This window comes from Planobispora rosea (assembly GCF_014648175.1).
Taxonomy (GTDB): Bacteria; Actinomycetota; Actinomycetes; order Streptosporangiales; family Streptosporangiaceae; genus Planobispora; species Planobispora rosea.
In genome coordinates this window covers 1-81,761 of sequence record NZ_BMQP01000036.1, presented here as the reverse complement: position 1 = coordinate 81,761, position 81,761 = coordinate 1, and the positions used below count along the sequence as shown (strand labels likewise).

General features: G+C 70.0%; 71 protein-coding genes and 3 pseudogenes. 41 read left to right on the top strand and 33 right to left on the bottom strand.

Features of this window, described 5'->3' with window-relative positions; all coding sequences use genetic code 11:
* Positions 1-306 precede the first annotated feature (306 nt).
* The 5 genes from sigJ to IEZ08_RS28995 form a co-directional block, all read right to left on the bottom strand.
* Complete coding sequence (gene sigJ, locus IEZ08_RS39850; protein ID WP_229803608.1) at positions 307-2,157, bottom strand: RNA polymerase sigma factor SigJ; 1,851 nt, start codon at positions 2,155-2,157, stop codon at positions 307-309.
* A 228-nt stretch (positions 2,158-2,385) separates the two neighbouring features.
* Positions 2,386-2,769 carry a DoxX family protein gene (locus IEZ08_RS29010; protein ID WP_068926763.1) on the bottom strand — a complete coding sequence of 128 codons (384 nt, stop codon included), beginning with the start codon at positions 2,767-2,769 and terminating at the stop codon, positions 2,386-2,388.
* Between the two features lie 112 nt (positions 2,770-2,881).
* The gene (locus tag IEZ08_RS29005) at positions 2,882-3,355 is read right to left on the bottom strand and encodes a carboxymuconolactone decarboxylase family protein (protein ID WP_068926765.1); all 474 of its coding nucleotides are present in this window, start codon (positions 3,353-3,355) and stop codon (positions 2,882-2,884) included.
* A gap of 394 nt (positions 3,356-3,749) precedes the next feature.
* A complete protein-coding gene (locus IEZ08_RS29000; RefSeq protein ID WP_068926767.1) occupies positions 3,750-4,022 on the bottom strand; it encodes a transposase in 273 nt (90 codons plus the stop codon).
* Positions 4,023-4,177: 155 nt separating this feature from the next.
* On the bottom strand, positions 4,178-5,074 hold the full coding sequence (locus IEZ08_RS28995; protein WP_068926769.1) for an SDR family oxidoreductase: 897 nt from the start codon (positions 5,072-5,074) through the stop codon (positions 4,178-4,180).
* A 297-nt stretch (positions 5,075-5,371) separates the two neighbouring features.
* Between IEZ08_RS28995 and IEZ08_RS28990 the strand changes: the two genes are divergently transcribed.
* Positions 5,372-6,430, top strand: coding sequence for an NAD(P)H-dependent amine dehydrogenase family protein (locus IEZ08_RS28990; protein WP_068926771.1), 1,059 nt, complete (start codon positions 5,372-5,374; stop codon positions 6,428-6,430).
* A gap of 83 nt (positions 6,431-6,513) precedes the next feature.
* Here the strand turns inward: IEZ08_RS28990 and IEZ08_RS28985 are convergent, their stop codons facing one another.
* Together IEZ08_RS28985 and IEZ08_RS28980 are read right to left on the bottom strand one after the other, a co-directional pair.
* Positions 6,514-7,743, bottom strand: coding sequence for a GAF domain-containing sensor histidine kinase (locus tag IEZ08_RS28985; protein ID WP_068926773.1), 1,230 nt, complete (start codon positions 7,741-7,743; stop codon positions 6,514-6,516).
* 248 nt (positions 7,744-7,991) lie between these two features.
* A complete protein-coding gene (locus IEZ08_RS28980) occupies positions 7,992-9,044 on the bottom strand; it encodes an MBL fold metallo-hydrolase (RefSeq protein WP_189243378.1) in 1,053 nt (350 codons plus the stop codon).
* A gap of 112 nt (positions 9,045-9,156) precedes the next feature.
* Between IEZ08_RS28980 and IEZ08_RS28975 the strand changes: the two genes are divergently transcribed.
* The 8 genes from IEZ08_RS28975 to IEZ08_RS28940 all read left to right on the top strand — a co-directional run bounded on the left by IEZ08_RS28975 (position 9,157) and on the right by IEZ08_RS28940 (position 21,429).
* Positions 9,157-10,050: a glutathione S-transferase family protein gene (locus IEZ08_RS28975; protein ID WP_068926777.1), complete on the top strand. Its 894-nt coding sequence runs from the start codon at positions 9,157-9,159 to the stop codon at positions 10,048-10,050.
* A 231-nt stretch (positions 10,051-10,281) separates the two neighbouring features.
* Positions 10,282-12,765 (top strand): glycoside hydrolase family 9 protein, encoded by a 2,484-nt coding sequence (locus IEZ08_RS28970; protein WP_141704455.1) that lies wholly within the window; start codon positions 10,282-10,284, stop codon positions 12,763-12,765.
* Between the two features lie 180 nt (positions 12,766-12,945).
* Positions 12,946-14,727, top strand: a complete 1,782-nt coding sequence (locus tag IEZ08_RS28965) for a GH39 family glycosyl hydrolase (RefSeq protein WP_189243377.1) — start codon at positions 12,946-12,948, stop codon at positions 14,725-14,727.
* A gap of 139 nt (positions 14,728-14,866) precedes the next feature.
* Complete coding sequence (locus IEZ08_RS28960) at positions 14,867-15,544, top strand: B3/B4 domain-containing protein (RefSeq protein WP_068926783.1); 678 nt, start codon at positions 14,867-14,869, stop codon at positions 15,542-15,544.
* 193 nt (positions 15,545-15,737) lie between these two features.
* A complete protein-coding gene (locus IEZ08_RS28955) occupies positions 15,738-19,400 on the top strand; it encodes a multifunctional oxoglutarate decarboxylase/oxoglutarate dehydrogenase thiamine pyrophosphate-binding subunit/dihydrolipoyllysine-residue succinyltransferase subunit (protein ID WP_068929152.1) in 3,663 nt (1,220 codons plus the stop codon).
* A gap of 103 nt (positions 19,401-19,503) precedes the next feature.
* Entirely contained in the window at positions 19,504-19,680 is a 177-nt protein-coding gene (locus tag IEZ08_RS28950) for a DUF6104 family protein (RefSeq protein ID WP_176728604.1), read from the top strand.
* 200 nt (positions 19,681-19,880) lie between these two features.
* Positions 19,881-20,630, top strand: a complete 750-nt coding sequence (locus IEZ08_RS28945) for a DUF4097 family beta strand repeat-containing protein (RefSeq protein WP_229803606.1) — start codon at positions 19,881-19,883, stop codon at positions 20,628-20,630.
* 67 nt (positions 20,631-20,697) lie between these two features.
* Positions 20,698-21,429 (top strand): helix-turn-helix transcriptional regulator, encoded by a 732-nt coding sequence (locus IEZ08_RS28940; RefSeq protein ID WP_068926786.1) that lies wholly within the window; start codon positions 20,698-20,700, stop codon positions 21,427-21,429.
* Between the two features lie 149 nt (positions 21,430-21,578).
* On the opposite strand, the gene IEZ08_RS28935 is transcribed toward IEZ08_RS28940, so the two are convergent.
* From IEZ08_RS28935 to IEZ08_RS28920, 3 genes are all read right to left on the bottom strand, one after another.
* Positions 21,579-22,535 (bottom strand): zinc-binding dehydrogenase, encoded by a 957-nt coding sequence (locus IEZ08_RS28935; protein WP_189243376.1) that lies wholly within the window; start codon positions 22,533-22,535, stop codon positions 21,579-21,581.
* 139 nt (positions 22,536-22,674) lie between these two features.
* Positions 22,675-23,571 (bottom strand): hypothetical protein, encoded by an 897-nt coding sequence (locus tag IEZ08_RS28925; RefSeq protein WP_189243374.1) that lies wholly within the window; start codon positions 23,569-23,571, stop codon positions 22,675-22,677.
* A gap of 101 nt (positions 23,572-23,672) precedes the next feature.
* Complete coding sequence (locus IEZ08_RS28920; RefSeq protein ID WP_189243373.1) at positions 23,673-25,181, bottom strand: TLP1 C-terminal extension domain-containing protein; 1,509 nt, start codon at positions 25,179-25,181, stop codon at positions 23,673-23,675.
* A gap of 318 nt (positions 25,182-25,499) precedes the next feature.
* Between IEZ08_RS28920 and IEZ08_RS28915 the strand changes: the two genes are divergently transcribed.
* A complete protein-coding gene (locus IEZ08_RS28915) occupies positions 25,500-26,615 on the top strand; it encodes a trypsin-like serine peptidase (RefSeq protein WP_189243372.1) in 1,116 nt (371 codons plus the stop codon).
* A gap of 124 nt (positions 26,616-26,739) precedes the next feature.
* Here the strand turns inward: IEZ08_RS28915 and IEZ08_RS28910 are convergent, their stop codons facing one another.
* A complete protein-coding gene (locus IEZ08_RS28910; RefSeq protein WP_189243371.1) occupies positions 26,740-27,147 on the bottom strand; it encodes an SSI family serine proteinase inhibitor in 408 nt (135 codons plus the stop codon).
* Between the two features lie 317 nt (positions 27,148-27,464).
* Here IEZ08_RS28910 and IEZ08_RS28905 point away from each other — a divergent pair, with 317 nt between their 5' ends.
* From IEZ08_RS28905 to IEZ08_RS28885, 5 genes are all read left to right on the top strand, one after another.
* The gene (locus IEZ08_RS28905) at positions 27,465-29,054 is read left to right on the top strand and encodes a trypsin-like serine peptidase (protein WP_229803604.1); all 1,590 of its coding nucleotides are present in this window, start codon (positions 27,465-27,467) and stop codon (positions 29,052-29,054) included.
* 266 nt (positions 29,055-29,320) lie between these two features.
* Positions 29,321-30,496, top strand: a complete 1,176-nt coding sequence (locus IEZ08_RS28900) for a trypsin-like serine peptidase (protein WP_189243370.1) — start codon at positions 29,321-29,323, stop codon at positions 30,494-30,496.
* 133 nt (positions 30,497-30,629) lie between these two features.
* Positions 30,630-31,790, top strand: coding sequence for a trypsin-like serine peptidase (locus IEZ08_RS28895; protein ID WP_189243369.1), 1,161 nt, complete (start codon positions 30,630-30,632; stop codon positions 31,788-31,790).
* 516 nt (positions 31,791-32,306) lie between these two features.
* A complete protein-coding gene (locus tag IEZ08_RS28890) occupies positions 32,307-33,923 on the top strand; it encodes a trypsin-like serine peptidase (protein WP_189243368.1) in 1,617 nt (538 codons plus the stop codon).
* 281 nt (positions 33,924-34,204) lie between these two features.
* Complete coding sequence (locus IEZ08_RS28885; protein ID WP_189243367.1) at positions 34,205-35,845, top strand: trypsin-like serine peptidase; 1,641 nt, start codon at positions 34,205-34,207, stop codon at positions 35,843-35,845.
* Between the two features lie 90 nt (positions 35,846-35,935).
* Here the strand turns inward: IEZ08_RS28885 and IEZ08_RS28880 are convergent, their stop codons facing one another.
* Positions 35,936-37,087 (bottom strand): RNA-guided endonuclease InsQ/TnpB family protein, encoded by a 1,152-nt coding sequence (locus IEZ08_RS28880; protein ID WP_189243366.1) that lies wholly within the window; start codon positions 37,085-37,087, stop codon positions 35,936-35,938.
* A 22-nt stretch (positions 37,088-37,109) separates the two neighbouring features.
* On the opposite strand from IEZ08_RS28880, the pseudogene tnpA reads away from it, so the two are divergent.
* Positions 37,110-37,498, top strand: a pseudogene (gene tnpA / locus IEZ08_RS28875) (IS200/IS605 family transposase); the annotation flags it as partial.
* 207 nt (positions 37,499-37,705) lie between these two features.
* Here the strand turns inward: tnpA and IEZ08_RS28870 are convergent.
* Together IEZ08_RS28870 and IEZ08_RS28865 are read right to left on the bottom strand one after the other, a co-directional pair.
* Positions 37,706-39,064 (bottom strand): NsdA family TPR-like regulatory protein, encoded by a 1,359-nt coding sequence (locus tag IEZ08_RS28870; RefSeq protein WP_068926807.1) that lies wholly within the window; start codon positions 39,062-39,064, stop codon positions 37,706-37,708.
* Between the two features lie 215 nt (positions 39,065-39,279).
* A complete protein-coding gene (locus IEZ08_RS28865) occupies positions 39,280-40,470 on the bottom strand; it encodes an NAD(P)-dependent malic enzyme (RefSeq protein ID WP_068926809.1) in 1,191 nt (396 codons plus the stop codon).
* A gap of 281 nt (positions 40,471-40,751) precedes the next feature.
* Here IEZ08_RS28865 and IEZ08_RS28860 point away from each other — a divergent pair, with 281 nt between their 5' ends.
* On the top strand, positions 40,752-41,297 hold the full coding sequence (locus IEZ08_RS28860) for a CGNR zinc finger domain-containing protein (protein ID WP_068926811.1): 546 nt from the start codon (positions 40,752-40,754) through the stop codon (positions 41,295-41,297).
* Here the strand turns inward: IEZ08_RS28860 and IEZ08_RS28855 are convergent.
* Positions 41,252-41,590, bottom strand: a pseudogene (locus IEZ08_RS28855) (S24 family peptidase); the annotation flags it as partial. The gene IEZ08_RS28860 and the pseudogene IEZ08_RS28855 sit on opposite strands and share 46 nt — an antisense overlap.
* A gap of 63 nt (positions 41,591-41,653) precedes the next feature.
* Here IEZ08_RS28855 and sodN point away from each other — a divergent pair.
* The 3 genes from sodN to IEZ08_RS28840 all read left to right on the top strand — a co-directional run bounded on the left by sodN (position 41,654) and on the right by IEZ08_RS28840 (position 43,519).
* Positions 41,654-42,055 carry a superoxide dismutase, Ni gene (gene sodN, locus IEZ08_RS28850; RefSeq protein WP_068926815.1) on the top strand — a complete coding sequence of 134 codons (402 nt, stop codon included), beginning with the start codon at positions 41,654-41,656 and terminating at the stop codon, positions 42,053-42,055.
* Between the two features lie 241 nt (positions 42,056-42,296).
* A complete protein-coding gene (locus tag IEZ08_RS28845) occupies positions 42,297-42,722 on the top strand; it encodes an ATP-binding protein (protein WP_068926817.1) in 426 nt (141 codons plus the stop codon).
* The gene (locus IEZ08_RS28840; RefSeq protein WP_068926819.1) at positions 42,719-43,519 is read left to right on the top strand and encodes an RNA polymerase sigma factor SigF; all 801 of its coding nucleotides are present in this window, start codon (positions 42,719-42,721) and stop codon (positions 43,517-43,519) included. The genes IEZ08_RS28845 and IEZ08_RS28840 overlap by 4 nt, the downstream gene beginning before the upstream one ends.
* 15 nt (positions 43,520-43,534) lie before the next feature.
* On the opposite strand, the gene IEZ08_RS28835 is transcribed toward IEZ08_RS28840, so the two are convergent.
* Entirely contained in the window at positions 43,535-43,930 is a 396-nt protein-coding gene (locus IEZ08_RS28835; RefSeq protein WP_068926822.1) for a hypothetical protein, read from the bottom strand.
* Positions 43,931-44,159: 229 nt separating this feature from the next.
* Between IEZ08_RS28835 and IEZ08_RS28830 the strand changes: the two genes are divergently transcribed.
* Both IEZ08_RS28830 and IEZ08_RS28825 read left to right on the top strand, forming a co-directional pair.
* The gene (locus IEZ08_RS28830) at positions 44,160-45,113 is read left to right on the top strand and encodes a diacylglycerol/lipid kinase family protein (protein ID WP_068926824.1); all 954 of its coding nucleotides are present in this window, start codon (positions 44,160-44,162) and stop codon (positions 45,111-45,113) included.
* A 281-nt stretch (positions 45,114-45,394) separates the two neighbouring features.
* Positions 45,395-45,649, top strand: a complete 255-nt coding sequence (locus IEZ08_RS28825) for a WhiB family transcriptional regulator (RefSeq protein WP_068926826.1) — start codon at positions 45,395-45,397, stop codon at positions 45,647-45,649.
* A 131-nt stretch (positions 45,650-45,780) separates the two neighbouring features.
* Here IEZ08_RS28825 and IEZ08_RS28820 read toward each other — a convergent pair whose 3' ends face one another.
* Positions 45,781-47,280, bottom strand: coding sequence for a sensor histidine kinase (locus IEZ08_RS28820; protein WP_068926828.1), 1,500 nt, complete (start codon positions 47,278-47,280; stop codon positions 45,781-45,783).
* 68 nt (positions 47,281-47,348) lie between these two features.
* On the opposite strand from IEZ08_RS28820, the gene IEZ08_RS28815 reads away from it, so the two are divergent.
* The 4 genes from IEZ08_RS28815 (at position 47,349) to bioB (ending at position 51,148) form a co-directional block, all read left to right on the top strand.
* Positions 47,349-48,503 carry an 8-amino-7-oxononanoate synthase gene (locus IEZ08_RS28815; RefSeq protein ID WP_068926831.1) on the top strand — a complete coding sequence of 385 codons (1,155 nt, stop codon included), beginning with the start codon at positions 47,349-47,351 and terminating at the stop codon, positions 48,501-48,503.
* Between the two features lie 81 nt (positions 48,504-48,584).
* Positions 48,585-49,304 (top strand): GntR family transcriptional regulator, encoded by a 720-nt coding sequence (locus IEZ08_RS28810; RefSeq protein ID WP_068926834.1) that lies wholly within the window; start codon positions 48,585-48,587, stop codon positions 49,302-49,304.
* Between the two features lie 40 nt (positions 49,305-49,344).
* The gene (bioD, locus tag IEZ08_RS28805; RefSeq protein ID WP_189243365.1) at positions 49,345-50,073 is read left to right on the top strand and encodes a dethiobiotin synthase; all 729 of its coding nucleotides are present in this window, start codon (positions 49,345-49,347) and stop codon (positions 50,071-50,073) included.
* A gap of 79 nt (positions 50,074-50,152) precedes the next feature.
* Complete coding sequence (bioB, locus tag IEZ08_RS28800) at positions 50,153-51,148, top strand: biotin synthase BioB (RefSeq protein WP_141704240.1); 996 nt, start codon at positions 50,153-50,155, stop codon at positions 51,146-51,148.
* A 63-nt stretch (positions 51,149-51,211) separates the two neighbouring features.
* On the opposite strand, the gene IEZ08_RS28795 is transcribed toward bioB, so the two are convergent.
* The gene (locus tag IEZ08_RS28795) at positions 51,212-51,823 is read right to left on the bottom strand and encodes a hypothetical protein (RefSeq protein WP_068926837.1); all 612 of its coding nucleotides are present in this window, start codon (positions 51,821-51,823) and stop codon (positions 51,212-51,214) included.
* A 131-nt stretch (positions 51,824-51,954) separates the two neighbouring features.
* On the opposite strand from IEZ08_RS28795, the gene IEZ08_RS28790 reads away from it, so the two are divergent.
* The gene (locus IEZ08_RS28790; RefSeq protein ID WP_068926839.1) at positions 51,955-52,923 is read left to right on the top strand and encodes a thermonuclease family protein; all 969 of its coding nucleotides are present in this window, start codon (positions 51,955-51,957) and stop codon (positions 52,921-52,923) included.
* A gap of 110 nt (positions 52,924-53,033) precedes the next feature.
* Positions 53,034-54,356 (top strand): annotated as a pseudogene (locus IEZ08_RS39840) (AfsR/SARP family transcriptional regulator); the annotation flags it as partial.
* 207 nt (positions 54,357-54,563) lie between these two features.
* On the opposite strand, the gene IEZ08_RS28775 reads toward IEZ08_RS39840, so the two are convergent.
* Positions 54,564-55,439: an NAD(P)-dependent oxidoreductase gene (locus IEZ08_RS28775; RefSeq protein WP_068929155.1), complete on the bottom strand. Its 876-nt coding sequence runs from the start codon at positions 55,437-55,439 to the stop codon at positions 54,564-54,566.
* A 453-nt stretch (positions 55,440-55,892) separates the two neighbouring features.
* On the opposite strand from IEZ08_RS28775, the gene IEZ08_RS28770 reads away from it, so the two are divergent.
* Positions 55,893-57,539 carry an acetolactate synthase gene (locus tag IEZ08_RS28770; protein WP_189243364.1) on the top strand — a complete coding sequence of 549 codons (1,647 nt, stop codon included), beginning with the start codon at positions 55,893-55,895 and terminating at the stop codon, positions 57,537-57,539.
* Positions 57,540-57,567: 28 nt separating this feature from the next.
* On the opposite strand, the gene IEZ08_RS28765 is transcribed toward IEZ08_RS28770, so the two are convergent.
* Positions 57,568-59,367, bottom strand: a complete 1,800-nt coding sequence (locus IEZ08_RS28765) for a serine/threonine-protein kinase (RefSeq protein WP_068926843.1) — start codon at positions 59,365-59,367, stop codon at positions 57,568-57,570.
* Positions 59,368-59,611: 244 nt separating this feature from the next.
* Positions 59,612-59,794: a biotin synthase auxiliary protein BsaP gene (gene bsaP, locus IEZ08_RS28760; RefSeq protein ID WP_084780687.1), complete on the bottom strand. Its 183-nt coding sequence runs from the start codon at positions 59,792-59,794 to the stop codon at positions 59,612-59,614.
* A 23-nt stretch (positions 59,795-59,817) separates the two neighbouring features.
* Between bsaP and IEZ08_RS28755 the strand changes: the two genes are divergently transcribed.
* Positions 59,818-60,198: a thioesterase family protein gene (locus IEZ08_RS28755; RefSeq protein ID WP_229803602.1), complete on the top strand. Its 381-nt coding sequence runs from the start codon at positions 59,818-59,820 to the stop codon at positions 60,196-60,198.
* Between the two features lie 35 nt (positions 60,199-60,233).
* Here IEZ08_RS28755 and IEZ08_RS28750 read toward each other — a convergent pair whose 3' ends face one another.
* From IEZ08_RS28750 to IEZ08_RS28720, 7 genes are all read right to left on the bottom strand, one after another.
* Positions 60,234-60,446, bottom strand: coding sequence for a biotin/lipoyl-binding carrier protein (locus IEZ08_RS28750; RefSeq protein ID WP_084780688.1), 213 nt, complete (start codon positions 60,444-60,446; stop codon positions 60,234-60,236).
* 102 nt (positions 60,447-60,548) lie between these two features.
* A complete protein-coding gene (locus IEZ08_RS28745) occupies positions 60,549-61,913 on the bottom strand; it encodes an acetyl-CoA carboxylase biotin carboxylase subunit (RefSeq protein WP_189243363.1) in 1,365 nt (454 codons plus the stop codon).
* 172 nt (positions 61,914-62,085) lie between these two features.
* On the bottom strand, positions 62,086-63,342 hold the full coding sequence (locus IEZ08_RS28740) for an HD-GYP domain-containing protein (protein ID WP_229803600.1): 1,257 nt from the start codon (positions 63,340-63,342) through the stop codon (positions 62,086-62,088).
* 130 nt (positions 63,343-63,472) lie between these two features.
* On the bottom strand, positions 63,473-64,816 hold the full coding sequence (locus IEZ08_RS28735) for an HD-GYP domain-containing protein (RefSeq protein ID WP_068926850.1): 1,344 nt from the start codon (positions 64,814-64,816) through the stop codon (positions 63,473-63,475).
* Between the two features lie 234 nt (positions 64,817-65,050).
* Positions 65,051-66,052 carry an NAD-dependent epimerase/dehydratase family protein gene (locus IEZ08_RS28730; RefSeq protein WP_307815525.1) on the bottom strand — a complete coding sequence of 334 codons (1,002 nt, stop codon included), beginning with the start codon at positions 66,050-66,052 and terminating at the stop codon, positions 65,051-65,053.
* A gap of 112 nt (positions 66,053-66,164) precedes the next feature.
* Complete coding sequence (gene rsrA, locus IEZ08_RS28725) at positions 66,165-66,431, bottom strand: mycothiol system anti-sigma-R factor (protein ID WP_068926852.1); 267 nt, start codon at positions 66,429-66,431, stop codon at positions 66,165-66,167.
* Positions 66,432-66,498: 67 nt separating this feature from the next.
* Positions 66,499-67,035: a sigma-70 family RNA polymerase sigma factor gene (locus IEZ08_RS28720; protein WP_068926854.1), complete on the bottom strand. Its 537-nt coding sequence runs from the start codon at positions 67,033-67,035 to the stop codon at positions 66,499-66,501.
* Positions 67,036-67,388: 353 nt separating this feature from the next.
* On the opposite strand from IEZ08_RS28720, the gene IEZ08_RS28715 reads away from it, so the two are divergent.
* On the top strand, positions 67,389-68,129 hold the full coding sequence (locus IEZ08_RS28715; protein ID WP_068926856.1) for a class I SAM-dependent methyltransferase: 741 nt from the start codon (positions 67,389-67,391) through the stop codon (positions 68,127-68,129).
* A 57-nt stretch (positions 68,130-68,186) separates the two neighbouring features.
* Here IEZ08_RS28715 and IEZ08_RS28710 read toward each other — a convergent pair whose 3' ends face one another.
* Both IEZ08_RS28710 and IEZ08_RS28705 read right to left on the bottom strand, forming a co-directional pair.
* Positions 68,187-68,519 carry a TraR/DksA family transcriptional regulator gene (locus IEZ08_RS28710; protein ID WP_068926858.1) on the bottom strand — a complete coding sequence of 111 codons (333 nt, stop codon included), beginning with the start codon at positions 68,517-68,519 and terminating at the stop codon, positions 68,187-68,189.
* 163 nt (positions 68,520-68,682) lie between these two features.
* Positions 68,683-69,465: an SOS response-associated peptidase gene (locus tag IEZ08_RS28705; protein WP_068926860.1), complete on the bottom strand. Its 783-nt coding sequence runs from the start codon at positions 69,463-69,465 to the stop codon at positions 68,683-68,685.
* A gap of 102 nt (positions 69,466-69,567) precedes the next feature.
* On the opposite strand from IEZ08_RS28705, the gene aroA reads away from it, so the two are divergent.
* Positions 69,568-70,854, top strand: a complete 1,287-nt coding sequence (aroA, locus tag IEZ08_RS28700; RefSeq protein WP_189243362.1) for a 3-phosphoshikimate 1-carboxyvinyltransferase — start codon at positions 69,568-69,570, stop codon at positions 70,852-70,854.
* Positions 70,824-71,903, top strand: coding sequence for a ribosome small subunit-dependent GTPase A (rsgA, locus tag IEZ08_RS28695; RefSeq protein WP_373294386.1), 1,080 nt, complete (start codon positions 70,824-70,826; stop codon positions 71,901-71,903). The genes aroA and rsgA overlap by 31 nt, the downstream gene beginning before the upstream one ends.
* A 51-nt stretch (positions 71,904-71,954) precedes the next feature.
* Here the strand turns inward: rsgA and IEZ08_RS28690 are convergent, their stop codons facing one another.
* The gene (locus tag IEZ08_RS28690; protein ID WP_068926864.1) at positions 71,955-72,398 is read right to left on the bottom strand and encodes a DUF4442 domain-containing protein; all 444 of its coding nucleotides are present in this window, start codon (positions 72,396-72,398) and stop codon (positions 71,955-71,957) included.
* A 159-nt stretch (positions 72,399-72,557) separates the two neighbouring features.
* Here IEZ08_RS28690 and hisN point away from each other — a divergent pair, with 159 nt between their 5' ends.
* The gene (gene hisN / locus IEZ08_RS28685) at positions 72,558-73,361 is read left to right on the top strand and encodes a histidinol-phosphatase (RefSeq protein WP_189243361.1); all 804 of its coding nucleotides are present in this window, start codon (positions 72,558-72,560) and stop codon (positions 73,359-73,361) included.
* Positions 73,362-73,429: 68 nt separating this feature from the next.
* Here hisN and IEZ08_RS28680 read toward each other — a convergent pair whose 3' ends face one another.
* The gene (locus IEZ08_RS28680; RefSeq protein ID WP_068926866.1) at positions 73,430-74,248 is read right to left on the bottom strand and encodes a fructosamine kinase family protein; all 819 of its coding nucleotides are present in this window, start codon (positions 74,246-74,248) and stop codon (positions 73,430-73,432) included.
* A gap of 256 nt (positions 74,249-74,504) precedes the next feature.
* On the opposite strand from IEZ08_RS28680, the gene IEZ08_RS28675 reads away from it, so the two are divergent.
* The 6 genes from IEZ08_RS28675 to IEZ08_RS28650 all read left to right on the top strand — a co-directional run bounded on the left by IEZ08_RS28675 (position 74,505) and on the right by IEZ08_RS28650 (position 79,805).
* Positions 74,505-75,515 (top strand): PstS family phosphate ABC transporter substrate-binding protein, encoded by a 1,011-nt coding sequence (locus IEZ08_RS28675; RefSeq protein ID WP_068926868.1) that lies wholly within the window; start codon positions 74,505-74,507, stop codon positions 75,513-75,515.
* Positions 75,515-76,456, top strand: coding sequence for a phosphate ABC transporter permease subunit PstC (gene pstC, locus IEZ08_RS28670; protein ID WP_068926870.1), 942 nt, complete (start codon positions 75,515-75,517; stop codon positions 76,454-76,456). The genes IEZ08_RS28675 and pstC overlap by 1 nt, the downstream gene beginning before the upstream one ends.
* Complete coding sequence (gene pstA / locus IEZ08_RS28665; RefSeq protein ID WP_068926873.1) at positions 76,456-77,346, top strand: phosphate ABC transporter permease PstA; 891 nt, start codon at positions 76,456-76,458, stop codon at positions 77,344-77,346. The genes pstC and pstA overlap by 1 nt, the downstream gene beginning before the upstream one ends.
* 8 nt (positions 77,347-77,354) lie before the next feature.
* Positions 77,355-78,239, top strand: a complete 885-nt coding sequence (gene pstB / locus IEZ08_RS28660; protein ID WP_068926876.1) for a phosphate ABC transporter ATP-binding protein PstB — start codon at positions 77,355-77,357, stop codon at positions 78,237-78,239.
* A 68-nt stretch (positions 78,240-78,307) separates the two neighbouring features.
* A complete protein-coding gene (locus IEZ08_RS28655; protein WP_068926878.1) occupies positions 78,308-79,024 on the top strand; it encodes a response regulator transcription factor in 717 nt (238 codons plus the stop codon).
* 583 nt (positions 79,025-79,607) lie between these two features.
* A complete protein-coding gene (locus tag IEZ08_RS28650) occupies positions 79,608-79,805 on the top strand; it encodes a hypothetical protein (protein WP_068926880.1) in 198 nt (65 codons plus the stop codon).
* A 251-nt stretch (positions 79,806-80,056) separates the two neighbouring features.
* Here the strand turns inward: IEZ08_RS28650 and IEZ08_RS28645 are convergent, their stop codons facing one another.
* Positions 80,057-80,944 carry a phenylalanine 4-monooxygenase gene (locus IEZ08_RS28645; protein ID WP_189243360.1) on the bottom strand — a complete coding sequence of 296 codons (888 nt, stop codon included), beginning with the start codon at positions 80,942-80,944 and terminating at the stop codon, positions 80,057-80,059.
* A gap of 139 nt (positions 80,945-81,083) precedes the next feature.
* Here IEZ08_RS28645 and IEZ08_RS28640 point away from each other — a divergent pair, with 139 nt between their 5' ends.
* A complete protein-coding gene (locus IEZ08_RS28640) occupies positions 81,084-81,551 on the top strand; it encodes an Lrp/AsnC family transcriptional regulator (protein ID WP_068926884.1) in 468 nt (155 codons plus the stop codon).
* Positions 81,552-81,761 lie beyond the last annotated feature (210 nt).

The following is an 81,761-nucleotide window of genomic DNA, read 5'->3' as shown; positions in this document are numbered from 1 at the left end:
ATCACCGGCCACGAGGGTGTGTGGCTGACCACCAGCGACGAGATCGCCGAGCACTACGCCGGCTCCCTCACGACTACCTGAAGTCGCCGTTCCAGCGTGAGCCGGACCCTGTTCCAAGCCCCGACTCGCGCTGGAACGGCCAGTCGAAGAGCCGGAGAAGGCCGAACCGCTGGCCTGGGCAGTGTCCGCCCACCAGCACGCCGAGACGACGTGACACCCAGCCCGTGGGCACCATGCCGGTACGCGTGTGCGGCCTTGGCGTGGATGACCACAGCGCCAGGAGCACCACGGCCCCGGTATGCGCCGTCAAGAACACCGCGTACCGGACTCCCCTATGTCTGGATTCATTCTGATATGGGCGAGCTTGTCGGGGTTGGCCACCGAGTGGATCGTGTGGACCATGCCGTCGGCGATGTCGAGCTGGATCACGCCGATCACGCGGCCTTCGGCGTCGAGCTTGACGGCGCCCGGCCAGCCGTTGACCCAGGCCGGCCGGAGGGAAACCCCCAGGATCCCGGCCCGGCGGAAAACACCGAGGATAAGTCGCATGACGGGCAGTCGCCCGACCAGCCGCTTTCCGAAGGCCTGCGCCTTGCCGCCACCGTCTCCGCGCAGCACTACGTCGGGCGCGAGCATGCCGAGCAGCGCGTCCATGTCACCGCCCGCGGCGGCCTCGAAGAACCTGCGGGCGAGTTCCTGGCCTTCCGCCCGTCGCTCGGGAGGAGGCATGCCGCCGGCCACCTGCCCTCCGGCAGCGATGCGCCGCCGGGCGCGGGCGAAGATCTGTCGGCAGTTCACCTCGGTTTTGCCGGTGATCCGCGCCACGTCCGAGTAGCCGTATCCAAACACCTCACGCAGCATGAACACCGCCCGCTCCGTCGGCGAGAGAGCCTCCAGCAGCACCAGGAACGCCATCGACAGAGAATCGGCCAGCTCGGCGTGCTCGGCCGGTCCTGAGCTGTCGGCGGGCATGACGATCGGCTCGGGTAGCCAGTCGCCCACGTAGGTCTCCCGCCGCACCCGCGCCGAACGCAGGTAGTTGATGCCGAGCCGCGTCACCACCGTGGTCAGATACGCCTTCGGGTCGACAATCACAGTCTCTTCCTGATGTGCCCGGGTCAGGACGAGGAACGCGTCCTGCACGATGTCCTCGGCGTCGCCCACGGATCCAGTCATCCCGTAGGCGATGGAAAACAACAACGGCCGGTATCCGGCAGCCTCAGTCTCATCCATTGATGCCGGCATGAAACCCCTTCCCAACTCGCGATCGGAGGCCCTGGCGGAGCGCATCTGCATCCCGTTGCCCTGCAGATACTCGATGGGGGCGCGGTCGAACAGCACATCCTCGGCCGACTCCAGCGCGTCCAGCACCGCGCCCAAAGCGGTGCCGGTCGGCTCCGGACCGGACACCTCGCCTACCCGATCGGCCTTGGGCCGGGTGAATTCTGCCTGCGCATCGTCAGTGCGGTACTTGAGCAACACGGTCGGTGGACCGTCCTTGAACGGAAAGGTCCGCATCGACCGCTGAGGTTCAGCCCGAGTGACCGAATCGCTCTGGTCGTGACCCGGGAGCGCGCCGGGCAGGTGGAAGGCGACCGCCATGTAGTTCAGCCGGCGCAGATACTTCTCGTGCGGCCCGAACGCCAGCCGCCGCACCGTGGAGCGCAGCCCGTCGGCGCCGACGACCAGATCGAAGCGCTCGGTCACCGAGGCCCCGCCGACGGTGTCGGTCAGCGTGACGGTCACCCCGTCGGCCTCCTGCTCGATACGGGTCGGCACGGTGGCATACCGGATCTCGACATCGGACGGCAGCGCGGCGAACCCGGCTGCTTTGACGTCTCCCCGCGCCATCATCCATGGCCGGCCGGGAAAGTCTTTGAAACCCAGTCCGGGCCGGTCCCCGCCCATCCGGTCGATGTCATGGCTGACGCCGTCCGCACCGCGATCGGTGATCCTGTCCAGGATGCCCAGGCACTGGGCGACGGCACGGCCCGCGTCGAACAGCGCGATGAAGTATCCGACGGACCGCCGCCCGGTGGCTCGCTCGATGCTGACCGGCGTCCAACCGATCTGCCGCAGCCGCAGAGCTGCCGCGACCCCACTGATGCCCAGTCCGACCACTGGAGCCCGGCGGCCGCCGTCGTTCGTCACGTCCATGAGGGGTTCTCCTGGGCAGCACGTGCCCGAAAAGCCGTCGCCCGGCCTGCACTGATGAAGGATGCTCAGGTTGTTGATCACTTCCGCCACGGTCCGTACGGCCTTGACCAGTGGTGTTGAACGGAGGTCGTATCGACCCGGATGGCCAGCTGAAGCGGCTGCGCCGGGCCCCGGCCATCGGTCGGGATCGATCCGATCCGATACCGCCTGTGCCGCCCGCTGCAGCGGTCAGCCGGTGAAGGACTCGGGGCCGAAACGCCCCCACGCCACGAAGGCGGCCAGGGCGAGATAGACCAGGTTCCCCGCAGCCGACATGACCTCGCCACGGCGCAAGTGCGTGATCATCGCGCCGATCATCAGCACCACCACACCGACCGCCGCCACCGGCACCAGAACCGGCGCGATGCCGGTCACGGCGGGCAGGATGAGTCCTATCGCCCCCAGGACCTCGACGGCCCCGAGGAACTTGAGGAACCCGACGCTGAAGTCCGCGGTCCATCCCGCGCCGCGCATGGCGGCCATCTTCTCCCGGGGCACGATCAGCTTGCCGACGCCGCCAGTGAGGAGGACAACGGCCAGCAGCCCGGCGCCGATCCACAGAGCGAGGTTCATGAGATCCCTTCCATTAGGGTCGTGGGGTGAGGCCGGTCCGGAAACAGGAGCGGCGGTCGGTGCCCGGGCCGTACCACTGACGCAAGGCAGCAGCACGGCCGTGTCTTACTCGTCATCTGTGCTGGCCGGGCTGGTAGCCACCGGCGGGCTGCTGGGTGATGACGTTGAAGCGGTTGACGGCGTTGATGAGGGCAATGAGCGCGACCAGGGCGGCAAGTTGGTCCTCGTCGTAGTGCTTGGCGGCATTGGTCCATGCTTCGTCGGTGACGCCACCGGCGGCATCGGCGATGCGGGTGCCCTGCTCGGCCAGCTCCAGGGCGGCGCGTTCCGCCTCGGTGAACACCGTGGCCTCGCGCCAGGCGGCGACCAGGTTGAGACGGGTGGAACTCTCCCCGGCGTGCGTGGCCTCCTTGGTGTGCATGTCGATGCAGACGGCACAGCCGTTGATCTGACTGGCGCGGAGCATCACCAGCTCGCGTGTCGCGGCCGGTAGCGTCGAGTCCGCGAGCACCTTGCCCGCCGCAACGAGGTGCTTCAGAGACTTGCCTGCGACCGGGTTGCCGAAAAGGTTCAAACGAGCATCCATTGTGGGCTCCTCGTCGTTGTTCGCTGTCGCCCCTTTCAGACACCGCAGCCCCAGGGCCTGTGACCGCAGCCAAGTGTGAGGTGCGTCTCAGCCTCTCCGCGCGATGACTACCTGCCGGCCGCCGAAAGCCGGCGGAGATCAGTCCCGGTCACGGTCGAGACATCGGTGAGATCCGTTGCTGCGTGCCGAGGCGGCCGATGCTTCGATCGCCGCCTGCTGCCCAAGCTGACCACGCCGCTCAGCACCGAGCGGGCCGCCCCGCCCCTGAACGGCCGCGGTCAAGGCGCTCGATGATCCGGTCCGGCTGCGGTTGCTGTCAGTGATCGCATCCCGGCCCCACGATGTGCGTGTCCCAGCTCACTCCTGCCTTCGAGCCGTCCCAGCCGGGAATCTCCTACCTGAAGCTGCTGCGCCAGGGCGGCCTTTCCGGGAAGGCGCGCAGGTCGCCGGCTTGGCCGTAGACCTCGTCGGCGGTCACCCAGTGGGCGTGGGCCCCGGCGGCCTGGGCCGCGTCGATCATCTGCGTGGCCAGGGCGGACGTGGTGGCGAAAGGCGTCCGGTCGGGGATGGCGGCGGTGCGGCAGCGGGCGGGATCGGCTGGCGGGCCGCGTACGTAGGCGGTGGCGGTACGGCGTGGCTCGACGCGGCCGAAGTGGATGCGGCTCATCAGGTCGTTGAAGGTGACCAGCCAGCCGTGGGGAGTCTACGCTGTCGCCTGCGGCCATCACGCGATCTTCAGATGTCCTCACAAACCCCGATGATCACGTGGTGGCCGTCTGCGTGTGACCTCAATCGGTGAGATCTCGAAGTGTCACCGGAGTACTAGAGCATGGCCTTCATCGAGGCGCCTGCCTGCTGCCCGATGGTGGTCGGGGTCAGGTAGGGCTGCTCGGCCATGATGGCCTCCCAGTTGTCCCTGATGTCCTCGACCGTGTGGTCGTCCTGCTTCCAGCCGGGCCCCTCCGCCACGAACACCCGCGCGATCCGGCCGCCGCCGACGCTGAAGACCTCGCCGCTGGTCTCACAGGACTCGTGCGCCAGGTACGTCACCAGGGTGCTGACCCGCTCGGGGGTGAACTTGGCCTCGAACTCGGCCGGGAGCAGCGCCTCGGTCATCCGGGTCCAGGCGATCGGGGCGATGGCGTTGGCCCTGATGCCCGCCCGGGCGCCCTCGATGGCGAGGGTCTTGGTCAGGCCGACCAGGCCCATCTTGGCCGTGGAGTAGTTGGCCTGGCCGAAGTTGCCGAACAGGCCGGCCGGCGAGGAGGTGTTGACGATCCGGCCGTAGCCCTGCTCCTTGAGGTAGGGGAACGCCGCGTGGCTGACCAGGAACGAGCCCCGGACGTGGACGGCGAGGACCGCGTCGAACTCCTCGACCGTCATCTTGCCGAACGACTTGTCACGCAGGATGCCCGCGTTGTTGATGACGATGTCCACCTGCCCGAAGCTGTCGAGCGCGGCCTGCACGATCGCCTTGGCGCCCTCGGGGGTCGCGACGTTGTCGGTGCTGGCGACCGCCTCGCCGCCGTTCTTGGTGATCAGTTCCACCACCTCGGCGGCGGGGCCGGTGGACGCCCCGGTGCCGTCCAGGGCGCCGCCGAGGTCGTTGACGACCACCTTGGCGCCGCGTTCGGCCAGCGACAGCGCGTGCGCCCGGCCGAGACCGTGCCCGGCACCGGTGATGACCGCGACCCGGCCGTCAAACCGCAGCTCTGACATCAGCGACCCTCCCAGGAGAAGCTACGAGAATAAAGTTCTAGTCCTGCTGAAGGATAACGTGCCCGCCCTCGCGAAGCCATGACCGGGCGCCCGCAGCGGGAGAACGGGGCGCAGAGACCGGAGAACGGGACAGGAGGAGCGCGACGGGAGAGAATATGCGCGGGGAGAATGGGAGGTCGCGGATAGTGTTCTTCTTATAGCTTTCTGCTAAAATTTCTCCCCCGCACCTGGCGTGGGTCGACGACGACGCACTTCCCGGCACGGCCCCCGCCCACAACCTCCGGGTGGAGGCTCCACATGCCCTCTTCACCGCCGCTCCGCGTGATCCAGTGGGCCACGGGCGCCGTTGGCAGATATTCGCTCCGCAGTCTGATCACCCGCCCCGAGTTCGAGCTCGCCGGCGTGTTCGTCTACGACCCGGCCAAGGCGGGCAAGGACGCCGGACAGATCGTCGCGCTGCCCGAGACCGGGGTCGTCTGCACCGACGACGTCGATCGCGTCCTCGCCCTGGACGCCGACTGCGTGCTGCACACACCGCTGCCCGCCTCCTACTTCGGCAACGACCACGCCAGCGACGTCGAGACGATCTGCGCCCTGCTCGCCTCGGGCAAGAACGTGATCACCACCACCGGTTTCGTCCATCCCCGGTGTTACGGCCCCGGCGTGGTGGAGCGCCTGGAGGCCGCCTGCCGCGCGGGCGGCACCTCCCTGCACGGCACCGGCATCAACCCCGGGTTCATCAGCGACCTGCTCCCCCTCGCGCTCACCGGCCTGTCCAGCCGGATCGACCACATCTACGTCCGCGAGACCTCCGACTTCCGCGGTCACCCGTCCCGGCAGATCGTCGTCGACCTGTACGGCTTCACCCGCTCGGCCAAGGACTACACGACCGCGGTGCGCCCGTTCCGCGCCTTCCAGCGCGCGCTCTTCACCGAGAGCGTGCAGTTCGTGGCCGACGCCCTCGGCGTCACGCTCGACGAGGTGGAGGAGAGCGACGAGTTCGAGACCTCCCAGGAGGAGTTCGAGATCGCCGCCGGCACGGTCCGCCCCGGGACCGTGTGCGCGTCCCGCTGGACGTTCTCCGGCCTGGTCCGCGGCCGTCCCTTCATGACCGTGGAGTGCGTCTACAAGGCCGACGCCACCCGGGTCCGGCGCTGGACCGCCCCCGGCTCCGCCATCCACATCGAGGGCGTTCCCGAGATCATGGTCAGCCTTGAGGAGATCTCCCACGGACTGTCCGGCGCCGCCGCCCACGCGGTCAACGCCATCGCCGCCGTCTGCGCCGCCCCGCCGGGCATTCGCACCCTCCTCGACCTGCCCCTGGCGACCGGCCGCGGCACCGTCCGCCTCGCCTGAGCCGCGCCGCCCGCTCCCCTCTCCCGGTCCCCGGATCTCCGGTCTCCTGATCTCCCGGTCTCCCGGTCTCTCGGTGGCCGGGTTCAGGAGGCCGGGCCGGGATCCCGGTCCGGGTCGCGGAAGGAGATCCGCACGCAGGTTCCCTCGCCCGGCTCGCTCTCCAGCCGTACGGTGCCCCCGTGCAGTCTGACGATCTTGTCGGCGATGGCCAGTCCCAGCCCGGTGCCCGCGACCGCCTGCTCCTCCATCTCCGGGGCGCGGTAGAAGTCCTCCAGGACGTGGGGCAGGTCCCGGGCCCCGATCCCCATCCCCGTGTCGCGGACCTCCACCGCCGGCTCCGGATCGGCCGTGACCTTGACGCTGACCGCGCCACCGGGAGGGGTGAACTTGACCGCGTTGTCCAGCACGTGGCGCAGCGCGATCCTGAGATACCCGGCGTCGCCCAGGATCTCCGCCTCCGACGACGCGTTCACGTGCACGGCGTGTTCCTTCAGCTCCGCCCGTTCGGCGACGTCGCCCACCGCCCGGCGGACGATCTCGGCGAGGCCGGTCCGCTCCGGGGTGAAGGGGACGGTTCCGGCGTTGAGGCTGGCCAGCAGGAGCAGCTCGTCCAGCAGCGTCGTCAGACGCTCGTTGTTGCGCTCCATCACCGCCAGGAACCGGCGCTCGGTCTCCTCGTCGAGCCCGCCCTCCTGCAGGAGCTGCAGGGCGCTGCGGATCGAGGTCATCGGGGTGCGCAGCTCGTGGTTGATGCTGCTCAGGAACTGCTCCTTGAGCCGTTCCAGCTCGCGCAGGCGCGGGACGGCCCGGCCGGTACGGCGGGCGTGGTGGTGCAGCTCCAGCAGCGTGGCGGCGTTGCGGGCCAGAGCGGTCAGGGTCGTGCGCTGCTCGGGGGTCAACCTGCGCGGGCGGTGGTCCAGCACGCACACGGTGCCCAGGGCGTGGCCGCGGCTGCTGAGCAGCGGGACGCCCGCGTAGTAGCGGACGTACGGCTCACCCGCGGCGACGGCCTCCTCGCGGTAGCGCTCGTCGGCGAGGATGTCCCGGATCTCCAGCAGATCGTTCCCGCAGACGGTGTACTTGCAGTATCCCTGCTCCCGGTCGGCGCAGGTCCAGGTGACGCCCACCCGGCCGCGGAAGTGCTGGCGCGTGTCGTCGATCAGGTTGACCAGCGCGATCGGGACGTCGCAGAGGTGCGAGGCCAGCATCGCGATGGCGTCGAAGTCCGGCTCCACCGGAAGCTCCAGCGCCTCCAGCTCCTCCAGATCGTGCAGCCGCTCCGCCTCGTCGGAGGGGATCGGCACCCTCGCCATCGCGTTCCCCCTCGTTTCCCGGCACCCGCCGGAACCGGGCGCCCCGGCCCGTGCCACCGGACGCGCCCCGCGGCGCGCCGACCCGGAGACCCAGCTCAGGCACAGGTTACGCCAGGGAGGTCCCGTTCTCCGGCGCCTCCCCCCCGGTGTGTCCGCCGACGTGTTCCCGCCCGCCGTCTCTCCGCCCGCGACCTCTCCCCGCCGTGTTCCCGCCCGGCGCCTTCCACCCGCCGCCGTGCGAGCGGCGATCAGGCCGGGTACCAGAGGTCGGGCTCTCCGGGGACGCGGCGCAGGCGGTCGCGGGCCTCCAGCCAGACCAGGTGCGCCAGGGTCTCGTTGTTGGCCGCCCGGCGCATGAACGAGGGGATGGTCTCCCAGGGGCGCGACCACGTCAGCGCGGTCGCGGTGTCCCAGCAGGTGATCCCGCCGGCCGCGGCGACCGCCGCCTCGATCTCGGCCAGCCGCTCCTCGTGGTGGGCCATCACGTGGTCGACCCGCTCGGCCAGTTCCAGGAACCGGTACTCGTGCGCGGGCAGGACCTCGTCCACGTCGAACTTGCGCACCGCCGCCAGCGCGTCGAGGTAGTCGGCCAGCGGGTTGGGCGCGGACTGCGGGTGCACCGCCACGATCGGAGTGATCTTCGCGAGCACGTGGTCGCCGGAGAACAGCAGCCGCCGCTCCCGCTCGACGAAGCAGAGGTGGCCCGGGGAGTGGCCGGGCGTCCAGATCGCCTGGAGGTCCCAGCCGGGCAGGCCGAGACGGTCGCCGTCCTCGATCAGCCGGTCGGGCTTGGCCATGGTCACGTAGTGCCGGATCATCATCGAGGCCCCGGCCAGCTCGTCCAGCGTCGCCCGGGGCACCCCCGAGCGCACCAGCAGCGCGCGCTCCTGCGCCACCAGGTCGTCCACCGCGTCGTCGTCGTAGCGGTCGTGCAGCAGGCGGGAGTCGGCCGGGTGCAGCCCGATCCAGGCCCCGGACACCTCGCGGATCCGCCCGGCGAGGCCGTAGTGGTCGGGGTGGATGTGGGTGACCAGGACCGCCTTGACGTCCGTCATCTCGTACCCGGCGGTCCCCAGGCCGGCGGCCAGCGCGCCGTACGCCTCGTCGGTGTTCCAGCCCGCGTCGACGATCGCCACCCCGTCGGGCAGTTCGAGGGCGTAGACCAGCACGTAGCGCAGCGGGATGGCGGGCAGCGGCACCGGGATCGACCACAGTCCCGGCCGGACCCGCTCCGCCTCCGGAAACCCTCCGCTCCGCCACGCCTCCCGCTGCGCCTCGCTGGCCGGCGTCACCACAGTCATCCCCGATCTCCCTTCGACGCCCCCGATTCTGCCCCCTGCACCGAATTATGTTCTACTCGGGGTGTCACACGGCGGCCCGGGGTCCGCCCGGCGGGCCCCGTACGGTGAAACCATGAAGCTGGGAAACGAGATCGAGGGCGACGGGCGCTTCGTCCGCCAGCCCAACCGGTTCACCGCCCGGATCGAGGAGGGCGGGGAGCACCCGCCCGAGCCGGGCCGCTATCAGCTCTACGCCTCCTACGCCTGCCCGTGGGCGCAGCGCTCGCTCATCGTCCGTGAGCTGCTCGGGCTCCAGGAGGTGATCGGCGTGACGATCGTGGATCCGATCCGGGACGAGAAGGGCTGGCGGATGCCCGGCGGCGACCCGGTCACCGGCGCGGAGTACCTCTCGGAGCTCTACCACGCGACCGACCCGGACTTCCGGGGCCGCTACACCGTGCCCGCCGTCTGGGACCGTACGGCCGGGCGCCTGGCCACCAACGACTACCCGCAGATCACACTCACCCTGGAGACCGCCTTCGCCCCCTGGCACGCCGAGGGCGCTCCCGACCTCTACCCCGCCGCGCTCCGCGGGGAGATCGACGCGCTGAACGACGTGATCTACCACGGACTCAACAACGGCGTCTACAAGGCCGGGTTCGCCACCTCGCAGGAGGCCTACGACGAGGCGGTCGTCAAGGTCTTCGAGACGCTCGACATGCTGGAGGAGCGGCTCTCCACCCGCGCCTGCCTGCACGGCGACGCGCTCACCGAGAGCGACGTCCGGCTCTACACCACCCTCGCCCGGTTCGACGCGGTCTACCACTCCCACTTCAAGTGCTCGATCCGCCGCCTGGTCGACTATCCGGCGCTGTGGTCCTACGCCCGCCGCCTCCACGCGATCCCCGCCTTCCGCGACACCACCGACTTCGACCAGATCAAGCGGCACTACTTCGTCACCCAGACGAACATCAACCCGACCGGGATCGTGCCCGCGGGCCCGGAGCTGGACTGGACGGCCCCCTGACGGCCGCCGGGCTCCCGGCGTGAAAGTTTCATCGGGCAAATCAGACATCGGGCCGGTCGGCCTCCGGCCGCGGAGGCCGGTTCGTTGACGGCGGGGGAACCCTCTGGAAACAATCAACGGGCCCCCTGAATGGGAGCGCTCCCACGCGGTCGTTCACCCCCCGAAGGAACCCCCGTGATCAGACCCCCCAGCTGGCTCACCCTCGCCGTGGCCGCCGCCGTCTCCGCCGGCATGGTCATGCTGACCCCCTCCTCCGCCGCCGCCGACGGTCCCGAGCAGATCGTCAACGGCACCTTCGACTCCGGCACGGCTCCCTGGTGGAGCACGGCCAACACCACCCTGGAGGTCGCCGACGGGCGGCTCTGCGCCGACATCCCGGGCGGCACCGCCAACCCCTGGGACGTCATCGTCGGCCAGAACGACATCGCCCTGGTCAAGGACGAGACCTACGAGTTCTCGTTCTTCGGCGCCGCCGACCCCGGCCGGGTCGCCAGGGCCCTGATCCAGCTCCCGGTGGACCCCTGGACCCAGTTCCTCGCCGTCAACCCCGAGCTGAGCGTGTCCGGCAACGACTACTCGTACACGTTCACCTCTCCCGTGGACCTGCCGAACGCCCAGGTGGCCTTCCAGATCGGCGGGAGCGCGACTCCCTGGAGGTTCTGCGTGGACAACGTCTCTCTCAAGGGAGGCGCCGAGCCCGACGTCTACGTCCCCGACACCGGCCCCCGCGTCCGGGTGAACATGGTCGGCTACCTGCCGACCGGCCCGAAGAACGCCACCGTGGTCACCGAGAAGACCGAGCCCGTGGCCTGGAAGCTGGAGCGCGACGGGCAGAGCGTCGCCGAGGGCGAGACCGTCCCGCGCGGCGTGGACGCCAGCTCCGGCCAGAACGTGCACACGATCGACTTCAGCTCGGTCAGGACCCCCGGGACCGGGTACACGCTCACCGCCGACGGCGAGACCAGCCGCCCGTTCGACATCGGCGCCGACCTCTACGACGAGCTCAAGACCGACGCGCTGAAGTTCTACTACACCCAGCGCAGCGGCATCGAGATCCTCGACAGCCTGCGCCCCGGGTACGGCAGGCCCGCCGGGCACGCCGGGGTCGCGCCCAACCAGGGTGACGTCGAGGTGCCCTGCCAGCCCGGCGTCTGCGACTACACGCTCAACGTCAGGGGCGGCTGGTACGACGCGGGCGACCACGGCAAGTACGTGGTCAACGGCGGCATCTCCGTCCACCAGATCATGTCCACGTTCGAACGGACCAAGGCCGACGGCACGCACAAGGACGGGGACCTGGACATCCCCGAGAGCGGCAACGGCGTGCCCGACATCCTCGACGAGGCCCGCTGGGAGCAGGAGTTCCTGCTGAGCATGCAGGTCCCCGACGGCGAGCCGCACGCCGGGATGGCCCACCACAAGATCCACGACGCCGCGTGGACCGGCCTGCCGCTCATGCCCCACCTCGACCCGCAGAAGCGCGAGCTGCACCCGCCGTCCACCGCCGCCACCCTCAACCTGGCCGCCACGGCCGCCCAGGCGGCACGGCTGTTCGCGCCCTACGACCCCGAGTTCGCCAAGCGGAACCTCGCGGCGGCCAGGAAGGCGTGGGCGGCGGCCAAGGCCGACCCCGCGCGCTACGCCGACCCGGCCGACGGCGTCGGCGGCGGCGCCTACCCCGACAACGACGTGACCGACGAGTTCTACTGGGCCGCCGCCGAGCTCTACATCACCACCGGTGAGAAGGAGTTCAGGGACTACGTCACGGCCTCCCCGCACCACACCGCCGACATCTGGCGCGAGCGGGGCTTCGACTGGGGCAACACCGCCCAGCTCGGCCGGATCCAGCTCGCCACGGTGCCCAACGCCCTGCCCGACCGGGCCCGGGTGCGCGCGTCGGTGCTGGAGGGCGCCGACAAGTACCTGGAGATCCAGAAGGCCCACCCGTACGGCCTGCCGTACAACCCGCCGGACTTCGACTGGGGCTCCAACAACCTGATCCTGAACAACATGGTCGTGATGGCCGTGGCCCACGACATCAGCGGTCAGGCCAAGTACCGTGACGGCGTGCTGGAGGGCATGGACTACATCCTCGGCCGCAACGCGCTCAACCAGTCCTACGTGACCGGCTACGGCGAGGTCGCCTCCAAGAACCAGCACAGCCGCTGGTACGCCCGCCAGCTCGACCCGTCCCTGCCCAACCCGCCGCGGGGCACCCTGTCCGGCGGCCCCAACTCCGCCATCCAGGACCCGGTGGCCCAGGCCAAGCTCCGCGGCTGCAAGCCCCAGTTCTGCTACATCGACGACATCGAGTCGTGGTCCACCAACGAGCTGACCATCAACTGGAACTCCCCGCTGTCCTGGATCGCCTCCTTCCTCGCCGATCCCGTCCCGGCGGGCGACTGCAAGGTCGCCTACACCAACCACGGCCAGTGGCCGGACGGGTTCAACACCCAGATCACCATCACCAACACCGGCGAGGAGGCGATCGAGGGCTGGACGCTGAAGTGGGCCTTCCTGGGCGGGCAGAAGGTGCGCCGGCACTGGAACACCGAGCTGTCCCAGGACGGCGCGGCCGTCACCGCGAAGAACCTCCGCTGGAACCGCGTCATCAAGCCCGGCGGCTCGGTCACCTTCGGCTTCCTCGGCGCCGACGGTCCCGGGGCCAACCCCAAGCCGGAGCGCTTCCTGCTCAACGGCGCCCTGTGCCGCTGAGCCCCTGACGGCGCACCCCGCCGTCACCCCCTGACCAGGGCGGCCGCACTCCTCCGGCGGCCGCCCTGCCGTCTGTGTGGGCGGAGAACTCAGTAAATTTCGTGTTTGACAGCGGTCTCGGTGAAACGTGTAGAAGGATGATCCCTCGACCGGAAACCGATGATGCTGGAGGTTCTCCTGGTGGGGAAGAGAACGACCCGTCCTGCGGTCGCCGTACTGGCCGCCCTGGCGTTCACCTGGCCCCAGACGGGCACCCCCGCGGCTGCCGCACCGGGCGGCCCGGCTCAGAAGTCCCACGCCTCTTCGACGTCCCCTCCTCCGCAGCGGGCCGCGCAGGCCCCGGGGGAACTGCTGAAGAATCCCGGGTTCGAGGGTGACCACACCGGTACGGCCCCCGGCTGGCGGGTCAACGCCTGGGGGACCCCGGCTCCCGGGGCGCGCCTGACCCCCGAGGACGGACAGGCCCACGGAGGACGGCGGGCCCAGCGTTTCCAGGTGGACACCGCGCCCGAACGCGTCCACCTGACGCAGGGGCACCGCTTCACCGGCGGGCGGACCTACCGGGCGAGCATCTGGGTCAGGGCCGCCTCCCCGGTCACGGTGACCCTCCAAGTGCGCAGCGACGACTCCGCCAAGGACTTCTACCAGGCGTTCGCCGTCCACACGACGGAGGTCGGCACGCGGTGGCAGCGCATCGAGGCCACCGGTACGGCCCCGCACGACATGTCCGGCTCGTTCCGCGTCTTCCTCGGCGGTCCCGGCACCGTCACCGTGGACGACGCGAGCCTGACCGAGGTCTCCCCCGCCGGGGACTCCGGCCTGAAACCCTCCGGCGGCCCCGTCCCGGCCGACTACTTCGGCATGCACCTGCTGTGCCGGGGGTGCTACGGCGACAGCTGGCCGTCGATCGGGTTCGGCCTGTGGCGGATGTGGGACAACGGGGTGCGCTGGCGCGACCTCGAACCCCGCCGGGGCGAGTGGAACTTCACGATGATGGACTACTTCATGAAGTCCGCCGCCGACAACCGCGTCTCGGTCCTGTACACGCTCGGCGTCCCCCCGCTGTGGGCCGCCTCCAACCGCGAGAAGGGCGCCTACGGGCCGGGCTCGGCGGCCATGCCCGCGAGCCTCGCCGACTGGCGGCGTTACGTGCGCACCGTGGCCACCCGGTACAAGGGCCGCATCCAGCTGTACGAGATGTGGAACGAGCCCGACTACCACAAGTTCTGGAACGGCACCCCCGCCCAGCTCGCCGAGCTCACCCGCGCCGCCGCCGAGGAGATCCGCAGGGCCGACCCCGCCGCGAAGATCGTCTCTCCCGGCATCACGATCAACGGCCTGAACTGGCTGGACCGGTATCTGGCCGCGGGCGCCGGCGAGCACCTCGACGTCGTGGGCGCGCACGTCTACTTCGGCCTGCGCCCGGAGAGCGTCGCCTCCCGGGTCCGGAACGTCAAGGGGATCATGAAGGCGCACGGCCTCGGGAATCTCCCCCTGCGCGTCACCGAGGGGGCTCCGCTCGGCACCGCCTCCACCCCCGGGCCGGCCGTGGGCACGACCTCGCGCGCGCTGGCACTGTTCTGGGCGTACGGCGCGTCCGGGTTCGACTGGTACACCTGGGACCGCCACGGCGACAGGGTCATCGAACTCTCCGGCGAGGACAGGCGCACCCCCACCGCCGCGGGCAGGGCGTACGCGCGGACCGTCACCTGGCTGCGCGGCGCCCGCATGACCGGCCACACCGTGGACGGCGCGGGCACCCACGTCATCACGCTCACCCGCCCGGGCGGATACACCGCCCGGATGATCTGGAACGAGCGCGGTGTGGCGACCGTCGCGGTGCCCGGCGACTGGCGCGTCGATCGCTGGTCCGACCTGACGGGACAGCCCCGTGACGCCTCCCCCCGGAAGATCAACGTGGACGGCAGGCCGATCCTGCTGGAGAGCGGCCCCCGGCAGTGATCCTCGCTGCGGGCGGACCGGCCCCCGCGGCCCCGGCCCCGGGCCCGGTCCGCCCGGTCCGCCCGCAGTGCCCCTCGGCGACTCTCGGCGACTCCCGGCGACCCGCGATCCCGCGCAGGACACCCCCTAAACTGGCGCCGTGATCGAGGACATCTGGATCGACCCCGCCGTCGCCGAGCTCAGACCGGACTTCGCCGTACTGGCCATGGGCGTGTACGGCCTGCGCAACGGCCCCGCGGACGACAGGTCCCGGGTCTGGCTGGCCGAGGCGGCGGAGAAGGCCGTGACGGCCGGGGACCCGAAGGTCGAGGCGTGGCGGGAGGCCTACCGGGCGTTCGGCGCCAAGCCGCAGCGGACCCGGCCGTCGGTGGACGCGCTGGTGCGGCGGATGCCGCTGCCGGAGATCAACCTGGTGGTCGACGCCTACAACGCGATCAGCGTGCGGCACGGGCTGCCGATCGGCGGCGAGGACCTGGCGCACTACGAGGGGACGGCCAGGCTGGTCCGGGCGGCCGGGGACGAGCCCTTCGACGTGGTCGAGAAGGGCGAGCCGGCGATCGACCACCCCGAGATCGGCGAGGTCGTCTGGCGGGACGACCGGGGCGTCACCTGCCGCAGGTGGAACTGGCGGCAGTGCGTGCGGACCCGCATCACCGAGGAGACCGTGGACGCGCTGTTCCTGCTGGAGCGGCTCGCGCCGATGTCCGTGGAGGAGCTGCGGGCGGCCGGGGACGAGCTGGCCGCGCTGCTGGAGGAGATCACGCCCGGCGTCCGGGTGGAGTCCAGGCTCGTCGCCGCCGCCGGGAGCCCGACGTAAGATTGCTCACTTCACGCCCGGAAGGCCAGGTCACCGCCGTGAGACAGGCGATTAAGGGCGACCCTTTTCCGCCCTCCTGAGAGGATCCGGCCCCGACCGGGGACCAGACGGGCGCAGGTCCCGGTCCAGGAGAGTAGCCTTGGACAGGTTCTCTATCATCAACGCCGATCTGCGGAAGAGGGCGATTTCCGCCGTGTCGTCTGAGTCGTCGCGGACAAACCCGCTGGCAGCCTTTGGTCAAAACGAATGGCTTGTCGACGAGCTGTACCAGAAGTACCTCCAGGATCCCGAGTCCGTGGACCGCGCCTGGTGGAACTTCTTCGCTGACTACACCCCTGATTCCGGGTCCGGCAAGGCCGCGGCCCAGGGAGCGGCCACCGCCGCGCCCCCGACACCCGCCACGGCCCCGGCAACTCCGGCCGCCGCGACGACCACCCCCCCAGCGCCGAAGGCCGAGGCTGCCCCGGCGGACAAGCCCAAGCAGGAGACGCAGTTGCCCGCCGGCGCCGAGGAAGTCCGACTCCGTGGGGCGGCCGCCAGAACGGCCGCCAACATGGAGGCCAGCCTCGTGGTGCCGACGGCGACCAGCGTACGCGCCGTCCCGGCGAAGCTGCTCATCGACAACCGGATCGTGATCAACAACCACCTGTCGCGCGGGCGCGGCGGCAAGGTGTCGTTCACGCACCTCATCGGTTTCGCGATCGTCAAGGCCGTCAGGGCCATGCCGGAGATGAACCACTCCTACGCCGAGGTCGACGGCAAGCCGGTGCTGGTCAAGCCCGAGCACGTCAACCTCGGCCTGGCCATCGACATCCAGAAGGGCGACACCCGCCAGCTCCTGGTGCCGTCGATCAAGGGTGCCGAGGAGATGGACTTCCGCCACTTCTGGATGGCGTACGAGGACATCGTGCGCAAGGCCAGGAGCGGCAAGCTCGGCGTCGACGACTTCGCGGGCACCACGATCTCGCTGACCAACCCCGGCACCATCGGCACCGTGCACTCGGTGCCGCGCCTGATGCCGGGCCAGGGCGCGATCATCGGCGTCGGCGCGATGGAGTACCCGGCGGAGTACCAGGGCGCCTCCCCCGAGACGCTCTCCCGCCTGGCGGTGAGCAAGGTCATGACGCTCACCAGCACCTACGACCACCGGATCATCCAGGGCGCCCAGTCGGGCGACTTCCTGCGCCGGATCCACCAGCTGCTGCTGGGCGAGGACGGCTTCTACGACGAGGTCTTCGAGGCGCTCCGGATCCCCTACGAGCCGATCCGCTGGGTCCAGGACATCTCGACCACCCACGACGACGACGTGGCCAAGTCCGCCCGCGTCCTGGAGCTGATCCACGCCTACCGGGTCCGCGGCCACCTGATGGCCGACACCGACCCGCTGGAGTACAAGCAGCGCAAGCACCCCGACCTCGACATCAAGTCGCACGGGCTGACCCTGTGGGACCTGGAGCGCGAGTTCGCCACCGGCGGCTTCGGCGGGCGCCCGCTGATGAAGCTGCGCGAGATCCTCGGCGTGCTGCGCGACTCCTACTGCCGCACCATCGGCGTGGAGTACATGCACATCCAGAACCCCGAGGAGCGGGCCTGGATCCAGGAGCGGGTGGAGCGCCCGCACGTCAAGCCCGACCGCCAGGAGCAGCTGCGGATCCTGGAGCGGCTCAACACCGCCGAGGCGTTCGAGACGTTCCTGCAGACCAAGTTCGTCGGCCAGAAGCGCTTCTCGCTGGAGGGCGGTGAGTCGCTGATCCCGCTGGTCGACTCGGTGCTCTGCGCCGCCGCCGAGGACAGCCTCGACGAGGCCGTCATCGGCATGGCCCACCGCGGCCGCCTCAACGTGCTGGCCAACATCGTGGGCAAGTCCTACGGCCAGATCTTCGGCGAGTTCGAGGGCAACATCGACCCGCGCACGGCGCACGGCTCCGGCGACGTGAAGTACCACCTGGGCGCCACCGGCGACTTCGTCTCGCCCGGCGGATCCAAGATCAAGGCCTCGGTCGTGGCCAACCCTTCCCACCTGGAGACGGTCGACCCGGTCCTGGAGGGCGTCGTCCGCGCCAAGCAGGACCTGCTGGAGCGCGGCGAGGAGGGCTTCTCGGTCCTGCCCGTGCTCATCCACGGCGACGCGGCCTTCGCCGGTCAGGGCGTGGTGGCCGAGACGCTGAACCTGTCGCAGCTGCGCGGCTACCGCACCGGCGGCACCGTGCACATCGTGGTCAACAACCAGGTCGGCTTCACCACCTCGCCGGCCTCGTCGCGGAGCTCCGTCTACGCCACCGACGTGGCCCGGATGATCCAGGCCCCGATCTTCCACGTCAACGGGGACGACCCCGAGGCCGTGGTCCGGGTCGGCCGCCTGGCCTTCGAGTACCGCCAGGCGTTCCGCAAGGACGTCGTGATCGACCTGATCTGCTACCGGCGCCGCGGGCACAACGAGGCCGACAACCCGAGCTTCACCCAGCCTCTGATGTACGACCTGATCGACGCCAAGCGGTCCACCCGCAAGCTCTACACCGAGGCGCTGATCGGCCGGGGCGACATCACGGTGGAGGAGGCCGAGAGCGCGCTGCGCGACTACCAGGCCAAGCTGGAGAACGCCTTCGCCGAGACCCGCGAGGCGCTCAGGGAGCCGACCGGCGAGTTCGCCCGCCCGGTCGACGTGGAGGCCATCCCGTGGTCGCACGAGGACACGCCGACGGCCGTCTCCGAGGAGACCGTCAAGCGGATCGTGGAGACCCAGCTCAACCTGCCGGAGGGCTTCACCGTCCACCCGCGCCTGCTCCCGGTCATCCAGCGCCGCGGCCAGATGGTCACCGAGGACCGCATCGACTGGGGCATGGGCGAGACCCTGGCCTTCGGCTCGCTGCTGATCGACGGCCACCCGGTCCGCCTGGTCGGCCAGGACTCCCGGCGCGGCACCTTCGTCCAGCGGCACGCGGTGCTGGTCGACCGGGTCACCGGCGCCGAGCACACCCCGCTGAAGGCGTTCAACCAGGGCACCACGAAGTTCTACGTCTACGACTCGCTGCTCAGCGAGTACGCCGCGCTCGGCTTCGAGTACGGCTACAGCGTGGAGCGCCCCGACGCCCTGGTCTGCTGGGAGGCGCAGTTCGGCGACTTCGTCAACGGCGCCCAGTCCGTCATCGACGAGTACATCACCGCGGGTGAGCAGAAGTGGGGCCAGCGCTCCGGCGTGACCCTGCTGCTGCCGCACGGCTACGAGGGTCAGGGCCCCGACCACTCCTCGGCCCGCATCGAGCGCTTCCTGCAGATGTGCGCCCAGGACAACATGACCGTGGCCCAGCCGACCCTGCCGGCGAACTACTTCCACCTGCTGCGCTGGCAGACGAAGTCCAACCGGCACCGCCCGCTGGTCGTCTTCACGCCCAAGTCGCTGCTGCGCCACAAGGCGGCCGTCTCCCCGGTCTCGGCCTTCACCTCGGGTTCGTTCAAGCCGGTGATCGGTGACACCACGGTGGACCCGGGCGGGGTCCGCAAGGTCGTGCTCTGCTCGGGCAAGATCTACTACGACCTGGCCGCGGCCCGCGACGCGCAGGGCCGTACCGACGTGGCGATCGTCCGGCTGGAGCGGCTCTACCCGTTCCCGACGAACCCGCTCGCGACCGAGCTGGCCCGCTACGGGGACATCGAGCTGATCTGGGCCCAGGACGAACCGGCCAACATGGGCCCGTGGCCGTTCCTGACCCTCAAGATGGCCGAGACGCCCGACGTGTTCGGCGGCCGGCCGATCAAGCGGGTCTCCCGCAAGGCCAACTCGTCCCCGGCCACCGGCTCGCACGCCTCCCACGAGGCCGAGCTGCGCCAGATCCTGAACGAGGTCTACGGCGGCTGACCCGCACCGGGCGCCCGGCTCCGGGCGTCAGGGGCGTCGAGCACCACCCCGGAAGTCCCCCATGGCAACGTCCGTGGGGGACTTCCTCGTCGTAAGGAGAACGATGTACTTCACCGATCGGGGCATCGAGGAACTGGTCACCCGCCGCGGCGAGGAGGAGGTCACCATGACCTGGCTCGCCGAGCGGCTGCGCGAGTTCGTCGACCTGAACCCCGAGTTCGAGACCCCCGTGGAGCGGCTGGCCACCTGGCTGGCCCGGCTGGACGACGAGGACGAGTGATCCCGCGGGCCGGAGCGGGAGGGAGAGGGTGGGAGCGGGCCGCCGGCTCCGGACCGCTCCGACCCGCTCCGGCTCGAAGTTCCTAACACGATATATCTTGACCTCCCGAATGACGCGACATATCGTGTTTTCCAGAGGGAGGTTTCACACAGATGCGTCAATGGACCATAGAGAAACCCGGGCAGCTCACGTTCGACACGGTGAGCAGGCTGAACGTGCGCATCGTGGCGGGCAGGCTCGCGGTGCTCGCCAGCGAGGGCCCGCCCGCCCTCGAGGTCGCCGACGTAGGGGACTTCCCCCTCATCGTGACCCACGAGGAGGACGGCACGCTCACGGTGGCCTACGAGGACCTGACCTGGAACAACATCCTGGACTGGCTCCGTCCCACCCGTCGCCGCGCCACGCTCACGCTGACCGTTCCCAAGGACTGCCCGGTCAGCGCCGGGGTCGTCTCCGCCTCCGCCGTCGTCGCCGGATTCGAGGCCCGCACCTCCGTCAAGAGCGTCTCCGGTGAGATCGTCCTCGACGGGGTGAGCGGCGAGACCCAGGCCGACACCGTCTCCGGCGTCGTGGAGAGCCGCGGCCTGGTCGGCGACCTGTCCTTCAAGAGCGTCTCGGGGGAGCTGACCGTGGCCCGGGGCACGCCCCGCCGGCTGAAGGCCACCACCGTCTCCGGCCGGATCACCGCCGACCTGGAGCTCCCGCCGACCGGTCACGTGACGCTGAACAGCGTCTCGGGTGAGATCGTGGTACGGCTCCCGCACACGGCGCAGGCCGATATCACGCTCCGCTCCACCTCCGGGCAGATCAGCACGGGTTTCTCCGAGCTCGCCCGGGCGAGCCAGCCCGGAATGCGGACCTTGAGCGGGCGGATCGGCGGGGGCATGGCCGCCGTCTCGGCCACCAGCGTCTCCGGCGCCGTCACGATCCTGAAGGGAGAGCCGGCGTGAACCAGCGCACCGGCCACAACGAACTTCCCCGCGCGTTCCGGGCCGGGCAGCCGGGCGGGGAGGCGTCATGAGTCCCGTCTTCGGCCACGGCCGGCTCCGGCTCTACCTCCTGAAGCTGCTGGAGGAGAGCCCGCGCCACGGTTACGAGGTCATCCGGCTGCTCCAGGACCGTTTCCTGGGCGTCTACTCCCCCTCACCCGGCACGATCTATCCCCGCCTGGCCCGCCTGGAGGAGGAGGGCCTGGTCACCCACGAGGTCAAGGACGGCAAGAAGGTCTTCACCCTCACCGACCAGGGCCGCGCGGAGCTGAACGCCCGGATGGACGAGCTGGCCGAGCTGGAGCAGGAGATCTCCGACTCCGTCCGCGACATCGCCCGCGAGGTCAAGGAGGACGTGCGCGACACGGTCCGGTCGCTGCGCGAGGAGCTCACCCAGATGGCCCGGGAGGTGCGCCAGGGCGTCCGGCAGGAGGAGCACACCGCCCGCGAGGACTTCCGGCGGGCCAAGGACGAGCAGCGCGAGGCCTGGCGGGAGTACAAGGCCGACTGGAAGCGGCACCAGGAGGAGTGGAAGCACGGGACCGGCCGCTGGAAGCAGGAGTGGAAGCGGATCTGGGCCTCGGGCTTCACCGGCACCTGGTCCCCCGAGGGCGACGCGCGGCTCGGGCAGATGCTGGCCGAGTTCGTCGAGGAGGTCCGCGGTGACGCGGCGGGGGCGCGGGTGACCGAGGAGACCCTGGCCACCGCGCAGGACGCGCTCTACGACGCCGCCCGCCGCATCCGGGACGCGTTGCGATGATCCTGCTGTACGGTCCCCGCCCGCCCCTGCTCCGGCCCGGGCCCCGGCCGCCCGCCCGGTGCGCCGCCCGGCGGGAGACGGGATCCCCCGTGCCCGCGCAGGCGGTCGCCGGGCGGGGGACCCCGCTGCCCCTCTCCTGCGGTGAGGCCTCACACGGTGAAGACGATCTTCCCGAAGACGTCGCCCTCGTGCATGGCCGCGAATCCCTCCCGTGCCTCGGCTAGCGGGAGCGTCCGGTCGATGACCGGCCGGACACCGGTCTGCTCCAGGAAACGTGCCAGCCTGGCCAGCTGGTCCCGGGTGCCCATGGTCGAGCCGATCACCGAGAGCTGGAGGAAGAAGACCCGGTTCAGGTCGGCCGGGGGCACCGCACCGCTGGTCGCGCCGGAGACCACGATCCGGCCGCCGGGCCGCAGCGACTTGAGCGAGTGGTCCCAGGTGGCCTGGCCCACGGTCTCCAGTACCGCGTCCACCCGCTCGGGCAGCCGGGCCCCGCTGGGGAAGACCTGGTCGGCTCCGAGCTCCAGCGCCCGCGCCCGCTTCTCCTCCGACCGGCTGGTGGCCCAGACGCGGTAGCCGCCGGCCCGGCCCAGCGCGATCAGCGCGGTGGCCACCCCGCCGCCCGCGCCCTGGACCAGTACGGTCGCGCCGGGTTCCACCCCCGCCTTCTCGAACAACATCCGGTAGGCGGTCAGCCACGCCGTGGGCAGGCAGGCCGCCTCCTCGAAGCTGAGCGCGGCGGGCTTGGGCACGAGGTTGCGCCGGGGCACCGCCACCCGCTCGGCGAAGGTGCCGTCATGCGTCTCCGAGAGCAGGGACCGCTTCGGGTCGAGCGTCTCGTCGGCCCCCGTGCCGATCACCGAGTGCACGATGACCTCGTTGCCGTCCTCGTCGAGCCCGGCGGCGTCGCACCCGAGCACGATGGGGAGCCGGTCCTGGCGGATTCCCACGCCCTTGAGGGTCCACAGGTCGTGGTGGTTGAGCGCGGCGGCCCTGACCGTGACGGTGGTCCAGCCGTCGGGCGTCTTCGGTTCGGGATGCTCACCGAGCGTCAGCCCGGCGAGGGGGTTGTCGGGATCGGTCTGCGTTGCGGTTACGGCGAACATGGCCGCACCCTACGCCCCCGCCTCCGCCCTCCTCCCGGCCGGACCCGCCGACACCCGTGGCGGCGCACCGGTCCTCCGGCCCTATCCAGTCCTCCGGCCCTATCCAGTCCTCCGGCCCTATCCAGTCCTCCGGCCCGATTCAGTCCTCCGGTTCGATCCGGATGCCGTCGACGATCCGTTGCACGTGCCCGTCGGTTCCCGAGGCCGCGATGTAGAACCCGTTCCGGCAGACGCCGACGGAGGCGCGGCGGCGGTCCTCGACCATGGAGAGCCGGACCCGCTGCGCGTCGCAGCCCGGGATCGGCGCGAACACCACCAGCGTCTCCCGGCCGCCGCCGAACCAGAGCTGCGGCCCGGCCTGTTCCCCCCGGACCACCTGGCCCGGCCGCCCCAGCACGAGTGGAGGTTTGGCGCTGAGAACGAGATAGCCGTCCTCGGTCACCCTGCCGCGCAGGTTCTCCGCCCAGATCATGCGCTGTTCGAAGGTCATCGGTCGCGGGGCGTCGAACAGCGCCAGGGACCAGGGGTCGAAGTCGAACAGCATGAGCTGGCCGCTGTCCCAGCTGGAGGACTTCCAGAGCGTGACCCGCTTGCCCAGGTTCCGGAGCATCGGACGCTCCCGGGCGACCTCGGCGGCCCCGCCGGGCGGCGCGGTCAGCCGGCGGACGAGGTCGTAGTTGTCGTCCTGGTCCAGCCAGCCGATCTGGGCCGGGCGCGCCCCCAGGGCGGCGAGCCCGGCGCCCGCCGGATAGCTGATCTCGGCCCTGCTGCCGTCGGGGAAGGCGACGTTGATGATCTCTCTGCCGTCGCGGCGCCGTACCTGCGGGTGCAGGATGTTGGGCCTGCGCTCCCCGACCGTGGCGGTCGGCACGGGTGCCGGGGGCGGGAGCCGCGGGAGTCCGGCGGGCTCCCGGCTGGCCACCAGGCTGATGACCGGGACGGCCAGGAGCACGGCCAGCACCGCCATCCCGATCCATCGCCGCGGGCCCCGCGGCTCCTCCGCCTCGATGATGTCGTACCGACCGCCGCCGACCACGTCTCCGGCCGCCTCACACGGGAGTTGGGCTTTGGCCCATCTTCAGCTCTCCGGGCGCGCAGAGACCATGCCCCGGCCGGTCACGAATTCGACTCGGTCCATCACCAGATCGCGACGTTCACCTGCCCGTCGGGAGTCAGGCGGACCTCCCGGCCGACGAGCTCGGCCGCCTCGGCCTCGGCGATCAGGTCGGGGTGCCGGACGTGGGCGTGGGCGCGGCCCCCGTCCGGCAGGTCCACGACGAGGATCCCGTGCTCGGCCGTGCCGTCCTTGCCGTGGGCGACGGTGTACCCGGCGACGGTCGCCGTCCCCTCGTAGACATCGGCGATCGGGACCGGCTCGGGGCTGTGCACGACCGCGGCGGCGTCCCGCAGCCCGGCGAGTCCCGCGCCGCGCCCGTCTCCCGGCCCGCCTGCCGGTTCGGTGGACCAGATCGCGTAGGTGTGCTTGGTCAGGTGCATCCCGACCCCGGTGACCAGGCCGTGGCTCGGTCCTGGGCCCGGTTCGGCGCGCAGGCGCTCGGCCATCGCCGCGGTGGAGTGCAGGACGTAGACGCTGACCGGGGCCCCGGCGTACGGCAGGCCGCCGGTGACCGTCAGCCCCCGCGGGTCCAGCGGGTCGATGCCGGTCGCGGCGCAGGCGGCGCGGAGCGCGACCGCGAAGCAGCTGTAGAGGTCCAGCGCCCCGATGTCGTCCGGCCCCGTCCCCGCCCGAGCGAAGGCCTGCCGCGCCGCGGCCTCCATCGCCGGGGACGCGCCCAGGACCGGCCGGGCGGCGACCTCCCAGGTGTCCTCGGCGTAGGCCCAGCCGCGCAGGTAGATCCGCCGCTCCGGGGCGATGCCCAGCCGGTCGGCGAGCCCGGCGCTGACCATGATCACGGCAGCGGCCTGGTCCACCTCGGCGAGCGCGACGGTCCTGCGGGTGTACGGCCACCCCACGAACCGGTTGTCCGCCGAGGGGGTGACCAGTTCCTCGGGGGTGTACACGGTCCTGCGCCAGGCGTGGGGGTTGGCGGCGGCGACGCGGGTCATCGGAGCCATCATCCGGCCCCGGGCGCGGAACTCCTCCTCGATGCCCTCCCCGGCCGCGGCGCGGCGCGCGGACTCCATGATCGGGTAGGTGTGCACGGGCAGGAAGAGCCCGTGGGCCAGCTCGGCCGGGTGCGGCGGGCGTTCCCAGCCGTAGGGGCGCCGGGGGTCGGCCCGGTGACTCCAGGCCGGCCGCTCCCCCGCCCGGCGCAGCGCCCTGCGCGTGGCGAGCGCCTCGGCCCCGGTGACCAGCGCCGCGTCCATCTCCCCCGCCGCGATCGCGGCGGCGGCCGTTCCCAGGAGCGTCTGCGGGGCCGTGCCGCTCACCGTGGAGTAGGCGCGGTGACGGGGCTCGGCCTTGACGCGCTCGGCGAGCCGGGCCACCGGGTCGTCGTACTGCCAGGACTCCGTGTAGACGATCTGGATCGAGTCGAGCCGTTCCAGCAGGCCGGGGGCTCCGGCGTCGGCGGCGGCGCGGCGGGCGGCCAGCTCCCACAGGTCCAGGGGCTCCGGCCCGGGCTGGTCGCGGACGGTGTGCTGGGCGACACCGACGAGGCAGGGAGTTCGGGGGTCCACGCTCATGGGGACATGCAACCAGAACGTCATTCGGTTTACTAGACCGGAGTTTCCCGAGTTATTCGGGAAAACTTTTATGCCGCCTGTTGCGAATGGTGCCGGAGATGCTCGACCACACACCAGAAGACCTGCGTGAGCTGCGGTGATGCCTTTTCGTTAAATTATAGCCGGGCGGCATATCAATAACGGGTTCGCATCGAAGGGAACCGTTCCAGACTTTTTCCCGTCAATTCCTGGCCGAGCGCTTGATCCATTCAGTAGCGTTCCGATCGTTTTCCTGGCGACGGGAAGTCCCGCCCGCCGCCGAGGACGAAAGGAGCTCCATTGATTTCCCGAGCACGGCGCCTCGCGATCCCCCTCACCGGCCTCCTCATGGTCGCCGGAGCGATGGGCGCCACCAGCACCGGTGCGGGCGCCACGGCCGCTCCCGCCGACGTGGTCACCTCGACCGCCTCGGAGTCGGCCTCCCAGGCCACCTCCTTCTGGTCACCCGACCGCATGCGCAAGGCCACCGACGCCACCGGCGACATCGACCTGAGCGGCAAGGGCAAGGCCTCCACGGCCGCCGGCCCCGACGGCAAGCCCGGGTCGGTCCCGCCGATCGGCCAGGAGGGCGCCAAGTCGCCCAAGAGCAAGCAGGTCAACCTGCCCAACACCGTCGGCCGGGTCTTCTTCACCCTGCCCAAGGCCAACCCGCTGGACCCGAAGAGCTGGAAGTACTGCTCCGGCAGCTCGGTCCAGGGCAAGTACCGCAACGTGGTCGCCACCTCGGCGCATTGCGTCTACGACGTGAAGACCAACCAGTTCTACGACAACTGGGTCTTCATCCCGTCCTACTGGGACGGCGACCAGGCGTGGAACGGCAAGAACCCCTACGGCATCTACGCCGCCCACACCTTCCACGCCCACGACGACTTCGTCGTGAAGGAGGACTACGACTTCGACTACGCCTTCGTCAACGTCCACTCCGGCTTCAAGGTGAAGTGGGAGAAGGGCAAGGACGGCAAGTGGAAGCCGGTCTTCACCAACGTCGGCCGGCTCGGCGACAACGTCGGCGGCCAGGGCTTCGCCTGGAACCAGAAGGTGAAGAGCAAGGTCTTCTCCTTCGGCTACCCGGCCGGCCCGCACCCCGACGGCGACAAGCCCTACACCGGCCGCACCATGAAGTGGTGCTACGGCACCACCGGCGCCATGCCGGCCGCTCCGCGGTACAACATCCAGGAGCACATCGGCTTCCGGTGCGCCTTCACCGCGGGCGCCAGCGGCGGCCCGTGGCTGCTGAAGTACAAGAACTCCAGCCGGACCGGTTACCTGGTCGGCGTCAACAGCGTCGCCTGGGACACCGACAAGAACGACCGGTACGACCACATCTCCTCGCCGTACTTCAACGGCGACACCTACAAGGTCTACAAGGTCGCGGCCAACCGCTGGACCAAGTAGCGCCACCGGATAGCACGTGACCGGGCCGACCGTCAGGCCATTCGGCCGGCCCGGGACCGGGATCCGACGGCGAAGGGCCCGATCCATCCGGATCGGGCCCTTTCCGCTGCGGGGTGCGCCGGGCTCAGAAGTCGAAGACCGGGCCGGTGGCGGCGAGCATCGCGCAGAAGTTGCCGTAGGTGTGCTCGAAGATGATGTCCTCGCCGTTCCAGGTGCCGACCGCGAACGCCTTGACCGGCTTGTACTCGGTGGTGCACGTCCGCCTGCGGTCCCGGGCGACGTCGGCCGGGTTCCCGCCGGCCGCCTCCAGCGCCTCGCACGCCTTGGTCGCCTTGCGGTGCGTGCCGCCCGGAGGGTCGCACCGGAGTACCGCGTACCGCCCCGCGAGCAGGTCCTGGTTGTCGTCCGCGACGGCGAGCATGAACGACTTCTCCGTGGCGGCCGCGCTGTGCGGAGAGGACGGTGTGGCGGCGGAGGCCGTACCGGAGAGCAGAAGAGGCGCGGTCGCGGCCAGAACGAGAAGACGTCGCATGGAACCCCCCGATTTCGTGTGACGTCGATCGTTCCAATCCTGGCCGGGCGGGCCCGGCCGGGCAACCATCCGGCCCGGCGTTTCCGCAGATCAGCGAGGTAGTACGGCGCACGGAACATATCGATCAAGGAAAGGTAGATCAGACGTTGGCCACACACCTCCCGGTTCCATGATTTTCATAACGAAGAAGTAACGGTCTTCTTTGAATGTCTGATTTATGCCTCTTTAAGGCATCTTTACGGGCTACGGTCTCGTCTTGTCTCTTTACGCATGCGTGAGCCGAGTCCCGAGAGGCTCATGACAAAGAAGGAGCTACTGTGAACTCCCGAGCCAAGCGCCTGGCCCTGCCCCTCGGCGGAGCCCTGGCGGCCACCTCCATGATCGGCGCCACCCTCGCCGCCGGTACCGCCCAGGCCGCCGCGCCTGACCGCAAGACCGTGGCTCTCGCCGCTTCCGGTAACGCGAAGGCCATCGCGGGCTACTGGACCCCCTCGAAGCTGAAGTCCGCCACGACCTACGTCGCCGAGAGCACCGCCTCCGGCAAGCTGCGGGCGGGCGCCTCCCGGGCCTCCGCCGACGGCAAGGCCGGCACCGTCGCGCCGATCGGCGAGGAGGGCAAGTCCGCGGGCCGTTCCCGCAACGTCAACCTGCCCACCACCGTGGGCAAGGTCTTCTTCCTCGACGACAAGGGCCGTGAGCGCTGGTGCTCCGGTTCCTCGGTGCAGTCGAAGTACCGCAACCTGGTCGCCACCGCGGGCCACTGCGTCTACGACACCGACACGAACAAGCCGTTCAGCAACTTCGTGTTCATCCCCGGCTACCACCAGGGCAAGGCCCCCTGGGGCATCTACGTCGGTGCCAAGGTCAACATGCACTACGACTTCGACGTCTACGAGGACTACGACCGCGACTACGCCTTCGTCAACGTCTACAACGGCATCAAGCAGACGGGCGTCAAGGAGGTCACCGGCGCGGAGTACGAGAAGGCCAAGGGCTTCAAGTACACCGAGGACAAGCCGATCACCCAGGACGAGTTCGAGAAGGGCTTCGCCAAGTACGGCCAGCTGGGCCCGTACTGGAAGAAGCTGGCCGACCCGACCGTGGAGACGGTCGGCAAGCCGGATGACGCCGACAAGTACCTCGAGGACTACATCAAGGACGGCCGGGGCGGCGTCAAGCTGACCGCGGTCGAGGTCACCTCCTACGACTACGCCAAGGCCCCTGCCGGCCTGGACAACGGCGCCAAGTTCGAGCGCTTCAGCGACGACAAGGGCAAGGTCGGCATCAGCAAGGAGCAGTACGACACGCTGCTCAAGGAGAAGGCCGCCGGCAGGTTCCTCGGCAAACTGGAAGCCGTCAAGGACGTCAACGGCACCGAGATCGCCTGGTACAAGACCCAGTACTTCGTGAAGAGGTGGGTCAAGACCACGGTGAAGGAGCTGTACTTCCACACCCGGTACTACGTGATCCTCCTCGCCGACGCCGGCCGTCTGGGCGACAACGTCGGCGGGCAGGGCTTCGCCTGGAACCAGAAGACCGGCAAGAAGGTCTTCGCCTTCGGCTACCCGGCCGCCGCGCACCTGGACGGCGACAAGGTCTACACCGGCCACACCATGAAGTGGTGCTACGGCACGACCGGCAACGCCCCCGACGTCCCGGCCTACAAGGCGCAGGAGCACCAGGCCATCAAGTGCGCCTTCACCCCGGGCGCCAGCGGCGGCCCGTTCCTGCTGCAGTACCGCAGCAGCAAGCGGATCGGTTACCTCAACGGCGTCGTGAGCCTCACGATCGACAGCGACAACAACCGCCGCTACGACCGGGTCACCACCCCGTACTTCGACGGTGAGACCTACGGCATCTACAAGTACGCCGCCAACCTGTGGACCGGGAAGTTCCCCGTCTCCTGACCCTCGCCCGGCGCTCCCCGTCCTGACCGCTCCCCGGTCCCGGCCGGGGAGCACCGGAGAGCCGGACAGCGTGGAGCATGAGGGACCCGGGACGTACCCGGGTCCCTTCCGCCACTTCACGGGGCGCTTACACAGCCGGCCGTTAGGTTGGCCGGATGGTGGGAGCAGTGCGGCTCGGTCCGTCTAGCTGCCCAAAACTAAATAGATCTGGAAAAATCAGTCTTTACTACCTCTGGTGGCTCCTTGAGTCGGAAGGAACGCTCCTCATGTCTCCCCGCGCACGGCGACTGGCGACCGCTCTGGGCGCGCTGCTCGCCGCCTGTGCGACGGCGGCATCCGCGTTCCCCGGGAGTGCCGCGGCCGACCCACACGGCTCGGCGCCCAGCAGCATCACCTCCGTCACGCTGACCAAGAGCAGCGCGGACATGAAGCGGATCGCGGAGTACTGGAACCCGGCCCGGCTCAAGAAGGCCCAGGACCACAACCCCGCGACGCCCGAGGTCAAGCCCACCGAGAGCACGCCCTCCTCGGCCCCCGCCTCGCCCACGCCCACCGGCGGTACGGCCACCGGCGCGGCGTCCGGCGGTGAGGACACCGCCACCACGGCCACCGCCACCACCCCGGTCAAGACCGGCACGCCACAGACGATCAGGCCGACGCTCCCGAAGCAGCGCCACTCCACCGCCGGAACCTCCCCGATCACCGTGGGGAAGGTGTTCTTCCGGATCGGGGACAAGGACTACTGGTGCTCCGCCTCCTCGGTGGCCTCCGCCAACCGCAACCTCGTCGCGACGGCGGCCCACTGCGTCTACGACGCCAAGCTGGGCAGGCCCGCCGAGTACTGGATCTTCATTCCGGGCTACGACAAGGGCGCCACGCCGTACGGCATCTACGTCGGGCACTCCCTCAACCTGCACGACCGCTTCGCCGCCTGGGGCGACTACGACTACGACTACGCCTTCGTCTCCGTCCACGACGGGTTCCGGTGGAAGCCGGGCAAGGCCGCGGGCACATACGAGATGGAGTCCGTCGGCAGCCTGGAGGACAACGTCGGCGGCCAGGGCCTGACGACCCGGCGCGGCACCGGCCTGCTCACCTACGCCTTCGGCTACCCCGCGGCCGCGCACAACGACGGGAGCAGGCCGTACGACGGGCAGAACCTGAAGTACTGCGCCGGACGCACCCGCACGCAGGTCGCCCCCACCCGTCTCGTGGAGCACGGGCTCGCGCTGAAGTGCCCGTTCACCGCCGGGGCGAGCGGCGGCCCCTGGCTGGTCGACTACGACCCCAAGAGCGCCCTCGGCTACCTCAACGGCGTCAACAGCTTCGCCTGGGACACCGACGTCGACCGGCGCTACGACCTGATCTCCTCGCCGTACTTCATCGCCTCGACCTACGTGGTCTACCGCTGGGCGGAGAGCCAGCGAGCCCCCCAGGCTTAAAAGAACCTTAAATCACCCTTAAGTCGGCCTTAGATAATCTTTGACCCATAGGTTGTCTGCGTAGGTTCGATCCTTGTCGTCCCGCAGCTTCCCCAGATCGCCGGGAAGCGCTGCAGCGCAAGGAGCATCTGTTTTGAAGCACTCCCTTCTTCCCTTCGGTGGCGCCGCACTGGCCACCGGCCTGCTGGCCGCCGGCCTCGTCGGCAGCGCCCAGGCCGCCCCGGAGTGGGCGGTCGACCCCATGGCCACCAACAACGCCGAGGCCGTCTCGGTCGTCGACTTCTGGGCCGAGTCCAACTTCGCGGCCCTGAAGCAGGCCACCGCCTTCTATCCCGACACCGACGGGCCCAAGCTGAAGTCCGGTGGCGGCTACTCCCCCGACGGCAAGGCGGGCACCGTCTCGCCCATCGGCGCGGAGAAGCCCACCCCCTCCACCGCCAGGAACGTCAACCTGCCGAAGACCATCGGCAAGGTGTTCTTCACCGTCAACGGCCAGAAGCGGTGGTGCTCGGCCAGCTCGATCCAGTCGAAGTACCGCAACCTGGTCGTCACGGCCGGTCACTGCGTCTACGACCCGGACAGCAACGGCCACGTCATGGACAAGTGGGTCTTCGTGCCCGGTTACTACCAGGGCAAGGCCCCGTGGGGCATCTACGTCGGCAAGCAGGCGTGGACGCACTACGACTTCGACGTCTACGAGGACTTCGACAAGGACTACGCCTTCGTCACGGTCTACAACGGCGTGCTGTTCAACGGCGTCAAGCAGGTGACCGCGGCGGAGTACAAGCAGTTCACCGGTCCCAAGTGGACGAGCAAGGGCCACTACTACATCGCCCTGTCCAAGGACGCCGGCCGCCTCGGCGACAACGTCGGCGGCCAGGGCTTCGCCTGGAACCAGCCCACCGGCAAGCCGGTCTACGTCTTCGGCTACCCGCAGGCGCCGCACCCCGACGGCGACAAGCCGTACACCGGGGTGACGCCCAAGTACCTGTACGGCAAGCCGTCCGGCAAGATCTACGTCTCCGGACCCCTCAAGATCGAGGAGCACATCGGGCTCAAGGGCGCCTTCACCCCGGGCGCCGACGGCGGCCCGTGGGTGACGCAGTACAGCAGCTCCCGGCGCCTGGGCTACGTCACCGGCGTGACCAGCGTCTTCGCGGACCAGGACGGCAACAACCGCTACGACCTGGTCAGCTCGCCGTACTTCGACGGCGAGACCGCGGACGTCTACAAGAAGGCGGCCAACGTCTGGTCCGGCCGCATCGTCGGCCCGAACGGCGAGCTCTACAAGTAGGGACGGCGGCCCCGCACAGGGGTCCGTCTCTCTGATTCACCTGCGGGACCCGGCCGGCGCCGGGTCCCGCACCCGTTTCCGGGGCGCCCAGGGCCGTCCTCACCGCCTTCCGGGCTCGTTTCCCAGCCCTCCGAGCCCGCCTTTCCCGGCTCTTCCGGCCCCGCTCCCGAAAAGATCGCCCCCTATAGACGTAGCCCGGCGCAAATCGGTGCCATCAATCCGATGTGATGTGCATCACATTGCGTCCGCCACTGTCCGCATTTGCCCGGTCACGCCGGATCAGCTCCGCTTCCACCGCTCTCATGGTGATCTGCGGAAACACGGCGGAGCGACAGATGTGACAGGCGGGACCTCAAACCCCAAAAAAGGTAACGGAAGCGTCACAGCACCACAGGTGCCCATCTAAGCCCACGGATCGACTTCCGCTTCCGAAGATCAGCACTGTATGTTCCTGGCTATCCCTTTACTGACGCATGGGACGCAAGATGCGTTCCACGACAGACCAAGGAGTTTCCCTTGAAGCGCATTCTCATCCCGGCCGGCGGCGCCGTTCTCGCCACCGGTCTCCTGGCCGCTGGTCTGGCCGGCACCGCCACCGCCGCCCCGGACTACGCGACCGACCCCATGGCCAAGAACACCGCCGACGCCAAGTCGGTCGTGCAGTTCTGGACCGAGAACAACAACGCTGCCCTCAAGGCCGCCAAGGAGTTCTACCCGGACCTGCAGGGGCCGAAGCTGACCTCCACCGGTGCCCCCACCACGGACGGCAAGCCCGGCCAGGTCGCCCCCATCGGTGGCGAGCCGAAGACCGCTGCTCCCAAGGTGAAGAACGTCAACCTGCCGAAGAGCATCGGTAAGGTCTTCTTCGTCACCGCCGACGGCGAGTACGGCTGGTGCTCGGCCACCTCGATCCAGTCGAAGTACCGCAACCTGGTCGCCACGGCCGGTCACTGCGTCTACGACACGGACAAGAACGGCCACGTCATGGACAACTGGGTCTTCGTGCCCGGTTACTACCAGGGCAAGGCGCCGTGGGGCATCTACGTCGGCAAGCAGGCGTGGACGCACTACGACTTCGACGTCTACGAGGACTACGACAAGGACTACGCCTTCGTCACCGTTTACAACGGTGTGAAGTACGCCGGTCCGAAGGTCGTCACCGAGGACGAGTTCAAGAAGTTCGTCGGGCCGAAGTACGTCGACATCAAGGAAGTCTCCGACGAGGAGGGCGCCGCTGGCTACTCCAAGTACGGCCCCCAGGGTCCGTACTACTCGGAGACCACGGTTGCCAAGAACGTCGAGACCGTGAACCCGCCGAAGGACAGCTTCACCTGGCAGCAGGTGCTGCCGTACCTGTCCGAGAACGGCTTCAACGGTGTCAAGCTGCTCTCCGTCGAGGTCACCGGTTTCGAGTACAACAAGGCTCCTAACCACACCTCGGGCTACGAGAACGGCGAGAAGGCCTACAGCGACAAGGACCCGATCTCCAAGGAGCAGTACGACAAGCTCCTGAAGGAGAAGGCTGCCGGCAACTACCTGGGCGACCTCGAGGCCAAGAAGGACGCCAACGGCAACGAGATCGAGTGGTACTCGACCCAGTACTTCATCAAGAAGTGGGTCAAGTCCTCCACCAGCACCACCACCAAGTGGTTCAAGAAGCAGTACGTCATCGAGCTGTCCTCGGACGCTGGTCGTCTGGGTGACAACGTCGGTGGCCAGGGCTTCGCCTGGAACCAGAAGACCGGCCAGCCCGTGTACGCGTTCGGCTACCCGGCCGGCGCGCACCCGGACGGCGACAAGGCCTTCACCGGCATCACCCCCAAGTGGTGCTACGGCAAGACCTCGGCCAAGGGCTTCCAGGCCGCGAAGTTCAAGGTTGAGGAGCACATCGGTCTGAAGTGCTCCATGACCCAGGGCTCGAGCGGTGGTCCTTGGGTGCTCAAGTACAGCAGCGCCAAGCGCATGGGCTACGTCAACGGTGTCACCAGCCTCGTCGCCGACACCGACAACAACGGCCGCTTCGACCTGAGCACCTCGCCGTACTTCGACGGTGAGACCGCGGACATCTACAAGAAGGCCGCGAACGTCTGGTCCGGCAAGATCGTTGACTCCCTGGGCCAGGTTTACAAGTAAACCGTCCCGAGGATCTGACGATCCCGAGCTAGGGGGTCCACACCTCTAGTTCACCCCAGCAGTAAACGGAGGGGCCCGGTCTTCGGACCGGGCCCCTTCGCCGTTGTCCGGAACCTCCTCGCCCCGGAACCCTCTCGCCGCCGTCCGGAACCCGGAGAGATCCGTGACCGAATTCCCAGGTAACGCCTCTACCAGCGGTTATGTCAGATTGCTACGGTTTTCCGGAACCCCTCACTCCGCGACCTCATGATCTGTGAGGCCTCGCCCGCCCTGGAGCCACCGTGAACCCCCGCACGAAGCATCTCCTCATCCCCCTCTCGATCGCCGGTCTCGCCGCCGCCCTGGCCACCCCCGCCCAGGCCGCCGCGGAGCCGGAGCGCACCCCCCTCAGCGCCGACCGGCCCGGCGCCTACGCGGTCGCCAAGTTCTGGCTCGACGCCAACGGCGCGGCCCTGAAGCAGGCCCGCCAGTACACCTGGGACAGCAAGGACGTCGCCAAGCTCGTCCGCGGCCAGGGAGACACCACCGACGGCAAGCCCGGCCAGGTCGCCCCCATCGGTGGCGAGAAGGGCACCTCCGCCAAGGTGCGAAACGTCAACCTCCCCAAGACCGCCGGCAAGGTCTTCTTCCTCGACCACAAGGGCGTCCCCCGCTGGTGCTCCGGTACCTCGATCCAGTCGAAGTACCGCAACCTGGTCGCCACCGCCGGCCACTGCGTCTACGACGTCGAGGGCAACGAGGACGCCCTGCGCAACTGGGTCTTCATCCCGGGCTACCACGAGGGCAAGGCCCCCTGGGGGGTCTACGTCGGCCAGGCCGCCTTCACCCACTACAACTTCGCCGTGCACGAGGACTTCGACCACGACTACGCTTTCGTCGCGGTCTACGACGGATTCGTCTTCAACGGGGAGAAGAGGGTCACCGGCAGCGAGTTCGCCGCGTGGAACGGCGGCAAGTGGATCGAGCCGAAGACGATCACGGCCGACGAGTACGCGGCCGGGTACGCCAAGTACGGCGACCTGGGACCGTACAAGAAGGAGGACAAGGTCGCGACGAACGTCGAGACCGTCAACCCTCCGGCTCCGGCGGACGGCAAGAAGTACACCGACCAGGAGATCGCGGACTACGTCAAGCCTGAGGGCAAGAACGGCGTCAAGCTGCTGGCCGTCGAGGTCACCTCCTACGACTACGGCAAGGCCTCCGACGCCACCGACGCCCTCCGCAACGGCGAGAAGTTCATCTCCAAGAGCGGGAACAAGGGCAAGACCCCCATCTCCAAGGAGGAGTACGACAAGCTCCTCAAGGAGAAGGCCTCCGGCAACTTCCTGGGCGAGCTCACCGCAGTCAAGGACAAGAACCAGAACGAGATCGAGTGGTACAAGACCCAGTACTTCATCAAGAAGTGGGTCAAGTCCACCACGGTGACCACCACCACCTACTGGGTGGAGCAGTACATCATCGGCCTGGCCAAGAACGTCGGCCGCCTCGGTGACGTGGTCGGCGGGCAGGGCTTCGCCTGGAACCAGAAGCCCGGCCAGCCGGTCTTCGCCTTCGGCTACCCCGGCGACGCCCACCCGGACGGGGACAAGCCGTACACCGGCCTCACCATGAAGTACTGCCACGGCAAGACCAACACCGGCACCTACGCCTCCAACGCCTTCAAGGTCGAGGACCACCTGGCGCTGAAGTGCTCGATGACCGGCGGTTCCGACGGCGGGCCCTGGCTGCTGAAGTACAGCAACAGCAAGCGTCTGGGCTACGTCAACGGCGTCACCAGCCTCTTCCACGACCAGGACGGCAACGACCGCATCGACTTCGTCAGCTCGCCGTACTTCAACGGTGACACCGCCGAGGTCTACGCCGACGCCAACCAGGCCCGCAACGCGAGGATCGTCAGCGACCAGGGCGAGCTGCTCAATTGACGCGCTCCCCGGCCTGAAGGCCGGGGATTCAGCCCGTGCCGCGCGTGCGGCACCTCTGTGGCTTCCTGTTTCGCCGGGTCCTGCCCTCCGCTAGGCGGCGGGTCTTACGGTCCCTCCGCAGGCGTTTAGCCTCTCCGCCCGTCCGGCGGCGAGGATGTTCTGGGCGGCGTTGACGTCTCGGTCGTGCGATGCTCCGCAGGGGCAGGCCCATGACCGGACGTTCAGCGGCATGGACCCGGCGAGCGCGCCGCAGGCCGAGCACAGCTTGCTGCTGGGGAACCAGCGGTCGATCTTCACCAGGGTGCGGCCGTACCGGGCGGCCTTGTACTCCAGCATGTTCACGAATGCCGACCATCCGGCGTCGTGCACGGACGTGGCCAGCCGGGTGCGGGCCAGGCCCTTCACGCACAGGTCCTCCACGACCACCGCTTGGTTCTCGCGGATGATCCGGGTGGAGAGCTTGTGCGCGAAGTCCCGGCGGGCGTCGGCCACCCTGGCATGGGCACAGGCGAGGGTGACGGTGGCCTTCTTGCTGTTGTTTGACCCCTTCGCCGTGCGGGACAGGGCTTGCTGCGCCTTGCGCAACCGCCGTTCGGTGCGGCGGAGAAACCGGGGGTTGTCGATCTTCCGGCCGTCCGACAGGACCGCGAAATGCGTCAGCCCCAGGTCGATCCCGACCTCGGCGGCCGTCTGCGGCAGCGGTTCGGCGGCGACGTCGACGACGAACGAGGCGAAGTACCGCCCGGCCGCATCCTTGACCACCGTCACGCTGGAGGGCTCGGACGGGAGGCGGCGGGACCACGTCACCGTCACGTCGCCGATCTTCGGCAGGCGCAGCTTCCCGCCCGCCGTGATCGAGAAGCGGGCGTTGCGGGTGAAGCGGATCGCCTGCCGGTTGTCCTTGCGGGACCGGAATCGGGGCGGGGCGATGCTCGGGCCCTTGCGCTTGCCGGACAGCGAAGCGAAGAAGTTGCGGTAGGCGGTGTTCAGGTCGGCCAGCGCCTGCTGGAGTACCACCGCCGACACCTCGCCCAGCCAGGCGCGCTCAGGCGTCTTCTTCGCCTCGGTGATGACCCGCTGGGACAGCTCGCCGTCCGACAGGTGCGGCAGGCCGGCCGCGTGGGCTTGCTGTCGTGCGCGCAGCCCGTCGTTGAACACCGTACGCGCGCACCCGAACGCGCGGGCCAGCGCGGCGCACTGGCCGGGGGTCGGGTAGAGGCGGAAGTTGTACCGGAGCTGCACGCCATGATCCTACGATTGGTTTATGGCCGAATACGGAGACATCAGGACTGGTAGACACTGTGTTTTCGTCCTGCACGCTCATTTGGTTTTCGTCACCAAGTTCCGGCATCCGGTCTTCACCGGCGTCCACCTGGAGCGCATGGAGCAGATCATGCGAGAGGTGTGCGCTGATTTCGAGTGCGAGGTGGCGGAGTTCAACGGTGAGAGCAACCACGTCCACCTGCTGGTGACCTTCCCGCCGAAGGTCGCCCTGTCCCGGCTGGTCAACTCGCTGAAAGGGGTGTCCTCCCGCGGCTGCGACAGGAGTTCCCCGAGCTGGCCGGCCACTACTATCGGGCGAACAAGTTGTGGTCGGGTTCCTACTTCGCCGGGAGCGTGGGCGGCGCTGCGATCAGCGTCCTGCGCCAGTACATCGAGCAGCAGAACCGCCCGGTCTGAGCCGGGTAGAGGCTGGATCGCCCGGGGGCGATCCAGCTTTCCCTGCCCCGCTGGGCGGGAGAGTCCGCTTCACCCCCGGCCTGAAGGCCGGAGCACTGCGGACGAGCCTGGTAGCGGTCCGCCGCCCACACAAGGAGGGTCCGGTCCCGTGCCGGGCCCTCCGCGCGTTCTCCGGCCCCGTCAGGCGGGCACGAGCTCCCCGATGCGCCGGTCCAGTTCGGCCACCGCGGGTTCGGCGGCGTACGGCTTCAGGCGGTCGCGCAGGTCGGTCATGTAGGACCGGGTCCGGGCCGATTGGAGCCCGCCGGCCAGATCCAGCGCCTCGCCCGCCACCGCGCAGGCCTCCTCTACCTCCCCGCTCCGCACCAGTCCCGCGGCCAGCAGCGACAGGTTGAACATGCGCCCGCGCACGAACCGCCCGTCCATCTCCAGCGACCGTCGTGCGTGCCGTACGGCCTGCGGGCCGTCTCCCAGGTCGCGGAAGCAGTGGGCGAACTTGGCCGAGAGGTAGGCCTCGTCGAAGTAGGTGATCCAGTCGGGTTCGTCGCCGGTCTTCCTGCGGTCGAAGGCCACCTCCGCCCGGTGCAGCGCCTCGGCGCAGGCCGTACGGTCGCCCAGCAGCGCGTGGGCGTGCGCCTCCAGCACGAACGCCTCGGCGAGCAGGGAGAAGATCCCCGCGCGCCGGGCCGAGAGCTGGGCGGCGCGGGCCAGGTCGAGGGCGTGCGCGGGCTGACCGATGTAGGTGGCCTGGTGGCTCATCCCGGCGAGGATCTCCCCGCTGAACCCGTGGTCCCCCGCCCCCCTGGCCAGGCGGAGCGCCTGGATCAGGTAGCGCTGGGCCACGCCGTGGTGCTCCAGGTCGTAGGCCATCCAGCCGGCCAGCCTGGTCAGCTCCGCGGCGGCCGAGGCGAGTTCCTTACCGGTGGCCTCGGCGTACGAGCCGTCGTTGAGCAGCGGAGCGACCGCCGTGTCCAGATATTTCACGACCGCCGAGCGGATCCGGCCGCCGCCGAACCTGTTGTCCAACTCACCGAAGGACCGGGTCACCTCCCGGATCGCCGCGATGTCGGCCTTGCCCACCATCCGGGACCCGCCGGCGACCGGGCGGGCCTCCATCGGCAGGATCGGCCATTTCAGCGCCCCGATGGAACCGGCTCCGATCACGAAGGTGGAGTCGAGCAGGAACTTGCGCCTCTCCACATCCGCTCGCCAGAGTGCTGTCACGGTTGCAACCCCCTCATGCCAGGTGTGAGTGATCCCGTGCCCGAGGTCGAGGGGGGGTGACCCTGTGGGCAGTCCTAAGTCCTCCGAGTCCACGACCCGGCCCAGACGCCGGGCGAAGACCCCGGCGAGCAGGTCGGGCGCGGGGTCTTTCGGTCGCCTGCCGCTGAGCCAGCGTCCGATCGAGCTGTGGTCGTATCCCAGCCCGGGCAGGCCCCAGGCGGCACCGAGATCGTTGAGCTTGCGGGCCAGTTCCTTACGGGTGAGACCGGCCTCGGCCATGAGCCTGCTGAGCAGCCGATTGGGCTCGCGTTGCATCGCTCTCCTCGCAGATAGGAAACGCGGGGAGCGCATGAGGACGCATCCGGCGCCCTCTGCGCGCACATCCGTCCCTCGTGCGCGCCCAGCCCGAGAAGATAACGGAGAGCTTCTTTTATAGCACGTTCAGTGACACGACTTTACGTTTCCGTGAGACAGGAGTGCCGAAAGAGCAAGACGCCCCCGCCTGTCGGCGAGGGCGTCCGCATCGCGTCTCAGAGACGGGCGACCCCGTCGGCGCGGGCCTGGGCGGCGACCGCGGCGGTCACCGCGGGGGCGACGCGCTCGTCGAACGGGCTCGGGATCACGTAGTCGGCCGACAGGTCGTCGCCGACCACCGCGGCCAGGGCCTCGGCCGCGGCCACCTTCATGTTCTCGGTGATGGTGGTGGCGCGGACGTCGAGCGCCCCCCGGAAGACGCCGGGGAAGGCCAGCACGTTGTTGATCTGGTTGGGGAAGTCGGAGCGGCCCGTGGCGACCACCGCGGCGTGCTTCCTGGCGATCTCCGGGTGGACCTCGGGCGTCGGGTTGGACAGCGCGAAGACGATCGCCCCGGGCGCCATCGACGCGATGGCCGCCTCCGAGACCGTCGAGCCGGACAGGCCGATGAACACGTCCGCGCCGGCCAGCGCCTCCTCGGTGCTGCCCTTCAGGCCCGCCCTGTTGGTGTCGCGGGCCAGGGCCTCCTTCACCGGGTTGAGTCCCGCCCGGCCCTGGTAGATGATCCCCCGGGAGTCGGAGACCGCGATGTCGCCGAGGCCGGCGCCCAGCAGGATGCGGCTGACCGCGACGCCGGAGGCCCCGGCGCCCGCGACCACGGCCCGCAGCTCGCCCAGCGGGCGGCCGGTCAGCCGGGCCGCGTTCTTCAGCGCGGCCAGCGCGACGATCGCGGTGCCGTGCTGGTCGTCGTGGAAGACCGGGATGTCCAGCCGCTCGCGCAGCCGGTCCTCGACCTCGAAGCAGCGGGGCGCGCTGATGTCCTCGAGGTTGATGCCGCCGAAGGAGGGGGCCAGCCGCGCCACGGTCTCGACCAGGGCGTCGACGTCGGTGCAGTCGAGGCAGATCGGCACGGCGTCGACGTTGGCGAACTGCTTGAACAGCAGGGCCTTGCCCTCCATGACCGGCATGGCGGCGGCGGGCCCGATGTCGCCCAGGCCGAGCACGGCGGTGCCGTCGGAGACGACGGCTACGACGTTGGAGACCCAGGTGTAGTCGTTGACGAGTCCCGGTTCCTCGGCGATCGCGGTGCAGACCTTGGCCACGCCGGGGGTGTAGGCGAGGGAGAGGTCACCGGCGTCGCGGACGGGAACGGTCGAGCGGACTTCCAGCTTGCCCCCGCGGTGCAGGGCGAAGGCGGGATCGAGATCGAGGGATTCGAGGGAGATGGAGGATGGCGTGACGGCCACAGCGACCCCTGTAGTTCAGTCAGACAGACGGATTGTTCCTTCATGCAGACGCCGTGGAAGAGCGTGGCCCGGCTTCGGGTAGCCGCTCGGGTCTTACGACGCGGGAGCGGACGTCTGGAGGGGTACGGGGGTCACCCGTTTCTCGATTGTGCCACATGCTGAGACTCGGATAGGTGACAGAGTGTGCACACTTTTGTTGACAGCCTGTTAACTACCTCACTCGTGTAATACTCGGAGTCGCCTTCCATCGCTTACACCGCCTCCCCGGAACCGGACCTCCCGTGGACCTCACCACCTACGCCGAGCTGGCCGTCCTGCTCGTCAACAGTCCCGACCGCCTCTCCGGCCTGCCGGGGCTGCGGGCGCTGCTGGAGGAGAGCGGGCGTCCGGAGCACGCCGGCCACCTGGGCCGGGACGACCTCGACGCGCTGCGTGACCTGCGTGAGGAACTGGTGGCCGTGTTCGACGCGGCGGCGGGCGGGCACGAGCGCGAGGTGGTCGACCGGCTCAACGCGCTGCTCCGCCGCCACCCGGTGCACCCGCAGATCTCCGCCCACGACGGCGAGCCGTGGCACATGCACCTCACCGAGGGCGGCCGCTTCTCCGACCAGTACATCGTGGGCGCCGTGATGGGCCTGGCCGCCATCGTCACCGGCCTCGGCGTGGACCGGCTCGGCCTCTGCCAGGCGTCGCCGTGCCGCCGGGTCTATCTCGACACCTCCTCCAACCGGTCGCGCCGTTACTGCTCCGAGCGGTGCGCCAGCCGGGCGAACGTCGCGGCCTACCGGGCCCGCAAGAAGAGCGACCAGGCGCGCAGCGGGCGATAGCGCAGGATCACCCGGCCCGTCACCGGGACGGGGCCGAAGTCCCAGCTGTCCCGGCGGCCGGAGGCGCGCTGGTTGTCGCTCTCCAGCCACCAGTCGTCGCCGTCACGCCACCGGGCGCGCTTGACGATCAGTGTGCGCGGGTCGGAGGGGAGCCGGGCGACGACGAGGTCGCCCGGGCGGACACGGGCGCCGCGCCGTACCCAGAGCCAGTCGCCGGAACGGAGGGCGGGGAGCATGGACTCCCCTTCGACACGGACTCTCATGGAGCGCTGGCCCCCTTTAAATACGGCAGCCCGAAGACGAGTAAGGTCGTTCCTGGACCATGCTGATCTCCGGCATCAAGGAAGGATTTTCCGATGCTCGCACGACTCCTGCGCCCCAGGCACGTCGCCTCGGCCCACTGCGACCTGCCCTGCGGGGTCTACGACCCCGCCCAGGCTCGCATCGAGGCCGAGTCGGTCAAGGCCATCATGGAGAAGTACGCCGCCAACGAGGACCCGGTCTTCCGCTCCCGCGCGCTGACCATCAAGGAGGAGCGGGCCGAGCTCGTCAAGCACCACCTGTGGGTGCTGTGGACCGACTACTTCAAGCCCCCGCACCTGGAGGCCTACCCTCAGCTGCACCAGCTCTTCTGGGACGCCACCAAGCTCGCGGGCGCCGCCGGTGCCAAGGGCACCGTGGACGTCGGCAAGGCCGACGAGCTCCTGGGCAAGATCGAGGAGATCTCCAAGATCTTCTGGGAGACCAAGGCCGCCTGATCCCGCGACGCGTCAGCGTCGCCATAGAAACTGTCCTGTGAGGAGTGCGACCTCACAGGACAGTTGTGTCTTCTGGCATCACTTCCGTTTGACCTGCCGCAGAAGGTTGGCGAAGACCCGCTTGACCCGCGTTTGGAGCGTGGCTGGAAACCGGCTGGAAATCCTTCACATCGCGCGTCCAACCGGGCCATGGACCGCTCCGGAGCGGTAGGTTGCAGTGAGCGACTCTGCGAGGAGGACTGTGACAGAGCACACCGAGGCGCCCACGGTCGGTATGGGCGGGATCCGCGATGTGGTGAGCGTCCGGCTACCTGCCGTTAGTGCCTACTTGTCCGTGTTACGTACGGCCACTGCCGGTTTGGCCGCGCGGCTGGACTTCACGCTGGACGAGATCGAGGATCTGCGGATCGCGGTCGACGAGGCGTGCGCGATGCTGTTGACCCAGGCCGTCCCCGGCACCGACCTGACCGCCGAGTTCGAGCTCACCGGCCAGGAGATGCAGGTGCGGGTCGAGGTCAGCACGGTGGGGAGCTCCCCGCCGAAGCGCGACGAGTTCGCCTGGATGGTGCTCACAGCTCTGGCCGACGACGTGGACGCGGTGACCGACTCCCCTGACCGTATGGCGATCGTCCTGCGCAAGCGTCGAGGCGCGGCGAGGCCGGCGTGACGGAAAGGACTCGTGCCATGGCCACCAGCGATCACGCGGTGCCCGACAGGGTTCGCGCGCGCACGCTCTTCGGTGAACTGGCGGAGTTGCCCCCCGACGATCCGCGACGCCAGCGCATCCGCGACGAGCTCGTCGAGCTCCATCTACCCCTGGTCGAATACCTCGCCCGCCGGTTCCGCAACCGGGGCGAGTGGCTCGACGACCTGACCCAGGTCGCCACCATCGGCCTGATCAAGTCGATCGACCGCTTCGACCTCAGCCGGGGCGTGGAGTTCTCCACCTACGCCACACCGACGATCGTGGGCGAGATCAAGCGGCACTTCCGCGACAAGGGCTGGGCGGTCCGGGTGCCGCGCCGCCTGCAGGAGCTGAAGCTCTCGCTCACCAAGGCGATCAGCGACCTGTCCCAGCGCGAGGGCCGTGCTCCCACGGTCGCCGAGCTGGCGGCCTATCTGAAGATGAGCGAGGAGGAGGTGCTGGAGGGTCTGGAGTCGGCCAACGCCTACTCCACGGTCTCTCTCGACGCCCCCGACTCCGGTGACGACGACGCGCCCGCGGTGGCCGACTCCCTCGGCATCGTGGACGACTCCCTGGAGGGCGTCGAGTACCGCGAGTCGCTCAAGCCGCTGCTCGAACGGCTCCCGCCGCGCGAGAAGCGGATCCTGCTGCTGCGGTTCTTCGGCAACATGACCCAGTCGCAGATCGCCACCGAGCTGGGCATCTCGCAGATGCACGTCTCGCGCCTGCTGGCCAGGACGCTGACCCAGCTCCGCGAGGGCCTGACCGCCGAAGACTGACCGGGCGGGCCGGCATCACGCCCTGGCCGACGGCTCGTCCCCGTAGAGGGCGCGGGTCGTCGGCGGGGAGAGCAGCGCGACCAGTCCGGTCACGACCGCGACGGCCAGAGGCACGCCGAGGAGCGCCTGGCCGGACTGGAACAGCGTGACACAGACCGGGATCATGAAGATCTGCGTCAGCACGCCCGGGCTCCGGGTCCACCTCTCGGCCCTCAGCAGGCCCCAGGCCACCCGGAGCAGCAGACCGCCGACGAGGAGCCCGAACCCGGCGACGAAGAGGGAGCTCATCACGTCGTCCGGCTTCCCGATCACCGTCTCGACGCCCACATAGCCGCCGAGCAGCAGGGCGGTGACGCCTTCGAGGGCGAGGACGACGGCGGCGACGGTCAGGGTCGGCGGGCGGTTCGGCACAGGCCAACCCTATAGCCGGGGGCCGCCGGCCGGTTCTTCCCGTCCGGGCTCATCCGCCCTCTCCCCTCGCGGACCGGTTCTTCCCGTCCGGACCGATCCACCCTCCCCGCCCGGACCGATCCACCCCCCCTCTCGGACCGGCCCTTCGCACCCCCGCCGGATGGTGCTTCATTCCAACAACCTGCCTTCATGCCACCTATGTACCTTTATCGGTGGATACGCTGGCGCTATGCGTGCGATGCTCCTGGTGAACCCGATGGCGACCACCACCAACCACCGGACGCGGGACGTGCTCATCAGGGCACTGGGCGCCACCGTGGACCTGTCCGTCGAGGAGACGGCCTACCGGGGTCACGCGGCCCATCTGGCCAGTACGGCGCACGCCTCCGGATTCGACGTGGTCGCGGTCCTCGGCGGCGACGGCACGATCAACGAGACGGTGAACGGACTGCTCGACGCCGAGGACGGCAAGATCGGCGAGGTCGCGGCCGACCGGCCGGCGCTGCTGGTGATCCCGGGCGGGAGCGCGAACGTCTTCGCGCGGGCGCTCGGCCTGCCCAACGACCCCGTCGAGGCGGCCGGGATGGTGCTGGAGGCGGTGAGCCAGGATCGGCGGCGGACCGTGGGTCTCGGCCAGGCGGTCTGGAACGGCGAGAGCCGCTACTTCACCTTCTGCAGCGGCCTGGGGTACGACGCCGAGGTCATCCGGGCGGTCGAGGGGCTGCGCGGCACCGGGCTCAAGGCCACTCCCGCCCGCTACGTGAACACCGCGCTGCGCCACTACCTGTCGACCGACAAGCGTCATGCCCCGATGTCCCTGGAGGGTCCGGGCGTCCCCCTGGCCGAGGGCATCTTCATGGCGATCGTCTCCAACACCTCGCCCTGGACCTACGTCGGTTCCCGGCCGGTCTGCCCGACCCCCTGGGCGAGCTTCGAGACGGGTCTCGACCTGCTGGGGCTCCGGCGGATCGGCGTGCCCGCCATGACCCACGTGCTCTCCCAGATCATCGGTCTCCGGGACACTCTGCCGACCGGGCGGCACCTGGTGCAGCTCCACGACGAGAAGGAGTTCACCCTTCTCGCGGAGCGGCCGGTGGCGTTCCAGCTCGACGGGGACTACCTGGGAGAAGTCGAGCGAGCAACATTCCGGTCTATCCCTAATGCGTTACAAGTATTGGTCTGACTAGTTACATCCCGTCATGGTGTGACGCATCCGACACGGCCCATGAGAAAAAGCCCCTACTCAACCCCTTGCGTGCGCTCAGCGTGACTGACAATCTCAACATTGACGTCGGAACGTAGGACCTTTGAGCGGCCACCATCGCTCTCAGGCCACCGGCGATCAATCGAACGCATCCCGGGTCGACCCCGATCCGGGAGACCGTTCGGTCCAGTTAGTGAAAGTCTTCACAAAGTACGCCGTTGGAGCCACAGCGAGGGCTCCTCTTCCGAAGGAGTGGACGCATGGACTGGCGCCACCGAGCTGCCTGCCGTGACGTGGACCCCGAGCTGTTCTTCCCGATCGGCAACACCGGTCCGGCCCTCATGCAGATCGAGGAGGCCAAGCAGGTGTGCCGTACGTGCACCGTCAGCGAGGCCTGTCTGAAGTGGGCGCTGGAGTCCGGCCAGGACGCCGGCGTGTGGGGCGGCCTGAGCGAGGACGAGCGCCGCGCCTTCAAGCGTCGCACGGCCCGCGCCCGCGCCCGCGCCGCCGTCTGATCAGCCCGTCTCATCAGCCCGTCTGATCGCCCCCGTTCAGCCCGTCTGATCGCCTCCGTTCGACAGCCCCCGTTTGATCACCCCCCGCGCCACGACCCGACAGGGTACGGACGAACCGGTCCCCCGGCCGCTCAGGCCGGGGGAAGGGGGATTCCCACGGTGACCTCGGTCCCCCCGCCCTCCCTGGGCTCGATCGACAGCCGCCCGGACAGCTCCCCCACGACCAGCGTGCGCACGATCTGCAGGCCGAGACTCGTGGACGACTCCAGATCGAACCCCTCCGGCAGACCGGCTCCGTCGTCGGAGACGATCACATCCAGCCGGTCCGCGCCCCGGGACACCTTCACCTGAAGCCTGCCCGGACGGTGCGCCAGCCCGTGCTGGACCGCGTTCTGCAGCAACTCGGTCAGGACCATCGCCAGCGGGGTCGCGATCTCCGACCGCAGCACCCCGAAGCTCCCGACCCGACGCGGCACGACCTGCGCCTCCGGGGCCGACACCTCGCTCGCCATCGCGATCACGCGGTCCGCGATGTCGTCGAAGTCCACCTGCTCCTCGGGCGTGTGGGACAGGGTCTCGTGCACGATCGCGATCGACCCGACCCTGCGCACCGCCTCCTCCAGCGCCTCCCGGCCCTCCGGCACCTGCAACCGCCTCGCCTGCAGCCGCAGCAGCGCCGCCACGGTCTGCAGGTTGTTCTTCACCCGATGGTGGATCTCCCGGATGGTCGCGTCCTTGGTCATCAGCTCCCGCTCGCGCCGCCGCAGCTCGGTCACGTCGCGGATGAGCACCAGCGCGCCGATCCTCCCGCCCCCGACGACCAGCGGGATCGCCCGGAGCTGCACGACCGTGCCGCCCGCCTCCACCTCGGTCTCCCGGGGCTCCTTGCCGCTCGCCACGACCATCAGGTTCTCGTTGATGGGCTCGTCCGAGTAGCAGAGCATCGCCGTCGTACGGCCCAGCTCCGCTCCGACGAGGTCGGCGGTGAGCCCCAGCCGCCGGTAGGCCGAGAGCGCGTTCGGCGACGCGTACGTGACCCGGCCCGCCCGGTCCAGCCGGAGCAGCCCGTCACCGACCCGGGGCGAGCGGACCAGGATCGGCTCGGCGCCGGAGAACGGGAAACGCCCCTCGGCCACCATCTGGGCCAGGTCGGAGGCGCTCTGCAGGTAGGTGAGCTCCAGTCGGGACGGCGTGCGGGCCGACGACAGGTTCGTCGAACGCTGGATCACCCCGAGGTAGCGCGGGCCGGGCGACTGCCCGTTCCGCGAGCCGCCGGGGTCCGCCCGCCGTACCGGAATGGTCTCCTCCCGCACCGGGACCCCGCTGGACCAGTCGGGATCGCCCTCACGGCAGATGCGCCGCTCCGCCCACGCGGTGTCGATGAGCTCGCGCTCGCCCTTGGCGATGATCGTCCCCACGACGTCGTCGTGGTAGACGGTGGGACCGGTGGTGGGCCGCATCTGCGCGATGGCGATCCAGCCGCTCCCGTCCCTGAGCGGGATCCACAGGATCAGGTCGGCGAACGACAGATCCGCCAGGAGCTGCCAGTCGGAGACCAGCGAATGCATCCACTCGAGGTCCGCATCGTCAAGGGCGGTGTGACGGACCGCCAGGTCACTTAGAGTCGGCACCCGTGCATCATGCGTTCTTTGCTGGCCCGAACGCGAATCGGGGGAGGTTGACTGTAAAAATGCCCGGTATGGAGCAGACTCCGGATCCGCTGACCCGGTTGCGCGCGGCGACCCTCAAGCGCGAGGCCGCAGGGTTGAGGCGGACCCTACGCCCCCGTACCCCCGACGACGACGGCCTGGTCGACCTGGCCTCCAACGACTACCTGGGACTGGCCAGGGACGCGCGCCTGGCCGAGGCCGCGGTCGAGGCCACCCGGATCTGGGGCACCGGCTCCACCGGCTCCCGCCTGGTCACCGGCTCCACCGCGCTCCACACCCGGCTGGAGGACGCGCTGTGCGCCTTCACCGGGGCGCAGAGCGCGCTGGTGTTCTCCTCCGGTTACCTGGCCAACCTGGCGGCCGTCGCAGCCCTGGGCTCCGGCGCCCTGGTGGTCTCCGAGGCCGGCAACCACGCCTCGATCGTGGACGCCTGCCGCCTGTCGCGGTCCCGGGTGGTGATCACTCCGCACAAGGACGTGACGGCCGTGGAGAAGGCGCTCGCCGACCGGGACGAGGAGCACGCGATCGTGGTCACCGACGCGGTCTTCTCCGTCGACGGGGACCTCGCGCCGATCGAGGAGCTGCACGCGGCGGCCGTACGGCAGGGCGCGCTGCTGGTCGTCGACGAGGCGCACGCGATCGGCGTGATCGGCGAGGGCGGGCGCGGCGCGGTGCACGCGGCGGGTCTGGCGGGTGAACGGACGGTTGTGAGAACCGTCACATTGTCGAAGTCCCTCGGGGCCCAGGGCGGAGCGGTTCTGGGCGCCCCTGAAGTGACCGAAACCCTGATAGACACCGGCCGCTCGTTCATCTTCGACACCGGCCTGGCTCCCGGCAGCGTGGCCGCAGCACTCGCGGCCGTGGATATCCTTCGGACTCAGCCCGAACTGCCCGGATCTGTCCGGACCAGAGCGAAGGAGCTGGCCTCGATGGCCCGCGACCTCGGTCTGGAAACCGGCGAACCGGCGGGTGCGGTGGTCCCCATCGTGCTCGGCCCTCCCGAGGCCGCGCTCCGGGCCGCCGCGATCTGCGCGGAACACGGAGTGCGCGCCGGATGCTTCCGGCCGCCCTCGGTGCCGGTCGGCCGCTCTTGCCTGCGGTTGACCGCGCGGGCCAATCTGAGTTCCGATGATCTCGCGGTGATCCGGGGTGCACTCACCGCCGTGGCCAAGATGAAAAGGTGAGCATGTGAGCCAGCGCGGCGATGTGAGCAGGCACGGCGCTCCGTGTCCGGAAGGCTCCGAACCGACGGGCGAGGAGCTTCCATGACGGACGAGTCCCCCCGCATCCCGAAGTATTACGACGTGAAGCGGAGCCTCCTGGCGCTCACCAAGAGCCTCCCCGCCGGCAGCGCCCTGCCTCCCGAGCGGACCCTCGCCGTCCGCTTCGAGACGTCCCGCACCACCGTGCGCCAGGCGCTCTCGGAACTCGTCGTCGAAGGCCGCCTGGTGCGCATCCAGGGCAAGGGCACCTTCGTCGCGCAGCCCAAGGTCGCCCAGGTCCTCCAGCTGACCTCCTACACCGGCGACCTGCGGACCGTCGGCCTGGAGCCGGACACCAAGATCCTCGACATCAGCTACGTCACCGCGGACGAGCCCCTGGCCCGCCGCCTGGCGATCAACCCGGGCGGCCGCGTCCTGCGCATCCACCGCCTCCGTCTGGCCAACGGCGAGCCGATGTCCATCGACACCACCCACCTGTCGGCCCGCCGGTTCCCCCGGCTCCGCCGCGAGCTGGAGGTCCACTCCTCGTTGTACGAGACGCTGCACAACGCCTACAACGTGCGGCTGATGGACGCCGAGGAGATCATCGAGACCGTGCTCGCGACGCCGTACGACGCCCAGGTCCTGGGCGTGGACGTCGGCCTGCCGATGCTGCTGCTGACCCGTCACGCCTTCGACGCCGACGGCAACCCCGTCGAGTGGGCCCAGTCCCTCTACCGCGGCGACCGCTACAAGTTCGTCACCCGCCTGCGCCGCCCCTGAGGCGCAGGCCGCGCCGTGCGAGAGCCGTAGGGTGGGGCGGGTGAGCATTCTCGTGGTTACCGGGACCGACACCGGGGTGGGGAAGACGGTCGTCACGGCCGCTGTGGCGGCCCTCGCGCGGGAGCGGGGTTCGTCGGTCGCGGTGGTCAAGCCGGCGCAGACCGGGGTCGGGGAGAACGAGCCCGGCGATCTGGATGACGTCATCCGGCTCTCGGGGGTCACGACCACCTTCGAGTTCGCCCGGTTCCCCGACCCGCTGGCGCCGGCCGCCGCGGCCCGGGTGGCGGGGGTTCCCCCGGTGTCGCTGTCCGAGGCCGCCGAGCGGATCGAGGAGCTGGCCGGGTCGCACCGGCTGGTGGTCGTGGAAGGTGCGGGCGGGCTGCTCGTCCGGTTCGACGAGGAGGGCGCCACGCTCGCGGATCTCGCCCGGACGCTCAGGGCGCCGGTGCTCGTGGTCGCCAGGGCGGCGCTGGGCACGCTCAACCACACCGCGCTGACGCTGGAGGCCATGGCCGGCCGGGGGCTCGACCTGGCCGGGGTGGTGATCGGGTCGTGGCCGGCCGAGCCCGGACTGGCCGAGCGGTGCAACGTGGCGGATCTGGAGATGTTGTCCGCCCGGCCGCTGGCGGGCGTTCTGCCGGAGGGAGCGGGCGCGCTGGACCGGGAGGCCTTCGCCGGGGTGGCCCGCGCCGGGCTGGGCCCGGTGCTCGGCGGCGGCTTCAACCCCGCCGCCTTCCGCACCACCTTCCGGCTCGCCCCCCTGTCCTGAGCGCTCCGCACCCCTCCGTCCGGCGGGCCGCGTCTAGGCTTGGGCCTCGTAGCCGATCCCCGAAGAGCGGAGCCATCAGTTGAGCGACATCCTCGAGATCGCCCGGGTCCAGGTCCTCGCGGAGGGCCGGGGCCTCGATGCCGCCCAGGCGCTGGAATGCCTCCGGCTGCCTGACGATCGCCTGCCGGACCTGCTGGCCCTCGCCCACGAGGTGCGCATGAAGTGGTGCGGCCCCGAGGTGGAGGTCGAGGGCATCGTCTCCCTCAAGACCGGCGGCTGCCCCGAAGACTGCCACTTCTGCTCGCAGTCCGGGCAGTTCTCCTCCCCGGTGCGCGCGGCCTGGCTGGACATCCCGTCGCTGGTCAAGGCCGCCGAGGAGACGGCCGCGACCGGCGCGACGGAGTTCTGCATCGTGGCCGCCGTGCGCGGGCCCGACCGGCGGCTCATGGACCAGGTCCGCGAGGGCGTGAAGGCGATCCGCGAGGCGGTGGACATCAACGTCGCCTGCTCGCTGGGCATGCTGACCCAGGCCCAGGTGGACGAGCTGGCCGAGATGGGCGTGCACCGTTACAACCACAACCTGGAGACCGCGAAGTCGCATTTCGGCAAGGTCGTCACCACCCACACGTGGGAGGAGCGCTGGGACACCTGCCTCATGGTCCGCGAGGCCGGGATGGAGCTGTGCTGCGGCGGCATCGTCGGCATGGGCGAGACGCTGGAGCAGCGGGCGGAGTTCGCCGGGCAGCTGGGTGAGCTCGCGCCCGACGAGGTCCCGCTCAACTTCCTCAACCCGCGCCCCGGCACCCCCTTCGAGACTCTCCCGCTGCTGGAGGGGGCCGAGGCGCTCAAGACGATCGCCACGTTCCGGCTGGCGCTGCCCCGCACGATCCTGCGCTACGCCGGGGGCCGCGAGCTGACGCTGGGCGACCTGGGCACCCGCGAGGGCATGCTCGGCGGAATCAACGCGATCATCGTGGGCAACTACCTGACCACGCTCGGGCGCTCCGCGGACAAGGACCTGGAGCTGCTGGTCGACCTGAAGATGCCGATCAAGGCGCTGTCGCAGACGCTCTGACGCCGTTCCGGACGCCCTGACGCCTTCGGCGGGACCCGGTCTCCCGGGTCCCGCCGTACCGGGTCAGCAGACTCCGGGCAGGTCGCAGACCTTGGCCGCCATCTTCCTGGCGTCGCGCTCCAGCCCGCGGAAGTGCCGGTTCGCCAGCTTGGAGGTGAAGTTGCCGTCCTCGCCGTAGACGATGACGGCCCTGCCGTGCCGGGCCGCGACGTAGCGGAACCTGGACTCGAAGTACGACCCGCCGGCCCGCAGCGCCTCGTCGCCGATGCCCACGCCCTTCCAGCGGTAGGTGGCGGCGTCGTAGCCCTTGCCGGTCTTCGCGCACCGCTTGAGCTGGGAGCGGAGCCCGGCCATCGCGGCGCGGGCGGCGCGCTCGCTGCGGTACACCACGACCTGCTCGTTGAGCAGGTCGGTCTCGGCGACGTACGTGATGGACCGGGCCGCCGAGCGGCGGCCGTCCCAGGGACGCTCGACGTGGCACGGGTTCAGCGTCAGCGGCGTGCGGAGGCTGTCGTCGATCTTCCACGTCTCCCACGACTTCTTGGGTCCCTCGGCCTTGGCCTCGTACAGCAGGAACCCCTGGGGCAGCCCGGCCGCGGCTCCCGCCGCCGCCCCGCCGCCGAGGACGAGCAGGGCCGCGGTTCCCACCGCGGCTACGGTCTTCACGACCCTCATAGGTGTTTCCTCACCTTCCGGACATCAACGACACATGATCAGACGTGGCCTCATGGCGGTTGGTTCGCTCAGGCGATCAATATTCCGGCGATCCTCCTGACGGGCCGCATATCGGCGTTGATGATGTGAGCATGGCCAAGGCGATCGAACAGCCCGTCCCCGGCGTCACCGTCGGACACGCGCTCCTGGCGCGGTCCGCGGGTGGCCCCCAGCCCATCGACAAGATCGTCCACGACGGCGACACGATCAACATCGCAGCCGACGGCAACTTCGGCGTGCGCCTGCTCGGCGTGGACGCCCCCGAGGTCAGCTTCGAGCTGCCCCGCAACTCCGACTTCCCCGACTGGCCCAAGAGCTTCACCAAGATCTCGCACCCGGCGTGGGCGCAGTTCCTCACCGACCCGTTCGCGCCCGGGCTCGAACCGCTGCCGCTGCGCTCGGCGCTCCACTCCCACCTGCTGGGGAAGCTGGACGCCTCCACGGCCGCCAACCACGCCGCGCACGGCGGCCCGCCCACCCGGGCGCTCATGGACATGATCACCTCGGACATCGCCGAGCAGGGACTGACCCCCGAGACCTTCAAGCTGCGACTGGCCTTCGCGCACGAGATCCTCGACCGGTACGGCAGGCTGCTGTGCTACGTCAACCGGGAACAGCGGCACAGGCCCCGGCCGGCGCCGTACAACGAACGCCTGCTCGCGCACGGGCATGTCATGCCCTACTTCATCTGGCCCAACGTGGACCCCTTCGCCCGGCAGCATGATCGGGTGGCGCAGGCCGTACCGGCGCCGGGGTCGGCCAGGAAGCTGGCCGAGCGGGGCGCGCTGGGTCAGGCCCGCGAGTCGGTACGGCAGGCGCGTGAGGCGGGCCACGGGCTCTGGAACCCGGCGGACCCGCTCCGGCTGCACGCCTTCGAGCTGCGATTCCTGGCCGGCCGCCGGGCCCCGGACCGCTACGTCCTCGACCTGTCCGACAGCGCCCGCGAGCTGCTCCACCCGCAGAGCTACCACCGCGTCCCGAACCCGGAGGACCGGCTGTTCGTCAACGCCGAGCACGCGCCGCTCTGGGCGGAGAAGGGCTGGTCGGTTCCTCCGCTGTAGGCCCGAGCCGGAGCCCGGACGCGGGCCCGGCGCCTGCCCGGTGCGCCGGGGGCCGTCGGGCCCGACGGATACGATCAGGGCATGGCGGCCCCCGATCCCGGACAGGTGTGATGCGTCTTCGCATGCTGGGCCCGCTGGAGGTCTATGACGGACAGCGGGTGGCCGTCCTCGGCGGCGCCAGGCGGCGTTCGGTGCTCGCCCTGCTCCTGCTGCACGCCAACCGGGTCGTGGCGACGAGCAGGCTGCTGGACGCGCTCTGGCCCGCGGGCGAGGCCCCCGCTTCGGCACGGAAGATCCTGCAGAACGCCGTCTCGGGCCTGCGCGCGGCGCTGGCCGGCGGCGGCCGGGCGGATGGGGTGGTGCTGGTCACCCGGCCCCCCGGATACATGCTCACAGTCGATCCCGAGCAGGTCGATCTCCATGTGTTCGAGCGGCTGGCCGCCCAGGGCCGTTCCCGTCTCGCCCGGGGCGAGTACGCGCAGGCCGCCGCGGTTCTCCGGGAGGCGCTGGACCTGTGGCGCGGCCCCGCGCTCGCCGACCTCGTCGAGACCGGCATCGCCTGGCCGGAGCTGGCGGCGGTGGACAACGCCCGGCTCGACGCGATGGACGACTACTTCGAGGCGGCGCTCGCCTGCGGCCGGCATCGCGAGGTGGTGCGCGAGCTTGAGACCGTGGTGGAGAACGATCCGCTGCGCGAGAGATCCTGCGGCCACCTCATGCTCGCCCTCTACCGGTGCGGGCGCCAGGCGGACGCCCTGGAGGCGTACGGGCGCACGCGCGCCGCGCTGGTGGAGGATCTGGGCGTCGATCCCGGCCACGACCTGCGATCGCTGCAGCGGGCGATCCTCAACCACGATCCCTCCCTCCGCCCCGCCGCGGCCGGCCGGCCCCCGGCCGCGATCGAGGCACCGGCCGGGACGGCGGCGGGAGCCGCGCGGACCGGCATGGGCTCCGTGGAGGAGTGCCTGACCGGTCATGCCCTGCCGATCGTGGACCGGGAGTACGAGCTCGCCGTCGTCCAGGGGATGCTGGAGCGGACCGGGCACCGGCGCAGACCGCACCTGGTGACGGTGCTGGGCGGTCCGGGGCTCGGCAAGACCCGGTTCCTGATCGAGGTCGAGCGCCGGCTCGTCGGCCAGGCGCGGTCCGCCCGGTATCTGGTGAGCCGGTGCCCGGTCACCGGCGTCACGATCCAGAGCCTGGGCGGTGCCGCCCGGCTACCGGCCGGGGTTCTCTCCCGCCTCGAAGGGATGCTCGCGGCGGACGGGGACCGGGACGCCGCGAGCATGGCGGCGGTGTGGAAGGAGTTCGTCGCCGAGCACCGGCTGGACCTGCCGCTGGTCATGGTCATCGACGATCTGCACGAGGTGCCGGACGCCCTGCTGGAGTTCTTGGACGAACTGACCGCGGGCGCGGATCCGATCCCCGTGCTGGTGGTCGCGGCGGCCCGCGCGGACCTGCTGGACCGCAGGCCCTTCTGGGGCGGCGGCAGGACGGACTCCGCCGTGCTGACGCTGGACCGGCTCTCCGACGCCGCGGTGGACCAGCTGCTCGACTTCCTGTGGCTCACCGGCTCGGTGGAGCCGGACGGCCCGCCCGGCGAGCGGCGCGACCGCCTCCGTGGCCACCTGCGCGGGCTCCTACCGCCCGCGCATCCGCTCGATCAGCCGCGCGTAGCCGTCGAAGGCGTGGCCGTCGGCGATCGCCCGCTCGACCATGGCCTTGGTACGGCCGGGCAGATCGACGTCGACGCCCCGGGCCCGGCTCTCGTGGATCAGGTGGCCCAGCGGTGACAGGTGGGTCTCCAGCGTCGCGTCGTGCGCCGCGTACTCACCGGCGTCGATCTGTTCGGCCATGGCGGGCAGGAACGAGGTCACCCCGCCCAGCCAGCCGGTGACGAACGGCAGGAACGCCGTCGCCGAGATCTTCTCGGTGCCGACCAGCGCGACGGCGTGCAGGAAGCCGTTGAGCGTCGCCCACATGATGTCCAGCAGGGCCACGTCGTACAGTGCCGGGATGCCGGTGTCGGATCCCAGGTAGGTGCCGCCGCCGCCCAGCCGGTCCAGCACCGGCCTGGTCTCCTCGAAGAGCTCCTGCTCCCCGCCGTAGAGGATGACCGCCTCGGGCGTGCCGATGCCCTGCGGGGTCATCATGATCGCCCCATCGAGGTAGCGGATCCCGTGTCCGGCGGCCCAATCGGCGAGGTCGCGCGCCTCCTGCGACGTCCCGGAGGTCAGGTTGACCACCACCCGGCCCGCCAGCGCCGCGCTCACCGGCTCCAGGGTCTCCCGTACCGCGTCGTAGTCGCGGACGCAGACGACCACCACCTGCCCGGCCTCGACCGCGGCGCCGACCGCGGCGGCACGCACCGCGCCCCTGCCGACGAGGTCGTCTCCCCTGCCGGCGGAGCGGTTCCAGACGGTCGTCGGGTGACCGCCCGCGAGGAACGCGCCGGCCAGGGCGGTCCCCATCATGCCCAGGCCGAGGACGGTGACCGATGAACGCTCGCTGCTCATGTGCATGCTCCGAATCGCTGAGGTGGAACGCGGAAGGACGAGCGGCCTGTCGGCGCTCGACGGGAACGGGCGGCGAACCCGCCCGGTTCCGATGGCTCCACCCTGCACGGCCGCGTCCACCGGGCGTCCACCGCTCAGGCGCTCCGTCCCGGCGCCTGAGCGGGCGGCCGATTACCGGTCCGTTACCGCGCCCGGCGCGGCGGGAGCAGGGCTCGGACCGGATCCACCGCCCATCGGCACCCCTCCCGGCCCCTCCCCTCGCCCCCGTCAAGCCACCGGGCCGGGCATGCCGGGTACACCTTGGGTCAAGGTTCGGCCGTCAGGCGGTCGCGGACGGTAAGGCGCGGGTTATGGTGCGCGCGTGTGACATGGGGGATTCGGGGGATGGAGAAGACCCACGGACCCCCGGGCACTCCCCTGTCCGGCCAAGTGACTGACTGGTAGGTTTCGCGCATGGAGTCACCGAAGCACGCTGGCGACGTCGCCGTCGCCGTCTCCAAGGCCTACGGCATCGAGACGATGTTCACCCTGTCCGGCGGACACGTCTTCCCGCTCTACGACGGTGCCGTCCACGAAGACATGCGGATCCTCGACGTACGGCACGAGCAGAGCGCCGTCTTCGCCGCCGAGGCGACCGCCCGGCTGACCCGCAGGCCCGGCCTGGCCGTACTGACCGCCGGTCCCGGCATCACCAACGGCGTCAGCGGCGTGGCCACCGCGCACTTCAACGGCTCCCCGGTCGTCGTCATGGGCGGCCGGGCCCCGCAGTCGCGCTGGGGCTCCGGGGCGCTGCAGGAGATGGACCACCCGCCGCTGTTCACCCCGATCACCAAGCTGGCCTTCACCGGCTCGGGCCCCGACTCCATCGGGCAGGACGTCGAGATGGCCTTCCGGACCGCCATCGCCCCGCACCGCGGCCCGGTCTTCCTCGACTTCCACATGGACCACCTGTTCGCTCCCGCGACGCCGCACGCCACCGAGACGATGACCCCCTCGCCGCTGGAGCCCGACACCGACGCGCTGGCCGGGATCGCCCGTCTGCTCGCCGAGGCGGAGCGGCCGGTGCTGGTCCTCGGCTCCGACGTGTGGATGGACCGCGCCGACGAGGTCGCCCGGAGCTTCGCCGAGGAGTACCGCCTGCCGGTCATCCCCAACGGCCAGGGCCGGGGCATCCTGCCCGCCGGACACGAGCTGCTGGTCAACCGGGCACGGGGGATGGCGTTCGCCCAGGCCGACCTGGTGATCGTGGCGGGCACCCCGCTGGACTTCCGGCTCGGCTACGGCTGGTTCGGCGGCAAAGACGGCGCCCCGCTGGCGAAGGTCGTGCACCTGACCGACGCGCCGTCCCAGATCGCCGCGCACATGCAGCCCGCGGGCGCCGCCGCGGGCGACCTGTCCCTGGTCTTCTGGGGACTCGGTACGGCCTGCGCCGAGGCGGGCGTGTCCCCCACCCGCTACGCGTCGTGGCTGGCGACGCTCGCCGAGGCCTCGGCCGCGGCCATCGCCGGGGACGCCGAGCTGCTGTCGGCCGACTCCGACCCGATCCACCCGATGCGGATCTACGGCGAGCTGGGCAGGCTCCTCGCCGACGACGCCGTGGTGATCGGCGACGGCGGCGACTTCGTCTCCTACGCGGGCAAGTACGTCGAGCCCCGCCGCGCCGGCAACTGGCTCGACCCGGGCCCCTACGGCTGCCTGGGCACCGGTCTCGGCTACGCCATGGCCGCCCGCCTGGCCCGGCCCTCCTCCCAGGTGGTGCTGCTGCTGGGCGACGGCGCGGCCGGGTTCTCGCTGATGGACGTGGACACGCTGGTACGGCACCGCCTGCCGGTGGTGATGATCTGCGGCAACAACGGCATGTGGGGCCTGGAGAAGCACCCCATGCAGATGCTCTACGGCTACGACGTGGCCGCCGAACTCCAGCCGCAGTGCCGCTACGACCAGGTCGTGACCGCCCTCGGCGGCGGCGGCGAGCTCGTCACCGACCCGTCGGAGATCGGCCCGGCGCTGCGCCGCGCCTTCGACTCCGGGGTGCCGTACATGGTGAACATCGCCACCGACCCGGCCATCGCCTACCCCCGCACCACCACCGGGGTCTGACCCGGCGACCGGCCCGCCACGCGGACCCCTACGACGGCTTGGGCGTGGGGGTCGGCGTGGAGGTCTGCGGGGGCGTCGGGCACGTGGAGTTGACCGCGATGACCTCCACCGGCTTGCGGACGTCCTGCATCGTCCCCGAGCCGGGCCGCTGCTCGACCACCGTGGTGCACTGCGAGGGATCGGTCTCCCCGTCGTATTCGATCTTCGCCTGCAGGCCCGCCTGCGCCAGCTTGGTCTTCGCCTCCGCGGGCGTCAGGCCTATCACGTCCGGCACCTTCTTCTTCACCGTCGGCTTCGGCGTGGGCGTCGGCGTGGGGGTCTTGGACGGCTTCGGCGTGGGCGTCGGCGTGGGGGTCGCGGACGGTTCCGGCGTGGGGGACGGCTCCTCGGTCACCGGGGGCTCGACCGCCTGCCGGGTCTCCCTCGGGGTGTCCCTCGGCTTCGCCGTCCTGTCCCTGGTCCTCGCCGGCTTCGTCGGCTCGATGACCGCGGGCGACGAGTCGGCGGCGTGGAAGTCCTTCGGAGGCTCCGCGCCGGAGGCCGTCACCATGTTGACCGCCACCGTGGCCAGACCGATGGAGACCACGGCCGCCGCGGCGGAGACGAGGAGCACCCCGCCCCGGCGCTTGGGGCGCTGCGCCCCCCGGCGGCCCCGGCCGCCACGGGAGGAGGGGAGGGCCGGGATGCCGGGCGGCGGCTCCGTCTGCGCGTCCCCCTGCCAGCCGGACGTCGGCTGGGCGGCGACGCCGTGCATGCCGGTCGGATGCGCGTTCTCCTGCCAGCCGGTGGCCCCGTGCACGCCGGTGGCCCCGTGCATGCCTGTGGCCCCGTGCATGCCTGTGACGCTGTAGACGCCGGTCGGGCCCTGACCGGCCGTGTCCTGCCCGCCCGGCGTCCGCGCCGCCTCCTGCCAGCCGGTCGGCTGGACGGGATGCGCCTGGCCCGGCCCGTGACCGGGCTCGGCGGAGGACTGCGCGAACGCCCCCGCTCCCGGCTCCGGAGTCTGCAGAGCCTGCCGCGCGGCGGTGCTCATCGCGGCGGCGCTGGGGAAGCGCCGGGCCGGGTCCTTGGACAGGGCCCGCTCCACCAGGGCGCGCACCGCGTGCGGGATCGTCGCGGGCAGCGGCGGCGGGGCCTCGCGGATGTGCTTGAGCGCGATCGTGACCGGGGAGTCGCCGTCGAAGGGGCGCTGCCCGGCCAGGCACTCGTAGGCGACCACGCCCAGCGCGTAGATGTCCACCGCCGGGGTGACCGGCGCGCCTTCTGCCTGCTCCGGCGCGCAGTAGGCCGCGGTGCCCAGGACCATGCCCGCGTCGGTCAGCCGGCTGGCCGCGTCGGACCTGGCGATGCCGAAGTCGGTGAGCACGAGCGTGCCGTCGGACCGCACCAGCAGGTTGCCCGGCTTGACGTCCCGGTGGACGATGCCCTGGTCGTGCACGGCCTGCAGGGCCGAGGCGGCCTGGGCGATGAGCTCCATCGCGGCGCCGGGGGCGATGCTCCCCAGCCGTCCGAGCAGCCGGTCCAGCGGCTCGCCGTCCACGAACTTCATGACGAGGTAGACGGTCGCCCCCGCGCCCGGCACCTCGTGAGCCCCGTAGTCGTAGACGTCGACGACCCCGGGATGGTTGATCGTCGCCATCGCCCGCGCCTCACCCTGGAAACGCACCAGGAAGCCGGGGTCCTCGGTGCGGCCCGGGAGCAGCACTTTGACGGCGACGGTGCGAGCCAGCACGGTGTCCTCACCGCGCCACACCTCGCCCATGCCGCCTGCGCCGATGCGGGTATCCAAGCGATACCGCCCGGCCAGCACCGTGCCTTGGGCCACCATGACTATTCCCCCGTAACCCTCTCCACTCCCACCCCAGGGTTCTCCAACAAAGCGGAATTGTGTCGCAACGGCATCACGGGGCCGTAACGAAGCCCTGCCCGTCGCGCAACCCGCAATCTAGGGACGAGCGGCAGCATGACACAAAATTTGGAACTTTGGCTGATTTTGTAGAGCTTGCGGCCACGGAAAATCCCGCTCCGCCAGACATCACCGCCCCCGTCTCCCCCTCCGACCGTACCGGTGATCAGCCACTCACGGCGCCGTGTTCCACGCACCGGGCGGACCAGCCGAGCGGTGTCACCTGGACCACCATCCGGCGGGCGCAGTGGGCGCAGTAGCGCGGCGGCTCCATCGCCCGCGCGGCGAGACAGGTCGCGTGGTCGCCCTCGTACGCGGGACGACCGCAGTGGTCGCAGTAGGAGGTCACGGCAAGACCCTATGCTGACACGCATGACGCTCGCGCCCGGTCTGCACGCCCAGCTCCTCATCATGGTCGAGACAGAGGACACCGCGGTGAAGGTCGGCAGCGGGGACGTCCCCGTGCTGGGCACGCCCCGCCTGCTCGCCCTCGCCGAGCAGGCCACCGTCCAGGCGGTCGCGGACGCCCTGGCCCCCGGAGAGACCTCCGTCGGGACCAGGGTCGCGCTGGAGCACCTGGCGGCCAGCCCGGTCGGCACGCACATCGAGATCTCCGCGGAGCTCACCGAGGTGAACGGCCGCCGCCTGGTCTTCGCCTTCACCGCCCGGGACCGGCACACCACCGTCGCGACCGGCACGATCGAACGCGTCGTCGTCGACCGCGAGCGCTTCCTGTCCCGCCTCACCCGCTGACCCCGCCCCCGCGCGTCGCGCCGCCCGGCGCAGCGTCACTCGATGACGGCGATGAGGTCGCCCTCCTGGATGACATCGCCCTCGGCGACCTTCAGCTGGGCCACCACGCCGTCGTCCTCGGCGATCACCGGGATCTCCATCTTCATGGACTCGAGGATGACCAGCGTGTCGCCGTCCTCCACGGAGTCGCCCTCGGAGACGAGGACCTTCCAGACGTTCGCCACCATCTCCGCGCGTACTTCAGCCACCGGGAACTCCCATCACTACTCGCCTGCCACTGGTCACGCCCGCGCGGATCCCCGCGGGCCGCGCGTCACGCCTCGCCGTGCGCCTGCCATTCAACTGCCCGGTCAGGCCCGCATGCGGGCCACCAGTCCCGTGTCGTAGTCACCGTTGACGAACTCGATACGGTCCAGCAGCTCCGAGCAGAACGGGAGGTTGTTCTTCGGTCCCTCGATCCGGAAACCCGCCACGGCCTCGCGGGCGCGCGCCAAAGCCTCCGAGCGGGTCCGGCCGTACACGCACAGCTTGGCCATCAGCGGATCGTAGAACGGCGTGACCGCGTTACCCGCGGCGTAGCCGGAGTCGACCCGGACACCCTCGCCGGACGGCTCCTCCCAGATGTCGATCTTCCCCGGCCCCGGGAAGAACCGCTTGGGATCCTCCGCGTAGACACGGAACTCGATCGCGTGGCCCGTCACCGCCGTCGGCACGACGGTCTTCTCCCCCGCCGCGATGCGCAGCTGCTGCTCCACCAGGTCAACACCGGTGACCAGCTCGGTCACCGGATGCTCCACCTGGAGCCGGGTGTTCATCTCCAGGAAGACGAAGTCCTGCTTGTCCGCATCGACGAGGCACTCCACGGTCCCGGCCCCGAGGTATCCCACGGTCTCCCCCGCCCGTACGGCCGCCGCCAGCATGCGCTCGCGCAGCTCCGGGCTGATGCCGGGGGACGGCGACTCCTCCACGACCTTCTGGTGCCGGCGCTGCACCGAGCAGTCACGCTCGCCCAGTGCCACGACCGTGCCGTCCGCCAGACCGAGGATCTGCACCTCGACGTGGCGGGCCCGCTCGATGTAGCGCTCAAGCAGAATCGCCGGGCCCGCCGCCTGCCCTCCGGAAGCGTCCCCTCCCGCGCTTCCGAACCTGGCCGCGGCTCGCGAGGCCGTCTCGAACGCCTTGGCCAGCCCGGCCTCGTCACGGGCGACGCCCATGCCGATGCCGCCGCCTCCGCCGGCCGCCTTCACCATGACCGGATACCCGATCTCGGCCGCAGCCGCCACCGCCTTCTCCAGATCGGTGACCGGCTCACGCGTCCCGGCCGCGACCGGCACACCCGCGGCCTCCATGAGGTTCCGAGCGTTGATCTTGTCGCCCATCCGCTCGATCGCCTCGGGCGAGGGGCCGATCCAGACGAGCCCCGCCTCGATCACGGCACGCGCGAACCCGGCGTTCTCCGAGAAGAAGCCGTACCCCGGGTGGATCGCCCGGGCACCCGACTCCCGGGCGGCCTCAAGGACCCGCCCGGCGTCGAGGTAGCTCTGCGCCGGGTTGGCGGGTCCCAGCAGGATCGCCTCGTCGGCCTCCTTCACGAACGGCAGGTCGGCGTCGGCCTCCGAATACACCGCGACGGCCCGCAGTCCCATGCGCTGGACCGTGCGGATGATGCGCCGGGCGATCTCGCCTCGGTTTGCCACCAGAACGGAATCGAACACGTGCTGGACCCCTTTCGACCGCTCCACCATATGACCGGGATCTCGGCGCAGCCTTTCGCCCTAAACCACCGATCACAGCAATACGATCTGTAGGAAACCCACAACGGCACGGATTCCGGCTCGATCAGTGCCCCGTCCGGCACCCCGCCCGGCACCCCGGTCGGCGACCCGGTCAGGGGCGCGCCAGACGGCCGACGACCAGAGTCGTCGCCTCGACCACCGAAGGATCCAGCTCCCCGCCCGCACCGAGGCGGAGCCGTTCCATCGCGGCCCCCGCCCGGTCCCGGTCGGTGGACCCGCCGACCAGGTCGTCATAGGCGTTGGCGACCTTGATGATGCGGCTCGCCAGAGGCGGCATCTCCACACAGGGATCACACTGACGGCGGACGATCTCCGCCACCCGCTCCAGGACCCCCGTCTGCCGGATCACCTCGGCACCCAGCTCGGCGATGCGCCGCGCCTGCTCACCGTCGACGTGCACGGTCGCGCCGCCGGGGATCGGATCGCGGAGCGAGAGCTGCCCGATGTCATGCATGAGCGCGGCGTACTCCAGCTCCAGCAACTCGGGCTCGGCCATTCCCAGCTCCCGGCCGACGGCGACCGCCAACCGGCTCACCCGGCGCGAATGACCCGGCTCGACGTACCCGGCGACCTCGGTGACCTGGGACAGAGCCCGGACCGTCTGCAGATAGGTGGCCCGGATCCCGGCGTACTTCCGGAAGGCGACCTGCGTGACCAGCAGCGGAGCGGCGAAGACCAGCAGCGCCGCCATGTCCATGCTGTGCGAGGCGAGCGCGAGCAGGACGCCGGAGGCCGCCACCGCCGCACCCAACGGAGCGGCCATCCGCAACTCGTCGTGGACGGCCACACCGAACGCGGCCCGCACCCGCTCGGCCCGGAGCACCGCGGCCAGCAGCACGTCCACCAGCAACGTCACCATGGTCAGCGCGGCCATCACGCCCAGCACGGGCGTCCAGTTCTCCTCCCCCGCCACCTTGCGCAACGGCTCCGCCAGAGGCCGGTAGGCGAAGGCCAGCAACGCCCCGGTGACCAGCCGCCGGGCCATCGCGTCCAACTGCGGAGGACGCCCCACCGCCAGATGGGGCAGCGCCCCGGTGACCATGCCGACCGCCAGCACGGCGACCACCTGGAGCGCCGGGTGCTCCGCCTTGGTGTTGCCCATGTCCAGCAGCAGCGTGTACCCCAGCGCGGCGGCGGCCCCGATCGGCGCCACCTCCCGGTTGCCGGGCATGGTGAGCCTGGCCAGCTCCCCGGCGGCGATCAGCGCACCGAAACCGATCGCGAAATCCGGCTGCCGCAACCCGGCCACCGCCGTATACGCCACCCCGGCCACCGTCACCAGTCCCGCCACGGCGATGAGCAGGAGCTGCCCGGAGTCGAGCCGCTGGAAAACGCGCGGATTCCGCACGGCCGCCACGGTCACCGCACACCACCGGCAGTCGCGCTCGCCTTCTCACTCGCTCCGCTCGCTCGTCGGCTCACCGCTCCGTACCCACCGGTCGCGCTCGCCTTCTCACTCGCTCCGCTCGCTCGTCGGCTCACCGCTCCGCCACCACCTGGATCGGCATGGTCGGGTCATCGTGATCCTTGATGGTGGTCTCGGCGTCGTCCGCCGGCGGTGGGATCACCTTGCGGGGAGGCTCCCAGCCGTCGCGTTCCAGGGCCTTGACGAACGCGCTGACCATGACCGGGTCGAACTGGGTGCCCGCGCCCTTGCGCAGCTCGGCCGTGGCGACCTCCACCGGGCGGGCGTTGCGGTAGGAGCGGTCGGAGGTCATCGCGTCGAAGGCGTCGGCCACCGCGATGATCCGGGCGAACTCCGGGATCTCGTCCCCGGCCAGCCCCATGGGATAACCCTTGCCGTCGACGCGCTCGTGATGGTGCATGATCCCGGCGAACGCCTCGTCCAGGAAGTCGATGCCGCGGACGATCTCCAGCCCGCGCATCGGGTGCAGCTGGATGGCCGCGAACTCCTCCTCGGTGAGCGGTCCCTCCTTCTGCAGCACCTTGGTCGGCACGCCGAGCTTGCCCACGTCGTGGAGCATCCCGGCGTAGCGGATCGCCCGCAGGCGCTCGGGACCCATCCCGATCTCCTCGGCGATCATGCCGGAGGCCTGGGACACACGGGTGCAGTGGCCCCGCGTGTAGTAGTCCTTGGTCTCCACCGCCTGGCAGAGCGCGGCGATCGTGGCGTCGTAGGAACGCTGCTGCGCGAGGTACTGGCCGAAGGCCCAGCGGGCGACGAACAGCGGGATCAGCACCAGCACCGCGGAGATCGAGCTGACCGTGGCCCAGAGCCCGGCGATCAACAGCCCGAACGTGGCGTACCCCAGGTAGGAGACCATGAACTGGGCCAGCCCGCGCAACGGCACCTGGTCGGCCTGGCCGGTCGCGACGAGGATGACCGCGATCAACGTGAAGTTGAGTGGCACGAACACCGCCGCCGCCCCCGCGAACGGCATGATCAGGGCGTTGAACTCGGCGACGTCCGGGACGTGGGAGGCGCCGCCCAGCCAGTGGTAGACCCCGCCCGCGGCGTAACCGCAGATGGCGAACTGGGAGCCGTTGAACAACCGCTTCACCGGCGAGAGCCCCGGATGCACGCTGAGCACGGCCGTCATCCCGACCAGCGCGGCGCCCTCGGAACCGACGAGGACCACCGCGGCGAGCGCCGCCGAGAAGCTGACCGAGACCGCGGCCTGCCGGACGTTCAGCAGCGTCGGCATCGACTCGCACACCAGGAACAGCAGGGCCAGGACCAGCAGCGTGGACCAGTCCAACGGCGCGAAGCGGCCACTCACCACGCTGTGCCCGAGCAGCCCGAAAGCCGCCCCGATCACGGCGACAAGGTAGACCTTGGCAAACCATGGCAGTCCACGCAAAGCGACCACCTAGAGGGTCTAGAGGGCGGTGCTCATGTCCAGGAGATCCCGGCGTGGACCCGGCCGGCCTTTTCCTTCAGCATGTGCTGCCTCCACGTCGATTTCGTACTCAGGCTACAGAAGCACGCCCGGATCAGGAGGACAGACCTCCAATCGCAAGCAAAGTGTAATCAAGTGAGCACTCCGAGTGCCCCGGGTGGAGCCCCTTCCAGGATCCGAGGACCACCCGGCGGTCTAACGGGAGGACAACCGGGTCCTGGCCCACTCGACCGTCATCTTCAGCCCCGTGGTCAGGTCCGTCCGGGGGCGCCAGCCCAGCGCTTCGAGAGCCGGGGCCGGGTCGACCGCCATCGCGGGCAGGTCGCCCAGGCGCGCGGGAGCGGTGGCCGGCTCGTCGGGCGCTCCCACCGCCTGCGCGATGAGGGTGTGCAGCGCCCGGTCCGTCGTCTCCACTCCGGTGCCCAGGTTGAACCGGCCCCCGCTGCCCACGTCCCCGCAGGCGCGGGCGAAGCCGTCCACCACGTCGTCGACGAAGATGTAGTCGCGGGTCTGCGTGCCCTCGCCGTACACCACGGTGGGGGTGCCGTTGAGCAGCCCGTCGGTGAAGATGGCCACCACCCCGGCCTCGCCCTCGGGCGACTGGCGCGGGCCGTAGACGTTGGAGAGCACGAGCGTGGTGTAGTCGATGCCGTAGAGCGCCTTGAAGGTCGCCAGATAGATCTCCCCGCTCAGCTTCGAGGCGGCGTACGGCGAGCGCGGGTCGGTGGTCGCGTTCCCGGGGACGGGGATGGCCTCGGGCCTGCCGTACACGGCGACGGAGGAGGCGAAGACGACCTTGCGGGCACCGCCGCTCTGGGCGGCGGTCAGGACCGAGGCGGTGCCCTCCACGTTGAGCCGGGCGTCATGGACCGGGTCGGCCACGCTCTTGCGCACGCTGATCTGCGCGGCGAGGTGGCAGACGACCTCGGGCCGCCACTCCGCGGCCAGGCTGATCAGGGCGGGGTCACGGATGTCCAGCTCGTGCAGGGCGAAGCGTGGGCTCCGCGCCGCGGAGGTGAGATTGTCCCGGTTCCCCGAGGACAGATCGTCCACTGCGATGACCTCGTGGCCGTCCTGAAGCAACCGGTCCACCAAGGTGGATCCGATGAATCCGGCTCCTCCGGTGACGAGCACCCGCATGCCGACCCCCCGTTTCTCGTCGCGGCGTTGCGACCGGCGGCCGGGCGGCCGCCGCATGAGGGAGATCCTATGGGTGCGCTCCCCGGATCTCCGCGCAACGCGGGCCGGCCGGGCGATGTCTCACCGAACGTCTCACGGGACGTCTCACGGGACACGGAGCGCGTCGGAGTCAGGTCGCCAGCTCGCCGCGGACCTGGTCGATCCGGTTCAGGATCTTGGCGCGCAGGTCGTCGGGAACCGGGTCGCAGCCGCAGTGTCTGGCCACCAGCTGCTTGACGACCTGCTCCAGGCCGTACTCCTTCAGGCAGGGATTGCACTCGTCCAGGTGGTGCCGGATGTCGACGCAGTTGCCGTCGTCGAGCTCTCCGTCGAGGTAGGCGTAGACCTTGTCCAGGACCTCGCGACAGTCCGTGTCATGGGGGTCTCCACAGCTCATACGATCACCTCGCCCAAGAGCTCGGAGCTCGCCTGCGCGAGCTCGCGGTGCGTGCCGGATCGCCTGCTCACTTCGCATCCTCCGCCGGGATCAGGCCGCGCCCGCGGGCGTAGTCCTCCAGCTGCGCCCGCAGCTGGCGGCGACCGCGGTGGAGCCGCGACATCACGGTCCCGATGGGGGTCCCCATGATCTCCGCGATCTCCTTGTAGGGGAAACCCTCGACGTCGGCGAGGTAGACCGCGATGCGGAACTCCTCCGGGAGCGCGGCGAGCGCGTCCTTGACGTCGCTGTCGGGCAGGTGCTCCAGCGCCTCGATCTCGGCGGACTTCAGCCCGGTCGAGGTGTGCGACTCGGCCCTGGCCAGCTGCCAGTCCTCGATCTCCTCGGTGCCGGCCTGCTTGGGCTCCCGCTGCTTCTTGCGGTAGTTGTTGATGAAAGTGTTGGTCAGGATGCGGTAAAGCCAGGCCTTGAGGTTCGTGCCTTCCTGGAACTGGTGGAAGGACCCGAACGCCTTGGCGAAGGTCTCCTGGAGAAGGTCTTCGGCGTCCGCCGGATTCCGGGTCATCCGGAGTGCGGCGGAGTAGAGCTGCTCGAGATAGGGCATCACATCCCGCTCGAACCGTGCGCTCCGCTGCTCCAGAGTTTCCGTGTCTGTCGCAGGGACCGGACCCACCCCCTTAAGATCTCCGGAGCCCGGCTGACGCGGGACACCGTACAGAGCGGAGGATACCCGCTCGGCGGGGAAGGGCCGATCACCGGGGGGCACGACGGGTTCGATCAACGCGAGCATTCGCTTGCCAACCTCCCGAAAGGATCGTTCGCTGTCCGTTGGCAACACCCCCGGCACCTCGTCTGTTCCCGCAAGATAGAAGGTGACGAACAAACCGGTACGGGGAAAAAGATACGTACCGGCAGGTAGCTACAGACCACCGGAAACCCCGACGCCAGGAGCCGCTTGTGCTGCCCATCCCGGCCGAAGAGCTGAACGGCTCAGGAACACTCGGGCCGTACTGGACCTTTTACCGCGCGGTCGCCGCCGAGCAGCTGAGCCGATGGCTCCCTCAGAGCCCTTCCACCATCCTCGACCTCTCCCGCGGCCAGGGGCACTGGGCCACGCAGGTGGCGCGGGCCGGGCACCGGGTGGTGGAGATGATCGACTTTCGCAAGGCGGTGGACGGCCAGCCGGTCCTGCGGGACGCCGACAGGATCCGCCAGGTCCGCGCGGACGACCTGCGGTTCCTGCCCGACGGCAGCATGGACGCGGTGCTCGCCGAGGACCGGGCGATGTCGCTGGAGCTCATGGCGGAGTCCGCGGTCGCCGACATCGCCAGGGTGTTGCGCCCCGGCGGCCGGGCGCTGCTCTGCGTCGACTCGCTGGTGCTGGGAATGGCGATCCTGGCCGAGCAGAACTACTGGGCCCACCTGCGCCAGACCGGAGAGGTCATGCTCGTGCCGTGGCCCGACGGGAGCATCACCCGCTGCTTCAGCAGCAGCCAGCTCCGCGACCTGCTCACCGAGGCCGGGCTGGAGGTCGAGTGGATCCGGCCCCGTACGGTGCTGTCCCCCTCCACCGTCGACCATGTGCTCGCGACCGACTCCCGCGCGCTGGCCTGGCTGGTCAGCACCGAGCTCGAAGCCCACCCGGACGACAACGACACCGTGGGGATCCACCTGGTGGCCAGCGCCCGCCGGGTCTGAGGCCGGGGTCCCGGGTCCCGTCGTCCCACCGCGGGCGCCCGTCCCGGGGCCGGCCGGTCAGCGCCTGCGCTCCCTCCTGGACTGGCACTCCACGCACCGGGACGCCTCGGGCCGTGCCTCCAGCCTGCCCTCCGGCACCGGCTTGCCGCAGTCCACGCAGAGGCCGTAAAGCCCTTCGTCGAGCCTTTTGAGGGCCTCGACGACCGAGCGGCGGTGCTGGGTGGCCACGTCCAGCATGGCCCGGTTGCGGTCGTTGTCGGTGAGGTCGGACCCGGCGTCGGCGGCCGACCTCTCCCGTTCGGCCGGCGGGTCCCCTCGAAGGACTCCGATGGACCGGTCGAGTTCGAGGAGCATGTTCTGCAGGCGCATACGCGCGGTCGCGTCGTCCACGGCTTGCGCACCTCCGGGATGCAGGGGCGGCCTGTGGCGGGCTCCCCGGACATCCCGCCAGGCACGAAAGGGTGAGTTTTTACCGCGCGGTCCCCGAATGGGCCCTCGCTTTCATCACCGGATGCCCATTTGACGCGGTTTCTACACCGGCTGGAGGGCGTTTTTAGAAGAGTGCTTTACCCCCGCTCCCCTCCGCCAGAGACGCGATCAGCTCCGGTCCGTTGTTACGCACCGAGTTCACCGCCGTGGAGACGGGATACACGGTCAGCCCGGTGGAACCGGCGGGGATCAGGAACTCCTGCGCGTCGGCGACCCCGGGGTCGAGCCAGTCGGCCCACCGGTCGCGTTCGATCAGCATCGGCATCCGGTCGTGCACGGCGCCCGCCTCGTCGACCGCGGAGGTCGTGATGATCGTGCAGGTCACCAGCCACGCCTGCGGGTCGTCCTCGGGCCGGCCGCGGTCGCGCCAGAACTCGTACAGCCCCGCCATCGCCATGATCCCGCCGTCGGCCGGCCGGATGAAGTAGGGCTGCTTCTTCGGCCTGCCCTTGGGGCCCGTCTCCTCCAGCGTGGCCCACTCGAAGTAGCCGTCGGCCGGGAGCAGGCACCTGCGCTCGGCGAACGCCTTGCGGAAGGAGGGCTTCTCCGCCACCGTCTCCACCCGGGCGTTGATCATCTTCGAGCCGATCGAGGGGTCCTTCGCCCAGCCCGGCACCAGTCCCCAGCGCATGACCCGCAGCTGCCGTACCGGCCTGCCCTCGGAGGCGGCTCCGGGACCGTCCTTGGAACCGGTCTTGGGCTCCCTGCTCAGCACCGCGTAGACCGGTTTGGTCGGCGCGATGTTGTAGTCGGGCCTCAGCTCCTCGTCGGCGGCCCCGTCGACCTCGACCTCGAACTCCTCGAGAAGCTCGTGCTTGTCCCGCGCGAACGCGTATCTCCCGCACATGCCTCCACTCTGCCACTTCCGGCACTTGCCGGTCATCGGGTGACCCCGGACCCCGTCCCGGCGCTTTTCCGTCCGGTGGGCAGGGCTCGATAGGCTTCGGGCATGTCCTCGCCGTCCACTCCGCTCTGGCCCGCTCCGGTCGCGACCGGCCCGGTGCGCGCGACCGTTCCCCTGCCCGGCTCGAAGTCGGTGACCAACCGTGCGCTGCTGCTCGCCGCGCTGGCCGACGGCCCCGGCACGGTACGGCTGGCGCTGCGCAGCCGCGACTCCGACCTGATGGCGGACGCCCTGCGCGCGCTCGGCGCCACGATGGTCCCGTCCGGCGAGAGCGCCTCCAGCCTCGACTGGACGATCACCCCGGGACCGGTCACCGCCGGAGCGCACATCGACGTGGGGCTGGCGGGCACCGTCATGCGTTTCGTGCCGCCGATGGCCGCGCTGGCCGACGGCGAGGTCTCCTTCGACGGCGACCCGCACGCGCGCAAGCGCCCGATGGGCGTGATCCTGGGCGCGTTGCGCGCCCTCGGGGCCGAGGTGACGGGCGACGCGCTGCCGTTCACCGTCCGCGGCCCGCTGGCCGGCGGGGAGGTCACGCTCGACGCGTCCGGCTCCTCCCAGTTCCTGTCCGGCCTGCTCCTGGCCGGTGCCCGCTTCCCCAAGGGCGTGACGATCCGGCACGAGGGCCCGCCCGTCCCGTCGCAGCCGCACATCCGGATGACCGTCCAGATGTTGCGGGAGTACGGCGTGCGGGTCGACGACTCCGAACGCGACGTCTGGCGGGTCGAGCCCGGCCCGATCGCGGCCAGGGACTTCACCGTGGAGCCCGACCTGTCCAACGCGGCGCCGTTCCTGTCGGCGGCGATGGTCACCGGCGGCACGGTCGTCATCCCGGGCTGGCCGGACGAGACCACCCAGCCCGGCGACCAGCTCCGGCAGCTGCTGGCGGACATGGGCGCCGCGGTGGAGCGCACACCCGAGGGACTGGCGGTCACCGGTACCGGCCGGATCTCCGGCATCGAGGCCGACCTGCGCGACGTCGCCGAGCTGACCCCGACGATCGCCGCGCTCGCCGCGCTGGCCGACTCCCCCAGCCGGATCAGCGGTGTCGCCCACATCCGGGGGCACGAGACGGACCGGCTGGCCGCGCTGGTCACCGAGATCAACCGCCTCGGCGGCGACGCGAACGAGACCGAGGACGGCCTGGAGATCCGGCCGCGCCCGCTCACCGGCGGGGTGTTCCGCTCCTACGCCGACCACCGCATGGCCACGGCCGGCGCGGTGATCGGTCTGGCCGTGCCCGGGATCGAGGTGGAGGACATCGCGACCACGGGTAAGACCCTCCCGGAGTTCGCCTCGATGTGGGCACGGATGCTGGAGGAGGACCGCTGAGAAAGCGGGAGTACGACGAGGACGACGTCCGGATCCGGCCGGGGAAGGGTTCCCGGCCGCGGACCCGGATCCGTCCCGCGCATGAACAGGCCGTGGAGGGCTTCGTCGTGACCGTCGACCGGGGCCGCTACACCTGCCTGGTCGGCGCCGGGGAGGAGAAGGCGCGCCGCAGGAAGGACCGCGCGGCGGGCCGCCGCATCGTGGTCGCGATGAAGGCGCGGGAGCTGGGCCGCAAGGGAATCGTGGTCGGCGACCGGGTGGCGCTGGTGGGCGACGTGTCCGGCGCGCCCGACACGCTGGCCCGGGTCGTCCGGGTGGAGCCCCGCACCTCGATGCTCCGCCGTTCCGCCGACGACACCGAGGACACCGACGGCATCGAGCGACCCGTGGTCGCCAACGCCGACCAGCTGGTGATCGTCACAGCTCTCGCCGACCCGCCGCCCCGCCCCCGCATGATCGACCGGATGCTGGTGGCGGCCTTCGACGCCGACATCGACACCCTGCTCTGCCTCACCAAGTCCGACCTCGCCCCGCCGGAGGAGCTCGTCGCGCAGTACGCGCCCCTCGGCGTGCCGTACGTCGTGATCCACAAGGGCGGCGATCTCGGTGAGCTGCGGGAGCGGCTGGCGGGCCGGATCAGCGTGCTCGTCGGCCACTCGGGGGTGGGCAAGTCGACCCTGGTGAACGCGCTGGTCCCGGACGCCAACCGGGCCGTCTCCCACGTCAACGCGGTGACCGGCCGGGGCCGTCACACCTCGACCTCGGCGGTGGCCCTGGAGCTTCCGGAGGGCGGCTGGATCATCGATACCCCGGGGGTGCGCAGCTTCGGCCTGGCGCACGTCTCGGTCGAGACCGTCCTGGCCGGGTTCCCCGACCTCGTCGAGGGGACGGTCACCTGCCCCAAGGGCTGCACCCATCTGGGCGAGGAGTGCGCCCTGGACGGCTGGGTCGCCGCCGGCCACGCGGACCCGGCCCGCCTGACCTCCCTGCGCCGTCTCCTCGCCAGTCGCGAGGGCACCGCCGACGACGACCGCCCGGCGGCTCCCTGACCACCCCGGCGCCACCGTACGGCGAGCGGCTTGGGGCGTACGGAGCCGCCCCTACCGGTTGGGGCGCAGGGTCCAGGCGACGGTCATCTCGGAGACCAGGGTGCCGTCGGCGGTCCTGATCTCGACGGCGACGTCGAACTCGGGCCGCCCACCGGCGTCCAGCGTGGCCACGACCTCCTCACGCGACGCCTGGAGGCGGGCCTCGGCGACGACCTCGCCCATCGCGAGCTTCACGTAGCGGATCGCCGCGCTCGCCGCCAGCGGGGTCGCCCGCGACAGCTGGTCGCCGAAGGCGGACAGCATCGCGGCCCCCGAGGCGGACTCGGCCAGGGTGAACAGCGCTCCGGCGTGCGGGCCGCCCACGTGGTTGTGCAGATCGGCGCGGTCGGGCATGCGGCAGATCGCGAAGCCCGGCTCCACCTTGTCGAAGGAGATGTCCAGCGTCCGCGCGAACGGCACGCTCTGCAGCATGAAGGCACCCACGTCAAAGGTCATGACCCGATGCTACTCGCCAGTAACACGCCCTCCAACTGCCATCGATCATTTGTCCGGCCTCCTCCGTCAACAGCGACGACACGAGGTGATCCGCCACTTCCCGCCACTTGGGCCACCGCACTCCTATGACCGGCCACTGACGCGATAGCGTTTCCCCCCGTGACGGGTTACAACGACGACCTGCGCCTCGCGCACGTCATGGCCGACGCCGCCGACGACCTGACCATGCGCCGTTTCAAGGCGGTGGACCTGCGCGTCGAGACCAAACCCGACCTCACCCCGGTGAGCGACGCCGACCGCGCGGTCGAGGAGTCGATCCGGGGCACCCTCCGCCGGGCCCGCCCGCGCGACGCGGTGATCGGCGAGGAGTTCGGCACCACCGGGTACGGCGCGCGCTCCTGGATCGTCGACCCCATCGACGGCACGAAGAACTACGTGCGCGGCGTCCCGATCTGGGCCACGCTCATCGCGCTGATGGAGCACGGCCGCGTCGTCGTCGGGCTGGTCTCCGCCCCCGCCCTGGGCCGCCGCTGGTGGGCCGCCCGCGACAGCGGCGCCTGGACCGGCAAGAGCCTGGCCAGGGCCAGCCGCTGCACCGTCTCCTCCGTCACCCGCCTGGAGGACGCCTCCTTCTCCTACTCCAGCATCGGCGGCTGGGAGGAGAGCGGCCGGCTCGACAACTTCCTCGACCTGAACCGGTCCGTCTGGCGCAGCCGCGCCTACGGGGACTTCTGGTCCCACATGATGGTCGCCGAGGGCGCGGTGGACCTGTCCGCCGAGCCCGAGCTCTCCCCCTGGGACATCGCGGCGCTGACCGTGATCGTCGAGGAGGCCGGCGGCATCTGGACCGACCTGTCCGGCGTCCCCGGCCTCGACGGCGGCAGCCTGGTCTGCAGCAACGGCTCCCTGCACAGCGAGGCCCTCAAGCGCCTGGGCGGCGGCCCGCTGACCCTCCCCGTCTGAACCCGTAGACCGTTCCCGATCCGGTCCCCGTCCGGACCCGCGCCCTGTCCGGGCCCGGCGGATCCCGGTCAGATCGCCTGGACCCGCTCGACGGCGGCCATCAGGCCGTCCCGGTACGCCCGGCCGTACAGGCAGACGTGCACGAGCAGCGGGTGCAGCTGGTGCAGGGGCACCCGCTCGCGCCAGCCCGCGGCCGGCGGTGACTCCTCCTCGTAGGCGGCGAGGATCCGGTCCAGGTGCGGGGCGCCGAACAGCGCGAGCATCGCCAGGTCGGTCTCGCGGTGCCCGCCGTGCGCGGCCGGATCCACCAGTACGGCGCCGCCCGCCGCCCACAGCACGTTCCCGCTCCACAGGTCGCCGTGGATCCGGCTGGGCGGCTCGTCGGGCCCCGACACGTCCGCCAGGCGGGAGCAGATCCCGTCGAGGAGAGCGGCGTCCCGGGCACTGAGCCACCCGCCGTCCCGCGCGCGCCGTACGAAGGGAAGGACGCGGCGGCAGGCGTAGAACGACGGCCAGTCGGCCGTCGGCGTGTCGTCCACAGGAGTGTTGTCCATGGGCAGCTCCGCGATGAACCCGGGCCACGGCGCGCCGAACCCGGCCGCTCCCGCTCCGTGCAGCCGGGCCAGCTCGCGGCCGAATCGCTCGGCGGCCTCGGGGGTGGGGCGGGTGGTCTCCACCCACGAGAGCACGAGCCGCCCGTCCGAGACGTCGATCACCTCCGGCACGGCCACCGCTCCGGCCTCGCCGAGCCAGCGGAGCCCGGCGGCCTCGGAGGCGAACAACCGGCCGCTCCCGCCCGTCTTCACGAAGGCGTGGCGTCCGTCGGGGAGTTCCGCCCGGTGCAGACGCCAGGCGTGCGAGGCACCGAGGTCTTCGACGATCCTCACCGGTCCTCCTGGTCTCTCAGATCCTGTGGGCCCCGTAGGCCCGATGAGGCCCGCGCACCCCCGGCGGGGCACCCTCTGTCACGTTCCATAACGGCAAAGTCCCATGTCGTGACCGTATAGATCATCATGGGACGGTATTCACACGAGCATGCCCACTCTTCCGGCTGCAGTCATGGCTCGTTTCATTTCCGTTCACTTTCGGCCGGTTACATCGGGTTCATCGAGAACGGATCTCACGACGGAGAAGGAACATACCGTGACCACTGGACAGCGCCGCCTCAGCGCGGTTGCGACGGCCGCGCTCGTCGTCTCGCTCGCGGCGGCCTGCGGCGGCGACGCCAAGCCCGGCAGCAGTGACAGCACTTCCTCTGCCGCCGCCACGTCCGGCGAGAGCCAGGCCGCGGGCGGCCAGCTCAGCGGCGAGATCAAGGTTGACGGCTCCAGCACCGTGGCGCCCCTCACCCAGGCCGCGTCCGAGCTGTTCGGCGAGGAGCAGCCGCAGGTGAAGGTCCCGGTCGCCACTTCCGGCACCGGCGGCGGCTTCGAGAAGTTCTGCGCCGGCGAGACCGACATCTCCAACGCCTCCCGCCCGATCAAGGACGAGGAGAAGGCGGCCTGCGAGGCCAAGGGCATCAAGTTCACCGAGCTGACGGTGGCGACCGACGCCCTGACCGTGGTCGTCCCCAAGGAGAACGACTGGGCCACCTGCCTGACCACCGACCAGCTCAAGAAGATGTGGGAGCCGGCGGCCGAGGGCAAGGTCAAGACCTGGAAGGACGTCGACGCCAAGTTCCCCGCCGAGGAGCTCAAGCTCTACGGTCCGGGCACCGACTCCGGCACGTTCGACTACTTCACCGACGAGATCAACGGTGAGGAGGGCGCGAGCCGCAAGGACTACAGCCCCTCCGAGAACGACAACGACATCGTCACCGGCGTCTCGGGCGCCAAGGGCGGCCTGGGCTACTTCGGCTTCACCTACTTCGAGGAGAACGCCGACAAGCTGAAGGCCGTCGAGATCGACTCCGGCAGCGGCTGCGTCGCCCCGAGCGTCGAGGCGGCCCAGGGCGGCAAGTACACCCCGCTCGCCCGCCCGCTGTTCGTCTACGTGTCGGCCACCGCGGCCAAGCGGCCCGAGGTCTCGGCCTTCCTCGACTACTACGCCGGCAACATCGGCGCGATCGCCAAGGACGCGAAGTTCATCCCGCTCAACCCCGAGCAGGAGGCCAAGCTCAAGTCCGACATCACGACCCTGAAGAGCCAGGGCTGATGTCGGCACAGCACCTCAAGACCGCGTCAGGGGCCTCCCGGTCCCTGGCGCGGTCGCGCCCGCGTTACGGCGAAGTCCTCGTCAAGGCCGTCCTCATGCTGGCGGCCCTGGTGTCGGTGGCGACCACCGTCGGCATCGTGTTCGCCCTCCTGGAACCGACCATCGAGTTCTTCGGCGAGGTCAGCCTCGGCGAGTTCTTCGGATCCACCACCTGGGGACCGCTGTTCAACCCGCCGGCCTTCGGTGTGTGGCCGATCATCGTGGCGACCCTGGAGATCACGCTGATCGCGATCGTGGTCGCCGTCCCGCTCGGCCTGGCCGCCGCGATCTACCTGTCGGAGTACGCCACCCCGCGCGTCCGCAAGATCTTCAAGCCGGTGCTGGAGGTCCTGGCCGGCGTCCCCACCGTGGTCTTCGGCTTCTTCGCGCTGACCTTCGTCACCCCGCTGCTGCGGGACGTGTTCCCGTTCCTGGAGCTGGAGGCCAAGAACGGGCTCGGCGCCGGTCTCCTGGTCGGAGTGATGATCATCCCGATCGTCGCGTCGCTCTCGGAGGACTCGATGGCCGCGGTCCCGAACGGCCTGCGCGAGGGCTCCTACGCGCTCGGTGCCTCCAAGATGCTCACCTCGGTCCGGGTCGTCGTGCCCGCCGCGTTCTCCGGCATCGTCGCCGCGATCATCCTGGCGATCTCCCGGGCCGCCGGCGAGACGATGATCGTCGCGATCGCGGGCGGCTTCAAGTCCGTGTTCACGCTCTACCCCGGTGACGAGATGTCCACCATGGCGGCGTTCATCGCCCAGGCCGGCTCCGGCGACGCGTCGGTCGGCTCGATCGCCTACAAGACCATCTTCGCGGTGGGCTCGCTGCTGTTCATCATGACCTTCGCCATGAACTACGTCAGTGCCCGCATGGTCCAGAAGTATCGCGAGGTCTACGACTGATGGCCGTCCTGTCCACGCCCAAGTCCGCCGTACAGCTGGCGAGCAAGGGGCGTCCGCTCAAGGAACACCTGTTCCGCATCGCGCTGCTGGCCAGCCTGGCGATCGCGCTCGTCTTCCTCGCCATGCTGATCGTCTACGTGGTCCAGGAGGGCTGGCCCCGGCTCGACGCGACGCTCTGGGAGAACCAGCCCTCGATCCGCCGCCCGGAGACCGCCGGCATCCAGTCCGGCATCTTCGGCACCCTCTGGATCATCGGCCTGACCGCGCTGATGGCGCTGCCCACCGGAATCCTGGCCGCGATCTACCTTGAGGAGTACGCGGACAAGAGCAAGTGGTACAACCGCCTGATCGAGCTGAACATCTCCAACCTCGCCGCGGTGCCCTCAATCGTCTACGGCATCCTCGGCCTGGGCATCATCGCCCGCTGGATGCAGTTCGGCTTCACCATCATGACCGGCGCGATCACCGTCTCGCTGCTCGTGCTGCCCATCGTGATCATCTCCGCACGCGAGGCCATCCGCGCGGTGCCGCCGTCGATCCGCGAGGGATCCCTGGCGCTGGGCGCGACCCAGTGGCAGACGATCTACCGGCAGGTGCTCCCCGCCTCCGTCCCCGGCATCGCGACCGGCTCGATCCTGGCGCTCTCCCGGGCGATCGGCGAGGCCGCGCCGTTCCTGATGCTGGGCGCGGCGACCCTCGTCCGGTTCAACCCCGAGGGCGTCTGGAGCAGCTTCAGCGTGCTGCCGATCCAGATCTACAGCTTCATCACCCGCCCGCAAGCGGAGTTCTCCGTCCTGGCCGCCGCCGCGATCGTGATCCTGCTCGCGATCCTGCTGCTGATGAACTCCGTGGCCATCTGGCTCCGTAACCGCTACCAGAAGCGCTGGTAAGGAACGCAATGAACGACCCCCGTACCCCCATTCCGGCTTCTGGGATCGCCCAGATTGGAGTCTCCGTGCCGAATGTGTCCGTGCGCGGCCCCGAGGTCCCCCGCACCATCGAAGCCCTGGACCCCGTCTTCACCGTCTCCGGGCTCAGCGTCTTCTACGGCGACTACGAGGCCGTGCGCGGGGTCGACATGACCATCGGCAACCGCGAGATCACCGCCATGATCGGCCCGTCAGGCTGCGGCAAGAGCACCGTGCTGCGCTGCTTCAACCGGATGAACGACCTCATCCCCGGCGCGCGTGCGGCCGGCAAGATCCTGTACCACAACGAGGACCTGTACGGTGACCACGTCGACCCGATCGAGGTCCGCCGCCGGATCGGCATGGTATTCCAGAAGCCCAACCCCTTCCCCAAGTCGATCTACGACAACATCGCGTACGGCCCCCGGGTCAACGGCGTGAAGGGGAAGATGGACGACATCGTCGAGGAGGCGCTCACCAAGGCCGCCCTCTGGGACGAGGTCAAGGACAAGATCAAGCAGAACGCCCTGTCCCTGTCCGGCGGTCAGCAGCAGCGTCTGTGCATCGCCCGGGCGATCGCGGTGAAGCCCGACGTGATCCTGATGGACGAGCCCTGCTCGGCCCTGGACCCGATCGCGACCACCAAGATCGAGGACCTGATGCAGGAGCTGTCGCGCGACTACACGATCGTCATCGTCACGCACAACATGCAGCAGGCCGCCCGCGTCTCCGACCGCACCGCCTTCTTCACCGCCGAGGTGGACGCCGAGGGCGTGCGGCACGGCCGCCTGGTGGAGTTCGACGAGACCAGCCGCATCTTCACCAACCCCAGCGACAAGCGGACCGAGGACTACATCACCGGTCGTTTCGGCTGAAGCCGGGGTGCTGCTTACCTGCTCGTCATCGTAAGCCACACAATTTCATCCCTACTTGGAGGATCCGGGTGATCCAGCCGCAGACGGCACCCGAAGTGGACGGGGACACACGGACAGCGCCCATGCTGCTGGTGGCCGATCCGGAATCGGCCCTGGTCGAGGAGCTCTCCGTAGTCCTCCAACGAGAGGGGGTCGAGGTGCTGGGCGTCGCCGACGGCGCCCAGGCCCTTTTGCAGGCCGGGGCACTCCGGCCCGACGTCGTGCTCGTCAGCGCGACACTGCCGGTCATCGGCGCGGTGGAGTTCATCCGCGCCGTACGGCGGACGCGGGTGATCCCCGTCCTGCTCGGTGTGGGCGAGGGGCACGCCGAGGAGGCCGTGCAGGCGCTCGCGGCCGGAGCCACCGCGTGCGTGGCGCGGCCGTACCGGGTGCCCGAGCTCCTCCCCCTCGTGCAGGCCGCGATCGAGGGCGACTCGGGGATCCGCCGCACGCTCCTGGTCGGCAACGTGGAGCTCGACGTCAACGCCTACCAGGTGAAGGTGGACGGCAGGATCGTCCACCTTCCGCTGCGTGAGTTCGAACTCCTCCACTACCTGATGCGCAACGCGCACCGTACGGTCACCCGCGAGCAGATCATGCGGCACGTGTGGAACTCCACCGACACCACCTCGACCAACACGATCGCGGTGCACGTCAAGCGGTTGCGCGCCCGGCTCGGAGACACCGACGACCGTCTCATCCAGACCGTGCGCGGCGTGGGTTACCGCATGGTCGACCGCCCCTGACGGGCATCGGCTCCCATCCACGAGCCGGACACATGCCGGCGGCCCTTCCTCCCGCCGGCATGCCCGGAGTGACGCGAGCCCCCTGACGGCCCAGCCCGGTGCCGTGACAGCCGGCCCCAGGACACGGCCCATGCCATGGCGACCGGCCCTGGGACAGCCGACCCGTGCCATGACAGTCGACTTCGTGACGGCAGACCCCGTGATCTGCGGGCACGACACGTGTGACACGCCCGTGTGACGCGCTGACATAGCGCACAGCAGTCCACTTCACGCTATATGTCTGATGCGCTCAAGATGCCAGACACGTTCGGTATATGCGTCGCATCCGGCAAAAACGATCTCCTTTCCAGGGTTGCGAAAGGGCCGAATGATATCCCTCGGGGAAAGCAACGGACTTCCCGAGATGAATGCGACTTCACCGCCAAAGAAGCGCCATGAGCCTTTGACCGAAACGTGGCGCGACGGCGTTGAATCGATGCCTCCGGTGCGAGATTGTTATTCGCGACAACGAGCAGTCAGCCGGTTACGGCTCACAGCAGGAGTCTCCAGAAGTTCCCCGTTTCGTTTCCATGGAGGAAGCATCATGTTCCGTCGTATTCTCACCGGTGCAGCCATCGTCGGCTTCCTGGGCGCGGCCGGCATGGCCGCCGCCACCGCCGCCTCCGCCGACGACTGGCACAAGCCCAGCACCACCTACGTCGTCGACGACAGCAACCACAACGAGATCCTGAACGACCTCATCGACCTCGCGCTCCTGGGCATCATCGAGAACGAGGACTGAGACGTCTTCAGCACTGCGATGACGGGCGCTCGCTTCCGCGGGCCGAGTGCCGCAGTCAGGGGATAGTTCACCGCCACCCCTTCCCCGCCGGCGGGGAGGCGCGACGGCGTGGACCGTTCCTTAAGCAATGAGGAAGCCCCCGGCGTGAAGTCGTTTGGCCGACGACTGACACGCCGGGGGCTTTCGCTTTGCCTGATGTCACCGGATTTCACCGGGTGCCGCCGGACGGAGAGCGTCCCGGTTTTTTCGTTTCAGCGGGCGTCATCCATCAGCCGGAAAACGGCCTCGTCATCACAATCGGCCCAGAATTCCCCGACGACGTCCTCCAGGTGGTCCAGGGATTCGGCCCTGAACAACACGTCCTGATATTTCGTGATGTCGTAGTGCGTAGTGCCCATCGCGACGAGATCCAGCGGGCGGATGTCCATCCCCCGGAACTCCTCGATCTCTCCGTAGGACGACAGGATGCCGGCGCCGTACGCCCGCAGCTCGCCCTGGTCGGTCATCACGCCGAACTCGAGGGTGAACCAGAAGATCTTGGAGATGAACTCCAGCGCCTGCTCGCTCTCCACCCGTCGCGCCGCACTCCCCGCCAGCCGGTAAAGCCGCGCGTACCGGTCCGACGCAAGCGCGTTGGCGTGCCCGATCACCTCGTGGATCACGTCCGGCTCGGGCGTGTAGAGCGGCGTGGAGTGGTGCCGGATGTACTGCGTGGAATGGAAGAAGCCGTCCGCCAGCACCCCGTAGAAATCGCGGAGAGGCACCAGGCCCGCCGCCGGGAGATAACGGAAGCCTGTCAGCGGCTCCAGCAGGTCACCGACCTCCTGCAGCTGCGGGATGCGCTCACCGGGCAGCCCCAGCCGATCGGTCGCGTCCTGGTACTCCACGGTCGCGTACTTACGATGCTTGATCGCCAGCTCCCGGCTGACGATGCGCCACACCTCGTGCTCCTGCTCGGTGTAGTCAACCGTCGGCACCGGCGTGCCGGGGACGTATCCGACCGCGAGCGCGGCGATGGCATTGCGGCGCGCCCGGTAGACCGGATCGGCGAAACCGGGGTGGCTCGCGGCGAGCTCGACCTCGACCGTGCCGTCGTCACGGGTCGCCACCGGTGCGAAGTACTGTGCTTCCTCGAACATGTATGAAATGACAGCAATTCCTGGATTCGTTGACAAGAGTGAGCAGTCTGAGTGAACGAATCGTCCAGGATCGAGCGGTTGATGCCATGAATCACTGGTCATATCGCACAATGGAACGGCAAGGTACTAGTCTGATGCCGTGGCCATCGATGAGCTGGACAGTCGCCTTCTCGTGACCATGCGCGCCAACCCGCGCATCGGTCTCACCGAGCTCGCCCGCCTCCTGGGCGTGGCGCGGGGCACCGTACAGGCTCGCGTGGAGAAGCTCACCGCACGTGGCGTCATCGCCGACTTCGGTCCGTCGATCTCCCCCGAAGCCGTCGGTTACCCCATCCTGGCCTTCGTCTCCCTGCAGATCGCCCAGGGACGCCTCGCGGAGGCCGTACAGGCGCTGAACACGGTCCCGGAGATCCTTGAGGTGTACGGCACCAGCGGCCAGGCCGACCTGCTCTGCAGGGTGGTCGCCCGCAGCACCCCCGAGCTACAGGAGATCATCGCCCGAATCCTGGCCTCGCCGGCCGTCCAGCGGACCGACACCACGATCGCCCTGTCCGTCCAGATTCCCTTCCGAGTCGAACCGTTGCTCACCGCCGCTCCGCAGCGCTGACAAGGTCGTCCCCCGCCTGAAGTGTCCCGCATCGCCTGCGGGGAGTCCGGAGGGGCCTGCGAGGAAGTCCGGAGGGAGACGGCTCCAGGAACTCCCGGCGCGCAGCGAGCAAAGCCCTGTAAACGCGAAAAGGCCCCCGCAACGCGGGGGCCTCTTTCAAACGATTGTCCGGCGGCGACCTACTCTCCCACACCCTCCCGAGTGCAGTAC

Bases quoted from the DNA above. Each gene is read 5' to 3' on its own strand.
- IEZ08_RS28770 (WP_189243364.1), top strand. From the start codon at position 55,893: ATGGAGTCACCGAAGCACGCTGGCGACGTCGCCGTCGCCGTCTCCAAG.
- sigJ (WP_229803608.1), bottom strand. From the start codon at position 2,157: ATGGACGTGACGAACGACGGCGGCCGCCGGGCTCCAGTGGTCGGACTG.
- IEZ08_RS29010 (WP_068926763.1), bottom strand. From the start codon at position 2,769: ATGAACCTCGCTCTGTGGATCGGCGCCGGGCTGCTGGCCGTTGTCCTC.
- IEZ08_RS28970 (WP_141704455.1), top strand. From the start codon at position 10,282: ATGGTCATGCTGACCCCCTCCTCCGCCGCCGCCGACGGTCCCGAGCAG.
- IEZ08_RS29005 (WP_068926765.1), bottom strand. From the start codon at position 3,355: ATGGATGCTCGTTTGAACCTTTTCGGCAACCCGGTCGCAGGCAAGTCT.
- IEZ08_RS28765 (WP_068926843.1), bottom strand. From the start codon at position 59,367: ATGGTGGCCCAAGGCACGGTGCTGGCCGGGCGGTATCGCTTGGATACC.
- IEZ08_RS28935 (WP_189243376.1), bottom strand. From the start codon at position 22,535: ATGTTCGCCGTAACCGCAACGCAGACCGATCCCGACAACCCCCTCGCC.
- IEZ08_RS28645 (WP_189243360.1), bottom strand. From the start codon at position 80,944: ATGTTCGAGGAAGCACAGTACTTCGCACCGGTGGCGACCCGTGACGAC.
- pstC (WP_068926870.1), top strand. From the start codon at position 75,515: ATGTCGGCACAGCACCTCAAGACCGCGTCAGGGGCCTCCCGGTCCCTG.
- IEZ08_RS28790 (WP_068926839.1), top strand. From the start codon at position 51,955: ATGGCCAAGGCGATCGAACAGCCCGTCCCCGGCGTCACCGTCGGACAC.
- IEZ08_RS28980 (WP_189243378.1), bottom strand. From the start codon at position 9,044: ATGACTGTGGTGACGCCGGCCAGCGAGGCGCAGCGGGAGGCGTGGCGG.
- pstA (WP_068926873.1), top strand. From the start codon at position 76,456: ATGGCCGTCCTGTCCACGCCCAAGTCCGCCGTACAGCTGGCGAGCAAG.
- IEZ08_RS28650 (WP_068926880.1), top strand. From the start codon at position 79,608: ATGTTCCGTCGTATTCTCACCGGTGCAGCCATCGTCGGCTTCCTGGGC.
- IEZ08_RS28940 (WP_068926786.1), top strand. From the start codon at position 20,698: ATGAGTCCCGTCTTCGGCCACGGCCGGCTCCGGCTCTACCTCCTGAAG.
- IEZ08_RS28720 (WP_068926854.1), bottom strand. From the start codon at position 67,035: ATGCCCTATCTCGAGCAGCTCTACTCCGCCGCACTCCGGATGACCCGG.
- IEZ08_RS28985 (WP_068926773.1), bottom strand. From the start codon at position 7,743: ATGGCGAGGGTGCCGATCCCCTCCGACGAGGCGGAGCGGCTGCACGAT.
- IEZ08_RS28755 (WP_229803602.1), top strand. From the start codon at position 59,818: ATGACGCTCGCGCCCGGTCTGCACGCCCAGCTCCTCATCATGGTCGAG.
- IEZ08_RS28975 (WP_068926777.1), top strand. From the start codon at position 9,157: ATGAAGCTGGGAAACGAGATCGAGGGCGACGGGCGCTTCGTCCGCCAG.
- IEZ08_RS28775 (WP_068929155.1), bottom strand. From the start codon at position 55,439: ATGAGCAGCGAGCGTTCATCGGTCACCGTCCTCGGCCTGGGCATGATG.
- IEZ08_RS28910 (WP_189243371.1), bottom strand. From the start codon at position 27,147: ATGCGACGTCTTCTCGTTCTGGCCGCGACCGCGCCTCTTCTGCTCTCC.
- IEZ08_RS28920 (WP_189243373.1), bottom strand. From the start codon at position 25,181: ATGAGCGTGGACCCCCGAACTCCCTGCCTCGTCGGTGTCGCCCAGCAC.
- IEZ08_RS28990 (WP_068926771.1), top strand. From the start codon at position 5,372: ATGCCCTCTTCACCGCCGCTCCGCGTGATCCAGTGGGCCACGGGCGCC.
- aroA (WP_189243362.1), top strand. From the start codon at position 69,568: ATGTCCTCGCCGTCCACTCCGCTCTGGCCCGCTCCGGTCGCGACCGGC.
- IEZ08_RS28795 (WP_068926837.1), bottom strand. From the start codon at position 51,823: ATGAGGGTCGTGAAGACCGTAGCCGCGGTGGGAACCGCGGCCCTGCTC.
- rsrA (WP_068926852.1), bottom strand. From the start codon at position 66,431: ATGAGCTGTGGAGACCCCCATGACACGGACTGTCGCGAGGTCCTGGAC.
- IEZ08_RS28815 (WP_068926831.1), top strand. From the start codon at position 47,349: ATGGAGCAGACTCCGGATCCGCTGACCCGGTTGCGCGCGGCGACCCTC.
- IEZ08_RS28950 (WP_176728604.1), top strand. From the start codon at position 19,504: ATGTACTTCACCGATCGGGGCATCGAGGAACTGGTCACCCGCCGCGGC.
- sodN (WP_068926815.1), top strand. From the start codon at position 41,654: ATGCTCGCACGACTCCTGCGCCCCAGGCACGTCGCCTCGGCCCACTGC.
- IEZ08_RS28730 (WP_307815525.1), bottom strand. From the start codon at position 66,052: ATGCGGCGGCCGCCCGGCCGCCGGTCGCAACGCCGCGACGAGAAACGG.
- IEZ08_RS28690 (WP_068926864.1), bottom strand. From the start codon at position 72,398: ATGACCTTTGACGTGGGTGCCTTCATGCTGCAGAGCGTGCCGTTCGCG.
- IEZ08_RS28810 (WP_068926834.1), top strand. From the start codon at position 48,585: ATGACGGACGAGTCCCCCCGCATCCCGAAGTATTACGACGTGAAGCGG.
- IEZ08_RS28705 (WP_068926860.1), bottom strand. From the start codon at position 69,465: ATGTGCGGGAGATACGCGTTCGCGCGGGACAAGCACGAGCTTCTCGAG.
- pstB (WP_068926876.1), top strand. From the start codon at position 77,355: ATGAACGACCCCCGTACCCCCATTCCGGCTTCTGGGATCGCCCAGATT.
- IEZ08_RS28825 (WP_068926826.1), top strand. From the start codon at position 45,395: ATGGACTGGCGCCACCGAGCTGCCTGCCGTGACGTGGACCCCGAGCTG.
- IEZ08_RS28995 (WP_068926769.1), bottom strand. From the start codon at position 5,074: ATGTCAGAGCTGCGGTTTGACGGCCGGGTCGCGGTCATCACCGGTGCC.
- IEZ08_RS28870 (WP_068926807.1), bottom strand. From the start codon at position 39,064: ATGCAACGCGAGCCCAATCGGCTGCTCAGCAGGCTCATGGCCGAGGCC.
- IEZ08_RS28830 (WP_068926824.1), top strand. From the start codon at position 44,160: ATGCGTGCGATGCTCCTGGTGAACCCGATGGCGACCACCACCAACCAC.
- IEZ08_RS29000 (WP_068926767.1), bottom strand. From the start codon at position 4,022: ATGAGCCGCATCCACTTCGGCCGCGTCGAGCCACGCCGTACCGCCACC.
- IEZ08_RS28900 (WP_189243370.1), top strand. From the start codon at position 29,321: ATGTCTCCCCGCGCACGGCGACTGGCGACCGCTCTGGGCGCGCTGCTC.